Here is a 115,343-nt window from a genome sequence, read left to right on the forward strand (position 1 = left end):
ATCCAGTACGGCGTTGACGTCGTCGAGCACGGCCACCGTGTTGGCGTCGTTGGTGCCCGCCACGCCCACATAGGAGGCGGGGTAGCCGGAGCGGATGTTGACGCCGAAGGGGTCGATCATGCGCTTCTCGACGATCGCCACCTCGCGCAGGTGGATGGGCCGCTGCTCGACCCAGCCGACGATGAGGTCACCCAGGGTGTCCACGTCGTGCTGACCGATGTAGCGCACGGTGTACTGGCGTCGGCCGATGTCGGCAAAGCCACCGGACGCGTCGCTGGCGCCCGTGAGCGCGCCCTGCATGGCGGCCACATCGATGCCGAGCGCCGCCGCTCGGTAGGGATCGAAGGTGATCCGAATCTCCTGCGGACGCTGACCGTTCATGTCGACGCGCGCCACGCCGTCGATGCGGGCCAGGGCGGGTTCCACCACGTTCTCGAGCACGCGCTGGTACTCGGGGGAGTCCATGTTCGTGTTGGCGTTTTCGCGGCGCGGGTAGATCTGGATCGAGGCCGCGTAGTTGCCGCCGCCCTGGCCGCCCATGCCGACGAAGGGCTCGTTGGCGTCGGCCGGCAGCGGCGGGGTCTGGTTGAGGTTGTTGATCACGTTGATCAACGCCTCGTTCATGTCCGCGTCGACGGCGAAGGTCAGGGTGATCGAGCCGAAGCCGCGGGAGATCGTGGACTGCATCTCGAGCACGCCGGGCGTGCGCCGCAGCACGCTCTCCTGGGGCTCGATGATCTGCGACTCCACCTCCGCCGGTGCCGCCTCGCGCCACCCCGTATTGACGGAGATCTGGGGCTGCTCGAGGGTCGGCAGCAGCTGAATCGGCCGCCCCGCGATGGCGAGCACCCCGAACAGGGCGAGGAGGGCCAGGAGCACGGCCAGGGCGGCCGGGTTGCGCAGGCTGAATCGAGTCAGGTCCATGGGGTTGAGCACCGCTTACCGTAGGGGCAGCGCGAACGCGGGCTCGGTAAGCACCGCGCGCCCGCCGCGAGACATCGGACACGGCACTTGGATGTCGTCAGGGCGGGAAAGGTCGCCTCGAATGTCGGCGAACGGTTATCCCGTGAGGTGGGTGCGCCGGCACACGGTGACAGGCGCCGCTGGCCGGCGGGTCAGCGGCGCTCGTAGATGCGGAATTCGAAGCGCTCGTGGTGGTCGCGGCGCGTGATCTCCCATTGCGCTTCGTCGAATGCCGGAAAGTAGGTATCGCCTTCGTAGTCACCGCGGACGATCGAGAGGTAGAGGGCATCTGCCTGCGGCAAGGTCTCGGCGTAGACCCGCGCGCCACCGGCCACGAATACGCGCTCATCGAGCGTCGACGCCTGACGTAAGGCCTCCTCGAGGGAGGTACACACCCGCATGTTCGCGCCCACGGCTGATGCGAGAGTTCGGCTCACCACCAGCATCGGCGAGGCGATGAGATCCGCGCCGAAGATCTCGTAGCTGCGCCGCCCCATCACGATTGGGTGATCGCGGACCTGCGCCAGGAAGTGCGCGTACTCCTCCGGGATCTCCCAGGGCAGACCATCGCCGCGGCCGATCACCCGGGCATCGCTCATGGCACTGATCAGAATCAACTCCATCCTCTTCTCCTGGCTAACCCGACCGTTCACTCAACTGTCGACCACCCATCCATGATCTATTGCCGAACGGAAAAGATAGGCGAATTCGATGCACCGCAGCCTCCCCTCGCGCCCGCAGGCGACGCCTCCGCTCCCCTCCAGGCCGAGGCGAGCCCCAGCGTAGCAGACTCCCGACACCACCTTCCGGCTTGCCGCGCCCTGCAGCGCGCCGTGGCTCATCGGGCCCGGGAACGAGACACCGCGCGCCAAAAGACCCGCTGACGACCGGCCAGACCAGCGCCGTCGAGGCGACGATCGACGCCGCCGACCCAGCCCGTTGCACCCGCCCAACACGCCAACGCGGTATGCTAAGCCTCAAGTTGCGAATGGCCGTTGCCCTGGCCTTCCCGCCCACCCGAGAAAGGAACTCTCACGTGACCTCTCCGCCGATTGCGCCGGTTAGCACGCAGAACTATCTGCTGGCTCGTCTGGCCACGGTGGGTGATGCGCGTCGCTCGGCGCGTCAGCTGGCGAGCGACCTGAGTTCTCGGCTGCCGGCAGTCCATTGGATGAAGGCCATCGGCGAGCTCACCGCGAACGCGTGGATCGCCCCACGCGCCAAGCAGGTCACGCTGACCGACGCCGGGCGGCGGGAAGCCACGCAGCGCTTCGGCGATATCGACCCCGACGGGGGACGCTGGCGCCGCCGGGTGGAACCCGCCCTGTGCCTGGGCTACCGGCCGGACAGTGCCCGCGCGGCGCGCGCCGCCCGCCCCGATACGCTACGGGCGGTGCTGTTGACCCGCCTCTACGCCCTGCCCTTGGACGAAGGCACGGTCACCCTCAGCCAGGCCACCGGCGCGCTGGTACTGCGCGGGGTCGTGGCCCTGGCGCCGCCCGGGGCTGCCGTCGAACTGCGCGAGACGGCACGGCGCATCAGCACCGATCTCGCCCACGTCGAGCGCCTACGCCAGGCGCTCGCCCAGTTGGCCCTGGAGTACGGCCTGGCCAGCGCCACGCCAGCCGATCCGCCATCTACCCGCACGAACCGTGCGCGCCCGGCAAGCCCCAGCCTGCGCCAGTTCGCCCAGCACGTGGTCAACATCGCGCGCACCGCTCACACGGGCCCCTTCGGCCACAAGACGCCCGTTGATCACGTCTACGACGAGTACGGCCGCCGCCACGCCGATGCCGGCACCCTGGCGCAGTTCAAGGCGCGCCTGCTCAAGGCCTCGCACGCGGGCTTGCTCGCGTTACTGCCCCTGGACGACCCTCGCGCCCTGGACGCCGCCACCCGCGAGCGCAGCGAGATCGCCGTGCCGAGCGGCGCCCTGCACTTCGTGGAGCGCGGCCTGTGAGCACCGAGGACGCCCTCTTCCACGCCCTCGCCAGCGAGCACTTCAGCGGCATCTACTCGCGCTTCGCCACGGCCACCTGGGCGCGCGATGCGATCAGCCTCGATGTGCCCAGCATCCACGCCGAAGTGCGCCAGGGCATCTTGAACGTGGTGCGCGCAGCGCATGAAGACGCCAGCCCCGGCGATCGCGTGCTGCTGGTCAAGGGCGAAGCGGGCCTCGGCAAAACCCATTGCCTGACCACGGAGCTGGCCAAGCTCGCCCGGCGTGGCAAGGCCTACCCCGTGCTGATGCAGCTCGCCGTCGATATCGACGCCAACGAGCTATCGCGCTGGTTCGTGAAGAAGATCTTCGACGAGCTCGCCACGGACAAGTTCGTCGATCAAGACGGCCTCTCGCCCCTGGAACGCCTGGCCACGATCCTGTGGTCCCACGCCCCGGATCAGCGCAAGCGCTTCAAGGCCAAGCGCGATGCGGACGTGGACGAGGAGGTGCTCGACAAGCTCGCCGTCAACGCCGCGCGCAAGATCACCAAGCAACTGAAGAACGCGGGGGTGACCGCGGACGATCGTGTCGTCGTGGCAGGACTGCTGGCGCGCGCCGACGACTGCGGCCTGCCCTTCAAGGCCTGGGTCAACGGCTCCTCGTCCCACCAGAGCTTCGGCTCCCTTTTCCTCGAGCCCCTGCGCCACAACGACCAGCGCACGGACGTGCTGCTCAGCCTCGCCCGCATCTGCCACGCCACCGGCGCGCCCTTCATCCTCGCTATCGATCAGATCGAGAGCACCGAACAGATCGGCTCGCTCTCCCTGCTCGAGAGCTTCCTGGCCTCGGCCATCCAGCTGTGCGAAGACGGTATCCAGGGCACCGGGGTGATCATCTGCGCCCTGTCCGACATCCTCGCCCGCCTGCCCACCCTGCCGGCGAGCTTGCGCCAGCGCCTGGAGATGCAGCCCGCCCCCGTCCAGATGCGCCCGCCAAAGCCGATGGAGATCCAGCGCATCCTCCAGCGCCGCGCCCAGGTGCTGCTGGAGCGCGCGGACATCGATGTCAGCGAAGTGCAGGCGGCGGACCGTATCTCCCCCGCCTGGCTGTGGCGCGAGGGGTCCCTGCAACCCCGTCACGTGCTCGAGTCGGTGCGCGCTTACCGCGAGCGATGCATCGCTGCGAGTGGATTCCTTAGCCAGGACGCCTTCAGCGACAAGGCATCGGCGCCCGCCGGCGCCTCGCAATCCGTCGACTTCGACAAGGCCTGGGAGGACCGCCGCGACCAGGCCGTGGGCGGCGCGCGCAGCTTCTCCGACGAGCAGCGCATCGAGTTGCTGAGCTGGCTGATCCGCGAGTCGGCGCTCGAGATCATCGGCCTCACCGGCACGCACCTCAGCCGCAAGCACCTGGGAGGCCCCCACCCCTGCCGCATCCTGCGGGTGGAGTTCCTGGTGGACGGTGAGCAACGGCTGGAGGCGTGGGAGATCGCCTTCGCCGACGCCCCGGTGCGCGGCCGCGCCCTGCGCCGGCAGATCGATCTGTTCCTCCAGCACTGCACCGACGCCTCCCCGGCCATCTTCCGCCTCGGCACGGTGAGCGGCTTCGACGGCACGGAACCGAACCGCAGCCTCAAGGACCTGCGCCGCCTCACCACCGGCCCCGCGCTGGTCAACTTGCTCGACGCGGGGGGACGCGTCGCGCCGACGGAGAAGCAGCACTGGACCGAACTGGCCACGGCACGGGAGTTCATCGGTGAGTTCGCCGACGCGCCCGCCTTCGCGGACTGGCGTCGCGAACGGCGCTTCCTCACCCGCGAAGTGGCGATTGGCCCCCTGGCCTCCCTCGCCCGCCCGCAAGCCAACCCCGCCCGACTCACGCTGGTGAAGTCAGACGCCAACGGCTACGCCGAGGACGACGCGCAGGGGGTGAGTACGGGCGTCAGCGAAGACTCGGCGGACGTGGCCGACGACGACACCCCCTTGGCGCCCACGCAGGCCCTCGCAGAGCTGCCGGCGGAAAGCGACGAGAGCGCGCCACCCGTGCTAGTGAGCCCGATTCATGCGCGCCCCTTCGGTGACCCCCGCGACACGGCACGCATGCTCATCGGCCACGGCGACGGGGAGCGCCCCATCTTCTGGCACCTGGATCAGGGCGCGAGCCGCGCCCTGCCCAACTTCGGCCTCACCGTGTCCGGCGACGCAGGCCAAGGCAAGACTCAGATCATCAAGGCCCTGCTCGCCGATGCGGCGCGCCTCGACTGCCCGACGCTGGTCTTCGACTTCAAGAACGACTACTCGGGGGAGTTCGCGCGTACGCACGGCTTCGAGGTGATCGACCTGCAGGACGGCGTGCCCTTCAACCCCTTCCGACCACCGCCCCAGGGCGAGAGCGGCGCGCAGATCATGCCGCACGTGTTCGAGGTGGCGCGCGTGCTCGCCACCACCTTGCACCTCGGCGAGCAACAGACCGCGCTGCTGCGCGCCAGCATCATTCAGGGCTTCGAAGACAGGCTGCAGCCACTGCGCGAATGGCTGCCCGTGGAGCAGATCAAGTCACCGTCGCTGCACGATGCGATCACCATCGCCCTGCGTGATGAATCGACCACCGCCACCAGCCTCAGCAATCGCTTAGGTCTACTGCACGAGATGCGCCTGCTGCCGGGCGACGCCGGCGCCCGCCTGACCTTCGCCGAACTCATGGCGGGGCGCTACGTACTCTCCTTCAACAACCTGCCGAACGACGATCGCCTGAAGTCTGCCCTGGCAGAGATGATCCTGATCCAATTGCAGGGCTACATGCTGCGCGGGGAGCAACCGCGCGCCCTGCGCCGGGTGTTGGTGTTCGACGAGGCGTGGCGTGCCTCGCAATCGGAACGCCTGATCCAGCTCGCGCGCGAGGGACGCGCCTTCGGCGTGGCCGTGGTGGTGGGTACGCAGTTCCCGGACGATCTCTCCCCGGATCTGGTCGGCAACCTCGCCAGCAAGCTCTACCTCTACAACTCCGACGCCCAGCGCCGCCGACGCATCGTCACGGGCGTGTTCGGGCGCGCCACGGGCGCCGAGGCAGGTCGCCTGGCGGGCGCCCTGGCCGGCCTGCAGCAGTTTGATGCGGTGTTCTCCAATCAACAGCATCAGCCCTACGTGCGCTTGCGCGTGCTGCCGCACTTCGAGCGCGAGTGAACGACAACGCTTTCGCGTAGTCACTCCGGTCAGAACGTCTCCAGGAGGATGCGGTCCTCCGCCACCCCCAGGGCGCGCAATCCAGCTGTCATGGCGGAGAGAAACGCCTGCGGGCCGCAGAGGTAGAAGTCCGCATCGAGCGCCGGGTTCACCTGCGCGAGCAGCGCGACGTCGAGGCGGCCGCGCTCCACAACGCCAGCGCCCCTCAGCTGCGATGGCACGGACCGACTGAAGCGGGTGATCGCGCTGGCGTTGCCATGCTCGCGCACCCAACCCTCGATGGCATCCGCGAAAGGGTAGTGATCGCCGTCGCGCGCGCCGTGGAGAAAGGTCAGGGGCCGCGGGTCTCGCGCGGCGGCGAGCGTCTCCAGCATGCTCAGCATGGGCGTGACGCCAACGCCCGCACTCGCGAGGACGATCGGCCGCTCGCTCTCGCGCAACACGAAGTCGCCCGCGGGCGCGCGCGCCCGCAGCACATCGCCGACGGCGAGGGCATCGTGCAGGAAGCGGGACACGCGCCCATGCGCCTCGCGCTTCACGCTGATCCGGTAGTGGTCATGACCCGGGGCCTGAGAGAGCGTGTAGGTACGCGATTCCCATTGCCCATCGATCTCCACCTCGATGGGCAGGTGTTGCCCGGGTTGGTAGGCCGCGAGGGCCTGCGTATCACCCTCGGGGGGTGCCAGCTTGAAGGAGGTGACATCCGCGCTCTGCGCCTCTTTGGCGATCACCCGCAGCTCGCGCACGCTCGTGGACGGGTCCGCCCAACGCAGGGGAAGCACGTCGTCGAGGCGATTGACCGCCTCCACGTCCACCACGATCAGGCGCTTGGCCCCCGCGTATGTGCTCACCGCGTCGGGGTTCTCCTCGATCGTCGCCCGCCCCGTGAGCTGGAGCAGGCTGCCGCGCTTGAAGTCGACGAAGAGCAGGCCGACGCGGGGGTCCAGCAACAGATTGCCCACGGTGTTGAAGTGGTTGTTGCCGGCGTAGTCCGGAATCACCAGGCGACGATCGCTCTGCACCGTGACGAACCCGGGAACGCCGCCCCGGTGTGACGCGTCCATGCCCAGGGCATCTCCCGCATGGCGGCGCTGGGCGAAGCCGGAGGCGATGAAGAGGGTGTCCGCGGAGGCTATCCAGGCCTGGGCGCTCGCATCCAGCGACCGTGATCGGCTCGCCAGCGTCTTGGCGCTATCCACCGCCACCGCCTGCCATTGCCGTTCGGTGATGTACTGGGGGCAGTTGCCGAAGGTCTGCCCGACCTCCAGGGTCATCCCGCGCCGCCCCACCTGGGTGAGCGTGCCGTTCACCCGATTGCGGCGGCGACTGTGCAGTTCGATGCCCAACATCCCGAGGTCTGCACCCGCACCTAATGATTGCTCTAGCGCGTCGCCGGGCAAGGGCCTGGTGGCCATGGCCAGACTGGAGGGATCCGGCGAGGTGATGAACCCGGGTGCGCCGCTCAGGATGCTGGCCCAGACCCGCTCGGCGTCGTCCCGTGCCGCCACCACCACGAAGGGCAGTTGCGAATAGAAGTCGCGATGCTGCTCCGGCAGGTGGGAACGGACGATCTGCCGCCCCCACTGCTCGGTCTGCTCCCGCACGCCTGCGCGCGATTGCATGGTCTGCTCGCCCGCGTGAAAGGGCGAGGCGTCTTGGGGAATGAGGGGACCTGCGGTCGTCATGCGGGGGCTCCGGGATGTCCTGGCACTTAGGCCGCGATCAATTCGAGGCGCAGGTTGCCGCCCGGGATGCGCACCATCATGTGCTTGAGCGGCGTGGTGCCGAGCGCTTCCGGGCGGAATTCGATCTCGACATCGTCGCGACGGGCCAGGTCGTCCGCGAGGCTCGCCAGCGCTTCATCGCCGCCGGGTACGCGCAGGGCAAAGTGGTGCAGGCCTAGGTTGAGGCGACGATCGAAGGCGCTCGCCGTGGCCGGGTCTTCGGCCCGCCACAGGGTGATCATCACCGTGCCATCGCTGACGAAGACGGCGGGGTAGTCCGCCACCTCGCCCACCTGCTCGAAGCCGAGGGCGTCTAGGAAGAAGTGTTTGGCGGCGTGCAAATCGGCCACGGTCAGGCCGATGTGGTGGGCGCCGGCGGTTCGCGCGTGTGCTGTTGCCATGGCTGCTGCTGGTCTCCCGAGGCTGTGGAATCAGTGGGAGGAGAGTCTGCGGCGACGGCCCAAATGAATAAATGCTCAAAAATGAATAAGATTTCTTCATTTTTTGAAGCAATAACCCCGGGGCCGTGCGATGGACAAGCTGTTTGCGATGCGCGCGTTCGTGGAAATCGCCGATCAGGGCAGCATCACCGCCGCCGCCCAGGCCCTGGACCGTTCGCAACCGTCGATGGTGCGCACGCTGGGGGCACTGGAGGCACACCTCGGCACGCGCCTGCTGCAGCGGACGACGCGGCGCATGTCCCTGACGCCGGAGGGGCGGGACTACCTGGCGCGGTGCAGGCGAATCCTGGCGGACGTGGAGGATGCGGAGGCGGCCATCGGCCCCCAGGAGGGCGATCCTCGGGGCGAGCTGCGCCTGTCCGCCCCGCTCGAGTTCGGCACCCACCACGTCACCCCCGCGGTGCTGCGCTTCCTCGAGCGCTTTCCCGCCATGCGCGTGGAGCTCGCCCTCGCCGACCGCAACGTCGATCTGGTGGAGGAACACATCGATCTGGCGGTGCGCATCGGTGACCTGGCGGACTCCACGATGGTGGCGATCGCGGTCGGCACCATGCGCCAGGTGGTCGTGGCGAGTCCGGACCTGCTCGCCAAGGTGGGCACCCCGCGCCAGCCCCAGGCCCTGGGTGAGCTGCCCTGCGTGCGCCTCTCCAACCTGCCTCATCAGCGCAGCACCTGGCGCTTCGGCGTCGGTCAGGACGAACGACAGGTCAAGGTTGACGGTCCCTTCGCCTGCAATCAGATCAAGGCGGCGGTGACCGCTTGCCGGGCCGGCAGCGGCTTCGGCCGTTTCCTCTACTACCAGGTGCACGATCACGTGGTGAACGCAGACCTAGTGGAAGTACTGACTGAGCATGAGGTGGCGCCCAGCCCCGTCTCCCTGGTGTACCCCAGCGCGCGCCTCGTGCCCGCGCGCCTTCGACGGCTGATCGACTGGCTGCGCGATGACCTCGCGCGGGTGCCGGCGATGGGCTGACGCTAGCCCTCGGAGTGGTCGTCGCCCTGGCTGCCACTACTGCTGCCAGCGTGGCGTTGGCGGGTGATGGCGAGCGCCTGCCCGCAGACGCGCACCTTCTTCAGGGACTGGAAGATTGCCTTGGGCATGCCCTTGGGGAGATCCACAAAGCTGTGATCGTCCTCGATCCGGATGTGGCCGATGTAGCGCCCGTCGAGGCCCGCCTCGTTGGCGATGGCGCCGACGATGTTGCCCGGCTTCACGCCGTGGCTGGCGCCCACTTCGATGCGAAAGCGCTCGCTGTCGGGGTCTGGGCCTCGGTCGCGTCGCGGTGGGCGGGCCGGTCGAGCATCCTCGCGTGGCTCACGCCGAGGCGCGCGCTTAGGCCGAGGGCCGCCCGCATCGTCCTGACGCGAGGATCGCTTGGGGCGCTCCCCTCGATCGGGGCGAGGTGCCGGCTCCTCTCGCTCCTCTAGGAGAAGCGGCTTATCGCCCAGAGATAGCTGGGCCAGGGCGGCCGCGATATCCACCTCCGAGACGTCGTGTTCGTCGCGATACTGCTCGATGAGGCCGCGCATGAAGTCGACCTCACCGGCGGCGAGCGTCTCGGTGATCTTCTGCTTGAAGTTGGCGATGCGCTGGTTGTTGACCGCTTGCGTCGTCGGCAGAGTGAGGCGCTCGATGCGCTGGCGCGTGGCACGCTCGATCGCGTACAGCAGGCGCTTCTCACGCGGGGCCACGAACAGGATCGCATCGCCCCGGCGGCCGGCGCGACCCGTGCGCCCGATGCGGTGGATGTAGGTTTGCGGATCGTTGGGAATGTCGAAGTTGATCACGTGGCTGACGCGGTCCACATCGAGGCCGCGCGCGGCGACATCAGTGGCCACGAGGATGTCCAGGGATCCACCGCGAAAGCGCTCGATCATCTGCTCACGGTGCTTCTGCGCCATATCGCCGCTCATCGCCTCGGCGGCATGGCCGCGCGCCTGTAAGCGTTCGGCGAGCTCGACGGTCGCAGTGCGCGTGCGCACGAAGATCAGCAAGCCGTCGAAGGGTTCCACTTCGAGGATGCGCGTGAGGGCGTCGAGCTTGTGCACGCCGCTCACCTGCCAGTAGCGCTGGCGAATGGTTTCGGCCGTGGCGGTGGTGGCGCGAACGCTGATCTCCTCCGGCGAGCGCAGGTGGCGGCGTGCGATGCGCTCCACCTCCCGGGGCATGGTGGCTGAGAAAAGCGCTAGCTGGCGCTCGGCCGGCGTCTGCTCGAGGATCCACTCCACCTCTTCCACGAAGCCCATGCGCAACATCTCGTCCGCCTCGTCGAGCACCAACGCCGACACGGAATCCAGGCGCAGGGTGTCGCGACGCATGTGGTCCATCACGCGCCCGGGCGTGCCCACCACCACGTGCACGCCGCGGCGGAGCTGGCGCAGCTGCCCGCCGTACTCCTGGCCGCCGTAGATCGGGAGTACGCGAAAGCCGGGAAGGTGCGCCGCGTAACGCTTGAAGGCCTCCGCCACCTGGATCGCCAGCTCGCGCGTAGGGCAGAGCGTGAGCAACTGCACGCCACGAGCCTCGAGATCGAGGCGCGAGAGCAACGGCAGGGCGAAGGCCGCCGTCTTGCCCGTGCCGGTGGGGGCGTGGCCGAGCAGGTCGCGGCCCGCCAGCAACAGCGGAATCGCCTGTGCCTGGATCGGCGTGGGGTGCTCGTAGCCGAGGGCGTCCAGGGCTTGCACCAGATTGGGTGCGAGCCCGAGTTCGCGAAAGGCGGGCGTGGGGGTGGCGTCTTCGGGGGCCATGGGATCTCTGCGGGGGTCGGTTCAGGGGCGTTGCTCGAAGGCAGCGCGGGCCGCGCATCATACTCCTGCCAGCGCCGCGCCGCTCAGCAGGCGAGGCGAAAACCGGGTTAGACTCGGCCGCTGCCACTCATCGGACGGAAGCGCAGCGCCTATGGATTCCCTGGTCAGTACTCTCAACGGCTTCATCTGGAGCCCCGCGCTCATCTACCTGCTCCTGGGTGCTGGCCTGTTCTACTCGGTGCTGACCCGCTTCGTCCAAGTACGCATGTTCGGGGAGATGCTGCGCCTGCTGTTCAGCGGCAAGGGCTCCGAGCGCGGGATCTCCTCCTTCCAGGCCTTATCCGTTTCTCTCTCCGGTCGCGTCGGCACCGGCAACATCGCGGGCGTGGCCGCCGCCATCGGCTTCGGCGGTCCGGGCGCGGTGTTCTGGATGTGGATAGTGGCCTTCCTCGGCGCATCGACCGCCTACGTGGAGTCGACCCTCGGGCAGATCTATAAGGAGGAGGACGAGGGTGAGTACCGCGGCGGACCCGCGTACTACATCGAAAAGGCCATGGGCCAGGCGTGGTACGGCTGGGCCTTCGCCCTGATCACCCTGCTCTCCTGCGGATTCCTGCTGCCCGGGGTGCAGTCGAACGCGATCGGCAACGCGGTGGAGGTGGCCCTAGGCCCAGGTGCCACGATCAACACCTTCTTCGGCGAAGTGGGCAGCACCAAGCTCATCACCGCTACGGTGGTCGTGTCCCTCCTTGGCATCATCATCTTCGGCGGCGTGAAGCGCATCGCCAAGGTGACGCAGGTGGTGGTGCCCTTGATGGCGCTCGCCTACATCGTCACCGCCGTGATCATCGTGGTGATGAACATCGCCAAGGTGCCCGCCATCCTGGGCCTCATCGTGGGCGACGCCTTCACCCCCATGGCGGGCTTCGGCGCCGCCATCGGCTGGGGCGTCAAGCGCGGCGTGTACTCCAACGAGGCAGGTCAAGGCACCGGCCCGCACGCTGCCGCTGCCTCCGAGGTGGAGCATCCAGCGCAGCAAGGCCTCGTGCAGGCCTTCTCCGTGTACGTCGACACCCTGTTCGTGTGCACGGCCACCGCCTTGATGATCCTGATCACCGGCGCCTACAACGTGCACAACCCCGACGGCGGCTTCCTGATCCAGAACCTCTCGCCAGAACTGGTGGCCAGCAGCCCCGCCTTCACCCAGTACGCGGTGGAGAGCATGTTGCCCGGTGTCGGCAAGCCCTTCATCGCCCTGGCCCTCTTCTTCTTCGCCTTCACCACGATGCTCGCCTACTACTACATCGCGGAGACCAACGTGGCCTACATCCGGCGCACGATTCGCATTCCCGGCGAACTGCTGGTGCTGAAGCTGGTACTGATGGGAGCGGTGTTCTACGGCACCATCCGCACCGCCAACCTGGCCTGGGCCATGGGCGACCTCGGCGTGGGCCTGATGGCCTGGCTCAACGTGGTGGGGATCTTGATCCTCTTCTTCATGGGCAAGCCATCGCTGATGGCCCTCAAGGACTACGAGCGGCAGCGCCGCGAGGGCGCCACCACCTACACCTTCGACCCGAAGAGCCTCGGCATTCGCAAGGCCAGCTTCTGGGAGGAGCGCTTGCGCAAGCGTTAGCCACGGGAGTTCATCCGCGCAGCTCCCGGCGCACCGAAGTTCCCCCTATACTGGCCGCACGGGCGTGCTCGAGGCGCCCCGGGAGAGCGAACGGACAGCCGAGCGAGGGATACTCCCATGGCAGTCGGATCCGACGCCGAAAGCCGCGCCCTAGCGGACTGCGCAGACGAACCCATCCACATCCCCGGGTGCATCCAACCCTGGGGTGCCCTGATCGGCTGTGACGCTGCCCTCAGCGAGATTCGCTACGCGAGTGAAAACCTACCTCGTTTCGTCGGATTCACCCTCGCCGAGCTCCTTGGCTCCGCCCCCACCACGCTCCTGAGCGCCGAACAACTCAAGCGATTGCAGGATGCCCTGACCGATCCCCTACGGCGCCCCGACGAGCGCGCGGTGGGTCTCGGGCAGTGCGAAGGCGTGAGGGGCTTGCTCGACGCCTCGGCCTTTCGGGTGGACGAGCACGTCGTCATAGAGTTCACGCCCACGCAGCCCGGCCAACCCGCGGCGGAGCATCTCGCCGAACAGCTGACGCAGCTCCTCGACCAGATCGATGATCATCGGCATCTCCCCGCCCTCCTCGACGACGCGGTGATCTGGCTGCGACGCCTCACCGGGGTCGACCAGGTGATGGCCTTCAAGCTCCTCGATGACGGTTCGGGGGAAGTGGTGGCCGAAAGCGTGGCCGCAGATGGCCAGAGCTTCCTCGGCCTGCGATTCCCCCAATGGGACATCCCCCCGCAGGCGCGGGAGATGATGCTGCGAACCCCGCTGCGGGTGATCGCCGACATCGAACAGCCCCCGGTCGACCTCGCCAGCGCGGACCCGCACGCGCCTCCCCTCGATATCTCCCTGGCCACGGTGCGCGGCGTCTCACCCGTACACATTCAGTACCTCGCCAACATGGGCACGCGAGCCAGCATGACGCTCACCATCATGAGCCGCGGCAAGCTCTGGGGGATGTTCTCCTTCAAGCATCGCGAGGCCTACGTGCCCTCGACGGCTACTCGCACGCTGCTGCTGCCGTTCCTGAAGCACTTTAACCTGAAGCTCTCCGCGCTGGCCTACGAGGCGAGCACCGAAGACCGCGAACGCGAGCGTGCCTTCCTCGATACCCTGCGCACGCAGCAAGATGACGACACTCCCTTAGGAGAGCTGCTGGCCACCGACCACGTGCGCTTCCTGCGCCAGTTCGAGGCCTGCGGCCTCGCCCTACAACTCGCCGAGCGCGCACCGCGCAGCTTCGGCCTCTGCCCGCCGCCGGCCGCGCTGGAAGCACTGATCGACGACGTCACCGATATCGTCAGCGTCGACAGTCTTGCTGCCCACCTGCATTGTGACCGCGCTGTCCTGGGCGTCATCGCTGGCGCACTGATCATCCCGTTAGGTGGTCTTGGATGCATCGTGCTATTCCGCGAGGAGACGGCTAGCACCTTTCGCTGGGCTGGCGAGCCGAAGAAGGACATCAGGGACGACGCGGGGCGCACCAGACTCAGCCCGCGCGGCTCCTTCGGTCTGTATCTCGAGGAGAGGCGAGGCCAGTGCACACCATGGTCCGCCGCCGACCGTTCCCTCGCCCACGGCCTGGGCGAGGTGTTGATTGAAGACCTGCAGCGACGGCTGCTGCTCGACCGAGAGATCCTCACCCACCGCACGCGCCAGCAGAAGGTGATGATCAATGAACTCAACCACCGTGTGCGCAATATCCTGGCCCTGATCCGGGCCATCACCCGCCAGGCCCGCAGCCATCGCACTTCCCTGGACAGCTACGCCGCGGCGCTGGAGAAGCGCATCGAGGCGCTGGCCAAGGCGCACGACCTGAGCAGCGAGAGCGCGAACCGTGGGGTGTCGCTCAGCTCACTGGTCAGCGCCGAGCTCGCGCCGTTCGAGCAGCGGGCAGCGGACGGCAGCGCCAACGTGCGCATCCATGGCGACGATGCGCATTTCCGTCCAGACATGAGTCCTCTGGTGGCGCTCGTCGTGCATGAGATGACCACCAATGCCACCAAGTACGGCGCCCTGTCGATCACCGGCGGCCGTATCGAGGTGGCTATTTCACGCGAAGCCAAGGGCGTGAGAATGCGCTGGGTGGAGTCGGGCGGACCACCGGTGGTGGCCCCCGAAGCCGCCGGCTTCGGGACCACCCTGATTCGCAACGCAGTCCCTTTCGAACTCGACGGCACGGTAGACCTGCACTTCCACCCCCAAGGCGTGGAAGTGGTGCTTTGGTTGCCCGAGTCCGCGCTGCTCACGGGCGTCCCACCGACCCGCCCCGAGGCCGTGCAAGCGCTCGCCGATGATCCGAGCGCGACACCGCCCCGCACGCGTGGTTCGGTGCTCGTTGTCGAGGACAACTCCGTCATGTCCATCGACCTCCAATCGATGATGGAGACCATCGGCTTCGAACGCGTGACACTCGCCTCCAACGAGGCGTCGGCCCTGCAGCAGCTCGACAACAGCGCGTTCGATTTCGTGGTCCTCGATATCAACCTCAATGAGGAGAACAGCTACCCCATTGCCAGGCGCCTCAAGGCCGCTGCCACACCCTTTCTATTCCTGACCGGCTACGGAACTGAGGTGCCAAGGCCGGACGATCTGGCCGACGTCGTCACCTTAACCAAACCGGCGGATCAGGCTGAGCTCACCCTCGCCATCGACGCCCTGCTCCATGACGGCTAAGGCCAGCAGCCCCGGCACCGACATCATCTCCGCGTACCACGCGCTGCTGCGCGAGGTGTTGGAAGGCGGCGAAGGCAGCGAAGGCATCGAACAGATCGGCCGTCGACTGCTGGCCGCCCGCGTACCGCTGACGGCCGTGCGCGATATGCACGAGCAGGTGAGCACCCTGTTGGCGCACTCGGGCGCCGCCTACGACCTCACGGACGAGATTTCTCAGGCCCTCCTGGGGATTTACGACCGGGCCATGGCGGATCTCTTCGAGCTCCGGGAGGAACTTCAGGAGGAGGTGCGCGCGAGGCGGGCAGACGATGCCGACAAGCGAGCCGAGCGACAGGCCCTCGAATCAGCCAACACGCGCTTGAAGCATTGGATCGAGGAGCTGCGCCACTTCAACCACTCCTTGGCTCACGATCTCAAAGCGCCGATCCGCACCGCGAGTGCCTACGTCGATGTGTACCTCGAAGACAATGCGAGCCACCTAGGCGACCGCGCACCGTTGGACATCGCCCGCACACAGCTCGACCAGCTTGGCGATCGCATCGATGCGGTACTCGAGCACGCGACGGTGCTGGGGCGAGAGCAAACCCACGAGCCCGTCGACCTGAACGAATTGCTGAAGCAAGTGCTGGCGGCCCTTCGAACAGACCTGGAGCACACGAAGGCCGACGTCGCCTACGATCCCTTACCGCAGATCAACGGCGATCGCTTCCAACTCCATGTGCTGCTGCTCAACCTCCTCGGCAATGCGATCAAGTACCGAGAGCCGTCACGCCCGCTGACGATCGAAATCCGCAACCTTCCCACCCCCAACGCACAGACCGTCTCCTTCGCGGTCAGCGACAACGGCATCGGCATCGATAAGGGTCATCTCAAGCGAATCTTCGAGAGCTTTGCACGGGTGCGAGGCACGCACTCCCAACCGGGCACCGGGCTCGGCCTCGCCATGTGCGCCACCGTGTGCGAGCGCCACGGAGGCCGCATCGACGCCCAGTCCGGACCGGGACTGGGCAGCACCTTCACCGTGATTCTCGGCCGCGAATAGCACCCGATCTATTCGTTAGGCATTGCCATTCGCTCGGTCGAGCAGACCGACAAGCACCACGCTCACGGGCGCCAGAGCCCGGCGAACGGGACGAACATCCCAACTCCATCATCCCAAGCAGTTTCGATATCGACAGCAACATTGGCTTTCTCGCCGAAGGGTTGGATATAGTCCAGAGAGATGGCAGCTCGGGGCCGATCAAAAATAATAAGTTAAATACAAGGATGGAAGATGTCCGCCACGGAAGCGCAAGCGGCAGCACCAATCGAGCATCAGGCTACCTCCTTAGTCTATTCACCCGAGGAGAATCCCTATCGCACGGTGATGGTGGACATAACGCACCGCTGCAATATGGAGTGCCGTAACTGCTATATCCCCAACCGGCACATCCCCGACATGGATGCCGATTGGCTGATCGACACGATCTCGCGCTTTCCGCAGCGCACGCACATCCGCCTCGTGGGCGCAGAGCCCACGGTCCGCAAGGACTTGCCGGACCTGGTCCGCCGCGTGCGCGAGGCGGGCCATCTGCCGATGATCCTCTCCAACGGCCTGAAGCTCGCCAACCGTGACTACGTGCGCAAGCTCAAGCAGGCGGGCCTGCGCACCGTCTACCTCTCCTTCAACGGCGGCTTCGATGACGACGCCTACGAGGCTATCGATGATCTTCGCTGCGCGAACCGCAAGGCAGCAGCCCTGGATAGCCTGTGTGCGGAGAACATGTACATCTCCCTCGGGGTGATCCTCGCGCGCGATGTGAACGAGCAGGTGATCGGCCCCGTCTTCCGCGCGGCCATGGACCGGCGCGCCGTACGCGAGCTGCACCTGCGCTCCATCGGCCCCATCGGACGTTACATGGAGACCCCCCCGCTGCAGATGGCGGAGATGGTCGATCGCCTGGTGGAGCACACGGGCCTCGAGCGTTCGGCGATCGGCGACTACGAGGGTAAGGGTCATATCGACTTTGCCGTCGGCGGGCTGCGCCTGCAGATCACCCAGTGGCCCGACCTCGAGAGTTCGACGCGCGGCCGCCTGGCGCCGGACGGCACCCTACAACCTGCCTTCGAGCATGTGCTCGCCAATGAAGGCGGCTACTAAATCCGAGCGCCTGGCCGGTGATCAGCGGCGTTAGCGTCGAGCGCGGCGAGGACACGAGCGCCCTGCTCGTCGTGTTCTCCGGCCTCGCCCAGCGCTGGGGCATGGGCGGTCACGAATTCGCGGGCACGGCCAGCCGTCTGCGCTACAGCCGTATCCTCTGCCGTGATGTCCACGATCGCGCTTACCTCGAGGGCTTCGACCGCGCCACCCCCTCGCTCGACGCCGCCCTCGACTGGCTGCAGGAGGAGATCGCCAGGCTGGCGCCGAAGCGCACCCTGTTCATCGGCAATTCCGTGGGCGCCTACGCCGCCCTGCTCTACGGCCACCTGCTCGGCGCCGATACGGTGCAGGCCTTCGCCCCGATCACCTGCCTGGATCGCCCCTACGTGGAGCGCCACCGTGAGCTCGATGACGCCGGTCGTGCCTGGTACGAGCAGCTCTGGGCCCTGCCCCCTCCGGCGCAGGACTCGTTCGATCTCGCCCAGGTGCTCGCCACCCACAACGGGCGCACGCAATACCACGTGCACCATTGCGATGGCTGCGCGAGCGATCAGCACGCCGCCCAACACCTGGCGCAGGCACCGGGCGTGCAGGTGCACAGCCACGCGTGCCACAACCATCTCGTCTCGCGTCATCTGGCCCGACGCGGACTGCTATTCAAACTGCTACGACCGGAGAATCAGGATGCGGTACGGACACTGCTCGGCGACGATGACACGCGAGGGGAGCGCCATGTGGGGTAGGTGCCTGGCACCGGCCGCTTCGTTCGTCCTGATGCTGCTGATCGCCCCCATCGGCGCTCTCAGCGCCCAGGAGTGCGACGCGCCCTTCGAGCAGGTCTCCGAGGACGGCTTCGGTGACAGCAATAACCGCTATGCGTGGAGCATGGCCGTGTTCGGCGATCACCTCTACGTGGGCACCCTCAATCGCCTGGCCGGCGCCCAGATCTGGCGCTACGACGGCAGCGTGTGGGAGCAGGTGGTCAGCGGCGGCCTCGGCAGCATTGAGAACGAAGGCGTGCGCAGCCTCGCCGTATGCCGAGGCGCGATCTACGCGGGCACGGACAACCTCACCGAGGGCGCGCAGCTGTGGCGCAGCGCCGATGGGGTCACGTGGAACGTCACCGCCGATGGCGGCATCGGTGACCCCACCGTGCGCAGCGTGCGCTCGCTCACCTGCGCCACCTTCGACGATGTCGAGTACCTCTACTTCGGCACGCAGGACACGGATGGCGGTGCCAAGCTCTTCCGCACGCGCGAGCAAGGCATCCAGCCCCTGGTGCTGAACGGCTTCGGTGATGCTCGCAACGATTCCATCCACGAGATGGAGCTCTTCCAGGGCGCCCTCTACGCCGGCACCCGCAACGCCGCCGATGGTCTGCAGATCTGGCGGACCTTCGATGGCGTGACCTTCAGCGGCGTGGTCGGCCCTACTGCGCAAACGCCGGGCGGCTTCGACTACGAGAGCACGGGCGCGGCGGTCGATCTGCACACCTTCCAGGATCAGCTCTACGTGGGCACGATCAACGCCTTCAACGGCTTCGGGGTCTGGCGCTCCGCCGACGGCGAGCAATGGGAGAAGATCGGTGCCGACGGCTTCGGCGTGCCCGGCAACGACTACTCTTGGCGCTACATCACCTTCGAAGACCAGCTGTGGCTGGGCACCCTGAACGCGTTTTCCTTCTTCGGCTTTCCCACCGGCGCTGGCGTGTGGCGCAGCGCCGATGGCGCGCAGTGGGAGGAACTCGTCGGCAGCCCGCGCGCCACGTATCTCGGCTGGGGCTTCGACGATAGCGCCAACATCGGCACGCGCTCGCTAGCGGAGTTTCAGGGCCAGCTCTATTTGGGCACGGCGCAGGACTCGCGCCCCTTCGCGCCGCGAACGGGCTTGGAAGTGTGGCGGTGGCGCAGCGGACAGGAGTGCGCGCCGGTCGCAGACTAGCGACGCGAGCGCGCGGTGACGGTCAGAGCGACGCCATCACCGCGTCGACGTCCTCTTCCTCGAGGGCGTACAGGGCGTCGGGAACGCAGGTCATCGTCGCCCCGAGCCCGCCTCGCGACATGGCTCCGCGGTTGACGATACCGATCGCATCGCGTTGCGGATCAAAGCGCGCGGAGCGTGGCCCCAGCACGATGATGCTGTCGCGGCGCAGGCCTACGCAGGTCTTCGCCAGCACCAGCAGGTGCGGGCGGCGGCGCACGTCCATGAGAATCATGCGCTGGTTGAGCGGCTTGAAGTTTCGCACGTGATCCCAGCGCACATGATCCACCGGCTGCGCCTGCGCCGGCACGTAGACGATTTCCCGGCGTGAGCTGGCATCGCTGCCCATCGAGGCACAGGCCGAGAGGGTGGCGGCGACGGCGAGGGTCGCCAGCATCGTGCAACAGCGTCTCAAACGGCTTGGGGTGAAGAGGTTCATGACATAGCCCGAGCAAGGGTAGGGGTCGATGCTAGGACGCCGCTCGGCCCCGGCGCCACTTGGAAGGTCGCAACTGAGAACTGGGCCTCATGACGCATTTTCCTCGTGCACTGCAACCATTCCTAAGCGCCTGATCCTCCGAGAAGACTCACCACTCCTGATGCATCGCAACGAAGCACTTGGCGAACTGATTCGTCAGGTGGCGCGCACAGCAATGGGAACGATTGCGCCTTGCGCTGCCGCATACGCGCAACGGCCTACTGAGCCCGCGCCTCCTGCTCAACCGACCGAGCGCGAAGGCTCGTCTTCGAACAGCTCGACGGCCGGGTGCGCCTCGGCGTGGGTCTCCAGGGGCACGGCGTCGACGCCGCGCTGGCCTCGAGCCTCGCTGACGTGGCCACTGCTCGCCGCGATTTCCTGCACCACCTGCGAGACGCGCTTTATCGACGGCACGATCGCACCCAGCAACTGGCCCGCCTGTTCGGCCGTCGCCACGCTGTCGCGGGCGAGTTCACCGATGCCCTTGGAGGCGTCCTGACTGCGCTCGGCGAGCTTGCGCACTTCGCCGGCGACCACCGCGAAGCCCTTACCGTTGGTACCGGCTCGCGCCGCCTCGATCGCTGCATTCAACGCCAGCAGGTCCGTCTGCGAGGCGATCTCATCGACCACCGAAATCTTGGCAGCGATCTGCTGCATGGCCTGCACGGTGCTGGCCACCGCCTCGCTGCCAACCTGCGCCTCCGCGCTGGCGCCCTCTAGCGCCACGGCCGCCTCGCTGACCTCAGCCAGGAGTTCACCGAGCTTCTTGCAGCTCTCGTTGGCATCGGCGCGCACGTCTGCGTAGGCACCGCCCACCTGCAATTCGATTCGTTTACTGAGATCACCGGTCGACAGCCCGGCGAACACGTTGGCCACCTCACCCAGGAAGGCAGCGTTGTCGTCAAGAAAACGGTTGATGTCCGTGCACAAGGCGGCGATGTGACCGGTTTTGCCGTCCAGGGTGATGCGCTGGCGAAGGTCGCCGTGACGGGCAGCGTCGGTCACCCGCTGCGCCTCCTCCACGGCCGCTTCCAACATGCGCTGCGACATGACCTGCGCGGTCACGTCCGTAGCGAACTTGATAATCTTGTAAGGACGCCCGCTAGCATCCAGCACCGGGTTGTAGCTCGCCTGAATCCAGATCTCGCGTCCGTCCTTGGTGTAGCGCGCATAGCGCCCCGTGCTCAGCTCGCCCGTGGCGAGCTGCGGCCAGAAGTCGCGGTACTCCTGCGAGGCGGCGTAAGCGTCATCGACGAACATGCGATGGTGGCGTCCCTGAATCTCCTCCCGCGTGTAGCCTACGGCCGCCAGGAAGTTGTCATTGGCAGTCAGAATGGTGCCGTCGAGTTCGAACTCGATCACGGCCTGAACGCGATCCAGTGCCGCTAGGCGAGCGCTCTTGTCATCCCCTGCCCCGCCCCACAGGCGCCGGAGGAAGGCCGCCGCCCCACCCTTTTTCGGGGCAATCCCGTTGCTCATGCTGGTCACCGCTACAGTCACAGACCTCGAAAGGTACCGAAGCAAGCTGCTGACCAGGTGATAACGGAAGCACAGTCCGTCAGGCGCGGAGCCGTTGTGTGACGTGAGTCTACCGGGCCTGCGGCGCCACGCTCGACCTACGCGGCGCAATCGATCATGCAATGGCGTCAAGCGGACGCGAAATAGGCGTACCAGGCGATCAGCAACAGTAGGCGGGCAGCGACCGCGCCGCGCGTGAGCACAGCACCGAGCAGCGAAAAGACTGCCACCCCAATCGCGATACCTGCCATGTGTGGTAACAGGCGCGCAGAACCGGTCGCCACGGCCGACAGCAAGGCGGGAAGTTGCAGCACGCCTCCGAGCAGCAAGGCAGCGAGGAGAAAGCTGATCCGACCGCCTTGCGCTGCCACCAGCGTGGTATCCAGGAACGGCGGCAGATCGCCCCCCTCCCAGCGCGCAGCGGCCGCCGAGATGGGAAAGATCGTGAGCAGCAGCAGCGTGGGGCCGACGACTTCGCGGTACGGCAAGACCCACCCGCCGAGCGCCACCGCGATCAACGCCGCTGCGTACCACGTCGGACGCAGCAACAGCCGCCAATGACTGGACAGCAGATGCACGGGGATCAGGGTGGCCGCACAGGCCGGCGCGTAGGCGATCTGCTGCGTTGAGATAGGGCCGGGACTGGCAGGTGCGTCCGTGCCCGCGCGAACACGTTGGGGGGCCGCCAACAGGCCCGCCACCAGCGCGACCGACGCCGCCAACCCCAACCACGCCACCCGGGAGGCGATGAAGGCAACCGACAGGGTGCCCGCCAGCGCATCGAATGCGATCACCTCAGCCGTGGGCGGGCCTCCGCCGATCGTGAGATCGATGACCGGCACATCCACCGCCTTCACCACCGGGTAGATCATGCCGAAGGGGTCGAGCAGGGGGGACGGCGTGGCGATGGCACCGGACGTCGCGACCAGGACGACGGGCAGCGCAAGGCTGAACATCCAGTAGAAGAAGAACGCGACGTCCCCACCCCAACCGCGGGTGAAGGGCAAGGCGGCGAGCAAGGTTCGCACGGCGGCGGTCAGGGCCATGGCGGGGCCCGCGGTGAGCCACAAGCAGGCGGCCATCGAGGCGAAGTCCGGCACCAACGACAGCACCTGGGCGCCCGCGCGCAGGAACATCAGGATCGCGCCGGCCAGGGTCAGGCCGACCAGCAGCAACCACAGGGCAGCGCTGTCCGCCGCCCATTGCCCGAGGGTCATGGCCACGCGCGAGTGCGCGAGCGTATCGGTCACCTGCCAAGGACGCCGGCGCGTAGGCCCGGCCCGCAGGAAGATGTACGCCATAGGTGTGAGCACCGTCGCCGTGATCATGCCGAGCTCGAAGCCGAGCACCGCCGGCGTCAGCACTGGTGCGGCACCATTCACCAGCAGCACCGAATAGGCCGACTCGGTCACGGGCACCATGAAGTGAGCCGCGATCGGTGTGGCTAACGCTACATAAAGCAGGGCGGCGCTGCGCCGATAGCGCAGAAAGTCCATTCGCAGCGCGCTACTCAGTACGCCGATCGCGCTCATGAGATGGGCCGTAGCGTGCGCTCCGCCACGAGGTAGGCCGCCAGGGGGACACCGTCGAAGTGGGCGCGCAGGTGCGTGGTGAGGAGCACGACCGCCTGCTCGGCCCGCTCCGAGACCAGGCTCGCCACCTGCCCTGCCGTCTCAGCGTCCAGCTCCGCCGTCGGTTCATCGAGCACCAGCAGCGCCGGCGAGCCGAGAAAGGCCTGCGCGAGCAGCAGGCGTCTGCGCATGCCGCCGGAGTACGCCACGATGCGCTTATCCGCATCCGCTCCCAACCCGAGCTGCTGGAGCAGCCCGGTACACTGGGCACTCGCCCGCGAGAGCCCCTTCAGAGCTGCCAGGTGGGTGAGGAACTCGAGCGCGGTGAGGTCCAGGGGCAGATCCACGCTCTGCGGCGCGTAGCCGAGGACCCGCCGCAGGGCCTTGCGGCCCCGAGGCAGGGGCGAGCCGTTCCAACGCAGGACGCCCCCTGCCGCCTTCTCCGCCGTCGCACACACGCGCAGCAAGGTGGATTTGCCGACCCCGCTGGGGCCGCTCAGCAGGTGCACGCCCGCATCGAAGGTCTGGTGGATGCCTTCGAATACGATCTGCTTCCCGTAGCGTTGGGAGATTCCGTCGAGTTCAAGCTTGGGCAAGGTACCGGTCTTCCTTATGGTGACCCGCCAAGGGTAGCGCACCACGTGAGTGTCAGAGCGTCCCCGATCCCCTGGCGGTGGCAGCTAGGGGCGCTTGCTGGCATAGTCCGCCGAGCCTCGACCTACGAATTCGAACAACAACCTTCGGAGACTTCTGATGCCCCACCCCTCGCGCCACGGCCCCGCAAGCCTCGCCCTCTGTGCGCTCCTCGCCGCAGCGCCCGTGACCGTCCTGGCCCAGTCCGCGCAAGAGTTGGCCGAGCGCGAAGCACTGGCAGCGGAGGGGCTGTCGGCGGAACAGATCGACGCCTACCTCGCCACTAAGGCACAGATACTCGAATCCCTGGACCGGCGCACGGGCACCATCAACCTGCGTAAGGCCAACGCCACCCTGGTGGTGCCGGACAACTTCTACTACCTGGATGCCGACGACGCCCAAACCGTGCTGGTGGACATCTGGGGCAACCCGCCGGGGGAGAAGGGCCTCGGCATGTTGTTCCCGGCCGAGTACTCGCCCTTCGACGGTGACTCCTGGGGCGTCACCATCGACTGGCAGGAGGACGGCTACGTCTCCGACGAGGACGCCAACGAGATCGACTACGACGAACTCCTGGGCGATCTCCAACAGCAGACGCGCGAAGCCAACCGATACCGCCAGGAAGAGGGGTACCCCACGGTCAACCTCCTGGGCTGGGCGGAGCGCCCCTACTACGACGGCGGCGCCCACAAGCTCTACTGGGCGAAGGAACTGAGCTTCGAGGGCATGGACCAGAACACCCTCAACTACGACATCCGCGTGCTCGGTCGTCGCGGCGTGCTGGTGCTGAGCTTCATCGCCGGCATGGAGCAGAAGGCCGATATCGATGCGAGCCGTGAGACGGTTCTCGCCATGGCCGAGTTCAACGAGGGCGACCGCTACACCGATTACGTGGAGGGTGACAAGCTCGCCGGCTACGGTATCGGCGCACTGGTGGCAGGCGCTGCCGGTTTCGCCCTGGCGAAAAAGGGCATCCTGGCGGCGGTACTGATCTTCCTGAAGAAGTTCGGCGCACTGATCGCGGTAGGGGCGATCGCCGCCGCGCGCGGCTTGTTCGGCGGTAAGAAGAAAGCCGAACAGGACGCTTAAGCTATCGCGGGGGAGTCACGGTGATCCGATGACTCCCCCACGCGCCTCACGAGGAGGGCGGCGGCCGCTCTCCTGCAAAGCGCACGACATCCGCCTCCGAAAGCACGCCGCGAACGCCACCGATCTGCGCCTGCTCGCTCACGAACACGCGGGCGGGTGCTTCGAAGATCAACTCGCCCTTCACCTGGCTACCGGGCCCCACGATGATCGTCGGCTGCTCTTCATCCGTCATCCCGCTGTCGGGCTTAGCGACGCGCAGATCCCCGCCGATAACACTTTGCTCGGCCAACTCCACATCGGCGACCACCGTGCTCACGTCCCCCTCTACCTGCGCTGCGCGCAGGAAGACGCCACCGGCCACGATGTCGACGTCGCCGCCCACCTTGGCGCCAGGCGAGAGTCCGATCTCCCCGTTCACCAACTTGATCGACTTCGCGAGCTGAGCCTCTTCCGCGAGATCGATATCGCCGTTCACGCTCTTGATGCTTCGCGCAGTCGCCTTGGCGCCCAGACTGACAGATCCATTCACGGTGTTCGCACCACGCACGCTGGCGCCGTTATCGATTCTGATGTCGCCGTTGACCGTGGACGCGTCTCCGTTCACCTCCGCGTCTTCGCCAACATCGATCGACCCGTTAACTACCGCGGCACCGCGCGAGGACTCGTTGGCACCGATGGTGACCGACTCGTTGATGCCGACATCACAGCCTGAGACGAGTAGCGTCGCGCTCGCCACCAGCAGCGGCAAGCGCAACCGCGTTAGCCATGCGCTCATATCCAAACCCTCCTTGGGATCGACTCTGGGGCCTTGGCGCCCGATGGGGACGATGATATCAGCCTCCCCCGCCGCTCGCGGGCACCGCGCAATCCCCGCCTCACCATGATTAGGTCAAGCGCTCTGTGCGCTGGTGCACCGTTTCGGGTCTCTCCCATCTCACGAACGCCCCATCCGTTGAAGGCGATCACACCCGCATCGAGCGTCTGAGGCAATACTTCGAGGCGATCCGATGTGAGCGTATCGCCACAGCGCATCGAGAACGGCACACCTGTCGCGAGGCAGGGTCGCAAAGCCACCGGTCCACACGCCAAGCGTGGGGACAGCGGAGCTGCCGAAAGCGCCGAGCCTAATCCAAAGGCCCGAGCTCTCCGGGTTATCCGGTTCTCCCGCACTGTCGCACGCACCCGAGCGAGACGTTCGCATCGCACGGATCCAAGCGAACGACAAAACCTCATAGGGGAGAACTCAAGCATGACGCGACAACGTTTACTCGCACTGCTCACCTGCGCGCTGCTCGCGCTCGGGTTGAGCGCCTGCGGCGGTGGCTCGAGCGGCGGTGGCTCGAGCGGCGGTGGCGGTACCGGCGGTGGTGACACCGGCGGCGACACCGGCGGCGGCGGCGGTGATACAGGCGGCGGCGGTGATACAGGCGGCGGTGGTGACACCGGCGGCGGCGACACGGGCGGTGATAGCGGCGGCGACACCGGCGGCGGTGACGATATGAGCGACGATGGCGTCGCGCAGACCATCACCGTGAGCGGCGTGGTCACCGATGCGCCGATCGCCAACGCCATCGTGACACTCACGGTAGACGGCCAGCAATTCGAGGCACCGGTCCCGACGGACGCCAACGGCGCCTACACGGTGGAAATCTCGAGCACCGATCCGGACGCCCTCGTTTTGTGTGAGGCCGTCGACCCTAACGGTGCTGCGCGCTTCACCGCCCTACTCGATGACTTCGAAGGCTTCCAGGAAGCGGCGAACGAGGAAGGCGTGGTCGAGGCCGTCGACATCACCAACGTGACCACAGCCCAGTACGTGCTCGCGACCCAGCTCACCGACGACGGCACGATCGATGACCTCGACGAGCTCGAAACCGCCGCCGAGATGGTGGACGCGGACGAACTCCTCGAACTCTCCGCCGCCATCAAGGTGGTGGTCGAGGCCATCGAAGGCGTGACCCTTCCCGAGGGCATCACCGACACCCAGGAACTCGCGGAAGCGATCGCCGAGGGCACCACGACCTTCGTGGAAGACCTCGAGGTGACGAACCCCGGCACCCTCGACGAAGCCGTCGACCTGGTGCTGACGGACGGCAACGCGACCATCGAGTGGGATGAGGACACCGTTCCCGGCGTGTACATGCCGAGCGACGGCAACTCCGTCTTCGTGTTCTTCGCCGGCGGCCAGGGCCTGCGCCAGGAGTTCGGCGACTTTCACGACGACGGCGAATTCGATGGCGATGACTTCGATCGCGACCCCAGCGATGCCCCGGACGTCTGCTTCCCGCCCCCCGATGGCGCCACCCCGCCTGAGGGCGACGACGACGCCTTTGCCGATGGTAACGGCGATGCGCTCGACGACGGCACCGGCGACGCCTTCGATGATGGCTCCGACGTCGGCGACGACGGCGTTGCCAGCGACGAAGACGGGGACGGCACCGGCGATGCCTTCGACGACGGCACCGACGTGGGTGATGACGGCGTCGCCAACGATGACGGTGGCGTGGCCCCCGGCGAGGTCCCGACGGACGAAGGCGACGCTTTCACCCCGCCCGGCGGTGAGGAGTTCTGCGACTTCGACCAGGACTTCGGCGATGACTACGACTACTACGACGACTACTACAGCGACGCCGAGGACTTCACCTGGTCCGTCAACGAGGCCGGTCAGCTGCGCATCGAGTTCACGGCTGCCGACGGCACCGTCGAGTTCCAGCTGGTTACGCTGATCGCCGTGTCCGGTGATGTAGTCAAGGTGTCCGTCGAGGACAGCAGCGACCAGCGAGAGGAGACCGACGGCGAGGCCGAGGAACGCGGTCCTCAGACCGACTCCGCCGTCTTCATGCGCTTTGCCGAGATGGGCTTCGACACCGCCACGGTGCCGGGCACCTACACCATCTTCGAGGTGGAGTTCGAAGATGAGGAAGCCGACGAAGAGGACGGCTTCGAAGAAGATCACGAGGAAGCCCTCGTGTTCCTCGGCGACGGCAACGGCTACGAGCTGGACCTCGAGACGGGCTTCCAGGACGGCGGCTTCACGTGGCGCGTGGACGGTAACGGCGTGCTGAGCCTGGCCGAGGCCGACGGTGAGACGGCGTCCGTCTACGTGCTCGATCGCACCAGCACGGGCCTGCTAACGGTCCTCGTGGTCGCCACCGAGATCGAGGATGACGGCACCAGCTACCGCGAGCTCTTCGTGGAGACCCTGCAGTACTCGGAAGAGATCGCCGAAGGTCCGCAGCCCGACGCCGCCAACACGGCAGCGCTCGCGGGCAAGACCTACGCGCAGATCGACGCCGAGGAGATTGGCCTCTTTACCTTCGGTGCCGACGGCACCTTTACCGAGATCTTCGAGCGTCGTGAATTCGACGGCTACGAGTTCGGTGAGGACGAGGGCGAGTGGACCGTCGACGACCAGGGCGTCATCCGCGTCGATTTCGATGACGATGACGACGACGTCGGTGGCGTGCAGGTGGAAGCTGGCCTCGGTGAGGATCAGATGACCCTGCTGGTCGATCCCGACGATCAGTTCTCCATCACCGTCGATCGCGTGACGAGCTTCGACGAGGAGAGCCTCCTCGGCCTGTGGATGGAGCAGACCCTCGCCGGTGAAGAAACCGCGATGGTCATGTTCGAGGGCGGTGGCTTCGGCGTCTACGACCTCCAGGGTGAGAACCCGACGGAGTTCGAGTGGGCCGTCGACGATGAAGGCATTCTGCACGTGTTCCCCGTCGCCGGACCTGAGGATCCGGAGGGCGTGTTCACGGTGACCTTCTACAACCTGGCCACCAGCACCGAGAACATCCTACGCGTGGTGCAGGTGTTCCGCCTGGACGGTGAGCTCGACCCGCAGGTCGGCGGCGGGCCGGACCAGGAGGACGAGGCCTTCACCGATGAGGATGCGCAGGCACCGAACGTGCTGGTGGGCGTAACCCTCTCTCGCATGCCGTAAGCACTGGCAACAGCACTACCGTACTGGGGGCGACCGCGAGAGCGGCGCCCCCTTTCTTTTCGACGCTAGGGAATAGCGGCCTGCACCGCCGCCACGCGGTCGACGACGTAGGTCACGCTGGCATCCATCGCCTCCAGCAAGGGTCCCGGGTAGAGGCCGATACCGAGCACGGCCACCACCAAGGGCGCCAACGTCAGCACCTCGCGAAGATCCAGGTCCGTCAGCTGACGAGCCGCCTCCGTACGCGCCTGCCCAAGTGCCACCCGCTGCAGCATCCAGAGCATGTAGGCGGCGCCCAGCACGATGCCGCCCATGGCCAGCACGACGAAGACGAAGTTCTCGTAGGACACGCCGACCAGGATCAGGAACTCGCCGATGAAGTTCGACGTGGCGGGCAACCCGAAGGACGCCACGGCAAAGAGGCTCAGTATCGCGACGAACCTGGGCATACGCTTGTACAAGCCACCGTAGTCGGCGATCTCACGGCTGTGCGTGCGGTTGTATAGCTGGCCGACGATCAGGAACATCGCGCCGGTGGTCAGGCCGTGGGTCATCATCTGCAGGATTGCACCTTCGATGCCTTCGTTGCTGAAGGAGAAGATGCCCAAGGTCACAAAGCCCATGTGCGAGACCGACGAGTAGGCGACCAGGCGCTTCAGGTCCGTCTGCGCCAGGGCCATGTACCCGCCGTAGAGAATTCCGGCCACCGACAACCACAGCATGTACGGCGCGAACTGCAGCGCCACCTCGGGGAAGATCGGCAGGCAGAAGCGGATCAGGCCATAGCCACCCATCTTGAGCAGCACGCCGGCCAGCAACACACTGCCGGCCGTTGGCGCTTCCGAATGCGCATCCGGCAGCCACGTGTGGAAGGGCAGCATCGGCAGCTTGATGGCGAAGCCCAGGAACAGGGCCAGGAATATCCAGAACTGGGAGTTGGCCGAGTAGTCATGCTCGGCGAGCATCAGGATGTCGAAGGTGCCCGCCTGCAGGGATAGGCTGAGGATGCCCACCAGTAGCAGCAAGCTGCCGAGCAGACTGTAGATCACGTACTTCATGCCGGCCGCGATACGTTCCGGTCCGCCCCACAGCACGATCATGAAGTACATGGGAATCATCGTGACTTCCCACAGCATGAAAAACAGGAAGGCATCCAGCGCCGTGAAGACCACCAACATGGCGCCTTCCACCAGCAGGATGAGCATCATGAACGGCTTCAGCCGGCTGGTGATCGAATCCCAGGAACCGAGCACGCAGAGCGGCGGCAGAATGCTGGTGAGCAGCACCAGCAACAGGCTGATGCCGTCGACGCCGACGGCGTACTGAATGCCGAAGGTGGGCATCCACTCGACCCGTTCGACGAACTGCATGCCCTGGTCCGTGAGATCGAAGCCGATCCACAGCACCACGGCCAGCGCCAGGTTCACCAGGGTGATCGCGAGCGTCGTCGACAGTACCGCGACCCGGCCGCGAACGAATGCCAAGACCGCCATGCCGAGAAACGGCACCGCGATCATTACGCTCAACAGGTGGTTTGAAAACAATTCGTTCACGTCGGTCGCTACCCCGCGATCCAGTAGAAGAAGGTCAACGCAGCAATCAGAGAAAGCACGACGACCAGCAGATTGTGCTGCAGGGTGCGTGGCTCGATGCGCCGTGCCGCCTGGCCCGATGCATCCACCCCCTTACCTAGTCCATCGACCGTTTTCGAGATACCGGCCGTATCGACGTTGCGCCCGAGCCATCGGGCAAGACTGACGCTGCCGGAACCGACGCGGGTTACCTGTCGGTCGACCGCGATGTCGATAGCGCCCAAGCGGCGAGCGAGACCGACGCTGCCGGAACCCACGTTGGTCACCTGTCGGTCGACCGCCATGTCGATAGCGCCCAAGCGGCGGGCGACACCAAGGCTGATGGCGCCCATCGAGAGCACCAGTCGATCGATGATGCCTCGATCGATCTTCGCCCACATCCAGCGAGCGGCACCGAGGGTCGGGCGCACGATGATCACCTCGTAGATCTCATCGAAGTAGCCCTTGTTGAGGAAGAACACGTAGAGGCGCTTCTTCCACTCGGCACCACCGGCCACCCCAGCCTTATCGCGCCGTGTGTAGGCGACGCCCCAGCCGAGCAGCGCAACACCGATCGGCACCAGCACCCATAGGGTCAACCCCGAACTTGGCGATGCTGGCGCACCGCCTACCGCGGGTGATAGGAACTCGGCGAACCAACGCCAGATCACCAGTAGCAAGGCGATCGCCACGCCGGCCACCACCGCGATGCCGCCAAGCAGTCGCGTGGAGAAGGGAGTAGGCGTGACCCGCGAGCCCGCGCGGACGCCTGAGACGCCGTGACCGAATACCGTGGTGAAACCCTTGAACAGGTACATGGCCGTGAAGAACACGGTGCAGCTACCTACCACCCACAGCGCGACAGCGGCCGTGGTAAAGCCCTGGGAGAGCCACAGGTCACGATAGGCACCGGAGAACACCACCAACGGGGGCAGCACGGAGAGCACCAGGGCCCACAGGAACAGCCCCTGAGAAGGCGCGTGGGACTTCTCTTCCTCGAGTTCGAAGCGACGATGGGTCGAGGCCAGGACGTTGCCGGTGGACAGGAACAGGAACGCTTTGAAGAAGCCGTGCGCCAAGAGGTGGAAAATCGCGGCCACGAACGCGCCGACCCCGCACAGGAAGGTCATGAAACCGAGTTGGCTGATGGTGGAGTACGCGAGCGTTCGCTTGACGTCCGTCTGGGTCAACGACACGACCGACGCAAACAACGCGGTCACCGCGCCGACGGTGGCGATCACCGCCATGCCGCTCTGCGAGAGCACGATCACCGGACTCAGGCGCGCCAGCAGGAAGGGCCCGGCGTTCACCATGGTCGCCGCGTGGATCAGCGCCGACACGGGTGTTGGCGCTTCCATCGCCAGCGGCAGCCACGCATGGGTCGGCACCTGGGCGGACTTGCCCATAGCCCCCATGAACAGGCAAAGGGTGATCAGCGTGACAGAGAGTGTCGGAATCTCCGTACCCGATCGCGCGAGACTCAGAATCTCCTGGATGTTCAGGGTGCCGAAGGTCACGAAGGTGAGAATGATGCCGATGAACAGCCCCACGTCCGCCACGGCATTGACCAGGAACACCTTGGTCGCCGCCTTCGCCGCAGCCTCACGCTCGCCGTAGTGCGAGACGAGCAGGTAGGAACAAAGGCCCATGACCTCCCAGAACATGAACGTGAGCAGGAGGTTGCTGCTCATCACCAGCACTGTCATGGCACCGGTGAACAACGCCGTTAGGGCGAAGAAACGACTGTGGCGGGCATCGCTGATCATGTATCGCGACGCGTAGATCTGGACGATGGAACTGACGCCGGTGACCAGCAGCAACAACAACACGGTGAGCTGATCGACGAAAAAGCCCACGTCGACCTTCAGGCTCCCCACATCGAGCAGCTGGTAAAGCGTGATCTCCATCGCCCCGTTCGCGCGAACGTCGAGGAATAGAGAGACGGACAGCGCGAACGATACGGCGATGGCAGGAATCACCAACCGGTGACCCACCCCTTCGAGCTGACGCCCGAACAGGGCGAGCACCAGCGCCGCGAGCAGGGGCAAGAACGGTATCAAGACGTAGATCGACATGGCCGTCAGACGCCTCCACCGGTGACGAAGTCAACCAGTATCTTGAAGATGGGATCGCTGAACACCCCGAGCGCGATCATGGCGACCGACGCCACGCCAAGGCTGGGCCATAGGAGCCCCGAGGCGGCTTGCGGTTGGACACCGGCGGGCGTCGAGCGGTGGAACCACGCAGCGAAGACCCTCACGAAGTAGCCCAGGGTCAGCAGCGTCGATGCCACCACGGCGAAGGCCGCCAGGTAGTGGTCCGCCTCGAGGGCGCCCAACACGATGTTCCACTTGCCGAAGAAACCACCCATGGGGGGCAGGCCGACCATTCCTACCGCGACGATGATCAGAGACGCCGTCAACCAGGGCGACGGTCTGCCCGATTCGCGCAGGTCGTCCAGCGTGCGCACGCCGTGGCTACGCGCCAGCACCCCGGCGATCATGAAAAGGGCTCCCTGCATGACCGCGTCGTTGACCAGGTAGAAGATCCCACCCGCGAAGCCCGTCGCGTTGCCGAGACTAACACCCAAGAGGATCAACCCCACGTGGCCGATGCCGCCGTAGGCGAACATGCGCTTGAGATCGGTCTGAATGAGCGCGAGCGCGCCGCCGACGATCGCGGCGATGATGCCGATCTCCTCCAGCAGCACCAGCACCGGGACCGCGCTCACCTCCACGCCGGGCAGGATCAGGGAGTACTCGATTCGCACCCACGCCACCAGCGCTACCTTGGTCACCGTGGAGGCCAACAGCGGACTCACGGTTTCCGGTGCGTTCTGGTAGGCATCGGGCAGCCAGCCGTGCAGCGGAATCAGGGCCATCTTGATCGACAGCCCGAGGAAGATGTAGATCAGGCCACCGGCCACAGCCGTCGAGTTGATCAGCTCGGGAAGCTGGGTGGCAAGGTCCGCCATGTTCAGGGTGCCCGTCGCCACGTAGAGGTGGCCGACGCCCAGCAGGTAAAGGGTCGCCCCGAGTGAGCCCAGGAGCAGGTAGCGAAATGCGTAGACAGCGCCCTTGCCGCCGCCCGCGCCGACCAGCGCGTAGGCCGCGATGGCCGAGACCTCCAGGAACACGAACAGGTTGAACAGGTCCGCCGCGAATACGATCCCGACCAGCCCCGTGATCAGCAACAGCACGAGCGTGTAGTGGGTCATGCTCCGGTCGAAGCGGGAGGAGAAGGCCATGCGCCCGTAGAGGAGCGTCAGGAAGGCCACCGCGCTGACGGTCAGCACCACCAAGGCGGCGAGCGAATCGTTCAACCAGGCGATGCCGATCGGTGCCCCCCAGCCGCCGAGCGCGTACTCGATCGGCCCCTCGCTCAACACCACCCGTAGGTTGATCACGGCCAGCACCACCATGAGCGCGGCCGCACCGATCGCGATTGGCTGACACCAGCCGCGCCGATTCGTGGTCACGAGCGGCATCGCCACGCCCGCGAAGAACGGCACGAGGAACAGCAGTATGGGCAGATGCTCGCTCACTCGGCCTCCTGCAGCAGCTCGTTCTCATCGAGCGTGCGGTACTTGCGGTAGGCGAGGGAGACCAACGCCAGGGACACACCGAGGGTGGCCACCTGCACCACGATGGCCGTCACCGTGAGCACGTGGGGCAGCGGGTTGGCGTACTCGATGGCATTCACCACCGAATCGGGCCTTACGATCGGCACCGTGGCGCCCTGCTTTGCACTGAAGGCCACCAGGAAGAAAATCACGCTGGTCTGCAGGATGTACAGCCCGATCAGCTTCTTCACCAGGTTCGGGTGCACGACCATGATGTAGAGGCCCCAGAGGAACAGAATCACGAAGACAATGAAGTTCGGCCGCTGCAACCAGGCCTGAAGGAGCTCAAACATGGGAAACCTCATCCGCGCCGTCGCCCTCATCTTCATCATCTGAGGCCAAGCTGATGGAAATCGACACGCCGGTCACGGCGACATCCACGGCCACACCAATCTGCGTCAACAAGATCCCGAGGTACCTGCGGGAAGGTTCGTCCAGACCCGGCACCTCGAGGTTTGCGTAGTTCAGGAACTGACCGCCGCCGATCAGGCACAAGCCGCCCACGCCTGCAAAGATGAGTAGGCCGATGCCGTCGCCATGCAGCACAGCCCGCGCCAGGCGACTGTCATCGGCGTCCACGCCGAAGATCAGAATGGCGAGAATCATGCTTGCCGCCAGCACCACCCCGCCGACGAAGCCACCGCCGGGCCCGTACTGCCCGAACACCAGCACATAGAAGCCGAACAATTGCGCCACGGGGATCACGATCCGGCCCAGGGTGCGCACGATGACGCTGTCGTGGGGATGGATCACTGACCGCGTCTCCGCAGCAGCAGCGCACAGGCGATACCCGCCGTGAAGATCACGATGGTCTCCACCAGCGTATCCAGAGCGCGGTAGTCCATCAGGATCGAGGTGACCACGTTGGGGGTCCGCGTCTGCGCCACGCTGTTCTCGAGGTACTGCGGCGAGACGTGCGTGCTGGCGGGCGACGTGGGATCTTCGAACACCGGCAGGTCGCCCGCGCCGTAGAGCATCAACAAGGCCAGCAGCGGCAGACCGACGAGCGCTACCTTGGGCACCGGCAGGCGGCGAATCTGCGTGTCCTTCTCGTCGGTGCGGAACAAGGTCAGCAGGAAGAACACGGTGGCGAGTCCCGCGCCGACCACCGCCTCGACGAACGCGACGTCGACGGCGCCGACCAGCGCCCAGACCAACGCCAGGGCAAAACTGTAAGAGCCCAGAATGAAGACGGCCGAGATGAGGTCCTTGACGAGGATCGCCCCGGCGGCCGTCATCACCAGCAGCAACAGCAGCGGCAACTCGAAAATCACTTGTCGTCGCTCCTCTCGCCTGGGCGAAGTCCCGCCCGGTAGGCTGCGCGAATGGCCGCGTGGGTGAACACGGGATTGAGCAGGTAGATGAGACCGAGCACTACGAGGATCTTCAGCAGGTTAGTACTGAACCCCTCGTAGACCGCCAGCCCGCCCAACACGAACAGGGCCCCTAAGGCATCGGTCAGGGACAGCGCATGGGCGCGGCTGAACACATCGGGCAGGCGCAGCATGCCGATGGAGCCGACCACCAGAAAAAACAGCCCGATCACGATCAGGACAATGGCCAGCGCCGTCATTCTTCCTCCTCCCCACGTTCTTCGAGGAACTTGGCAATCGCCAGCGCGCCGACGAGATTCAGGATCGCGTAGCCAGTGGAGATGTCCACGAACATATCGACCCGCCCGAAGGCCGCACCGATCACCACGATCAGGATGATCGCCTTGGTGGAGATACCGTTGAGTCCGAGCACCCGATCGAAGGCGGTGGGGCCACGCACCACTCGGTACAGGTAAACGAGCATCATCGCCGTCAGCGCCACGAGCACGAAGAACAGAAAACCGCTCACTGCTTCTGCTCCGACCCGGAAAACACTCGCTGCACCTTGTTCTCGAGGGTGCCGTCCAGGAGATCCTGGGCCGACTCGGCATCGATCGCGTGCACCAGCACTTCGCCCGGGGCGATCTCCACCGTGATGGTCCCGGGAGTCAGGGTGATGGAATTGCCGAACACGGCCAGTTCGCCATCGCTCTTCAAGCCGATCTCGCGACGAATCAGGCGCGGAGCGATCGGCAGCTTGGGATCGAGAATCAAGCGGGTCACGTGCAGTCCGCTCTTGAAAATCCTGCCGAAGAGCCACGGTTGGTAGGCGAATATGGCCGACCAGGACAGCCGCCGCATGGACGGTAGCGCAGGGTTAAGCCAGGCCACCAACACCGATACGATCGCGCCCACCACCATGTGCGCGGGTGACAAGCTCACCGAGAAGCTGAGCCATAGGGCAAACAGGATGACGGCGGTGACAATCCTCATAGCTCGACCTGCTCCCAGATGGCGTCCTTGTTATAGCGCTGGAACGAGAACGTCTCGCGATCGAGCACTACCAGGTTCAGCCACTCGTTGTGGAAGAACTGCTGCAGGATCCCGTGCCGGGAGATGATGCCGGCGACGATCGAGGGATCGGCCTCGATGATGATCAACAGCCGCATCGGCTCATGGAAATGCGCCTCACCGTCGTTGACCGTCTGCAGGGGCAGCCCTGTCGCCAGGTCGCTCTGGGAGCCGTACATCACGCCGATGCCGCCGACCACGTTGTGGATCACCTTGCTGCCGCTGCCGTACTTCCACGGATCCGTGGCCGAGGTGTAGTACTGCATGTTGATCCACTCGCCCACCACCAACGGCGCTGTCATGATCTTCTCGAGGATCGCGCCCTCGGGATCCGAGGCAGCGTCGTAGGAATGCAGGAAGCAGCGGCCACCGATGTCGATGCCCTTGGTCACCGCCCGACGCGCGATGATGAACGCCGCGTTACCCGACAGCCCCCATTCCGGTCGCGTGGTGGCCCAGTCGAAGGTGCGCGACTCCACGTGCGCGTGCGCCTTCTCCGGGCTCATGCCCTTGGGTGTCCCCGGGATGCGGGCGCAGCGTTCGACGGCCAGGTTCTGGCCCGCTGAGATGAACGCCTGACGCAGCTTCTCGAAATCCTCCCGGTGACTCTCCGGCAGGTCGACGAGATCGTAGAAGTACACCTTGTCGGCCGTCGTATCGTGCTTGGCCGGCAGGAACCACATGTCGTCCGGGATCTCCAGCCCACGATTCTTGAGCTCTGCACGCACCTCGGGGTTGTTGCCCATGGCCGCGAAGGTCCGGGCGTTGGGGTCGCCATGGCGCCCGCCGCACGCACCGCAATCGAGCGCAGCGGAGTACGGGTTGTTGTCCGTCGTGCTGCCGTGACCGCACAGGACGAAGAAGCGGCCGAAGTTGCTCGTCAGGCCAATCGTACGCAGGCCGCCTTCGACGAAGTTCGCCTGCTGCTCGATGGAGAAGCCCCGGGTCAGCTCGATCGGCAGGCCGCTGACCTGCGCCGCTTCGCTGGTCGGCTCCACGGCGATCTCGGTGACCACGGGCCGCACAAACCAGCGCTTGGCGGCTTGCACCAGGGCGTTGTAGGGACGCCGCACCAGGGTCTTGCCGAACAGCGCCGCGCTGAAGAACAAGCCGACCACATCGACCAGGAGGAACGAGGCGATGGGGTTGTGCTTCAGGTCGTGGAACAGGTGCCCCATGAGCGTCTTCCAGCGCGACCCGCTGGCGTAACTCGACAGTGCCTCCTCCTGCCCGTCGCGCGGCGTTTCGAGCAACGCATTGGCCGGGGACAGGAGCACCGGGCACAGGGGGAAGGATTCCTCCGTGTCGAAGTTGCGGTGATCCATCGGAATGCCGAAGAACCCGGCGTAGCCGAAGGTCTCGACGGGGGCTACGGCTTCGAAGTTGCGTCGAAACGGCTCAGACCGCACGTCGATGCAGAACGCCGCTTGCGCCAGAGGGCGCCCATCCACCGGAGGCGCCGAGGCGCGATGGCCAGCGATATCCCCAAGGAGTTGATGGCGGAAAGAGTCCTCGTAGGCTTCGAGCCAAACCGGATTCTGGTCCTCAGCAGGAAACTCGTCCAACCAGGCGAGCATGCGCTTAGCATCCTCGATAGGCATCGCGCGCAGCTCGTCGGCGGGCAGCTCCAGCAGCTGAGCCAGGTGGAACAGTCGCCAGGCATCCCGGCACACGGCTTGCTTGCCGGCGCTGACGTACGCCACCGTGCCGCTGCCTTGGGCGGCGAGCCGCTCAGCGATCGCTGCCAGCGAACCGGCTACCGACCACCGGCGACGTGCCTCGCTGGCCACAAACTGTGCTTCGTAGAACATACGAACGGCGAGGTACTGCTCGACGTCGATGGGGTTGATCTTCTGGATCGGGTCCTCAGGGTTCAGGCCACGCCAGCGGATCAACCCGGTCCACCCGGGCAGCTGCGCGAGCACGCGCTCGAGGTAGTCCGGCCAACGCGCCTGAGGGACTTCGAGCAGCTCGAGGCAGCTTCTAATCGCCGCTTCCGGCTCATCCGGCAGGGCCGCCACCTTGTCGACGAAACGATCGATGCCGATCAGGCGCGCGCTCGCATCATGCTGCGCAAGTTCACGCCAAGCGGCGTAGAAGCCAGCCCGCCTGGACGGCATGGCCCAAGCCGCCATGCCCTCGTCGACAAACGCAGAGACCCACTTGATGACCTGCGCATCGATATTGGCCACGACGGTCGAGCCGGTGCCCTCGTCCAGCCAATCGCTGAGCGCGCGTCGAAACGGCAACTCGATTCGAGCGCCGTCCGCCGCCGCCTGCGCCGCGTGCTCATCGGATTGGGCCTCGCGTGGATCCTCGAGGTCGAGGACGGCCAGCGCTGCCTGCCAGATCGCCGCCAGGTCGACCGCCTCGCTGGCGCCCTCGCGGGGGGTGGAAAGCGCACCACGGCTGTTGATCTGCCAGTCGAACAGCGCCGGTTCCAGCGGATCGATACCGTGCAGCAGGTGCAGCCGATGGACGTGCGCCGCCGAGATCGTGCGCGAGGCCAGCAAGACCGAGCCGCGGTTGGCAGGCCCGTTCCTCACCAGGGCTCGATCGATACTGAGGGCGCTGATCCGCCCGCTCCGATGTAGGCCCCGGTACTCCTCGACGGGCAGATACCCTTGGGCCCCGAACAGCTGATTCGCCTGGCGGAAGGCCTCGTCGAAGGGGAGATGCTCCAGACCCTGAAGCGGGTTGTGGGAGACAAAGCCCTTCATGGGCCAGAACTGGGAGACCGGTTGTACCGCCTCCTCTATCTGTTCGCGCAGCGCACTCGTTGCCATAAAATCAGGCGTTCCTTCTCTCGCGCCGCGACGCGGTGGCCCGGCAGGGGCCGACACCGTTTCGCGCGGCCAAGCACCAACTCGCGAGTCCTCTTCGCGAATTCCGTCGTGGTGGGTGAGCCCGGACATTACCGTGTGATCCACCAGACTTCAAAGCCGTTGAATGACCACTCACGGATGTCGCACGGGCGGAGCGTCTGCGAAGGGTTGCTCGCGAACGCAAGTGGGTCGAGCGGGCCAGGCTCGGGCGGCCATTCCGGAGGTCATCGCGCAACCACCTGCAACGTTGTCCCAGCCAACAATAGGTTGTTCATGGAGCGTGCCCGGCCCGCCGCTAGTCCCCCGGACCCGCCCCGGAACTGAGCCACGCGCGCCAGGCCGATACGGGAGTTCGGGTATTAATGCTTGGCCGGCGGATCTACTGGTTAACCCATACGATACTGCGCTTTACTGTTCGCGACTCGTGCGCGGTAAGTGGTTTGGCTTGTGCTGCGCAACGTGCCTGACACCGCCCACCAGGAGCCGATGTACGAGTAGGCTCCCGAGCCAGAGAACCTATCTGATTATTTAGGTTTGGATTTGGGCGTGGCGCAGATCGCCAAAGCGTTCGTTCGCGAGGTCCAGCGGTCGCTTTCGCGCCAGCACGAGACGGACGGCCCAAGGAGGCAGCGACTGCACGCGGGATCGGCGGAAAAACTGCAGTCCAGTTGTGGACCGTGGATCCGTCTTAGGGCAGGGAGAGATGGTGGCTATGGGTGGACTTGAACCACCGACCTCAGCATTATGAGTGCCGCGCTCTAACCAGCTGAGCTACATAGCCACGCGCCCGCCGAAGCGAGCCCGCGATTCTGGCGCCACACCCCCATCCTGTCAACGCCTGCTTCGCGGATTTCCAGCCGGTGCGAGCGCTTTCATGTCGGCGCTTCGGCACCCCGCTGCGCCAAGAAAACACCCTTTCGTGAACCCCTCGCCTTGCTGCACCACAGCTAATCCGCCATACTTTCAGGGTTTTGGCGCGAATGCGCGCCGCCATAGGGATCCTTCATTGGACTCGCAACCTTCGCAGCCTTGCCGCACCGAGCGGGAAGGCGCAGGACAACACAGCGATACCCAAGCCATCACGCTGTGCAGTGGTGGCTGACCCGGCCCCACGACCCTCCTAGAAACGGACCTCGAGGGGCTGCCAGCGGCGCCCTTCCGGAAAAGCCCCGGTCGGTTCACCGCGCGGGGCTTTTTTGTGCCCCTAGCCATCGCAGGACCGCGTCGCGGTTGAGCGCTTCGAGACCGATCGGTCTTCGCAGCTTCGGTCTCAGCGCGCGTCGTCACAAGGGAGGTACCAACATGCTCACACAGACCTTCATCGTCGCCGACCACGAGCGCGGCGTGCTCTACGAGAACGGTCAGATCAAGGAAGTCCTTGGTCCGGGCACCTACCGCTACTTCGATCCGCTCAAGCGCAAGCACGTGGAGACCTTCGATCATCGCCGCTCGGCCTTCGCGAAGGCCCTGACCCGTCGCCTGGCGCGCGCCCAGGGCAAATCCTCGACCCACTGAGCTCACATTGCCGGGGTCGCTCGCCACGGCGGGCGACGCTGGCTCCCCCACTGCGCGCCAGCGTCAAGCTACCGTCACCTCGGCCCCCGGGATCGACATCCTCACCCTGCCGATTATGTCACTGCGCTGCAGCACAAGCGCTGTTCACATCCTGTGGATTACTTTCCCCGGCGACAGTTTGGGACGCAATTCCCGGTGTCGCCTAAACCCGCCAGCTTCGGAAGTGGCTGGGGATAAGCTTCTAAAAAAGTGCCAACTAAGTCACAAAACCGGGTGAGTACCTGAGAAATCCGACGGTTATCCACTGCCGAGGCGGTTAGTTAGCGCGGCAACCGATCGCTTGAGTAATCAACGCTGGTGACTGTGGACAACTTGTTTCTCCCCAGGTCTCCACGCAAAGCTCCTCAAAAGATGCCGGTGTCGGCCGATGCCCGGAATCGGGCGACGCTATTCTGACGCGCGACTCACAGGTCGCGTTATGTTCTACGGATATCCGTAGGCGCCTACAGACATCCCTATGCCCTACACGTTGAAGCGGAAGTGAATCACATCGCCTTCCGCCATCACGTACTCCTTACCCTCCAGGCGCCACCGCCCAGCTTCCTTGGCGCCGCTCTCGCCGTTGTGCTCAACGAAGTCATCGTAGGCGACCACTTCGGCGCGGATGAAGCCGCGCTCGAAGTCGGTGTGGATCTCGCCAGCCGCCTGCGGCGCAGTGGCGCCAGCCCGCACCGTCCACGCTCGCACCTCCTTCTCGCCGGCGGTGAAGAAGGTCTGTAGCCCAAGCAAGCGGTAAGCGCTGCGAATGACGCGATCGAGACCGGGCTCCTCGAGCCCCATCTCGCTGAGAAACTCCACCTTGTCCTCGTCATCGAGGAGGGCGATCTCCGCTTCAATGGCGGCGCACACCACCACCACCTGAGCGCCCTCTTCGTCGGCCAGTCCGCACAGGGCATCGAGGTGCGGGTTGCCCTCGAACCCGTCGTCGTTGACGTTTGCTACGTACAACACGGGCTTCACCGTCAGCAGGTGCAGCTCACGCAGCGTTGCCAGCTCCTCCGCTTCGAGCCCCAGGGACCGTACGGGCTTACCCTCATCGAGATGAGCCTGCACACGCGCCAAGAGATCGCGCTGGACGACAGCCGACTTATCACCTGTGTTAGCTTGACGGCGCACCTTATCGTGGGCCTTGTCCACCGTCGCAAGGTCCGCCAAGGCGAGTTCCGTATTGATCACCTCGACATCGCCAACCGGGTCGACCCGGCCCGCCACGTGCATCACGTCGTCGTTCTCGAAGCAACGCACCACATGGGCGATAGCATGGGTCTCGCGGATATTGGCGAGGAACTTGTTGCCGAGCCCTTCACCGCGCGAGGCCCCTTCCACCAGGCCCGCGATATCGACGAACTCGACGGTGGTGGGAATCGTCTTCTGCGGGCTCACGATATCCGTTAGCTTGGCGAGGCGCGGATCAGGCACGGACACCACGCCCACGTTGGGATCAATGGTGCAGAAGGCGTAATTCTCGGCCGGAATCTCTGCGGAGGTAAGAGCGTTGAACAGGGTCGACTTCCCCACGTTGGGCAGTCCCACGATGCCGCATCGAATAGCCATCAGCGTGTTTCCTTCTTCTCTGTAGACACCGAGCCCTGCTGCTGCTCTCGAGCTGGCGAACCGGCTTCCGGGGATTTCTCTTCAGGGACATTGGCGCGCGTGTGCAGCTGATTCATCGCCTTCTGCTCACCCTCGCGCAGGAGCAACTCCACCGCGCTCAGGGACTCGCGCAGCGCGTCGTCGATGCGCTCGGCCTCCTTCTTGCTGGGCGCCTTCAACACGAAGCCGACCACCTGCTCGCGGCTGCCGGGGTGGCCTATCCCCACCCGCAGGCGCATGAACTGCTTGCCGATGTGCGCGATGAGATCGCGCAGGCCATTGTGACCGCCGTGGCCGCCGCCGCGCTTCAGACGCGCCGTGCCCGGCGGCAGATCGAGCTCGTCGTGCACCACCAACACCTCTTCGGGCTCGATCTTGTAGAAGTCGATCACCGCACGTACGGACTGGCCGCTACGGTTCATGAACGTGGTCGGCTTGAGCAGGCGCACGTTGCGGGTGGCGATCGACGCCTGACAGATATCGCCCAGGAACTTCCGCTCACTGGCGAAGCTGCCGGCGCCGTTGGCACGGGCCAGGTCGTCGACGAACCAGAACCCCGCATTGTGGCGATCCGCCTCGTGCTTAGGCCCCGGATTGCCGAGGCCGACGATCAGTTTGATATTGCTCATGGTGTTCTACGCGCTTCGAACGGCCAACGCAGCAGCTGGGCCTGCGTGGCGGGCACTCCTTGGCGAAAAAGAGAGCGGCCGGGCCACCTTTCGGTCACCCGGCCGCCGGGGTAGTCCCTCGAGAGCGCGAGCGGCCTTAGCCTTCGCTGCTCTCCTCACCGCCATCCTCGGCCGCGGCGTCATCGTCCGAGTCGGCCTTCGCTGCGCGAGGCTTGGACACGCTGACCACCGTGAGGTCGTTGTTGTGGTTGGCGAGTTCGATGCTCTCCACACCCTCGGGGAAGGTGACATCCGAGAGGTGCAGGTTGCCGTCGATCTCGAGCGCCGAACAGTCCACCACGATGAACTCGGGCAGGTTGCCGGGCAGACAGGAGACTTCGATCTCGTTCAGCGTGTGCTGGAACACGCCGCCCTCGCGCTTGCCGGGCGACTTGTCTTCGCCCTCGAAGTGCAGGGGCACCAACATACGGATGGCCTCGTCCTCCATCACGCGCTGGAAGTCCACGTGCATGATCAGCATCTTGTGCGGATGGCGCTGCACGTCCTTCAGGATGCAAGGCTGGGACTTGTCACCGACGGTGATCGTCAACACCTGCGAGTAGAAGGCCTCGTTGTCCAGCTGGTGCAAGAGGCGATCGTGATCGAGGCTCAGGGAACGAGGGTCACGGTGACCACCGTACAGTACGGCGGGCACCTTGCCGGTACGACGCAGGCGGCGGCTCGCACCTTTCCCCAGGTCCTCCCGGAAGTCTGCTTTTACTTCAAAATCCACGCTCATGGTTATCTCCAAGGTTGAAGCGTGATACACACCGTGCAGTGACCCGCGACCTGGTCACCGCACGCACTAAAGTCTTTCGTTAAGCTCAGTCGACGTAGAGGGAGCTGACGGATTCCTCATCGGAGATCCGCCGCATGGACTCACCCAGGAGTCCCGCCACGCTGAGCTGACGGATGCGCGGACAGGCCCGCGCGTGCTCGTCGAGGGGGATGGTGTCGGTCACCACCAGCTCGTCGAGCTCGGAATTCGCAATGCGCTCCACGGCCGGCCCGGACAGCACCGGGTGCGTCACGTAGGCCACCACGGCAGCGGCGCCGCTGTCCTTCAACTTGGCCGCGCCCTGGCACAGCGTGCCGGCCGTATCGATGAGGTCGTCGACGAGCACGCAGGACTTGCCTTCCACCTCACCGATGATGTTCATCACCTGCGCCTCGTTGGCGCGCGGGCGGCGCTTGTCGATGATCGCAAGGTCTGCATCGTCGAGGCGCTTGGCGAGGGCGCGCGCGCGAACCACACCGCCCACGTCCGGCGACACCACCACGATGTCCTGCATCTTCTGCTTCCACATGTCGCCGAGGAGCACCGGCGAGGCGTAGACGTTGTCCACGGGGATGTCGAAGAAGCCCTGAATTTGGTCCGCGTGCAAATCGATGGTCAGCACCCGGTCGATGCCCGCGGTGGTGATCATGTTGGCCACCAGCTTGGCCGTGATCGCCACGCGCTGGGCGCGGGGGCGACGGTCCTGGCGGGCGTACCCGAAGTAGGGCACCACCGCCGTGATGCGCTCCGCCGAGGCGCGCCGGCAGGCGTCGGCCATCGTGAGGAGTTCCATCAGGTTGTCGTTGGTCGGCGGGCAGGTGGACTGAACGATGAAGGCGTCGCGACCGCGCACGTTCTCCATGACCTCCACGGCCACCTCACCATCGCTGAACTTGCCGACCGAGCACTTGCTCAACGGCAGGCCGAGGTAGCGAGCAATGCTAGCGGCGAGCTCCGGGGTGGCATTGCCGGCAAACACCGACATGGCCCGTTCGGATTGGGGTTCCTTGAGCGGCAGCACGGTGTTGATCTCGACGGCCCTTGCGCGACGGTGCGGTAGATGGCTGGGGCGGTAGGATTCGAACCTACGCATGGCGGGACCAAAACCCGCTGCCTTACCACTTGGCTACGCCCCAAATACATACACCCGGAGCCGCCGATAAGCGTGCGGATCGTGGACCGCATCGCCCATGGGCTAGGCCCGGGAAACCCGCGATTTTCCGAGGGTTGGCGAGGGGTGTCAACGCGGGGGCGGCGCAACCGTGCAACAGGTCGTGACCCAGCCCCGCCCAGATACGCGTGAGAAGCCGGGCTGCTACAGCGCCGTGGCCGCCACGACGGGTTCCAGGTTCCAGCGATCGACGGCTAGGCGGATACGCACACCGCGCCCCGTGATACGCAACTTGGTCGGCAGGTAGCTGTCGTCAATGCGCTGAAAACGTTCATATTCCACGGTCCAGCCGCCCTGGCTGAGGCGGCTCGGCTGCCCCCGCGCGTCGAGCAGTTCGCGGTAGTCGGGGGTTGCCGGGTCCGGCAGGCCGAGCATCCAGTAGCGCAGGCTGTGCACCGGCAGGGACCAGCCGAAGGCACGCTCGAACTCGGGCGCGGGATCTTCAGCGATGAAGGAATCCCCGGATGACATCTCCACCTCGACGATCTCATCGTCACCGCTGACGCGAAAGCCGCCGAGCCCCAAGGGCGCGCGGAAGCGTAGATCTAGATCGTCATCCACCTGCTCCCAGAAGATGGAGCCGTTGAAGCTGTCCGCTTCCGTGGAGAGGGCAACCCTGCCCTGCAGCGACCACGCGTCGAGGTCGCGCAACCGTTCCAGTTGCTCGTATCTGGCCACTTCCGGTGTAACCCCCTGCGGTAATGAAGGGGTCGTCGCGCACCCATGCAATCCCCCGGCGGTGGCGACGACCCACCCCCCGAGTGATAGCAGCATTCGGCGGCGAGGGGAATGCGGCGTTCGGGAACGACGGCAAGGGTTGCGAACGGGCGCTACCGAGCAACGAACGGGCGCGAAATCGCAAAGCTCGACGCCTTGTGACGCGCCCATCAGTCGGCGAAGCGCGCCATGACGGCGCTCAAATCTTGATCGCCGGGGAAGCTGTCCAGGGCTGCGCGCCACACGCGCTGCGCATCCTCGCGGCGCCCAGAGATCCACAGCACCTCACCAAGATGTGCCGCAATCTCAGGGTCCGGCAGCAGCGCATAGGCGCGTTCCAGGTGCCCGATCGCGCGCCCCAGGCGGCCGCGTCGGTACTCGACCCAGCCGAGGCTGTCGATGATGGCCGGATTCTCGGGATCCAGGCTGAGGGCCTTTTGGATGAAGCGCAGCGCCTCGCGGTGGCGGTCCGTGCGATCGGCGAGCGTGTAGCCGAGGGCGTTCAGGGCGTTGGCGTCTTCGGGGTAGTCCTCGACCAGCGCTTCCAGCGCGGTAACCGCCTCACTGACGCGGTCGAGTTCCAGCAGCAGGAACGCCCGCTCGTAGCGAAACCCCTGCTCCTGCGGCCAACGCGCGATGGCCTGCTCGTAGGTGGCCAGCGCCTGCGCCTGGCGCCCGGCGCGGCGCATGACGGCGGCGCTCGCCTCCACGGCGTCGATGGCGTGCTGCGGCTCGGTCTGCGCCAGCAGGTCGAGGCCGTCGATGGCCTCGTCCACGCGGCCCTGCTCGCCGAGGAGCGCGGCCACCCGGACCTGCGCCGGGAGCAGGTACTCCCCACCGGTGACCTGTTGATAGAAATGCAGGGCGCCCGTGCGATTGCCGGCCAAATCCTCGGTGCGCCCCAGGAAGTACAAGGCAGCGACCTGTTGCCCGGTGCCGAGCAGGCGTCGGAAGTAGGCCCGGGCATCGTCGTAGCGTCCCTGGCGCTGCGCCAGCAGACCGGCCTGCCGGGAGGCTGCGGCCATGTTCGGGTACTCCTCCACCAGCTCGGCGAGCATGGCCTCGGCTTTGCTGTCGCGGCCGGCGGAGATCAGCAGCATCGCGTGGCGCAGGCGGTAGTCAGGCCCCGCGTCGGCGAGCGTGGCCGCCGTGGAGGCCACATCCAGCGCCTCATCGATCTCCCGCAGCTCCAGCAGTACGGTGGCGAGCAGCGTATGGGCCCGCAACCACTCCGGGTCGAGGCGCACGGCCTCGCGGGCGGGCGCCAGGGCCCGCTCCGGCAGCTCAGCGCGCAGGTAGAGCGTGGCCAGGCTGGCATGCGACTCGGGCATCTGCGGGTAGCGGCTCTCGATCTCCTCCATCAGGGGCAGCGCCGTGTCCCAGGCACCCTCGGCATTCAGGAGCGCGGCGGCCATGGAGATGCCATCGCCGAGCCAGCCCTCGCGCTCAGCATCGCCGAGCAGGCGATCGAGCAGGGCCCGCGCCTGCGTGCGGTTGCCACGGCGCACCTCGAGAGCGGTGAGCATGCTGCGCGAGCCCGCCGCCGTCGGAGCGAGGGCGTACCAGCGCCGGGCGCTGGCGTGGGCGTCTTCCCACAGGCCATGGTCGAAGGCGACGCGGGCCGCGCGCTCCGCCGTCTGCGGGTCGTTGCTGAGCTCTGCGGCTTTTCGATATTCCGACGCACTTACGCCCCATTCGCCCCGAGACAGGGCAATCTCCCCCATCAGCACGTGGTAACTGGCCTCACCACTGGCGCTGACGAAGGGGAGCTGACCGTCGTAGGGCACCTCCGCCTCGGTCCGATCCGCGGATTGCTGCATCGCGCAACCCATAGGGATCAGGAAGGCGGCGAGTACCCAAAGCGGGTGCCGCGACAACAGGGACGGGAGCTTAGGAGTGTCGTTACGCATGGACGGGCGACATGACAAAGGCACCTGACAGTGGCCGAGACATCTTGTGTTGACAGCCAGAACCTCGGAAAATCCCAAAGTAGGTCACCGTCGGCATTTTGGGCCGGATAGCAATCGCATGTCGCTTTACGTTCTTGGGTTGAATCACCACACCGCGCCCCTCGCCGTGCGCGAGCGCGTGAGCTTCGACCCCGCTGGAATTCCGGACGCGCTGCGCTCGCTGGTCAGCTTGCCCGACGTGCAGGAGGGGATGATCGTCTCCACCTGTAATCGTACCGAACTCTACGTGGTTGGCGCCGACGACGGCAGTACCCAGGCCAACGATTGGCTGCGCGAGACGCGCTCGCTCGGCGGCGACGCCGATCAGTCTCTGTTCACCAAGGCGCAGGGCGATGCGATCCGCCACGCCTTTCGCGTGGCCTGCGGCCTCGACTCCATGGTGCTCGGCGAACCGCAGATCCTCGGCCAGGTGAAGGACGCCTACCGCCTCGCGGGCGAGCACGGGGCCGTCGGGCCGGTGCTGAACCGCTTGTTCCAGCAAGCCTTCTCCGTGGCCAAGCAGGTGCGCAGCGATACCGGCATCGGCGCGTCGGCCGTGTCCGTGGCGTCCGCCTCGGTGAGCCTCGCGAGCAGCATCTTCTCCGATTTCTCGCGCCAGACGGCGCTGTTCGTGGGCGCGGGCCAGACCATCGAATTGGCCGCGCGACACCTGCGCAGCCGTGGCCTGCGCCGCATGATCTTCGCCAATCGCAGCGCCGAACGCGCCCGTCGCCTGGCGGATTCACTCTCCGCCTTCGCCATCCCCCTGTCGGACATCGGCGAGCACCTGGCAGAAGCCGACATGGTGATCTGCTCGACGGCGAGCCCGCAGCCGATCCTGGACGCGCCGCTGGTGCAGAAGGCCGTGAAGGCGCGCAAGCGTAAGCCCATCTTCATCGTCGACCTCGCGGTGCCGCGCGACGTCGCACCCGAGGTGGGTGAGTTGTCTGACATCTACCTCTACACGGTGGACGACCTGGAAGAGGTGGTCCGCGACAACATGCGCCTGCGCGAGCAGGCGGCACGGGCGGCCGTCAAGATCGTGGACAACGAAGTCACCCGCTTCGAGCGCAACCTGAAGCTGCTCGATGCGGTGCCGGTGATCCGCGAAGTGCGACACCAGGCGGGGGTCGTGAGCACCGAGGTGCAGGAGCACGCGCGGCGTATGCTCGCCGCCGGCCGTGATGCGGACGAGGTGCTGGCGTGGGTCACCACCACCCTCACCAACAAGCTGCTCCACGCCCCCACCACTCGAATGCGGGTGGCCGGCGAAGACGGTGACGAGACCCTCCTCGCCACCTCACGCGAGCTGTTCGGCGTCTCCAAGCCGCAGTAGCTCAGCCGCCTTTTGCGCGGCTTCCCCTATCGTTACTTTTAAGCTAAGAGCCTTATGCAGCAGGGCATTCTCAATCAGTTAGAAGCATTATGTGAACGCTTCGAAGAGGTGGGCGCCCTCCTCGGCGAAGCGGAGGTGATCGCCGACCAACCGCGCTTTCAGAAGCTGATGCGCGAGCACGGCAAGCTAGAACCCGTCACCCGCGACTTCTCCGCCTGGCGCGAGGCGCAAGAGGCGCTGAGCTCGGGCCAGGAGCTGGCCAAGGATTCGGACCCGGAGATGCGGGAGCTCGCCAACGAGGAAATCGCGAACGCCAAGGGCGACATCGAGCGGCTGGAACTCGCCCTGCGCACGCACCTGCTGCCGAGCGATCCGAACGATGACAAGAACATCTTCCTGGAGATTCGCGCGGGCACCGGCGGCGATGAAGCGGCGATCTTCGCTGGCGACCTTTTCCGCATGTACCAGCGCTACGCGGAGAAACACCGCTTCAACGTGGAGATCCTGAGCGAAGCCCACGGCGAGCACGGCGGCTACAAGGAGATCATCACCCGCGTGGAAGGCCAGGGCGCCTTCTCGAAGCTGAAGTTCGAGTCCGGCACCCACCGGGTGCAGCGCGTGCCTGCCACAGAAACCCAGGGGCGTATCCACACCTCCGCCTGCACCGTGGCGATCCTGCCCGAGGCGGACGATCTCGGTGAGATCACCATCAGCACCGATGAGCTGCGCATCGACACCTACCGCGCCTCGGGCGCTGGCGGTCAGCACGTGAACAAGACCGACTCGGCGGTGCGCATCACCCACCTGCCCACGGGCACGGTGGTCGAGTGTCAGGACGAGCGGTCGCAGCACAAGAACAAGGCGCGAGCCATGAGCCTGCTACAAGCTCGCCTGCAGGACGCGGCGCAGGAGAAGCAGGCCAGCGCCACAGCCGAGGAGCGACGGCTACAGGTGGGCTCCGGCGATCGCTCCGAGCGCATCCGCACCTACAACTACCCCCAGGGCCGGGTCACGGACCATCGCATCAACCTCACCCTGTATCGCTTGGAAGAGGTGGTCGGCGGCGGGCTCGATTTGGTGGTAGAGCCCCTCGTCAGTCAACATCAGGCGGACCTCATGGCCAGCTTAGCCAAGGAAGCGAACTGACATGACACGGGCACCCTACCGCGACGTCTGCGACGCCATCGGCAACACGCCGCTGATCCGCCTCCAGCGCGCCAGCGAGCTCACCGGCTGCCACATCTACGGCAAGGCCGAGTGGATGAACCCTGGCGCCTCCGTGAAGGATCGCGCGGCGCTCGGCATCGTGCGCGACGCGGAGGCGCGCGGCCTGCTCGAGCCCGGCGGCACCATCGTCGAGGGCACGGCGGGCAACACGGGCATCGGCCTCGCCGTGGTGGCGAATGCCCTCGGCTATCGCGTGCGCATCGTCATGCCGAACACGCAGAGCGTCGAGAAGGTGCAGACCCTGCAGGCCTACGGCGCGGAGGTGATGTTGATTCCGGCGGTGCCGTTCAAGAACCCGAACCACTTCGTGCATGTCTCCAAGCGCGAAGCCGAATCGCTGGCGCAGAGCGATCCGCGCGGTGCGTTCTGGGCCAATCAGTTCGACAACACCGCCAACCGGGAGATGCACGCAGCGACCACGGGACCTGAGATCTTCGAGCAGACCGACGGCAAGGTGGACGGCTTTATCTGTGCCGCAGGCACCGGCGGCACCCTCGGCGGCGTCGCCGCGGCCCTGCGCGCGCGCAAGCCCGAGGTAAAGATCGGCCTCGCCGATCCCACGGGCTCCGCCCTGTTCAACCACTACCGCCACGGCGAGCTCAAGGTGGAGGGCAGCTCCATCAGCGAGGGCATCGGTAACAGCCGCATCACCGCCAACCTGGAGGATGTGGAGATCGACGTGGCCTACCGCATCGGTGACGAGGAGTCGGTGCCGCTCGTGTTCGATCTGATGCGCGAAGAAGGGCTGCTGCTCGGGTCATCGAGTGGCGTGAACGTGGCCGGCGCCATCCGCCTCGGTCAGGCCCTGGGCCCCGGCAAGACCATCGTCACCATCCTCTGCGATACGGGCCTTCGCTACATGAAGCGCTTGTACAATCCCGACTGGCTGCGCGAGCGTGGCTTCGCCGTCCCCGACTGGCTGCTCCGCCAGGCCGAGTCCGTCACCCCATCCTCGTGAGCCGGGCCGGCCGGCCGTACTGCAAGGGCCCAGGCTTGCCGACTCCGCTCCCACTGCCCCCATCATCGACGAAGCGATGAGACCGATGACGCTCGCGCTGAGATGCGCTCCACTCGCCATCCTCGGGTGCCTGGCCCTAACCGCGGCTGGCCAACCCCACCTCAGCAATACCGACCCCGCGCCCACGCCGCAGGAGACCGCTGCCCCCATGTCCGAAGACGCCAAGCCAACGCCCACCCCGCCGATCGCCACCGAACAACCCTACGAGCTGCTCGCCCACGGCGAGACGCGCGTCGACCCCTACTACTGGCTGCGGGACGACGAGCGCAGCAATCCCCAGGTGCTCGACTACCTGCGCGCAGAAAACGCCTACACGCAGGCGAGTCTTGCGCCGCACGGGGCGTTACGCGATGCGCTGTACGAGGATCTGGTGTCGCGTCTGAAACCTGACGATACCTCCGTACCGGTCTTCGACGCCGGATACTGGTACTACGCACGCTACGAGGCAGGCAAGGAATACGCAGTGCACGCACGACGCAAGGGCACGATGGAGTCGCCGGAAGAGATTCTGCTGGATGAGAACGTCGAGGCCGCCAACCATGAGTTCTATGAGGTAGGCGCGATCGCCGTCAGCGACGACGGTCGCCTACTCGCCTACACCCAGGACACGCGTGCCCGCGGCGAGTACGACCTGCACGTACGCGAGATCGCCTCAGGCAAGTCCGTGCTGGTGCCGCGGATCGAGCAACTGGAAGCGGACCTCGCCTGGGCGGCGGACAATCAAACCCTCTTCTTCGTGCGGCGCGAAGAGGAGACCCTGCGCCCCCATCGGGTGTTTCGTATTCGCCTCGATCAACCCTTCACCCCGCCCGCTCTCGTGTATGAGGAGCCGGACAGCACCTTTTATCTGACCATCGGGCGCACCCGCGATGAGCGTTACCTGCAGATCGACCTGACGAGCACGCTGACCACCGAGGTGCGCCTGCTCGACGCCCAGATTCCCGACGGCACCCCGATCCCCCTGATCCCGCGGGAGGCGGGCCACGAGTACGGGGTGGAGACCGCTGGCGACGCCGTGTACCTGCTCTCGAACTGGGACGCGCCGAACTTCCGCCTCTACCGTACGGACGTGGCGAGCGCCGATAAACGCGAGAACTGGGAGCTGCTGGTGCCCGAGCGCGAGCACGTCTTACTCGCGGACTTCGCCGTCTTCGATCAGGCGCTCGTACTGGAGGAAACCGAATCGGGTATCGGCCGGATACGCGTACTTCCGCGCGGGGAAGACGATACGCCGAGCCTCGACACGGGCTACCTGATCGACGCCAGCGAACCCGCCTACGTGGCGAGCATCGACGACAACCCCGACCCGTCCAGCCCCTCCCTGCGCTACAGCTACTCCTCCCTGGCCACCCCCGACACGGTCTTCGAACTGGACTTTGCGAGCGGCGAGAAGCGTGCGCTGAAGCAGGACTTCGCAGGCCCCACCTTCGACCGCGAACGCTACGCCGTGGAACGCTTCGCGGTAGCCGCCCGCGACGGTGCGGACGTGCCCGTCACGCTCCTGCGTCGTCGCGATCAGAAGGCGGACGGCAGCCACCCGCTCTACCTCACGGGCTACGGCGCCTACGGCATCGATTCAGAACCGGACTTCGCCCTGCGCATGCTGCCCCTGGTCGATCGCGGGTTCATCTTCGCCATCGCCCACATCCGAGGTGGCCAGGAGCTGGGGCGCGCCTGGTACGAGCACGGCCGCAAGCAGCACAAGAAGAACACCTTCACGGACTTCATCGACGTGGCGCAGGCGCTGGTGGAGACCGGTTGGTCGGCACCCGACGGGCTGGTCGGCAGCGGCCGAAGCGCCGGGGGTTTGTTGATCGGTGCGGTGGCCAACATGGCCCCGGAGCGCTTCCGCGCCCTGATCGCAGGCGTACCGTTCGTGGACGTGCTCACCACTATGCTGGATGAGTCGATCCCCCTCACCACCTTCGAATACGACGAGTGGGGCAACCCGAACGAGGCGGAAGACTACGCGTACATGCGCCAGTACTCCCCTTACGACCGGGTGAGCGCGCAGGACTATCCCGCGATGCTGGTGACCTCAGGTTTGCAGGACCCGGCCGTGCAGTACTGGGAGCCGGCCAAGTGGGTGGCCCGCCTGCGCACGGTGAAGACCGACGCGCAGCCCCTGCTCCTGTACACGGACATGGAGGCAGGACATAGCGGCTCGGCGGCGCGCTATCAGCGCCTGCGCGATTACGCGCTCGAGTACGCGTTTCTGGTCGGTGTGGTGGGCCTGGGATCGCCAGACCCGCAGTAGTACCCCGCGCCCGGCTCAGGCGGCCTGCAGGTGGGCCTGCAGCAGGGAGACCAGATCGAGACCGTCCAGCTCCTCGAGCTTCAGGCGAGACTCCTGGGTCAGGCGGTTGAAGGAATGCAACGCGTCGCTGTCGTGTCCTTCGTAGGCCATAGTCCACTCGCCGAAGTCACGGCGCGGCACGGGGCGAAAGCGCAGTACCGTCGTTTGCTCGTGGCGCTCGTCGCACTGTATCCGTTCGTAGGCATCCTGCACCACGTCCTGGCCGCCCTCCAGCACCTGCGCGAAGTAACGTCGGTTGCACAGCAGAGCGCCGGTGATCTCATCGCGCTGGTTGTTCTCTCGCGAGACCTTGAGGATCTCATCGATCTGCTCACGGTAGCTCTGCTCGTCGCCTTCGATGACGCTACGACTCACGTAGACGAGCTGATAAAGGTCGGTAGCCATGGTGACTCCTATGTGGTGGTCGTGGTGGACGGGAGTTGGTGGCGCAGGTAAGCGTCGAGGTCCTCTCGGGTCAGGGGGGCCCCGAACAGCCAGCCCTGGCCTTCGCGACAGCCGATGGCGAGGAGCGCGTCACATTGGGCTTGGGTCTCGATCCCCGCCGCCAGAGTGCTGATGCCCAAGCTCTCGCCCAGGGCCAGGACGCACTTCACGAGGCTTCGGGCGCGTGGGTCGTCCTGCTGCCCCCGCACGAAGGAGCGCGCAATCTTGATGCGACCGAAGGGGAAGCGATTGAGGTAATTGAGGGAGGAGTAGCCCGTGCCGAACTCATCGAGGGTAACGGACACCCCCAACGCCTTGGCCTCGGTGAGTCGCTCCAGGATCAACGGGAGGTTCGACATCAGGACCGACTCGGTCACCTCCAGCTCCAAGCGTTCTGGCGCCAACCCGGCACCTTCCAACGCTCGCTTTATGGTGTCGATGAAACGCGGGTCCACGATTTGCCCAGCAGAGACGTTAACCGCCACAGGCAGATCGTCGGGCCATTGCGCCGCGTGCGCGCAGGCATTGCACAACACCCACTCACCGATGGAGCGGATCTCGCCGATCTCCTCTGCCATCGGCACGAAGTGCTCCGGCGTGAGCTCGCCGCGCTCGGGATGGTCCCAGCGCAGCAAGGCCTCGATACCGTTCACGCGATGATCCGCCGTCGCCACCTGAGGTTGGTAGTAGAGCCGTAGCTGCCCCAGGATCAGGGCCTGGCGCAGCTGCGCCTCCATCGCTCGGCGGTCGTTGGCCTGCTCCTCCAGCGTCTCCTCGAAGCACCAATAGCGGTTGCGACCGTTGGCCTTGGCCGCGTACAGGGCGAGGTCTGCATGGCGGTACAGCTCCTCACGGGACGTGTGACCGGTGCGCAGAGAGGCGATCCCCACGCTCACCCCCACATGCACCGTTTGCGATTCCACCAGGAACGGGCCACCGATCAGCTTGATAATGCGCGAGGCGATCTTCTCGGCAGTCCCCAGCCCGCTCTCTCCCGCCGAATGGAAGATGGCGAACTCATCGCCGCCGAGACGAACGATCGGATCGTCGTTGCGAATCGCCTTCAGGAGTCGCTTGGCGGCCAGCTTCAGGAGCTGGTCCCCGGCGTTGTGACCGAGCGTGTCGTTGACGGCCTTGAAGCGATCGAGATCCAGCAGCAGCAGGGTGTCGTAGCGATCGTTGTGGAGCAGGCGCTCGAAACGGGCGCGACTGCCAAGTCCCGTGAGTGGGTCCCGGTCGGCACCGGCCTCGGCATCGTGTTCCCACCAAGCGAAGAGCAGGCGGTGGCCGTCGCGTACGGCCTCGAGGTAGAGCTCTACCGGCGCCTGGCCCTCCACCGGGACGGACGTCCGCATCGCCTGGGTGGCGTCCACCTCGCCCAGCCAGTCGCGCAGAAAGGCAACCTGATCGAGAAGTTCATCCAGGGCCCGGTTGCTGTGCACCACCGTACCGGCCTCATCCACCACGCCGAGCGGCGTGCTCGCCGAGGACACGAGCTCCCACAGGTGGAGGGCCTGCGGCGGTACACCCGGTGCCTCGCCAGCGCGAGGGGGCGAGGATCGTTCAGCGGTGAGCGTAGGTGAGGTCAACGGTATCCCGAGGCGGTGCGCGACGATGGCGTTTCTACCTCAGGAGTGTCGAGCACCCCTTACATCGACCACAGCGGCCGTTTCACAGTTTCCCGCCACCTCCTCCAGGCCAGGTCGCGCCGGAGGACCGGGTTCACACTTTTTCTGATCCCGTGCCCGCACGGTCGAGGACTGCCCCCCTGAAGGCCAGGCCCATGGTCAACGCACGCGCTAGCATGAAGAGGGAGAAAGCTGCCCACAGGCCATGGTTTCCCCACCCCGCAAACAGCCACAGAGCGGGCAGGTAAATCGCGAAGGTGGAGAACACCATCGCGTTTCGCATCTCGCGGGCGGCCGTCGCCCCGATGAAGGCACCGTCGTAGATAAAGCTCCACAGGCTGATCAGGGGCGAGAGCACGAGCCAGGGGAGGTAGCGCCGCACCCCCTCGCGCACGGCGCTCTGATCGGTGAGCAGGTCGGCGGCCGCTCCGCCGCCGATGGCGAGCATAATCGCGGCCACCACGGCAACGGCGATGGCACACTCGAAGCCGTAGCGTACCGCGCGTTCGACCGCCTGCCGTCGGCGAGCACCGAGCCCACGACCGACCAAGGCCTCCACCGCTTGAGCGAACCCATCCAAGCCGTAGGAGATAACATGCTGAAAGGTGAGCAGCACGGCGTTCACAGCGAGGATGGCCTCCCCCAGGCGCGCCCCCCGACCCGTTAGCACCAGAAAAGCGAGCTGCAGCGCCAGCGTGCGCACGAGGAGGTTGCTGTTCAAAGCGAAGAGCTGACGTAGCCCACGCCAGGCGACCGCTTCGTCCAAGGTAGCTTTCGACCACAGACCGAGACGCGGTGCCGGGTGGCTCGCCAGCCCACCGCGTGCCGCGAGGGTTGCAGCAAGCAAACCTAGCAATTCCGCTAGCACCGTCGCCGCGGCGACGCCCCTGATGCCCCAACCGAAGCCGTACACAAACAACAGATCGAGCAGGATGTTGGCCAGGTTGATCGTGAGCGTCACCGCCAGCACAGCCCGCGTACGCGCCAAGCCCACCAGCCATCCCACCAGCACGAAGTTCACCAGCACCAACGGGGCGCTCCAGATGCGCACGTCGAAATAGGCGCGCGCCGCCTGCCCCACTGCGGCATTCACACCGAGCAGGGACATCGCCAGTTCGCGCACGGGGTGCTGCAACACCAGGAGGAGCGCCGCGCAGGCGAGCCCCACCAGCACGCCCTGGAGCAACAGCACCCTCAGGGCGTCGCCATCCCCCGCACCCGTCGCCTGCGACGCCAACCCGGTGCTCGCCATGCGCAGGAAATTGAGGCCCAGGAACAGCAGGCTGAACACGCTGGCGCCTACGGCGACGGCCCCCAGGTAGTGCACTTCGCCCATGTGGCCGACCACTGCCGTGTCCACCATGCCGAGGAGCGGCACGGAGAGGTTGGAGAGGATCAGCGGCGTGGCGATTCGCAACACTTCGCCGCGGGTGGGCGTGGCAGCAGCGTCGGATGCAGGCATCATGGCGGGGACTTGGGCACTTGGGCGGGCGAACCCACCGAAGCGGGGGCGGCGAGGCGCAGATCCTCAAGGATAGGGCCAGGCCTACCGGCTCGCCAGCACCACCGCTCGTGCTCAGCAGCGGAGACACCGTCATGCGCGCCATCGATATTGAGGACATGGGACCGAACAGCCGACTCGTGTTCGTCGACCGACCGGATCCAGCCCCCGCCCACGATGAGTTGCTCGTGCGCGTGGTGGCCACCGCCGCCAACCGCGCCGATCTCATGCAACGGGCCGGTCACTACCCGGCGCCACCGGGCGAGAGCGAGATTCTGGGCCTTGAGATGGCAGGTGAAGTGGTGGTGGCCGGCGAGGCCTGCGAGCGCTTCGCGGCGGGGGATGCGGTGTGCAGCCTGCTCGCCGGCGGCGGTTTTGCCGAATACGTGATCATCCCCGAAGCACTGGCGATGGCGGTGCCGGCGGGCCTGGATCTGGCGCAGGCGGCAGCCCTGCCAGAGGTGTTCATGACGGCCTGGCAGACCCTGGTCTGGCAAGCCCAGGTGCAGGCCGGGGAGACCGTACTCGTCCATGCTGGCGCGAGCGGCGTGGGCACGGCGGCCACCCAAATCGCCAGCGCCCTCCTCGACGCGCGCGTGCTGGTCACGGCCAGCGCCCCAAAGCACGAACTGTGCGCCTCCCTCGGCGCCAGCGCGACGATCGACTACCGAACAGCATCATTCGCCGAACGGGTGAGCGACCTGACCGGCGCACGCGGCGCCAACGTGATCGTAGACTTCATGGGTGCCTCCTACCTGGACGCCAATATCCGTGCTGCTGCCCTGGACGGGCGCATCATCACCCTGGCGCTCATGGGCGGCGCCACGGCCGAGCAGGCCAACCTGGGGTTGTTCTTCCGCAAGCGACTCACCCTTCGCGCCTCGACCCTGCGCAATCGCTCGCTGCAGCACAAGGCGCGGCTGGCGAGGGCCTTCGAAGAGCACCTGGCGCCCGCCTTCACCGACGGCCGTCTGCGACCGGTGATCGATCGCACCCTGCCGTGGTCGGAGGTGGAACAGGCGCACGCCCTGCTCGCCCGCAACGAGACCCGGGGTAAGGTGGTGCTGGTCGTGGACCCGAGCGCTGTCTAGGAAAGACCCGCTAGGAGGCCAGGGCCTGCTCCAGGTCGCCCATTAGATCCTCCACCCCCTCGACCCCCACGGAGAGGCGCACCAGGTCATCGCTGATGCCGAGCACGGCGCGGCGCTCGGGCGGCACGGAGGCATGGGTCATGATCGCCGGGTGATTGGCGAGGCTCTCCACACCGCCCAGGCTCTCTGCCAAGGTAAACACCGACAAGCGTTCGAGCATGCGCTTGGCGCCGTCGAAGCCACCCTCCACGCGCAGGCTGATCATGCCGCCGAAGCCGTCCATCTGGCGCTGGGCCAGGGCGAACTGGGGGTGATCTTCCAAGCCGGGATAGAACACCTGCGGCACCTGGGGATGGCGGTGCAGCCAGTCGGCAAGCTTGGCCGCGTTCTCGTTGTGGGCCCGCATGCGAACTGCCAGCGTCTTGACCCCGCGCAAGGCGAGGAAGCTATCGAAGGGACTAGCCACTGCCCCCACCGCGAACTGTAGGAACCCGAGCTCGTCGCCGAGGGCCTGCTCGCGGGTCACGGCGACGCCGCCGATGATGTCCGAGTGACCGTTGAGGTACTTGGTGGTGGAGTGCATCACGATGTCGAAGCCCAGCTCCAGAGGGCGCTGGATCAGGGGCGTGGCAAAGGTGTTGTCGGCCACGGCGATCAGGTCGTGGTCCCTGGCCAGGGCGCCGAGGGCGGCGAGGTCGGTGAGCCGCATCATGGGGTTGCTCGGGGTTTCCACCCAGAGCATGCGCGTGTCCGGCGTAATCGCCGCGCGCACCGCGTCCACGTCTCCCGTATCGACGAAGGTGACGCGCAGCCCCGCCGTCTTGGCGCGCACCCGGTCGAAGAGGCGGTAGGTGCCGCCGTAGAGATCGTCGCTGGCCACCAGGTGGCTGCCGGCCGGCAGCAACTCGAGGATGGTGGCGATCGCCGCCAGCCCCGAAGCGAAGGCGCAACCGCGGACACCGCTCTCGAGGTCTGCGATGCAGCGCTCCCAAGCCATGCGCGTGGGGTTCTCCGACCGCGAGTACTCGTAACCCTTGTGCACACCCGGGCTTTCCTGCGCGTAGGTGGAGCTCAGGGAGATCGGCGGCATGACGGCGCCGGTCACCGGGTCCGGGTGCTGGCCGGCGTGAATGACTCGTGTCGCCAGGCGCTGGGGGGCACCGCGGGAAGACTGATCGCTCATGAAGTTCCTCGATTATCGAATCTGTTCAGCCGCCGGTGGCGGGTGGCGTCACGAGTTCCGTGCCCTCCGGCATGTTCATCTGCTTGCGCATGTAGTTGAGCATATCGGCGCGGGTGATCAGGCCCAGGAACTGGTCGTGGTCCGTGACCGCCACGTAGGGCACTCCCGTGAGCAGGGAGACCGTGTTGTTCATGGAGAAGTCCTTCTCCACCTTAGCGAACGCCGTGCGCATGGCGTTGCGCACCGGATGGCGCAGACTGCCGGGGTCGCCGAACACGTAGCGCATGATGTCCTCCTCCGTGAGCACGCCCACGAGGGTGCCGCCCTCGATCACGGGCAGCTGGGAGAAGCCGGCGTTGCGCAGGCGATTGTGGGCCGTGGTGAGCACGTCGTCCGGGCCCACGGTCACGGTGGCGCGCTGCCCGTGGGGACGGCCGATCAGGTCGCGCAGGTCACCGTAGGTCTGGCGTTCGATGAACCCCTGATCCTCCATCCAAAAATCGTTGTAGAGCTTGGAGAGGTACTTGTTGCCCGTGTCGCAGGCAAAGGCCACCACGCGCTTCGGCTCGGTCTGCTCGCGGCAGTACTTCAGGGCCGCAGCCAACAGAGTGCCCGAGGACGAGCCGGCGAGCAGACCCTCTTCGCGCAGCAACTCGCGGGCGGCGGCGAAGGACTCGTCATCGCTGATGCTGTAGGCGTTGCCGATACCGCTCAGATCCGCGATGTCGGGAATGAAGTCCTCGCCGATACCCTCGACCAGCCAGGATCCCTTCTCGCCGATCTGCCCGGTCTTGATGTACTCGGCGAGGATCGACCCGCGCGGATCGGCCAGCACCATCTTCACGTGGGGTGCCACCCGCTTGAAGAAGCGCGTCATGCCGCTGATCGTGCCCGAGGTGCCCACGCCGACCACCACCGCGTCGAGGTCCTGGCCCATCTGCTCCCAGATCTCCGGCGCCGTGTGCTTCTCGTGCGCCGTCGGGTTGTCGGGGTTAGCGAATTGATTTATGTAGTAGGCGCCGTGCTCCTGGGCGTAGGACTGGGCGAGATCCTGGTAGTACTCGGGATGACCGCGACCCACGTCGGAGCGCGTGAGCAGGATCTCCGCGCCCATGGCGCGCAGGTTGAAGATCTTCTCCTGGCTCATCTTATCGGGGATCACCAGCACCAGGCGGTAGCCACGCTGCGAGGCGGCCAGGGCCAGGCCGATACCCGTGTTGCCCGCAGTGGCCTCGACGATCGTGTCGCCGGGCTTGATGTCGCCGCGCGCCTCGGCCGCATCGATCATCGCCACGCCGATGCGATCCTTGATCGAACCGCCAGGATTGAGCAGTTCGAGCTTCAGAAACAGCCGGCACGGCCCCGTGTCCAGGCGCTGAACTTCGAGCAGGGGCGTGTTGCCAACCATCTCGAGCACGTTGGAATAGATCATCTGCTTATCTGGCCTCCTGCGATCCCGGCCGAATTCTAATCCCAATCGCACCGCATCAAGGGAGCCGGAGCCCGCGTTTTTTTCCGCGGAACGCACGCGCCGCGATTCGGCTACCATCGCGACCATGACGGAGCAGGAGATCTCGATCTTGCAGGTGCTCGCCCACGCCCGTGAACGCGGCCTCGAGCGCCTCGACGCGGAGGTGCTGGTGGCGCGCGCCCTCGGCCGCCCGCGCAGCTGGCTGCGGGCCTGGCCCGAGCATACGTGCACGGCCTCGGAATTCGATGCGTGCGACGCCCTGATCGGCCGCCGCGCTCACGGCGAACCGATCGCCTACATCCTCGGCGAGCGGGAGTTCTGGTCCCTTCCCCTGCGCGTGGACGAGCACGCCCTGATCCCACGCCCGGATACGGAGACCCTCGTGCAACGGGCGCTGCGCTTGCGCGACGCCATCGACCGCTGGGCCAGTCCCGTCGCCCGCGTCTTAGACCTCGGCACGGGCAGTGGCGCGATCGCCCTCGCCCTCGCCAGTGAAGCGCCCCACTGGCACCTCACCGCGACGGACGTCAACCGAGAGACCCTGCGCCTCGCCGGCATCAACGCCGAACGCCTCGGCCTGACCTTGCACTTACGACACGGCCATTGGTGGCAGGCACTGGACGATGAGCCCCCCTTCCACCTCATCGTCTCCAATCCGCCCTATCTCCCACAGGATGACCCTCACCTGCGCGAGGGCGATCTGCGCTTCGAGCCACGCACCGCCCTCGTCAGCGGCGAGGACGGCCTCGACGCCTTGCGCGAGATCGTCGGTGGCGCGCGCTCACACCTGCGAGACGGCGGCTGGCTACTCGTCGAACACGGTTACCAACAGGGCCCGGCCGTGCGCGACCTGTTCGCCAGCGCCGGCTACGAAGACATCGAAACGGACCTGGATCTGAACGGCCACGAGCGCGTCACCCTCGGACGCTGCCCACAGTATCCTCACCTCCACACACTGTCTCGATAGCACGATGACCGAACACCGCTTGAGCGGCGCCGCTCGCCTTCGCTACGCCCGACACCTCGCCCTGCCCCAGGTAGGAGAGGCCGGACAACACACCATCGGTCGCGGGCGTGTGCTCGTCATCGGCCTCGGCGGACTCGGTTCACCGGCCAGCCTCTACCTTGCCTCGGCAGGCATCGGTGAGCTGTGGCTGAACGACTTCGATCGCGTGGACGGCTCGAACCTTCAACGCCAGGTGCTCTATCGAGCGAGCGATGTGGGCGAGCGTAAAGCGACGGCTGCCGCCAAGGCCCTGCGAGAGGTGAACGGCGACGTGAAGCTGCACCCGCTCGACGAGCGCCTGGACCAGGCGGGGCTGCGCGATGCGGTCGGTGCCGTCGACGTCGTCCTTGATGGCAGCGACAACTTCGCCACGCGCTTCGCCGTGAACGCGGCGTGCGCCCAGGTCGGCACGCCTGTGGTGTCAGGCGCGGCGATCCGCTTCGAAGGACAGCTCGCCGTGTTCCGGCACGATCGTCGTCGACAGCACGGCGAGGACACGCCGTGCTATCGCTGCCTGTTCGCCGAGAGCGATGAGGCCAACGAGGACTGCCAGGGCAACGGCGTCTTCGCTCCCCTCGTGGGCACGGTGGGCACCATGATGGCAGCGGAAGCCCTAAAGCTTTTGCTAGGGGTGGGCGAGGACAGCGCTGGGCGCTTGCTCACCTACGATGCACTGAACATGCACTGGCGGTCCTTGCGCTTCGCACGGGACCCGGCCTGCCCGGTATGCGCCTGAAAGGCTGCTAGTGTAGGTCGGCCAGGCCCGGGTTGGCATACATGGCCGGCGCGCGCCCGCTGCGAAGGAGGCCGCGATCCGGCGCCCCCAGGCGTTTCAGGGGCAGCCCCGCCGCCGCCATCGCCTCGCGCAGACGACTCAGGTAACCGGGAACCTCCTCGGCCGTGCTCTCCACCACGCTGACGGCCTCCCGGTCACCGGTGAGAGCGGCAGCGAAGGTCACCTCGTCGCGGGTCAACTCGCCCGACGACGGCTTGGCCACGACGAGCTGACGCGGCGTTTCCTGGGCCACGGCCACTACCAGGTCCTTCAGGCTGTCCAGGGCGCTGGCAGCGCCCGCGATCTCGAAGCTGCGCGGCACGCACCACGGCGTCCCCTTATCGCGAATCGCGGCGCCCACCAGATGGCGCGCGGCCCACATGATGAGCTGTGCGCCCGTGCTCAATTCACTCATTCGCGTTACGGGGATAGCAGTCATTGGCACTCCGTCGTCCAGCAGATCCATCACGTGTTGGATACGGTAGTCTACCCGATCCTTAAATGCAAATGATTCTCATTGATGGTAACGAAACGCCCGCGCTCCCCTTTAGGCGGCCGACTCCCGCGCCTGCTCGGCAGCCTCCTGCTGGGGATCGTAGCCCAGGCTCGGGGCCAGCCAGCGCTCCGCCTCCTGCACGCTCATGCCCTTGCGCGCCGCGTAGTCCTCCACCTGATCGCGAGCGATGGTGCCGAGCACGAAGTACTGCGATTGCGGGTGTGAGTAGTACATACCGCTCACGGAGGAGGCCGGGTACATGGCCAGGGACTCGGTGAGACGGATGCCCGTGCAGGCCTCCACATCCAACCACTTCCACAGGGTCTCCTTCTCCGTGTGGTCCGGGCAGGAGGGGTAGCCCGGCGCCGGCCGGATGCCCTGGTAGCGCTCGTCGATGAGTTCGTCGTTGCTCAGGGACTCCTCCGGCTGGTAGCCCCAGAATTCCTTGCGCACACGCTCGTGCATGAGCTCCGCGAAGGCTTCGGCGAAGCGATCCGCGAGGGCTTTGAGCATAATCGCGCTGTAGTCGTCGTGGGCTGCCTCGAAGCGCTCCACGTGCTCCTCGATGCCGATGCCGGCGGTCACGGCGAACCCACCCACCCAGTCGATCACCCCGCTCTCGCGCGGCGCCACGAAGTCCGAGAGACACAGGTGCGAGTGGCCGTCGGGCTTGGTCTTCTGCTGGCGCAGGTTGCGCAGGGTCTGCAGCACCTCGCTGCGCGACTCGTCCGCGTAGATCTCCACATCGTCGTGATTGACCGCGTTGGCGGGGAAGAAACCCACCACGGCCTTCGCCCCCAGCCAGCGCTCCTCGACGATCTGCTTCAGCATCGCCTGGGCGTCCGCGTAGAGTTTGGAGGCCTCCTCGCCGATCACCGGGTCCTTGAGCAACTGAGGGAACTTCCCGTTCAGCTGCCAAGCGTTGAAGAAGGGCTTCCAGTCGAAGTACTGCATGAGCTCTTCGAGCGAATAATCCTCGAAGGTGTGAACGCCGGTCTTCAGCGGCCGCGGCGGCGTGTAGGTGGACCAGTCCGGCGCGAAGCGGTTGGCGCGCGCCTCCTCCAGCGTGAGGCTGGGCGTCTTGCGATGGCGCCCGGCGTGCTGCTGGCGACGCTTCTCATAGTCCGACGCCACCTTCTGCATGAAGGTGACGCGTGAGTCCTCACCCACCAGCGCCTGGGCCACACCCACGGCGCGCGAGGCGTCTTTCACGTACACCACGGGCCCTTCGTACTGCGGGTCGATCTTCACCGCCGTGTGCGCGGGCGAGGTAGTGGCGCCGCCGATGAGCAGGGGAATCTCCATCCCCAGGCGCTGCATCTCCGCGCCCACGTGCACCATCTCGTCGAGGGACGGCGTGATCAGGCCGGACAGGCCGATGATATCGACATTCTCCTCGCGCGCCTTCTCCAGAATCTTGTCCGCGGGGACCATCACGCCCATGTCGATGACCTCGAAGTTGTTGCACTGGAGCACGACGCCCACGATGTTCTTGCCGATGTCGTGCACATCGCCCTTCACGGTGGCCATGAGGATCTTCCCATTGGACTGACGGGCACCCCCACCGTTCTCCTCCTGCTCCTTCTCGATGAAAGGCACGAGGTGGGCCACCGCCTTCTTCATGACCCGCGCCGACTTCACCACCTGGGGCAGGAACATCTTGCCCTCGCCGAAGAGGTCGCCGACCACGTTCATGCCGTCCATGAGCGGGCCCTCGATCACGTGCAGGGGACGCTCGGCGCCCTGGCGGGCCTGCTCCGTGTCCTCGATCACGAACTCGTCGATACCCTTGACCAGCGCGTGTTCCAGGCGCTTCTGCACGGGCAGTTCGCGCCAGGCCTTGTTATCGACCTTCTTCGCACTGGAGCCGTCGCCCTTGTAGTTAGCGGCGATGTCGAGCAGGCGCTCCGTGGCGTCGTCGCGACGGTTCAGGATCACGTCCTCCACGTGCTCGCGCAACTCGTCGGGGATGTCGTCGTAGATCGCCAGCTGACCTGCGTTGACGATGGCCATGTCCATGCCCGCGCGGATCGCGTGGTAGAGGAACACACTGTGCATCGCCTCGCGCACGGGGTTGTTGCCGCGGAAGGAGAAGGACACGTTGGAAAGGCCACCGCTCACGGCTGCGTGGGGCAGGTTCTCCTTGATCAGGCGAGTGGCTTCGATGAAGTCGACGCCGTAGTTGTTGTGCTCCTCGATACCCGTCGCCACGGCGAAGATGTTGGGATCGAAGATGATGTCCTCGGGCGGGAAGTCGATCTCCCGTGTCAGGATCTCGTAGGAGCGCTTACAGATCTCGTACTTGCGCTCGATCGTGTCCGCCTGGCCCTTCTCATCAAAGGCCATGACCACCACCGCGGCGCCGTAGTCGCGCACCATGCGCGCCTGCTCGAGGAAAGGCTCGATGCCCTCCTTCATGCTGATCGAGTTGACGATGGCCTTGCCCTGGATGCACTTCAGGCCCGCTTCGATCACGCTCCACTTGGAGGAGTCGATCATCACCGGCACGCGGGCGATATCGGGCTCGCCGGCGATCAGGTTCATGAACTTCTCCATGGCCGCCTCGGAGTCGAGCATGCCCTCGTCCATGTTGATGTCGATCACCTGAGCGCCGTTCTCCACCTGCTGGCGGGCGACGTCGAGGGCGGCGTTGTAGTCGTCGGCCTCGATGAGCTTGCGGAACTTGGCCGAGCCGGTGACGTTGGTGCGCTCGCCGACGTTCAAGAACAAGCTGTCGGCGCCGATGTTCAGGGGCTCGAGGCCGCTCAGGCGCATCTTGCGGGGCACGTCCGGGATCTGCCGGCGCGGCATATCGCGCACGGTCTCGGCGATGGCGCGGATGTGATCGGGCGTGGTGCCGCAACAGCCGCCAACCACATTCAGGAAGCCGGCCTCGGCGAACTCCTTGATGATCGCCGCCATCTGCTCGGGGGTCTGGTCGTACTCACCGAATTCGTTAGGCAGACCAGCATTGGGGTGCGCACTCACGTGCGTGTCGGCGATATTGGAGAGCTCCTCCAGGTAGGGACGAAGCTCCTCCGCGCCAAGGGCGCAGTTCAGGCCGATGAGCAGCGGGTTGGAGTGGCGCACGGAGTTCCAGAAGGCCTCGCCGGTCTGGCCGGACAGGGTGCGACCGGACGCATCCGTGATCGTGCCGGAGATGAAGATCGGCAGCTCGATACCGAGCTCGTTGTACACACGACGGATACCGAACAGGGCGGCCTTCGCGTTCAGCGTGTCGAAGATCGTCTCCACCAGCATGAGGTCCGCACCGCCCTCGATGAGGGCGCGGGCGCCATCAGCGTAGGTGTCGGCGAGCTGATCGAAGGTGATGTTGCGCTTACCGGGGTCGTTGACATCCGGTGAGAGCGACGCCGTGCGGTTGGTCGGGCCGAGCACGCCCGCTACGAAGCGCTGCTGCCCCGTCTCCGCGGTGACCTCATCCGCCACCTCGCGCGCCAAACGTGCCCCTGCCAGGTTCACCTCACGCACGTAGTCCTGCATGTCGTAGTCGGCGAGGGCCGGGTAGTTGGCCGAGAAGGTGTTGGTCTCGACGATGTCCGCGCCCGCCTCCAGGTAGGCCCGATGAATCTCCTTCACGATCTGCGGCTGGGTCAGCACCAACAGGTCGTTGTTGCCCTTGACGTCGAGGTGCCAGTCCTTGAACGGCTCACCGCGATAGGCCGCCTCGTCCAGCTTGTAGCGCTGGATCATGGTGCCCATGGCGCCGTCGAGGACGAGAATGCGTTCCTCGAGGAGGGCATGGAGCGCGGCGATACGGGTGTCGGATGCTGAAGCCATGGGGAGATTCCTAGGGGATAGCGAGAATGCGGTCGAGACGACTACGCGCCGGGCGCCCGAGGGGGCGACCGACGCGCAGCGTACGGTGATTGGTTCTATTCAGTGCCTGAACGTCATGCGGCCTTGTGGCTGTCGCTCGGGGCCTTGCCGCGCACGCCGAGCCAGTGACAGATGGCGTAGACCAGCTCGTAGCGGTTCAGCGTGTAGAAGTGGAAGTTCTCCACGCCGCGCTCGCGCAGGTAGTCCACCTGTTCGATGGCCGTGTTGGCCGCGATCAGACGGCGAGTCACCGGATCGTCGTCCAGGCCTTCGAAGCGCTGCGCCAGCCAATCGGGCACGGAGGTGCCGCAGCGATCGGCGAACACCAGCATGCGCGCGTAGTTGGTCACCGGTAGCAGGCCCGGCACGATCTCCGCCTCGATACCCACCGACGCGCAGCGATCGCGGAAGCGCAGGAAATGGTCGCAGTCGAAGAAGAACTGGCTGATCGCGCGGGTGGCACCGGCATCCACCTTGCGCTTGAGGTTCACCAGGTCGAACTGCGCGCTCGGCGCCGACGGGTGCACCTCGGGGTAGGCGGCCACGGAGACTTCGAAGTCACCGATGCGCTTGAGCCCCTCCACCAGGTCGGCAGCGTAAGCGTAGCCCCCCGGGTGCGGCGCGTACGTGCTCTGGCCGGCCGAGGGGTCGCCGCGCAGGGCCACGATGTGACGAATGCCGGCATCCCAGTACTGGCGGGCGATCTCGTCGATCTCCTCGCGCGTCGCATCCACGCAGGTGAGATGCGCGGCCGGCTCCATCGTGGTCTCCTGCTTGATGCGGGTGACCACCTCGTGCGTGCGATCGCGGGTGGAACCGTCGGCACCGTAGGTCACGGAGACGAAGCTCGGGCTCAAGCGCTCCAGGTGCTCCACGGAGCGCCACAGCGTTTCCGCCATCGCCTCGTCTTTCGGCGGAAAGAACTCGAAGGAGACCTTGGGCGCGGGGCGGCTAGAGGTTTTCATCGGTGACTCCAAGTCATCTGCAGGCCCGCTGGGGCGGGCTCGTTCGATTGTTGTGCATTCATGCGGCGACGACCTGTGGGGTCGGTGCACGCTGGGCAACGGTGAGCATCACCGTCAGCGATTCACTGGCCAGGCGCGTCGTGCGCTGATGGGTCAGGCCCGCGCGGCGCAGCCATTCCTCGACGTCCGACTCGCGCACGCCGAATTGGCGACCGAGCCCCTCGCCGTCCAAGGCTTTGGCGGCGTCAGCACTGCAGGCGAAGTCGACCACCAGTAAGCAGCCATCCGCGCGTAGCACCCGTGAAGCCTCGGCCACGACCTCCGCGGGACGCTGCGCTTCGAACAGGATCTGATCCATCGTCACCGTGTCGAAGCTCGCCGCCGCGAAGGGCAGGTTGTACATATCGGCCTGGCGCACCATGGCACGCCGGTCCAGGCCGGACTCGTGCAAAGCAGCCCGCGCCACCTTGAGCATCTCCGGGTCGAGGTCGACGCCCACGGCGCTCTCGGCGTGGCGGCCGAGCAGCTTCAAGATCCGGCCCGTGCCCGTGCCGATGTCGAGCAACTCCCCGAGCTGCCCGTCGCGCGTGCCCTCAAGGGCTTGCAGTACGGCCCGCGCGAACTCGGCGGTGCCAATGCTCGCATCGAGCAGTCGGTGCCAATCCTCTGCGTGGAAGCGCAGGTAGCTAGCGGCGGCACTGGCACGCTCCGCACGGATTTCGGCGAGGCGCTCGCGATCCCGGCAGAACTGCGGGTCATCTTCGGCCACCATCGCCAGCGCCTGGCGCACCAGCTCGGCACCGCTGCCACGGGCGACCGCTCGGTAGAGCACGGAGTGGCGCTCGCGAAAACGCAGTAGCAATCCGGCGTTCTGTAAGACCTTCAGGTGTCTCGACACCCGCGGCTGACTCTGCCCCAGAATGCGGGTCAATTCGGTGACGCTAAGCTCACCCTGGGAACAAACGGCGAGAAGTCGGAGCCGGCTTTCCTCGGCCACCGCCTTCAGGCTCTCGATCGTGTGCGTCAGCGACTCGCCCATGAATGCGAGTATGCAGATATCTTTATACTTTGCAAACGACGCGGTTCAAAAGACCGCACAAGCGTCGAGGATCGGCCACTCAGCTCGCCGCCCTGACGCTGGACGCAGGCCGGCAGCACCGTCTGAATAGACTTTTATTTCAGAGTGTTAGGAAGGTAGCCGCCGCACGCGCCAGTGGACTCTGCCGCGATCCTAGGACGCGTTCGCGCGCACCAAATGCCGGCTGAGCCAGGCCTGGTAGGCCTGCTGGAGCCGCTCCACCAGGGGACCGCGCCGAGGCGTCAAGGCGCGGCCGTCCACCTCCGTCACCGGCACCAACCCGGCGAAGGTGCCCGTGACGAACGCTTCGGCCGCCGAGTACACGTCGGTCAGGGTGAAGTTGCGCTCGCGAACGGTCATGCCCTGCTCGCGAGCCAGGGCGATGACGTTGGCCCGCGTGATCCCGCCCAGGCAGTAGTCGCCCGTCGATGTCCAGAGTTCGCCATCGGGCTGCACGATGAAGAAGTGCGTGCTGTTGCAGGTGGCGACGAAACCGTGCGGGTCCAGCATCAACGCCTCGTCGGCGCCCGCCTTGGCCGCCTGAATACAGGCGGTGATGCAGTTGAGCTTGCTGTGGGAGTTCAGGCCAGGGTCCTGCACGTCGGGATACCCTCGCCGCACGTGAACCGTGAACAGGCGGATGCCCTCCTCCACGGTGCTCGGCAGAGGATTCTTGTGCTCGGCGATGATCACCACGGTCGGTTTGCCGATGGTCACCCGCGGATCCTGGTACGGCGTCGCCTTGATCCCGCGCGTGACCATGAGCCGGATGTGCACGCCGTCGTGCATCTGGTTGGCCGCAAGGGTATCGAACAGGCGCGTCGTCAACTCCTCTGGCGTGAGACCGATGTCCATGTCGATCGCCTTGGCGCCCTGAAACAGGCGACCGAGGTGCTGATCGAGGAAGGCGATGCCCCCGTCGTGCACGCGCAGCCCCTCCCACACGCCATCGCCCAGGATGAATCCGGAATCGAACACCGATACCGTGGCCTGCGCCCGAGGCACCAGCTCACCGTTGACGTTGATCAGGATCGTCGCGTTGCGCGGATCATCCACGTACTCGTGGGTGCCGGTGGTGGTGTTCATCGTGCTTTCCTGTGGCCGGATCAGTGCAAGGTGACGTCGCTGCCATCAGGGCGCTCGTCACCGCGGGCGAACACCTCGACCACATCGTCGCCATCGAAGGCGTAGCTGCGACCGCAGAACTCGCAGGACACGCTGAGGGAGCCGCTCTCGGCGATCTCCGCGTCCACCTCCTCGCGCCCCATCATGCGCAGCACGCGCTCGATGCGCTCGCGCGAACACGGACAGTGGAACTGCACAGGCGATGGATCGAACAGCCGCACATCGTCGCGCGGAAAGAGCTGGCGCAGGAGCGCTTCGTCGCCGTGACGGGGCAACACGTCGGGCGGCGTCACGTCGACCAGGCCCTGCAGGCGATTCCAGTGATTGCCCGCCTCGATCTCGCTCGCCTCAGACGCGTTTTCCTCCAGGGGCATCTGCTGCAACAGCAGGCCCACCACGCGCTGGCGATGGGCGGACAGCCATAAGCGCGTGGGAAGCTGCTCGGAGTTGGCGAAGTAATCCTCTAGGCACGCCACAAAGGTCGGTCGGTCGAGGGCGATGATGCCCTGATAGCGCTGACCGTCGTCGGCTTCGATGCTGAGCACGAGGCGGCCCTCGCCCACCAGATCGCGGAAGCTGCTCACCTCGCGCGCCCGATCCTCCGCGTGCGCCATCGCACGCATGGTCAGATCGCTGCGACACTGAACCACCAACATCCGCAGGGGACCTTCGCCCGTCACCTGAAGGGTCATGCGGCCATCGAACTTGAGCGACGAGGCCAGCAGGGCCACCGCCCCCATGGCTTGACCGAGCACCTCACGCACGGGAATGGCGTAGGGCCGCGAGGCCAGCGCCGCCTTCCAGCTCTCCGTGAGGTCGACGAGCTGCCCGCGCACCGGCGTGTCCTCGAAGACGAAGCGCCGTACCTTATCGGGATGGCGCTCTACGCGACGCGTGTTCTCGTCTTCCTCATCGTCGCGCGGCGGCGCGGGGGGCTCACCCGTCAGTGGCATTGAGCTTCGCCTTCAACAGTTCGTTCACCTGAGCCGGGTTCGCCTTACCCTTGCTCGCCTTCATCACCTGCCCGACAAAGTACCCCAGGAGGGCCTCCTTGCCGGCACGGTATTGCTCCAGTTGTTTAGGATTATTGGCGATTGCCTCGTCTACCATCGCTTCGATGGCGCCGCTGTCGGTGATCTGCTTCAGGCCCTTCGCCTCGATCACCGCATCGGCATCGCCCTCGCCAGCCCACATGGCTTCGAAGATCTGCTTGGCGAGCTTGCCGGAGATCGTGTTGTCGAGCACCCGACTCAGGAGCCCGGCGAGCTGCTCGGCCGACACCCGACTCTCGCCTATCTCCAGACCGTCCTTGTTGAGGGCCCCGGAGAGCTCCCCCATCACCCAGTTGGCGGCGAGCTTGGCGTTGCCCTGCCCCACCTGCACCACCACCGCCTCGAAGTAGTCGGCGATGGCTCGGCTCACGGTGAGAAGGTCCGCATCATCGGCGGACAGGCCGTACTCCGCCTCGAAGCGCGCCAGTTTCGCCTCGGGAAGCTCGGGCAGGCTCGACCGCACCTCGTTGATGTAGGCGTCATCAATCTCGACGGGCAGCAAGTCCGGGTCGGGGAAGTAGCGGTAGTCGTTCGCCTCCTCCTTGCTACGCATGGAGCGCGTCTCGTCCTTGCCTTCGTCGTAGAGGCGAGTCTCCTGCACCACCTGACCGCCGCCCTCGATCACATCGATCTGCCGCTCCACCTCATAGTTGATGGCGCGCTCGAGGAAGCGAATGGAGTTCAGGTTCTTGAGCTCCGCCCGCGTGCCCAGCTTCTCATCCCCGAGACGACGAATGGACACGTTCGCATCGCAGCGCAGGGAGCCCTCCTGCATGTTGCCGTCACAGATACCGAGATACTGCACCAACGTTCGCAACTTGCGCAGGTAGGCCGCCGCCTCCTTGGCACTACGAAGATCGGGCTCGGAGACGATCTCCAGCAGGGGCGTACCGGCACGGTTGAGGTCGATGCCGGACTGTCCGTCGAAGTCCTCGTGCAACGACTTACCCGCATCTTCCTCGAGGTGCGCACGGGTGATGGCGATGCGCTTCGTGCTGCCGTCGTCGAGGGCGATATCCAGATGGCCCTTACCCACGATCGGCAGCTCGTACTGAGAGATCTGATAACCCTTGGGCAGATCGGGGTAGAAATAGTTCTTACGCGCAAAGACCGACCGATGGGCGACCTGGGCATCTATCGCCAACCCCAGACGCACCGCCATCTCCACCGCTCGCGCATTCAGCACGGGCAACACGCCGGGATATCCAAGATCGATAAGGCTAGCTTGCGTATTAGGCTCGGCGCCATACGCCGTCGATGAGCCGGAGAAGATCTTGGCGCTGGTGAGCAGCTGGGCGTGGACTTCGAGCCCGATGACCACCTCCCAGCTCATGACATCGCCCCCTCGGGGGCGAGCGAATGGTGATCCGTCGCCCGCTGGTAGGCATGGCCGACGCGCAGCATCCGCGCCTCCTCGAAGTGCGGACAGATGACCTGCAGCCCCACCGGCAAGCCCTCGACCATCCCGCACGGCACGGACATGCCTGGCAGGCCCGCGAGGCTGACGCCGATGGTGTAGATGTCGTTCAGGTACATGGTGATCGGATCGTCGGTCTTTTCCCCGAGGGGGAATGCGGGCGTCGGCGAGGTCGGCGCGAGCAGCACGTCCACCTGTTGGAAGGCAGCCGCGAAATCGGCGGCGATCAGCTGGCGTACCTGCTGCGCCTTCAGGTAGTAGGCGTCGTAGTAGCCGGCAGAGAGGGCGTAGGTGCCGGTCATGATGCGACGCTTCACCTCATCGCCAAAGCCTTCCCCGCGGCTGCGCGTGTAGAGATCGAGCAGGTCCTTCGGGTCTTCGCAACGGTAGCCGTAGCGCACCCCGTCGAAGCGCGAGAGGTTGGACGAGCATTCGGCGGGAGCGACGACGTAGTAGGCCGGCACGGACAGGCCGATGTTCGCAAGGCTCACGCCCTCCACCACCGTGGCGCCGAGCTCGCGCAGGGTCGCGATCGCCGCCTCGAGGGGCGCACGCATGGCGCCATCGAGTTGATCGCCGAAGAATTCCGCCGGCAGCCCGACCTTGAGGCCGTCGAGGCGCTCCGCGTCGGCGATCGCCGACGCGTAGCCGCCCATCGGTCGGTCGACGCTCGTGCTGTCGCGCGGATCGAAGCCACACATGGCGTCGAGCATAAGCGCCGCATCCGCCACACTCTGGGTGAGCGTGCCCCCCTGATCGAGGCTGGAAGCGAAGGCCACCATGCCGTAGCGCGGGACCGCGCCGTAGGTGGGCTTGACCCCGGTGATGCCCGTGAGCGCCGCGGGTTGGCGAATCGAACCGCCCGTGTCCGTGCCCGTGGCGCCGGGGACCAGTCGGGCGGCGACGGCGGCCGCCGATCCGCCGGAACTCCCGCCCGGCACGCGCGCCTCGTCCCAGGGGTTTCGCACCGGACCGAAGTAGCTGTTCTCGTTGGAGGAGCCCATCGCGAACTCATCCATGTTGGTCTTGCCGAGCATCACGCAACCGGCCGCGCCGAGGCGTTCCACCACGCTCGCGTCGTAGGGGGCGATGAAGTTCTCCAACATGCGCGACGCACAGGTGGTGCGCACGTCCTGCGTGCAGAAGAGGTCCTTGTGGGCAATCGGCACGCCCGTGAGCGGTCCACCTTCACCCGCCGCGATCCGCGCGTCGGCGGCCTCGGCCTGGGCCATCGCCTGGGCTTCGGTGACGGTGATGAACGCGTTCAGGCGGGGGTTGCGGGCCGCGATCCGATCCAGGAAATGGCGCGCCAGCTCGACGGCGCTCACCTCCCGGGCGCGCAGGGCGGTGGCCAGCTCGGACAGGGATCGGTCATGCATGGCAGCGTCTCGGCGGAATGCGGGTCGGGGGGGCGATGAACGGCACTCGCGCCATCACTCGATGACGCGTGGGACCAGGTACAGCCCGTCCTGCACGCTACTGGCGTTGCGCTGGTAGCGCTCGCGCTGGTCGCTCTCACTCACCTCATCGACGCGCAGGCGCTGGGTGCTCGGCACCGGATGGGCCATCGGCTGCACACCCTGCGTATCGGCAGCGTCGAGCTGCTGGACGAAGTCGATGATGCGCGAGAGGCTGCCGACGAACTCGGGCACCTGCTCCTCGCCTATGGACAGGCGTGCCAGGTAAGCAATTTTTTTGACCTCGTCGGGGGTGAGGGACATGGCGCCTTATCCTCAAAATAAAGGGATCCGGAGACGCGCCGGATGATACACGCGCCTTGCTCATGGTGACACCCGTTGCTATCGTGGAGGGCTTCACCATTGCCACGCGTGAACCATGCTCAAGACTCTGCGCGGTTACTTCTCCAACGACCTTTCCATCGACCTCGGCACCGCCAACACGCTTATCTACGCGCCCGGTGTCGGCATCGTCCTCGACGAACCCTCCGTGGTGGCCATCAAAGAGAACGCTGGCCGCGGCGAGAGCGTGTGTGCGGTCGGCACGGAAGCCAAGCTGATGCTGGGCCGCACCCCGGGCAACATCCGGGCGATCCGGCCCATGAAGGACGGCGTGATCGCCGACTTCGTGGTCACCCAGAAGATGCTCCAGTACTTCATCCGGCGGGCCCACGCGAGCCGCCTCATGCGCCCCTCACCGCGGGTGCTGGTGTGCGTACCTTACGGATCGACCCCCGTCGAGCGACGGGCGATCGAGGATTCAGCCGTCCACGCGGGTGCCCGCAAGGTGCACCTGATCCACGAGCCGATGGCGGCGGCGATCGGCGCCGGCATGCCCGTGCACGAGGCCCGCGGCTCGATGGTGCTCGACGTCGGCGGCGGCACCTCAGAGGTGGCTGTGATCTCCCTCAACGGCATCGTCTACGCTGAATCGGTCCGCATTGGCGGCGACCGCTTCGACGAAGCCATCATGAGCTACGTGCGCCGCAACTACGGCATCCTCATCGGCGACGCCACGGCCGAGCGCATCAAGCACGAGATCGGCTCCGCTTACCCGGGGCGTGAAGTGCTGGAGATCTCCGTCAAGGGCCGCAACCTCGCCGAAGGCGTGCCCCGCTCCTTCACCCTGAACAGCAACGAGATTCTCGAAGCCCTGCAAGAGCCCCTCCAGGGCATCGTCGGCGCCGTGAAGACGGCGCTCGAGAAGACGCCGCCGGAACTCGGCGCGGACGTGGCCGAGCGGGGCATCGTGCTCACGGGCGGTGGCGCCCTCCTACGCGACCTGGACAAGCTCCTGCAGGAAGAAACCGGCTTGCCCGTGCTGGTCGCCGAGGACCCCCTGACCTGCGTGGCGAAAGGTGGCGGCCGCGCCCTGGAACTGCTGGACGAACAGGGGCCTGGCATCTTCAGCCTCGACTAGGCGCTGGATCGAAAGCACAGCGCCAAACGCAGCATCGTTTTGAACTGGCGCACGAAACGAGCATCGGGTGCCCGCGAATTGAACACATAACGTCGTTATCAGGCGCAATTTATTGATCTAACACTTGTAAGTGTTTGCATTGCCCTGTAAAACGGCGGGAATTGTGAAGTAATTCTTGCAACACACAGGCTGCCGAGCACCACCGAGCTGTGACGTACGACGATCATCAGCCCAACCCTCGCTTCCATCGCGGCAACCTCGGCCTGAGGCTGGTGCTCCTCGGCGTGATGTCCGTCTGCCTCATGTGGGCAGACGCGCGCTTCCACCACCTCGATCAGATCCGCCGCGTGCTGTCAGCGGTCGTTTACCCCGTGCAACTGGTGGTCGACGCGCCGACCTCGATGATCGCTTGGCTTGGCGACAACTTTCGAGATCAACGCAGCCTGCGTCGAGAGAACGCGGCCCTGCGCCAGCGCCAACAGGAGCTCGGCGTAGGCCTGCTCCGCCTGTCGGCCCTCGAAGCGGAGAACGCACGCCTGCGAGCGTTGATGGACTCAACAGCCCGCATCAGCGACCGCGTTCTGCACGGCGAGATCATGGCTGTCGACATCGACGATCGCTTCCGCCACCGCGTCGTCATCGACCGTGGTCTCCACGCGGGCGCCTTCCCGGGTCAGGCCCTGGTCAATGCCGAGGGCATCGTGGGCCAGGTCCTGCGCGCCGACGACATGACCTCCGAAGCGATCCTGATCAGCGACCCCAGCCACGCCATCCCGGTGGCGATCAATCGCACGGGCCTGCTGACGATCGCCTACGGCACGGGTGACACGGGCCGCCTGAGCCTGCCCTTCGTGCCCAAGTCCGCCGATATTCGAGAGGGCGACCTACTCGTCACCTCCGGCCTCGGGGGAAGCTTCCCGGCCAACTACCCGGTCGCGCGAGTGACATCCATCGACCACCACGGTGACGAGTCCTTCGCCACCGTCGAGGCGGAGCCCGCCGCACGTCTGAACCAAACCCGCGAGCTCCTGCTCGTGTCGTCGCAACCGGGCACCGACACCCCCGCCACGCTCACGGCGGACGCCAGCAACGCCCCGTCGACCAAGGAAGACGCCGACGCGAAGAGCGCAAGCAGCGCCCTGACCGCCAGCACCCTGGAGCGATGACTGGCGGCGCCAGCAAGACGGCCACCGGGATCATCGTCATCTCGGTGATCCTCGCCCTCGCCCTGAGCGTGATGCCCCTGCCACCCGAGATCGAACTTGCACGGCCGCCATGGCTGCCGATGCTCATCGTCTACTGGGTGCTCCGTCGACCGGAGAGCTTCGGCCTGATCGCCGCCTGGGTCTGCGGCATCTTGCTCGACGCCCTGCAGGGCACGTTCCTCGGCCAACACGCCCTGGCCCTGACCATCGTCGCAGCCCTGGCTCAGCGCTTCCGCCTGCGCATGCGCGTGTCGCCGATCAGCCACCAGACGGCCAGCGTGGCCCTGCTCGCTGCCCTCTACGAATTCCTGCTCATGTGGGTCGACGGCCTCGCCGGCCAACCCACCGGCGGCATCGCCCGCTTCACCAGCGCGGCCACCGTGCTCGCGCTCTGGCCGCTGCTCGCCCTCGTGAGCAGCACCCGCGTCGCCACCACCGCCAGCGACAGCTGAGCGCCCGACGGCGCTACCCACCCGACGATGAGTGCCCAAGACGGACGCAACATAAAGGACACGGACCGGGAGGTCCGTCTCTACACCACGCGCATGGCGGTGGCGGCGCTGCTCGCCCTGGTCGCGGTGCTGGCCCTGGTCGGGCGCCTCACGTTCCTCCAGGTGCTCAACCACGAGCACTACCAAGCCCTCTCCACAGGCAACCGCGTGAAGATCGAACCGATCCCGCCCACGCGCGGCCTGATCAGCGATCGCAACGGTATCCGCATCGCCGACAACCTGCCCTCCTTCCAGTTGGAGATCACGCCGGAAGACGTTGATGACCTCGACGAAACGCTGGCGCGCCTGAGTCACGTGATCTCCCTTTCCGAGGGTGACCTGGAACGCTTCCGACGCGACTACAAGCGTCATCGACGCTTCGAACCGGTGCCGCTGAAGTACCAGCTAACGGAACAGGAAGTTGCTCAGTTCGCCGTGCAGCGGCAGTTCTTCGCCGGCGTCGACGTGCGCGCACGCCTGGCCAGGCGCTATCCCCTCGGCAGCATCGCCGCACACACCGTGGGCTACGTCGCCAGCCTCAACCAACGCGACCTGGAGCGCCTCGAGTCGGCGCGCTACGCAGGCACCACCCACACCGGTCGCACGGGCATCGAGCGCGCCCTCGAAGACACGCTCCAGGGCCGGCCGGGCTATCGCCAGATCCTGGTCAACGCCCAGGGCCGCTCCCTCAAGACCTTGAAGAACGATCCGCCCCAGGCGGGCCGGGACATCATGCTGACCCTGGACGTGCGCGTGCAGCGGGCCGCCGCCTCGGCGCTGCAAGGCCGGCGTGGCGCGATCGCGGCCGTCTCGCCCAAGGACGGCTCGGTCATCGCCCTCTACTCCAGCCCGGCCTTCGACCCCAACCTGTTCGGCACCGGCCTGTCCCAGGCGCAGTACGATCTGCTCGTGCGCAGCGATGACAAGCCCCTGTTCAACCGCGCGTTGCAGGGCGCATACCCCCCGGGCTCGACGATCAAGCCGATCCTGGGGCTCGCGGGCCTCACCCTACAGGTCGCCGACAGCACCGAAGCCCAATGGTGTCCCGGCTACTTCCAACTGCCGGGTGATTCGCATCGCTACCGCGACTGGAAGCCGCAGGGCCACGGCCATGTGAATCTGCGCTCGGCGATCGAGCAATCCTGCGACGTGTACTTCTACGAGTTGGCGACACGCCTTGGCGTCGACGTAATGCACGAGTTCCTGACCGGCTTCGGCCTCGGCTCGCGCAGCGGCCTCAACATCGGTAGCGAACACGCGGGTTTGGTGCCTTCCACCGAATGGAAGCGCACCGCCTTCCGTCGCCGCGCCGATCAGGTGTGGTTCCCGGGTGAGACCGTCATCGCGGGCATCGGCCAGGGCTACATGCTGAGCACGCCGCTGCAACTGGCCCGCGCCACCGCGATCCTCGGCGCCCGGGGGGAGCGCTACGCCCCGCGCATCGTCGAGGCCGTGCGCGATGAGGAGGACGGGCGCATGCACGCCCAACCCCCGCAGAAGCTGGCCCCGCTAGAGGCCACCCCCGAGGCCTGGCAGCAGGTGCTGCTGGCGATGCAGGGGGTGGTGCACGGGCAACGCGGTTCGGCCCGCGCCATGGGGCGTTCGAGCCCGTACCTGATGGCGGGTAAGTCCGGCACCGCGCAGGTCTTCACCGTCGCCCAGGACGACGAGTACGACGAGGAGGAGATCGCCGAGGCCCTGCGCGACCACGCGTGGTTCGTCGCCTTCGCCCCCTTCGAGGACCCGCAGATCGCCGTCGCCGTGATCGTCGAGAACGGCGGTAGCGGCAGCCGGGTCGCCGCGCCCATCGCGCGCACGGTCATGGATGCCTTCCTGCTGCCGGCAACGCCCGCGGCGGGCACGGTAGCGGGGCAGTAGGCGCGTGAGCAGTGCCAACCCTCTCTCCACCGGCTACGCCGACGGCACTGCCAATCCGAGCCGCGCGGGGGCACTCTTTCGCATCTTCCATCTGGATCTCCCCCTGCTCCTCGCCCTGCTGGCGCTGTGCGCCCTCGGCCTGGTCGTGCTCTACAGCGCCAGCGGCCAGAGCGACTACCTGCTGATCCGCCAGGCCGTACGCCTCGGACTCGCCTTCTTCGCCATGTTGGTGATCGCCCAGATCCCGCCCAATTACCTGCGCATCTGGTCGCCTTGGGCGTTCCTCGGCGGGACGGGGCTGCTCGTCGCCGTCCTGTTCCTGGGCGATGAAGGTGGCGGTGCCCAGCGCTGGCTCGACCTTGGCTTCATGCGCTTCCAGCCCTCGGAGATCATGAAGTTAGCGGTGCCGATGGCGGTCGCATGGCTACTCCATTCGAGACCGTTGCCGCCCTCGCTCATGATCATGTTTCTAGCCCTAGCCATGGTCATGGTGCCCGCCGCCCTGATCGCCCTGCAGCCAGACCTCGGCACGGCCCTGCTCATCGCGGTCAGCGGCCTGATCGTGCTCTTTCTGGGCGGCCTCAGCTGGCGCCTGATCATGGCCGGCGGGCTGACCGCCGCCGCGGCCGCGCCCGCGCTGTGGTTCGTCTACCTGCACGACTACCAGAAGGAACGCGTGCTCACCTTTCTGAACCCCGAGAGCGACCCCCTCGGCAGCGGCTACCACATCATTCAATCGAAGATCGCGATCGGCTCCGGGGGACTGTTCGGCAAGGGCTGGACCAACGGCAGCCAGGCGAGCCTGGACTTCCTGCCCGAGCCCTACACCGACTTCATCTTCGCCGTCCTCAGCGAGGAATTCGGCCTCATGGGCGTGCTCACCGTGCTCACCGCCTACGCCCTGGTGATCGGCCGCGGCTTGATGATCGCGGTGCAAGCGCAAGACACCTACTCGCGCCTGCTGAGCGGCAGCTTGAGCTTCACCTTCTTCGTGTACCTGATCGTCAATACGGGCATGGTGAGCGGCTTGCTGCCCGTGGTCGGCGTGCCCATGCCGTTGGTGAGCTACGGCGGCACCTCCATGGTGACCATCATGGCCGGTTTCGGTATCCTCATGTCCGTGCAGACACACCGGAGGCTGCTCTCGAGGTGAGGAAAGGACTCTCCTGTGCCGCTTGGTTGACGCTGGCGCTCGGCGCCGCCGCCAACGTGGCCCACGCCCTGGATGTGGCCGACGCCGACGTCGCCGCATTCATCGACACCACTGCCCGCGAACGCTCCATCGACAGCGCATGGCTAACGGAATTACTGGCCGAAGCGCAGATCAAATCGTCGATCGTGAAGGCCATCAGCCGCCCCGCAGAGCGCACCAAGCCCTGGCATGATTACCGCGATCTGTTCGTGCGCGAACCGCGCATCAGCGCCGGCGCCCGCTTCTGGGCCAGCCAGCGCGAGGCCCTGGACGCCACGGCGGAACGCTACGGCATTCCGCCGCGGGTGTTCGTAGCCATCCTCGGCATCGAGACCAACTACGGCACCACCCAGGGCGGCTACCGCGTGATCGACGCGCTCAGCACCCTGGCCTTCGCCTACCCACCGCGCGCCAAGTTCTTCCGCAGCGAGCTGACCCGATTCCTCGAGCTGGCCCACGCGGGCGATCTCGATCCGCGCACGGCCATGGGCTCCTACGCGGGCGCGATGGGCGCCCCCCAGTTCATGCCGAGCTCCTACATGGCCTACGCCGTGGACGCCAACGACGATGGCAGCCGAGACCTGTGGCAGAACTGGCCGGACATCATCGGCAGCATCGGCAACTACCTGGACGAACACGGCTGGCGGCCCGGTGAGCCGATCGTGGTTCCCGCCACCCTCGCCGAGGGCACCGACCCCGCGTCGTTGCCCAAGACCAAGCTCGCCCTCTCGCACACGGTGGGGAGCCTGCGCGCCACCGGCCTGCGCATCGATGAGTCGCTGGCGGACGACGCCAAGGCGGTCTTCATGCAACTCGACGGCGACGACGGCCCCGAGTACTGGGTGGGCCTGCGCAACTTCTACGTCATCACGCGCTACAACCACAGCGTGCTCTACGCGATGGCGGTGGTGACCCTCGGCAACTCGGTCGCCGACCAGTTGGCGCAAGCGGCCCGGTGAGCAGCACCGGCGCACATCGCCGGCAACCCTGGCTGCTCGGCATCCCTTCGGTACTCGCGCTCGCGCTGCTTATCGCGGGCTGCGCCAGCACCGGCGGCGGTAGCAGTAGCAGCGCTGGCGCCAGCCGCGCCCAGGCGAGCACGCGCGTCAGCCGCGCCGGCAACGCCCCGTTCTACGAAGTGATGGGGCAGCGCTACTACGTGATGACGCAAGCCAGCGACTACCGCGAGCGTGGCGTCGCCTCCTGGTACGGGTCGAAGTTTCACGGTCGGCCGACGGCGAGCGGCGAGATCTACGACATGTACGCGCTGAGCGCCGCCCACAAGACCCTGCCGATCCCCACCTACGTGCGCGTGCGCAACCTGGCCAACGGGCGCGCCATCGTCGTGCGCGTCAACGATCGCGGCCCCTTCGTCAAGAACCGCTTGATCGACCTGAGCTACGAAGCCGCCCGGCGCCTGGAGCTGATCGGCCCGGGAACGGGCCTGGTCGAGGTGCAAGTGGTTCCGCCGCCAGCGGAGCCCCCAGCACCAGCGCCCACGGTCGCCGCGACCACGGCGGCGTACACGCCGACCGAACCCGTCGTCCAGCAAACGGTGCAAACCGCGCCACCGAGCGAAGGCTTCGCGGAGTTCTTCGTGCAGGTGGGCGCCTTCTCCGATGCCACCAACGCGCAGCGCATGCGCTCACGCCTGCAGGCGCTGGGGTTCGAGAACGTAGTGGTCCACCGTGCCTCGCCGCCGGAACCGGCGTTTCGCGTACGGGTCGGACCCTTCTCAGATGTCCGCGCCTACGACGAAATCGTCGAACGGATGCGGCTCGCGAGCATTACCGATACATTCCTGACCGGCTACTAGTAGCGGCGGCTGCGCGGGTGGATCGCTCCCCTAGCAGCGCCACCGGTCAGCTCCAACTGCCGAGAGGCTCAAGGTTCCCGCATGCGTTCGATGTGCTCCCGATTATTGCTCATCCCACTGTTCCTGATCGCCGCTGGCAGCGCGATGGCGCAGCTCCCGTCCCTGCCTGTGCCCGCGCCACCACAAGTCGATGCACGCAGCTACATCCTCATCGACTTTCAGACCGGCAAGGTGCTGGCCGAACACGATGCAGATCGCGTGGTGCCCCCCGCCAGCCTAACGAAGCTGATGACTGCCTACTTGGTGTTCACGGAGCTGCGCGACGGCCGCCTGCGCCTGGATGAGGAGGTGCTCGTGAGCGAGCGCGCCTGGCGCATGAGGGGCTCTAAGATGTTCATCGAGGTGGGCGATCGGGTGCGGGTCGAGGATCTCATCCGCGGTGTCATCGTGCAGTCGGGCAACGATGCGAGCGTCGCCCTCGCAGAACACATCGCGGGCACGGAAGACGCCTTCGCCCTGCGCATGGAGCAGCAGGCCCGCGCCATGGGCCTCAACAACAGCCAGTTTCGTAACGCCACCGGCATGCCCGCCGAGCGCCATCGCGTCACCGCGCGCGACGTGGCGAAGCTGTCGCGGCGGCTGATCGCCGACTTCCCCGAGTACTACGCCATCTACTCAGAACGGGAGTTCAAGTTCGGTCCCATCAAGAAGCCCCAGCGCAACCGCAACCCCCTGCTCGGCAACTTCGACGGCGCCGATGGCCTGAAGACGGGCTACACCGCCGCAGCGGGCTACTGCCTGGCCGCCTCCGCCGAACGCGAGGGGCAGCGACTGATCTCGGTGGTGATGGGCACCAAGTCGGCGAACGCCCGCGCCAGCGCCAGCCGCGCCCTGCTGAACTACGGCTTCCGCTACTACGCCACCCACCGCCTTTACGGCATGGGCGAGACGATCGCCAGCGTCAAGGTGTGGAAGGGCGAGGTCGACGAGGTGCCCCTGGGTGTGCAGCAAGACCTGTGGATCACGATCCCCCGCGGCAGCTACGACCGCCTGCAAGCGAGCACCACCGTGAGCGAGCGCGCCATCGCGCCGGTCGATGGCGGCGAGACGCTCGGCCAGCTGCAGGTGATGCTGGACGGCGAGACGGTGGTCGATACGGAGCTCTACACCCTGACTCCGGTGCCGCCGGGCAGCTTCGCCAAGCGCACCTGGGATCAGGTGATGATGTGGTTCGACTAGGTGACCGATGTGGTCGGTAGGGTTTACCTCGACGGCGAGTTCCTACCCATCGCCGAGGCGCGGGTTCCCGTGCTCGACCGAGGCTTTCTGTTCGGTGATGCCGTCTACGAAGTCATCGCCGCCTACGACGGCGCGCTGTTCCTCGCCGATCGCCACCTAGAACGCCTGGCGCGGAGCCTGCAGGCGATCGCGTGCCCCAATCCGCTCGCGTCGACGGACTGGGCCATCCTGCTGCAGGACCTGCTCGCCGCCAACGCGGGGCAGGTGCCGGCCAGGGCTGCCGTGTACATTCAGGTCACCCGAGGTGACAGCCCCAAGCGCGCTCACACCTTCCCCGCCAGCATCAAGCCGCGCGTCCTGGTGATGCTCATGGAGAGCCCGGCGCCGCCACGAACGGCACGAGAGACCGGGCTGCACGCCGTCACCCTCGATGACCTGCGTTGGCGCGCCTGCCACATCAAGACCAATTCCCTGATCGGTAACGTCCTGGCGCGGGAAGGGGCTCGCGCGGCCGGCGCGGCCGAAGCGCTCCTGCATCGAGACGGGCTCGTGCACGAGGGCTCGAGCAGCAACGTGCTGGCTTGGATCGACGACACCCTTGTGTCCCCGCCCGACGGCCCCGATATCCTGCCGGGCGTCACTCGCGACTGGGTGCTGGAGCAGGCCGCCCAGGCTGGCGTACGCTGCGAGAGGCGGCCGATTCCCCTGCCGGCCTTGCGCGAGGCCGAGGAGGTCTGGATCACCAGCACGACGCGCGAAGTGCTGCCGGTGACGCGGCTCGATGAGCACGCCATCGGCGACGGCCGGCCCGGTCACCACTGGCACGATGCATGGTCCCGCTACCAAGCGTCGATCGCCGCAGGAGGGCCAGGCGCACACCGGGCCTGAGCCGGGACGCCATCACTAGTAGGAACTCGAAGAAGGAGGAGCGTTATGACCAACCAGAACGGCAACGACACGCCGCCGCGCGTGCTGTCCCAAGCCAATCGCCTGAAGGCGCTGGAGGAGACGCCCCTCGAATACCCCGTCGACTTCCCCATCAAGGTGATCGGCCAGGACAGCGACGGCGCCGGGAGTTTTCGCGCGATCGTGCTCGGCATCCTGGACCGCCACTTCGCGTCCGTGGAACGCAGCGGCGTCGCCGAGCGCCCGAGCCGCGGCGGCAAGTACACGTCGATCACGGCCACCGTGCGCGCCGACAGCAAGGACCAGTTGGACGCTGCCTACGCCGCCTTGACGGCAAGCGATGAGGTGTTGTGGGCCCTGTGACGCCAACACCGGGTGCCGTGCATCTGTGCCGCGTGGGCGAAGTCGCCTACGCGCACGCCCGCGAGGCGATGGCCCGCTACACCAGCGAGCGCGACAGCGACGGCCCCGATGAGGTGTGGCTGGTCGAGCACCCTCCTGTATTTACCCTCGGACTGAACGCCTCGCGCGAGCACGTGTTGGTGATCGGCGATGACATCCCCGTCGTCGATACCGACCGCGGCGGCCAGGTGACCTACCACGGCCCCGGTCAACTGGTGCTCTACCCGCTGCTGGCCCTGCGCCGCTACGGCCTCGGCGCCCGCTCGCTGGTGAGCCTCCTGGAGCAGAGCGTGGTGAGCGTGCTCGCCCCCTTCGGCATCGAGGCCGCGGCCGATCCGGCCGCACCGGGGGTGTACGTGCAGGGCCGCAAGATCGCCAGCATCGGCCTGCGCATCCGCCGCGGCTGCAGCTACCACGGCATCGCCCTGAACGTGAACGCCGACCTCAGCCCCTTCGCTCGCATCAACCCCTGCGGATACCAGGGCCTCGAGGTGACGCGGATGATCGACGAGGGGGCCCCAAGGGACCTCACGGTGGCGCGAATGGGCGACCTCCTGAGCGCCGAACTGCTGCGCCGTCTGGCGTACAATACGGGCCAACCGCTGCGCTACGTCGAGCAGACGCCGACCTGCGCGCCCCGTGCCCACGAGGAACACCCCGCATGAGCGACACCCGCACGCCGCCCGCGCCGCCACCGGCCCGGGGGCAACGTCTCGAGCCCGGCCGCAAGATGAGCGCCGAGGAGAAGATGGCGCGCATTCCGGTCAAGGTGGAGCCGACCACCGAGCGCGTGCGCAAGCCGAGTTGGATCCGGGTGAAATCGCCGGCCACCTCGGCCGTCAGTGACCTCAAGAAGATCCTGCGCGAGAACGCCCTGCACACCGTGTGCGAGGAGGCCTCCTGCCCCAACATCGCCGAGTGCTTCGGTAAGGGCACGGCCACCTTCATGATCATGGGCGACATCTGCACCCGTCGCTGCCCCTTCTGCGACGTGTCCCACGGGCGACCGAAGGCCCTCGACGCGGACGAACCGGTGAACCTCGCCAACACGATCCGTGCCATGGCCCTGCGCTACGTGGTGATCACCTCCGTAGACCGCGACGACCTGCGCGACGGTGGCGCCGGCCACTTCGTCGACTGCATTCAGGCCATTCGCGAACGCAGCCCCACCACCAAGGTGGAGGTGCTGGTGCCCGACTTCCGCGGCCGCATGGATCGGGCGCTGGACATCATGCATCGCGCGCCGCCAGACGTCTTCAACCACAATCTGGAGACGGTGCCCCGCTTGTACCGCCAGGCGCGCCCAGGCTCGGACTACCAGCACTCGCTGGATCTCATTCGCGAGTTCCACGCGGCACACCGCACGGTGCCGACCAAGTCTGGCCTAATGGTAGGTTTGGGTGAGAGTCGGGAGGAGATCCTCGAGGTCATGCGCGATCTGCGCGCCCACGACTGCGAGATGCTCACGATCGGCCAGTACCTACAACCGACCCGCCACCACCTGCCCGTGGAGCGTTTCGTGCATCCGGATGAATTCGCGGAGTACGAACGGGAGGGCTACGCCATGGGGTTCACCCACGTGGCCAGTGGCCCGCTGGTACGATCTTCCTACCATGCGGATGTGCAGGCGGATCAGGTGCTCACCGAGCGCGGGGGCCACACCGCTTGAGCGACACTCGGGCGGGCACCCAGCGCCGCCCGACCCGCCCGCAGGCTCAGCGGAAGGACTGGTGCAAGCTGAGCTGTAGCTGCGGCTTGTCGATGCTCCCGCTCGATTGCAGCATCACGCCCCCCTGCACCTTGAGCTTGCTGCCGACGACGTAGCCGAGGGCGCCGTAGAGACGGTTGCGATCGATGCGATCCACGCGGCGGCCATCGCCGATGTTGCGCTCCAGGTTGATGAACACCTCATCGTAGAGGGCCAGGTAGAAGGCCCCAGGGTTCATGTCGCGCTGGGTGAGGGGAATGTCGACGAACAGGGCGTAGCGGAAGCGCGTGCGGAAGTCCTGGTCTTCCACCCAGCGCTGCTCCGTTCGCAGGCGATGGCGCAGGCGCACGCGTGCCCCGGCGCGCTGGCGGATGAGCGCTTCCTGGTAGAGTCGATTCTCGTGCTGGCTCGCATCGCTCGGCCCGAAGGAGCCGGTGGTGATGCTCGCGTAGCCGAAGGTGAAGGTGGTGTTGCTACCCTGCGGCGTGAAGGTGGCGCCACTGCGCAGCAGCAGCTGCTCCAGATCGCCCGCGATGTCCCAGTTTCGCCATTGGCCGTCGCCCTGGAAGCCAAAGCGAGAGTCCTCGAAGCGGACATCGTAGAAGTACATGTACCACGCGCCGAGCTGATCCTCGTCCACCGCTTGGGCGGCGCCGAGCGTAGGCATCAGGGAGAGCGCGGAGCTCATCATCACGGCCGCTAGCAAGGACGGCTTCATGGCAGTTCCTCTTCGGTTTTCCGGGCGGCGCCCGTGGCGTAACCAGCTCTGCGACTCGCCGGCCGCGGGCCGGCGACACCACTCAGAACAAGATGTCACTCAGATCGTCATCGTCATCACCGGCGTCGACCGCTGCGTCCGTGCTTGGCGGCTCAACGGCCGCCTCATCGCCCAGCATCAGAGCGAAGCCTTGGGTGATCCGCTCGCTCTCCATCGTGTAGTGCTTGTTGAAGTAGTCGGCCAGGGCCCGCACCAGGTTGGGCTGTAGCTGCGGGTCCAGCGTGTGCGCGTCTGCGCGAGCGGCCCAGGCTGCACTGGTGGCGGTCAGGCTGCGCACGGCGTGATGCAGGCTCGCGAACTCGCTGCGCGTGGCCGCGAATCCCGTGTAGATGTTCCGACAAAAGCCAAGCACCTCATCGCTGCGCTCACCGCGTTGCTCGAGCGCCACCATGAGTTCTGCAGAGCGCGCGCGCAAGTCGGTGTCGGAACTCACGACGGCATTCACCGCATCCTCTGCGGCATCTGGCGCTGAGGCGTCGTCGGCCAGCTCACTCTCTGGGTGAGGGGCTTGGGTTCCATGCGCCTGCTCGGCGGTGGCCACCGATGAGGCGGGCTGATCTTCCTGGGTGGTCTGCACGCACAGGGCCCGCAGCTCATCGGTCAACTTGCGCACCAGGCGAATGGCGGTTCCCGCCTCCGTGCTGTTGCTGCGCACCTGTTGCGCGATCTGCTCGATCGCGCGACCTTCCGCACCGAGCCGCGCTGCCAGTACCACCGCGTTGACCGCCAGCAGGAAGATCGCCTCCCCCACCTGCTCGAGATCGAGCAGATCCGCATCCATCTCGGTCAGCGCGGAGCGAAGGGAGCGGGTGATCGCCGAGCGGCCGCGGAACACCCGTCCCAGGGTGCCTACCTGGACAGCGTAGTTTCTGAGCGTGGAGTCCAGCGTGTGCTCGGCCGCTTGTCGGTCCGAGCCGCCGAGGGCCCGGCCCAAGTCCGTCCCCAGGGCATCGACCTGCTCCACCAGGCGATTCAAGGCGCTTTCGAGCTGCTGGTGCTCGGCCGCCAGGTCTCGCGCCAGGGCATGGGTCTGATCGTTGACGATGCTGACCAGCACCGTCTGGGCGACGGAGAGCTCAGGGCCCTCGAGCACACGGTCTGCATCGAAGCCGGGGAGCACGTGCTTCTCACGCAAGGACGCAAGCTGCTCCAAGGCGTGCTGGACGTGCTCCACCCGCTGCCGGAACGCATCCTGGAACTGCATAGACGACACCAGCTCAGTGGTGGCGGAGCTGATGGAGCGTTGGCGTTCCTGCAGCGTGCGAAACGCCCGCTCTTGCGTGCGCTCGTATGCCCCGATCCGCTCGGCGGACCGCTGCATGACCGACTCGGACTCGATCAGGGCATCGCGCAGGTGCTGCTCTCCCTCGAAGGCCTGGCGAATCGAGCCGCGCAGCTTCGAGGCCTGTCGCTTCACCGTCACCAACAGGTTGCCGACCACCTGGCCGCCGCGATCCGCCTCGCTGCCGATGGCATCGGCGAACCAGTCGAGGTCGCGACTCTCCTCATCGAGCGAGCTGCCGTGGATCTGCGTAAGCACGCGCAACACCGGGAACATCTGGTAGCAGCGGTCAAGCGATTCGAGCTCGGCGCACATCGCCTCCGCCTTGCGCGCGATGTTCTGCATGGCCGCCCACTCCGTCGACGACTCCTCGGCGCTCGGCTGCAGTGCCAGCGCATCCCCCGCGAGAGAGCTGATCTGCTCCTCCATCGAGTACTCGATGGGCGTGAGTAAGCTCTCGACGAGCTGGCTCACGTGACGCAGGTCACGGGAGGTCTGCATCGTGCGCTTGCTGGCGCCAAGAAACGTCCTCTCGACGGCGGCGGAGACGTCCCCTAACGATTTGTTGACGCCGGCGAGGTCCTCGAGCGTCAAGGAAGGAGGCAGGGTCGATCCGACGGCCTCTACCGCGGAGTCGGTGACCGTCAATACGCTGGCGCTGCTGTGCATGGGAGTTGGTTTCGCCCGATGTGGTGATCGTGAGCACCGAATCCTAAGGGGCGCCACGGGGGCCCAATCTCGGCGAATTCACGGTTTTCGATCGTACTTGCCGCACCGCCAGGAAAAGCGTGAACCACCCTGAGTTTTTGATTTTTGTTAGCTGGCAATCTCCGCTGCAAGGTACGACACCGCACAGGGAATCCCGAGCATGAAGCAACTGACAATCTCAGCCATGAGCACCGAATCGCCGCAGGCGCTAATGGCAAAAATCATGTCTGAGGGTTTGGACCTGGACCGCGTGGAGCAGATCGACTTCGCCGGCCTGCAGCTACTCATCGCCACCTACCTGGAAAGCCGCGATGACTTCGACCAACGCGTGCGAGGACGCCTTCCGACTAATGTCATCGGGAGCCTCCTGGAAGAAGGCGGCGCTCAAGTTAACAGCAGCGCTAGCACGCAACCCGACCTCGCCCCACTGTGGAGTCAAATCTGTGAGTAAACGCATCTTGGCGGTGGACGACAGCGAATCCATCCGCGACATGGTCAAGCTAACGTTGGAGGATGCTGGCTACCAGGTAGTCACCGCTGTCGACGGCGCGGACGGCCTGGACAAGGCTGACGAAACCGTCGACATGGTGATCACCGACCTCAACATGCCCAACCTCGACGGCATCGGCCTGATCAAAGGCCTTCGCGCAAAGGCGGGCTTCGCGGGCCGCCCCATCGTAATGCTGACCACCGAAAGCCAAGACAGCCGTAAGGCGGAGGGCAAGGCGGCCGGCGCCACCGGCTGGATCGTCAAGCCCTTCAAGAACGAACAGCTGGTCGCGGTCGTCAGGAAGCTGGTCGGGTCATGAGCGACGCCAACAGACGCGACCCGAGCGATACCTATCGCGAGGAAGCCGCTGAGCTCTTGACGCGTCTGGAGACCGCCCTGCTTGCCATGCAGGACGGCAACGAAGATGCCGAGCTGATCAATGAGGCCTTTCGTGCCCTGCACACGATCAAGGGTTCCGGCGGCATGTTCGGCTTCGATGACATCGTGGCCTTCGCCCATCGCTTCGAGACGGCCTTCGACACGGTGCGCACGGGGCAAGTCGCCCTGACGCCAGAGTTGATCGAAATCTCCCTCGAAGCCGGAGACCACATCGCGCACCTGCTGGACGGCAGCGCGCAACCGGCGGACGGCGATCCGATCGCGGCGCGCCTGGAAGCGGCTATGGGGCCTTCGGCAAGCGGCAGCGCCAGCAACGGCGAACAGGCCAGCGAGGCCGCCTCAGACGGTGGCAACGACGGCAGCGGCGAGATGCACAGCTACCGCATCGTCTTCTACCCGGAAGAGAACGCCTTCCGCTACGGCACCAACCCGCTACTGCTGCTCGAGGAGATGCGCGAACTCGGGACCATCAGCGCCTCAATGCTGTGCGACCGCGTACCGCCCCTGAGCTCCCTGGATCCCTCGGCCTGCCACCTGGGCTGGGAGATCAATCTTGAGAGCGATGCCGGGCGCGAGCGCATCGAGGACGTCTTCGTCTTCGTCGCTGACAACGCCACCCTCGAGATCACACAGCTCGACGCCGAGACCCCGCAAGCGCCTGCCTCGCCTGAGCCGCAAGCCGCCAAACCACCTGAACAAGCAAAGCCCGCCCCCGGCGAAGGCCCGAACAGCGCCGCCAAGGCACCCGCTTCGGCAAGCGCTAGCAAGGGGTCGGAGAGCCTTCGCGTCTCCGCCGAGAAGCTCGACAGCCTGATGGATCAGGTGGGCGAGTTGGTGATCGCCCAGTCGCGCCTCGCGGACATCTCGGACCGTTACTCGGATCCCGCTCTGCGCTCGGTGTCAGAGGATATCGATCGCCTCGTCACGAACCTTCGCGACGACACCCTCGACATCCGCATGGTGCCCATCGGCCTGCTGTTCTCGAAGTTCCGGCGGATCACGCGCACCTTGAGCAAGGAGCTCGGCAAGAGCATCGCCTTCGAGGTGCTGGGTGAGGACACGGAGATCGACAAGTACTTCATCGAGCTGCTGAACGACCCCCTGGTGCACCTCATCCGCAACTCCATGGACCACGGTCTGGAGTCCCCGGAGGCGCGCGTCGCCGCGGGCAAGCCTGAGAAGGGGCGCCTGCAGCTGGCCGCCCGTCACGAGGGAGGCGAGGTGCACATCACGATCACCGACGATGGCGCCGGCATCAACCTCGAGAAGGTGCGAGAACGGGCCATCGAGCGCGGCCTGCTCACGGAGGATCAGGAGGTGCCGGATACCACGCTGCAGATGATGATCTTCGAGCCGGGATTCTCCACCGCGACGGTGGTCTCCAACGTGTCCGGCCGTGGCGTCGGCATGGACGTGGTCCGGCGCACGATCCAGGACCAGCGCGGCAGCATCTTCGTGGAGACCGAACAGGGCCGCGGCACCCGGATCACCCTGCGCCTGCCGCTCACCCTGGCCATCGTCGAGGGCTTCCACGTGAACGTGAACGGCGGTGCCTTCGTACTGCCGCTGGACGCCATCGAGGAGTGTGTGGACATCAGCGCCAAGGAGGACCTGGCCAGCGAGAGCCGGCGCATGATCACCATCCGCGATGAATACGTGCCCTTCGCACGCATGCACGAGCTGTTCGACTTCCCCTACACCCCGGGCCAGGACCGCCGTGTGGTGGTGGTACGCGTCGGCCGTGAGCGCCTCGGGCTGGTCGTCGACGAGATCATCGGCCAGCGCCAAACGGTGATTAAGCCGATGACACGCCTGCATCGCCACTGCCGAGGCATCGCCGGCGGCACGATCCTCGGCGACGGACGCGTTGCATTGATCGTCGATGTGGGCGCCCTGATCCCCATCGCCAAGACCGGCTCCACCGACCGCCGTAGCAAACCGCGAGGTGCTGCATGAGCACTGCTGCCCCCCAAACCTCCCCGCCAGCCGAAGGGACCGACGAGGAGGAGAGCCTCAGCACGCTGCTCACCTTCGAGCTGGGCGGTGAGTGCTTCGCGATGAACGTGATGCGCGTGCAGGAGATCCTCGACATCGTCTCCATGACACCCGTGCCGCACGCCGACAAGTTCGCGCCCGGCGTGATCAATGTGCGGGGCAACGTGGTGCCCGTGATCGACCTGCGCTACCGCTTTGGCATGCCCCCGCGAGATCAAGGCAAGAGCACCCGCACGGTGGTGTTCGAAGTGCTCGTTGAGGGCGAGACGACCCGCGTCGCGATGGCCGTCGACGCCGTGTACAACGTCGAGCCCGTGCAAGACCTGAAGATAGAGAAGCTGCCGGAAGCCGGCAGCAAATGGAACGGCAAGCTGATCACGGGTATCGCTCGGATCCGCGAGCGACTGACGATTATCTTGAACCTCGAAAACGTCTTCGACACCAGTATCGAATCCACCAAGCCGCTGAGCGCCTAGGAGATCAGCATGCGACTTACCATCAAACTCAAGCTCATAGGTGCGTTCACGCTGCTCCTCGCCTTCGCCGGCGGCCTGGGCTACATCGGCATCGACAAGCTCGGCGGCATGAACGCACGACTGAAGTCCCTCGCCACCGAGTCCGTGATGCGGGTGACTGCCGCCCAGGACATCCAGCGCCTCGCGTTGGAGATCGCTCGCTCCGAGAAGAACATCGTGCTCGCGGAAGATCCGGTGGTCGTGGAGCGCTACCAGGGCGTCATCGATAGCAACCGACAGCAGATCGATCAGAAGCTCACCACCCTGAAGGAGCTCATCGGTGATGGCGATAGCGCCGACATCGCCGAGTTCGAGGCCGCCTGGGCCGGCTACGTCGAGAACAACGCGCAGGTTATCCAACTCGCAATGCTCAACTCCAACGCGCGCGCCCGTGAGCTGTCGTCGAACGAAGCGCGGGAGGCGATTGCTCAGGCCGAAAAGGCCGTCGCCATGCTGGTGGACCGCGCTGCGCAGATGCCGGCGATCGCCGACCAGGCCCTGCTCACCATCGCACGCCTGAAGGAGGACATGGTGCAGTCCGTGCGGGCCGAGAAGAACCACATCATCGCCAGTGATGATGAGGAGATGAGCAAGCACTTTGCCAGCGGTCAGGCGCGTCACGCCTCCGCCGATGAGAAGATCGAGGAGTTGCGCACCCTGTTCGCCGGTGCAGGCGGGCAGGCGATAACGCAGCTCGCCGACGGCTGGGCGGGCTACAAGCGCTACTCCACCGCCGCCATGAAGATGTCCGCCGAGAACGGCAACCGCCGCGCCTTCGAGCGCTCCGCGGGCGCCGGCGACGAGTCCCTGTCCCGCACCCGAGAGGCCCTGCGCAACCTGGTCACCAGCAACCTGGCAGCCATGGAGCGGGACACGCAGATCAGCGACCAGAGCTACAAGTCAGCTCGCAACATGCTACTGCAGATGCTGGTAGCCGTGCTCGTGGTGGGCTTCGCAGCGGCGCTCTGGATCTCCAGCACGATCACGACGGCACTGAACAAAGCCGTTCGCATGGCGCAGGCCGTGGCCAAGGGCGACCTCACCGTGTCAGAGACGGCGAACAACAACGATGAGTTCAAGGACCTTCTCGACGCCAATGTGGCGATGTTGACGCGCCTGCGAGACGTGGTGAGCAACGCCGCGCACACGGCTAACCAGGTCGCCCACGGCAGCAGCCAACTCGCCTCATCTGCGGAACAGCTTTCCCGAGGTGCCACTGAGCAATCCTCGGCCACCCAGGAAGCCTCATCGGCGGTCGAGGAGATGGCGGCCAACATCCGCCACGCGGCGGACAACGCCTCCACCACCGAGACCATCGCCGACAACGCCTCGGGCGACACGCGCTCGAGCGGTGAAGTGGTCAACAAGGCCTTGGCTTCCATCGAGACCATCGCCGAGAAGATCAACATCGTGCAGGAGATCGCCCGCCAGACGGACCTCCTCGCCCTCAACGCCGCCGTGGAGGCGGCCCGCGCCGGTCAGCACGGCAAGGGCTTCGCGGTGGTGGCCGCCGAGGTCCGGAAACTCGCCGAGCGCAGCCAGCAGGCCGCCGCGGAGATCAATGAACTCAGCAGCGAGACCCTCGGTTTGTCCAAGGAAGCGGGTGCGAAGCTCGAGGCGCTCGTGCCCAACATCGAACGCACGGCCGAACTCGTACGCGAGATCTCGGCCGCGAGTCGCGAGCAGAACATCGGCGCCGAGCAGATCAACGAAGCGATGCGCCAGATGGACGGCGTCGTGCAGCAGAACGCGAGCGCCTCGGAGGAGGTCTCGAGCGTGTCCGACGCCCTGGCCGGACAGGCCTCTGAGCTGCAGTCGCTCCTCGCCTTCTTCAAGCTCGATGAGCGCGGCAGGCAGCTCGCCTCGGCAGGCAGCGTCGCCTCCGCGCCCGCTCCGGTTCGCGCCCCGGTCGCGCCTGCCAGCCGGCGTGCTGCACCAGCCGCACCCACCGGCCAGGATGACGGCTTTGCCATCGACCTACTGAGCGGCGAAGAGGTGGACGACGCCCACTTCGAGCCCTATCGCGACGCCGGCTGAAGACAGACGTTCGCCCGATGCGCCAGCCCGCCAGGGGCTGGCGCATCGCCCCTGTTAGGACAATCCAACTTGTGGTCGGCCAACGCCAGTGCAACAAGCGAACACCGCAAGCGCCTTCGCCGCCGGCCCCGTGGCGATGCTCGCACGCTACATCTTCGATCATTGGGGCCTGGTCATCGACGAGCGTCACCGCTCGATGCTGCAAACCCGCCTGCAGCGTCGCATGCGCGAACTCGGCAAGGGCTCGCTGGAAGCCTACTGCGAGTACCTCTTCAAGCAAGGAGGCATCAGCAGGGAACATGACCTGATCTGCGAAGCGGTGACCACGCAGACCACCAGCTTCATGCGGGAAGCGCACCACTTCGAGTACCTCACGCAGGTCTACCTTCCCCAGACCCTCGGCACCCAGCGGCGCGGGGGACGACTCCTGCGCGTGTGGAGCGCGGCCGCCTCCATCGGCCAGGAGGCTTACACGCTGGCGGTGGTCCTTGCCGAGTACCAGCGCCTGCAGCAGGGACCTGCCTTCGAGATCCTGGCCACGGACATCAATGCCCAGGCCCTGGGCCAGGTGCAAAACGCCATCTACCCGGCGAAGGACGTGGAAACCCTCGATCCGGCATTGAGGGAGCGGTACTTCCTGCGCGGGCGCGGCAAGCTCACCGACTACGTGCGGGTCGCACCGGAACTGCGCCGCCGCGTGACCCCTCGCCAGCTCAATCTGGTGGAGACACCCTATTCAGTGGCGACGGGCTTCGACGTTATCCTGATTCGAAACTGTCTCATCTACTTCGATAGCCCAACCAGGCTCAAGGTGGTTCGTGCCTTGCGCGATCGCCTCGCCCCGGGCGGACTGCTCATCACCGGACATTCGGAGCACTTCCCAGCGAAGGACCTCGACATGGAAGCGGTCGGTCCTTCGCTCTATCAGCGTCGTATCGGAGGTGCTCGATGAGCATCGAGGTCCTGATCGTCGATGACTCCGCCACCGTGCGCGAGGCCCTTCGCGAGATGATCGACAGCCAGCCCGACATGCACGTGATGGGCACGGCTCACGACCCGTTCAAGGCGGTCGACGTGATCAAGCAACGGGTGCCGGACGTGATCGTGCTCGACATCGAGATGCCACGCATGGACGGCCTCTCGTTTCTGCGCCGGATCATGTCCCAACGCCCCATCCCGGTGATCATCTGCTCTACCCTGATCAACGGCAACAACGCCACCTGCGTCGAGGCCCTGCGGGCGGGCGCAGTGGACGTGATGAGCAAGCCCAAACTCAGTTCGCCGGCAGCGATCGAAGAGGGCAGGATTCTCATCACCGACAAGGTGCGCGCAGCCGCCAGCGTGCGACTGTCCCCCGTGAGCAAAGCCCCCGTGCGCCAAACGCCGCTGGCCGAACGCCAGGAAAGGCATACGGCAGATGTCGTACTGCCCGCCAAGCGCCTAGCACCTTCGCTCGGTAAGCGGAGAAAGCCCCTGGTTGCCATCGGCGCCTCCACCGGCGGCACGCAGGCTCTCGAGACGGTCTTCAAGGAACTCGACGACACGGTCCATGGGATCGTGGTCGTGCAACACATGCCCGAGCACTTTACGGCTGCCTTCGCACGGCGCTTGAACGGGGTATCCAAGCTCGAGGTGCGCGAAGCGTGCAACGGCGATGAGGTGGAAGCTGGCGTGGCGCTCATCGCCCCGGGTGGCCATCACCTGATCGTGCGTCCGCGGGGGGATGGCTACACGTGTCAGGTGGTAGACGGCCCCCTGGTGGCGCGCCATCGCCCCTCGGTGGACGTCCTGTTTCGCTCCGTCGCCCAGACCGCCGGCGACGCGGCCCTCGGCATCATCATGACGGGCATGGGCGACGACGGGGCCCGCGGCCTCGCCGAGCTGCGCAGCGCCGGCGCCCTGACGGTGGGCCAGAGTGAGCGATCATGCGTGGTCTACGGCATGCCAGCGGAAGCCGCGAAGCTCGGCGCCGTCGCTAAGGAGACAGACCTCAGGGGTATCGCCAGTATCGTCCAGTCCTTTGGTCGCACGGCGGCGGTTCGCCATTGAGCGGCCGCGGCGAGCGCGAGCACGCCGCTCAACGCTAGGCGCTCGATAGCTGGGCATCGACCTCGGCCAGGCGCTCGGGGGTGCCCACATCACTCCACGCCTTGCGGTGCATCGCGCCGCTCAGGCGATCGTCCCGCGCCGCTTCGAACAATAGGGGCGCCAAGGGGAACCGCGCCTGGTGAGCGAACCCGCAGGCGTCCATGCGCTCGAATAGCTCGGCGCGCAGACAGGCGACGCCCGCGTAGGTGACCGTCGCCCCCCCTCGGCGCACGCGTGATCCGTCCACCAAGGTGAAATCGTGACGCGCCTTCCAACCTGGGGTCGGCACCAACATCAAGCCACCCTCGTCACCCTCGCGCGTAGAGAGCGCTTGCCACCAGGACGCCAACCCGTCCACCCAGACATCGCCATTGACCACGAGAAAGGGCCCCTGCCCCAGCCAACAGAGTGCTCGGTAGATACCCCCGCCCGTCTCCAGGGCGCCTTCGGGCTCCGGCGAGTACACGAGGCGCATGCCGAATCGCTTACCATCACCCAGCGCTTCACGGATCTGCTCGCCTAACCAGGACACGTTGATCAGCACATCACGCACGCCGATGGCGTGCAGGCTGCGAAGATGATGAACGATGAGGGGCTCGCCACCGACCGACAGCAAGGGCTTGGGGGTACGATCGGTGAGGGGCCGCATCCGCATTCCGCGCCCGGCCGCTAACACCATCGCCCTCATGAGCTCGTCGCCTCCTCTCGCACGCGGGCGACAGCCGCCTCATCGCCAGGCCCCCAGTGCGCGATCAACTCGCCGAGCGCCTGAAGTGGCTCGTGGCGAGCGCACGCCTCGATCAGGTAGGCCCTCACGCGTGGCAGGTACTGCAAGTACTCCGCTCGCCCGTCTCGGTACCACAAGCGGGTGAAGATCCCGAGTACCTTCAGGTGGCGCTGAATCGCCGCCCAATCGACTTGTTCACTCAGGGTATCCAGGGAAGGGACCGGCCCGTTCGCCCCGCCGCGGTCGGCGAGCCCGCGCTGGTAGCGCGTCAGGCAACGTCGCTGGAACGCCGCCGGCAGTTCCAGATAGCAGTCCCGCAGGAGGCTGGCGAGATCGTAAGCGGGCGCGCCACGGACCATGTCCTGGAAGTCGAGCACGCCGGGCAGCGGGTCGCTGCACATGAGGTTGCGGCAATGGTAGTCGCGGTGGACCGCGACGGGCGCCTGGGCCAGGGCGTACGCGACGAGCGCATCGCCCGCGGGCGCGAGCACCTGCGCGTGGCTGCCTGGCGCCAGGCCCAGGTGATGCTGCAGGTACCAATCCTCCAGCATCGACAGCTCGCGCCGAAGCAGGGCCTCATCGTAGGCCGGCAGCGCCGCGGTGAACTCGGGCGGTGCGCACTGCAGGTCCACCAGCGCGTCGATCGCCGCGTCGTACAACGCTTCGGCGCGGGTCGGATCGTGCTCCAGCGACGCGAGGTACGTGGTGTGGCCCAAATCCCCCACCAGGGCGAACCCCGCCTCGAAGTCGCTCGCGTGTATCGCCGGTACGTGAAGGCCGAGGGCGTGCAGGCGCTGGGCGAGGCCGACGAAGCGGCGCAGGTCTTCCTGCGGCGGCGGCGCATCCATCAGAATGACGCTCGCCGGTACGTCCTGCGCGGGCCATGGTGCCGTGCCATGCCCGATCGCGGATGGCAAGGCTCCATCGCCGCGCAGAGTCAGGCGATAATAGCGCCGGAAGCTCGCGTCCGTTGAGGCGGGCACCAGGCAGTCCTCGGGTATCTCGCCGAGATGGGGGACCAGCCAGTCACGCAGCTGATGCTGTCTCGAGGAGTCTTGCACTGCCACCACCAGGAACCAACGCTCGCACGCGCCACGGCGCCATTGTACGCACGGTGAGGCGCTCGGCGGGTGAGCGGACCGGGTGTCTCGCGGTGGCGGGCGCGATGTTCGTCTTGCTCGGCGCCACCCTGCCGCCCGTAGCGCGGGCCGAACCCTTGCAGTGTTTCGAGCCACCGGGTGCCGAAGACCTCCCGCCACCGGCGTCCGAGGAGAGCTTCACACGCGTGCTGGTCGAGGCCGACACTGCCCAGGTCAGCAGTCGCGGCGAATCGGTGCTGACCGGCGACGTCACCGTTACCTACCAAGGCCGTCAACTGCGGGCCGACGAGGTGCGCTACGACCCCGAGACCCGGCGCATGCGGGCCAGCGGCAACGTGCGCTTGCTCGACCCGCAACTGCGCATCGACGGCACCACCGCTGACTACGCGCCCGAGAGCACCGCGGGCTCGTCCTTCGCCGAGGCGAGCTTCAAACTGCTCGATCAACCCGGCCGTGGTGGGGCCGAGCTCATTCGCCGCATCAACGACGATGTGGCCGTGCTCGAGAACGTGACCTACACGGGCTGCCCCGAGCAAACCTCCGGTTGGCGCCTGCGTGCCCCCCACATCCGCCTGGACCGCGAAAAGGACGTGGGCACGGCGCGCAACGTGCGCATCACCTTTCAGGGTGTGCCCATTCTCTACGCACCCTGGCTGACCTTCCCCTTGAGCGACAAGCGCAAGAGCGGGTTGCTGACGCCCAACTTCGGCACCTCACGACGCGCCGGCACGGACATCTCCGCCCCCTGGTACTGGAACATCCGGCCGAATATCGACGCCACCTTCACCCCGCGCCTGCTCACCGATCGCGGCACCCAGCTGCGCACGGACTTGCGCTACCTGCTGCCGAAGAGCGAGGGCGAGGCGCGCTTCGAGTTCTTGAGCGACGACGAACAGACCGGTCGCAACCGCAGCTTCGGCACCCTCTACCATGAGACCCGCATCAGCGACGTGCTCACGCTCACGGCCGACCTGGCGCGCGCCTCGGACGGCAACTACCTGGAGGATTTCGGCGGCTCGCTGAGCGGCGCCAGCATCACCCACCTCGAGCGCCGGGTGGACCTCACCCTGCGTGAGGAGAAGTGGAACCTGCTCGCGCGCGTACAGGACTTCCAAACTCTCGACGCCAGCATCCCGCGCTCGGCGCGCCCCTACGAGCGGGTGCCTCAGCTGGTGGGCGGCGGGCGCTGGCCGAACCTGTGGAACGGGATCGACTTCGCCCTCGACGGCGAGCTCGTCAACTTCGACCGCGCGGACGGCGTCACGGGGGTTCGCCTCGACACGGCAAGCACGTTCTCCCTGCCGCTGGTGCGCCGCGGGGTCACCATCCTGCCGGCGGTCACGGTGTCGCATACGCGCTACGCTCTGGCCGATATCGAAGATTTGGGCATTGACAGCAGCCCCTCGCGCACGCTGCCCATCGTCAGCCTCGATGCGCGAGCCACCTTCGAGCGCCAGCCGCGCAAGGACGGCCCGATTCAACTGCTCGAACCGCGCATCCGCTACACCTACATCCCCTTCCGCGACCAGGACGATCTGCCGGTCTTCGACACCGGTGCGCCCGATCTGAACCTCGTGCAGCTGTTTCGGTCCAATCGCTTCGCAGGGACCGATCGCATCGGCGACGCCAATCAGGTGAGCGTCGGCGTGACCGGGCGCCTCATCGACCAGGAGAATGGCAACGAGTTTCTCACGGCCACCGTGGGCAGCATCATCTCCTTCGCCGATGAGGACGTGACCATCCCCGCGGGCCGACCGGAGGTGGACGACCTCTCGGACCTGCTCGCAGAGGTGGGCTTGCGCCTTGCAGATCGCTGGAACGCCGACGTCGGGCTGCAGTTCGACGCTGGCAGTCGCAGCTGGGACAAGGCCGCCGTGCGCGTGCAGTTCCGGCCCGGCAAACGGAGCGTGGTCAACGTAGGCTACCGATTTCGCGATGACGACCTCGAGCAGACCGACTTCTCCTTCGCCTTCCCCTTGGGGAACCGGTGGGAATTCGTCGGCCGCTGGAACTACTCCCTCGATGAGCGGGAGACCCTCGAGCGCTTCGTCGGGATCGGCTACGAGAGCTGCTGCTGGGCCCTACGCCTGGTGCAGCGAAACTTCGTGTCCACGCGCCTCGGCGATCGAGACAACCAGTTTTACGTTCAATTCACGCTGAAGGGCCTGACCAGCGTCGGCTCCGCCACGAGCCGCCTGCTGGACCGTGGTATCCTAGGATATTCAGACCTTTAGCCTGCCCAACGTCACGGAGCCAGCATGCTTCACACCCGCACCGGTATCCGCCGCCGCGGCGCCATCGCCCTATTCGCCTTGTTCGCCAGCAGCCTGCTGCACGCTCAGGAGCTGCCGAGCGAAGGCCTGCTGCTCGATCGTATCGTTGCGATCGTCAACGAGGGTGTCGTCCTGCAGAGCGAGTTGGATGAGGAGATCGACACGATCGGTCAACGCCTGCGCGACCAGGGCACCATGCTGCCCCCGCGAGACATCTTCGAGACCCAGGTGCTCGAGCGCCTGGTGGTGCGCCAGATTCAGCTGCAGCGCGCCGAGCGCTACGGCATGCTGATCGATGACAACCAGCTGAACCGCGCTCTTACGGCCGTTGCCGAGCGCAACGGCATCAGCTTCGCTGACCTCCCGCGCGCGCTGGCTGCCCAGAACATCGACTACGGCGTCTACCGCCGCCAGCTGCGCCAGGAGATGATCATCGAGCAGCTGCGTGCACGCGATGTGATGTCGCGCATCAACATCACCCAGAGCGAGATCGATCGTCGCCTGGCCGAGCAGGCCGGCCGCGATACGAGCATCGAGTACAAGATCAGCCACATCCTGGTGTCGACGCCCGATGCGGCCTCCAACGAGGAGATCGCCGAGGCCCGCGAGCGCACCGGCGAGCTGCGCGATCGTATCGCCGAAGGTGAAGACTTCGGTCAGCTTGCCGTGAGCTACTCCTCTGGGCAGACCGCACTGGAAGGGGGCGACCTCGGGTGGATGAACGTCTCCCAGATGCCGACGCTGTTCGTGAACGTGGTCACTCGCCTGACGCCAGGGGAGTTATCGCAGCCGATTCCGAGCGGTAGCGGATTCCACCTGATCCGCCTCGAGGAAACGCGCGGCGCGTCGAAGATGATGGTGCAACAGGCCCACGCGCAGCACATCCTCATCAAGCCCAACGAAGTGGTCACCAACAACCAGGCCTACCGTCGAATCCAGGAGCTGCGCGATCGCGTCATCGGTGGCGAGGACTTCGAGTTGATGGCCAAGCAGTACTCGGAGGATCCCGGCAGCGGCAACGCGGGCGGTGACCTCGGCTGGACCTCGCCGGGCTCCTTCGTGCCCGACTTCGAGAAGGTGGTGTACGACCTGCAGCCCGGAGAGGTGAGCGAACCGGTGCGCACACAATTCGGCTGGCACATCATCCGCGTGCTCGGCTTCCGTGAGTACGATCGCAGCGAGGAGGTGGCACGCCAGGAGGCCATCCGCGCCCTGCGCCGAGACAAGCAGGTGGTGGAGACCGAGCGCTGGATTCGCCAGCTGCGCGACGAGGCTTACGTCGAAACGCGCCTAGAGTCCTAGGAGCCCACGAGCCTTGGCACTGCTGCTGAGTACCGGCGAACCGGCCGGCATCGGGCCGGATATCGCCCTCGCCCTGGCGGCGGACCCGAGCGTACGCCTGCCCGCACTGATCGCCCTTGGCGATGTTGAGGTGCTGGAGGCGAGAGCCCGCCAGCTCGGACTCGCCCTGACCCTCGAGCGGGTGCACGCCCCGCAGCAGGTCGAGGGCGCCCATCGTCCTGGCCACCTGCCGGTCTGGCACTTCCCCGTGCGCGAAGCCGTCGAGCCCGGCGTGCTCAACCCCGCCAACGCCGCGAGCGTGCTGACGATGCTGGCTGCCGCCGCTGACCTGTGCCGGGAGGCACCCAAGCGCCACGCCCTCGTGACGGCACCGGTGCACAAGGGAGTGATCAATGACGGCGGTGTGCCCTTTACCGGCCACACGGAGTTCCTCGCCGAGCGTGCGGGTGTCGCGCGCACGGTAATGCTGCTGGCGGCGGGTCGCCTGCGCGTGGCGCTCGCCACCACCCACCTTCCGCTCAGCAAGGTGAGCGAGGCACTCACGCCGCAAAGCCTGACCAGCACGGTGAACGTGCTCCGCGACGGCTTGATGCAACGCTTCGGTCTGCACCGTCCACGCATCCTGGTGTGCGGCCTGAACCCCCACGCGGGCGAGGACGGGCACCTCGGACACGAGGAGATCGAGGTGATCGCACCCGCCTTGGCCCGCTTGCGCGAGGACGGCATGGAAGGCCTGGTCGGCCCGCTCCCGGCCGACACCGCGTTTACCCCGCGCGCCCTCGCCCACGCAGATGCGGTGTTGGCGATGTACCACGACCAGGGCCTGGGCCCGCTGAAGGCGGTGGGCTTCGGTGAGGCAGTCAACGTGACCCTGGGCTTGCCCTTCGTCCGCACTTCCGTGGACCACGGCACCGCCCTCGACATCGCCGGCACCGGGGCCGCCGAACATGCCAGCCTGCTCACAGCGCTACTGCTCGCGGCCGAACTGGTCGTGCGGTGAGCGAGCACGTCCCGCGCAAACGCTTCGGCCAGCACTTCCTACACGACCCCAACGTACTGCGGCGGATCGTCGATGCCATCTCCCCCGCGCCCGATGATCGCCTGGTCGAGATCGGCCCCGGGCAAGGCGCCCTCACCGCGCCCCTGCTGTCGCGCGATGTCTCGCTGACGGCGATCGAGCTGGATCGCGACCTGGCCCCAGCCTTAGGCGAGCTGCCGGGTGCCGCGGGGCGCTTGTCGGTGATCGAGGCCGACGCACTCACCCTCGACTACGCCCACCTAGCCGATTCGCTCGGTGGTCCGATTCGCCTGTGCGGCAACCTGCCGTACAATATCTCCACCCCCTTGCTGTTCCATCTGCTGGCCCACCGTGAGCACGTGATCGATATGCACTTCATGCTGCAGAAGGAAGTGGTCATGCGCATGGCAGCGCCCCCTGGCAGCAAGACCTACGGGCGCCTCACGGTGATGCTCGGTGCCGTCTGCGAGGTGGAGGCGCTGTTCCATGTGGGGCCCGGCGCGTTCAAGCCGCCACCGAAGGTCGATTCGAGTGTGGTGCGCCTTCGTATTCCGAACCAGGCGCCGGTGGCGATCGAGCACCCGGAGCTGTTCGCCCAGCTTGTGCGCCAGGCCTTCTCCATGCGCCGCAAGACCCTGCGTAACTCCCTGAAGCGCCTGATGGGTGCCGACGCGATCGAGGCGGCAGGAATCGACCCAGGGGCGCGGCCAGAAACCCTGACGCCGGCCGACTACGGCGCCCTCACGCGAGTCGCCGCCAACCCCTGACGAAGGGGTCCGAGCCGTGCCCTATACTGAGCCCACTTCCCGGCGCCCCAGGGCGAAGCAGGAATTCGCAGATGAGTGACCCATACCGCACGATCCTGGCCGCCGTCGACCTCTCCGACGACAGCCATCAGGTGGTGGCACGAGCCATGACCCTCGCCCGCGCCCAGGGCGCAGCGCTCACGCTCCTGCACGTGATCGAGGTAGCAACGGGCAGCAGCGGTGGGACCAAGGCAGCGGGCGCACCGGCGCCACCGCTCACGGACGAATTGGAAGCGAGCGCACGCAAGCGCTTCGACGCCCTCAGCGAGCGCGTCCACCTGGGCGACGTGCATCAAGTAATCAGAATCGGTGCCCTGCGCGAGGAGATCGTCGCGCTCGCCAGCGAGCAATCCGCCGATCTGATCGTGCTCGGCAGCCGCGAGCGCCACGGCCTCGCCATGATCCTGAACCTGACCGAAGACACGGTGTTGCACGCGGCGCCGTGCGACGTCTTGGCCGTTCGGATCACCTCAGGCTAATGTGCAGCGATGGGAGAGGCTGACGCTTCATCGCACTGACCGGACAGGACACCCATGATCGAAGACACGCCAAGTGCGGCGGACGACGCTCACCCCATCGCGGTGGAGGTGCAGACCCAGTTCCTCGACGAACAGTCGGACCCGGGCAGCGGGCGCTACGTATTCGCCTACACCATCACCATGCGCAATGACGGCGAGCAGGCGGCGCGGTTGCTCACCCGCCACTGGCTGATCACCGACGCCAACGGCAAGGTGCAGGAGGTGATCGGCGAGGGCGTCGTGGGCAAGCAACCCTACCTGCGCCCCGGCGAGGACTTCAGCTACTCGAGCGGCGCGATCCTGGAGACGCCGGTCGGCGCCATGCAGGGTCACTACGAGTGGATCGGTGACGACGGCGAGCGCTTTCGCGCCCCCGTCAGCCCCTTCACCCTCGCCATCCCCCGCGCCCTCAACTAGTGGCGATCTACGCGATCGGTGATGTGCAGGGCTGCGCGGACGCCCTCGCGCGCCTCCTCGACCAGCTGCGCTTCGATCCCGCTGACGATCAGCTTTGGTTCTGCGGCGATCTGGTCAACCGCGGCCCCGAGTCACTGAAGACCCTGCGCCTCGTGCGATCCCTCGGCGCTGCTGCCATCACCGTGCTCGGCAACCATGACCTGCACCTGCTCGCCGTCGCCGCCGGCGTACGCCCCTCTCGTCCCCACAAGGGCGACACGCTGGACCCCATCCTCGAAGCGGCAGACGGCGCCGAACTGCTCACCTGGCTGGCGCAGCAGCCGCTCGCCCACTACGACCCCGAGGTCGGTTGGCTGATGGTGCACGCGGGCCTGCCGCCCCAGTGGACCCGCGATGATGCGCTCACCAACGCAGCGCTGGTGCAGCGCGTTTTGGCCAGCGCCGATGCCGACGCCTGGTTTTCACGCATGTACGGCAACGACCCCGATCGCTGGCAACCGGATCTCACCGGCGACGAGCGCCTGCGCTTCACAGTGAACTGCCTCACCCGCATGCGCTACTGCACGGCCGAGGGTGAATTGCAGTTCAAGGCAAAAGGCGCGCCGGGCAGCCAACCTGCCGGCCAGTTGCCCTGGTTTGCCGTGCCGGGCCGGCGTTCGGCGGATACGCCGATCGTCTTCGGCCACTGGTCGACGCTCGGTCGCTACCAGGACCACAACGTACTGGGCCTGGACACGGGTTGCGTGTGGGGCGGCTGCCTGACGGCAGCGCGACTGGCCCCGCATCCGGTAGACTTCACCGAGGTCGCCTGCCCTGGCGGCCTACCCGTCGACGAGCACGCATAGGGGGGACGATGGCTAACCCGTCTGAGGGCCGCGCACGCTTGCCCGCGCCGATCAACTTCCTCCAATGGATCGAGGAACACCGCGACGCGCTCAAACCCCCGGTATGCAACAAGCGCATCTTTCCGATGGGCGAGTTCATCGTGATGGTCGTCGGCGGCCCGAACAGCCGCAAGGACTACCACGACGATCCCGGCGAGGAGCTCTTCTATCAAGTGGAGGGCGACATGCTGCTAAAGACCATCCAGCACGGCGAAGTCGTCGACATTGCGATCCGCGAAGGGGAGATGTTCCTGCTGCCCGCACACGTGCCGCACAGCCCCCAGCGCTTCGCCGATACGGTGGGGTTGGTGGTCGAGCGGCCGCGCCTTGCCGACGAGCAGGATGGGTTTCTCTGGTACTGCGAGAACTGTGGCGCGCAGTTGCACAGCGAGTACTTCGCCCTCGAGAACATCGAGACGCAGCTCGCACCGCTGTTCGCCAAGTTCGCCGCCGATGAGAGCCTGCGCACCTGCCAACGCTGCGGCACAGTGCAAGACCCTTCATGAGCCCTTCGACGCAGTCGACACCGCCCCCGACCCCATGCTGAAGATCGACTGCCACACGCATATCCTGCCGAGCAAGTGGCCGGACCTCGCCAAGCGCTACGGCTACGGCGGCTTCGTACGCCTGGAACACCACGGGCCTGGCTGCGCGCGCATGATGGTCGACGACAAGCTGTTCCGGGAGATCGAGTCCAACTGCTGGGATCCGCATACTCGGCTCCACGACTGCAATCGCGACGGCGTACACGTCCAGGTGCTCTCCACCGTACCCGTGATGTTCAGCTACTGGGCGCGCGCCGAGGACACGCTGGATCTCTCGCGCTTCCTCAACGATCACATCGCGAGCGTCGTCGCCCAGCGACCCGACCGCTTCATCGGCCTCGGCACGGTGCCCATGCAGGCCGAGGCCCTCGCCGTGCGCGAGCTCGAGCGTTGCGTCAAGGAGCTCGGCCTCGCCGGCATCGAGATCGGCTCCCACGTGATGGGGTGGAACCTCGACGACGAGCGCTTGTTCCCCATCTTCGAAGCTGCCCAGGAGCTCGACGCCGCCATCTTCGTGCATCCCTGGGAGATGCTCGGCCGCGAACGGATGGGGCGCTACTGGCTGCCGTGGCTGGTGGGCATGCCGGCGGAGACGTCCCTGTCGATTTGCTCGATGATCTTCGGCGGCGTCTTCGAACGCCTGCCTAAGCTAAAGGTCTTGTTCGCTCATGGTGGCGGCGCCTTCCCGGCGACGATCGGCCGCATCGAACACGGCTTCAACGTGCGGCCGGACCTGGTGGCCGTGAACAACCAGATCAACCCACGCGAGTACCTTGGGCGCTTCTTCGTCGACTCCCTGGTGATCGACCCGAACATGCTGGACTACATGATCCGCTTGATGGGGGCGCAGTGCATCGCTGTTGGCAGCGACTATCCTTTCCCCCTGGGCGAACACCCGCCCGGGGCGATCGTCGAGCGCATGTCCCTCGACGCCGACACGCGCGCCCAGCTATACCACCGCACGGCCCTCGAGTGGCTGGGACTGGATGCAGCGCGCTTCGGCGGCGTGGAGGCACCCGCCCCGGCAGCGTCCCAGGGCGAGGCGTAGGCGCGATGCACGGCGTGGTGATCTGCGAGATCTGTCTGGAGGGCAACCGCTACCTGGCACGCCTCGACCAACCTGCCCGCCTGCACATCCCCCTGCAGTTCGACCACGCCGGCGATGAACCGGCGCCAGCGCTGCAACCTAATCACTTCGCCGCACCGCGCGCCCGGGCTCGAGCCCTGACCGGCGACGGCTTCACCGGCGACACCCGGGAGGGTGGCAGCTGCAACGCTCTCACGCTGGAACTCACCCCTCATTGCAACGGCACCCACACGGAGGGCGTCGGCCATCTGACCAAGGCGCGCAAGAGCGTCGACGAACTGCTCGTCGAGACGCTGATCCCGGCAGCCGTGATCAGCGTCGCCCCGCGCCCTCCCGCGGAGTCGGACGAGAGGGCTCGCCATGCCCTGCGCAGCGACGATCGACTGGTCACCGCCGACGCCCTCGCCAAGGCCCTCGCCGGCGTCCCTCACCTGCCAGGGTTGATCGTGCGCACCTGGCCCAACGATCCGGATAAGCGTCACCGCACCTACGAGGGGGCCTCACCTGCTCCCTTCTTCACCCTGGATGCGGCAGCCTTCGCACGCGACCGCGGTGTGCGCCATCTCCTGGTGGACACCCCGTCCCTCGATCGGGCCCACGACGAGGGCCACCTCGGTGCCCACCGCGCGTTCTGGGGCATGCAGGAGGGCGGCGACACACCGGACCCTGGCCGCGAACACTGCACGATCACCGAGATGATCTACGCCGACGACAGCGTCGCTGACGGCCTTTACCTATTGAATCTGCAAGTCGCTCCCTTCGATTGCGACGCGAGCCCCGCACGGGTGTTCGTCTACCCCCTGGAGGTGGCCAGATGAGCGAGACCTCACGCCATGACGGGGCGGGTGAGTTCACTGACGTCGCGTTGGACCAGGCCTTCGCCCAACGCCTCGATCAGGAGGACGAACTCGCCAGCTTCCGCGATCGATTCCACTTTCCACGCAACGGGGAGGAACCCGTCCTCTACCTGTGCGGCAACTCCCTGGGGCTACAACCGCGCACCACCCGCAGCTACGTGGAAGAGTTGCTGACGAGCTGGGCGGAACGCGGCGTGGAAGGCCACTTCGAGGGTGAACGCCCCTTCGCGCCGTATCACGAGTTCGCGCGGGACGGCCTGGCACGCCTGGTCGGGGCCGAGCCCATCGAAGTGGTGGCGATGAACTCGCTCACCGTCAACCTGCATCTCATGCTCGCGAGCTTCTATCAACCGCAGGGACGCCGGCGGCGCATGGTCATCGAACGGGGCGCCTTCCCGTCCGATCGTTACGCCTTGCTTTCCCACCTGCAGGTGCGCGGCATGGACCCCGAGCAGGATCTCGTGGAGCTCGCGCCGCGCGAGGGCGAGCAGTGCCTGCGCACGGAAGACATCTGTGCCGAACTCGAGTCCCTCGGCGATAGCCTGGCCACCGTGATGCTGCCCGGCGTGCAGTACTACACGGGCGAGGTGTACGACATGGCGAGCATCGCCGAGACGGCCCATCGCTGCGGCGCCACCGTCGGCTTCGATCTCGCCCACGCCATCGGCAACATCCCGTTGGCGCTGCACGACTGGCAGGCTGACTACGCCGTTTGGTGCAGCTACAAGTACCTGAACTCAGGGCCAGGTGCCGTCGCCGGCGCGTTCGTCCATGAACGACACGCCCACACCGCCCTGCCCCGCTTCGCGGGCTGGTGGGGCCATGACGCCAGCAACCGCTTCAAGATGGGGCCCGAGTTCAGCGCCACGCCCGGCGCTGACGGCTGGCAGCTGAGTAACCCACCGGTCCTGGCCCTGGCCCCCGTGCTCGCGTCCCTCGAGGTCTTTGACGCGGCTGGCATGACGCGACTTCGCGAGAAGGCCCTGCGTCAGTGGTCGCTGATGTACGCCCTCCTGCGCAACCGTCTGGGCGAGCTGGTCGAAATCATCACGCCCGAGCAAGCGCAGCGCCATGGCTGCCAGCTGAGCCTGCGCCTGCGCGGGGACACGGCGCACCGACGCGATGTGTTCGCCCGCCTCGCCGCCGCCCACGTGGTGTGCGACTGGCGCGAGCCCGACGTCATCCGCGTGGCGGCCGCGCCCCTCTACAACCGCTATGAAGACGTGTGGCGCTTCGTCGAGGTGCTCCACGAGTTATTGCAGGATTGAGCGAGACACCAGAACCATGACGCCTTCGACGACCAACACACCCGCGGTGAGCATCCTTGGGGCTGGCCTCGGGGGCGCCCTGATGGCCGTGCTCCTCGCCCGCCGCGGCTTCGAAGTAGACGTCTACGAACGGCGTCCAGACCTGCGCCGAACGGAGCTCTCGGCGGGCCGCTCGATCAACCTCGCCCTCGCCAACCGCGGCCTTGCGGCCCTGGAGCGCGCCGGGCTCTCCACCGCCGTGCGCCGTCTGCTCACCACCATGCGCGGGCGCATGCTCCATGCCCTCGACGGGGGCCAAGCGCTGCAGCCCTACGGCCAGCGTGAGGATGAGGTGATCTACTCGGTTTCCCGCCCTGGCCTCAACCACCTGCTCCTCGATGCGGCCGAGCTGTACCCGGGGGTGCGCCTGCACTTCGAACACTCAGGGACAGCCATCGACTTCGAGCAGCAAACGCTGCACATCCAGAACCTGCGCAGCGGCAACACCAAATGCATGCAAGGCGGTCCGATCATCTGTGCCGACGGCGCCAGCTCGCGCCTGCGGCGTGCGTTCGTGGAGCAGACGGGCGCTGAGGCCACCGAGGACTTCCTCCCCCACGACTACAAGGAACTTACGATTCCTGCGGCGCCTGGTGGTGGCTACCGCTTCGATCCCGCGGCCCTGCATATCTGGCCCCGCGGCGGCTTTATGCTGATCGCCTTACCGAACAAGGACGGTAGCTTCACCGCCACCCTGTTCGCCCCGCGCGAAGGCGAGGCCGGCTTCGACACCTTGCACGACGGCGTAGCCGTGCAGGCCTACTTCGAGGAGCACTTCGCCAACGTCGTGCCTCACCTCCCGGACCTCGCGGAGCAATTCGAGGACAACCCCCAGGGGCGCATGGTCACCGTGCACTGCGCCCCCTGGCGTCACCACGATTTCACCGTGCTCCTCGGCGACGCCTCCCATGCCATCGTGCCCTTCCACGGCCAGGGGATGAACGCTGCCTTCGAGGACTGCGACACCCTGGACACGATCCTCGCCCAGGAGATCGACGGATGTGGGGGAGCGTGTGCCGATGTGGATTGGAGCAAGGTCTTCGCCCGCTTCGAGAGCGAACGCAAGCCCAACGCCGATGCGATCGCCCAGATGGCCGTGGAGAATTACGTGGAGATGCGCGATTCCGTGCGCGACCCACTCTTCCATCGGCGTAAGGAGGTGGCCTTCGAGCTGGAGCGACGCTTCCCCGATGTGTTCATCCCGCGCTACTCGATGGTGATGTTCCACCGCCTGCCCTACGCGCACGCCCTCGAACGGGGCCGCCTGCAGCAGGAGATTCTGGAGCGCCTCATGCCGACGGTGCAGAGCACGGTGGACTGGAGCCTGGCCGAGCAGCTTGTGGTCGATCACCTGCGCCCATTGGTACGTTCGCTCGCCGGCGAGCGCGCCTGAGGGTCAGCGCTCCCCGGCAGCCCCGGCGAGCGCCGTGCGAAGCCAACCGGCGTACCATGCGTCAAAGGCGTGCACGCACTCCTCGCTCGCGTGGTAGGGGCCCGGCGCGTAGCCGCGAGCACGCACACCGTCCTGGTTGCGCTCGCAGAGTTGCCAGTCTTGCCGGTTGGTCAGATCCCAAAACTGCACGGCGTCTTCGATCGCCTCACGATCGCGTAAGGCTTCCGGCAACACCAACCAGTCGCAGCTCACGCGGGTCCGGTCCGGTGCTGTCGGGGTGAGCACGTGGAGCAGCACGTAGTCGGGGTGCAGACTCAGCAGGAGATTGGGGTAGATGACGTAGTAGTGCACGAGGTGCTGATCGGATGGGGGCACCGACGCGATCCTCGGCAGGCGAGCACGCCCCGTCATCGACATGGTGCCGACACTGTCGCGCAAGGCCATGGGGCCGCCGTTGAAGGATGCACCGAAGTGGGTCGCCCCTGGCGCCGTCTTGTCACCGCCTCCTACGTAATCGCTGATCCGGGCAAGCTGCGGGTGCGACCCCGGACAGTGGTAGCACTCGCTGTAGTTCTCGCACAGGAGCTTCCAATTGGCCCGCACCTCGTACACCTCACGGTGCGCCAAGCGCAGGCTCGGCAGCGCGTAGGCCGAGAGATCGGGGAGGTCCTGCCATTGGGTCTGGAGGGCGGGGGCATCGGCGTCCAGATTGACCAGCACGTAGCCCTGCCACTCGGTCACCCCCACCGGCGCCAAGCGACGCAACGGCACCTCAGCCTGGCGAGGCACGTGGGTGAGCTCACCATCGAGCGAGTAGCACCAGGCGTGGTAGGGGCAGCGAATTTGCTCGAGCTCGCCCTCAGGTGCATCGACCAGCCGTGAGCCGCGATGGAGGCATACGTTGTAGTGCGCGTGAAGCCGACCGTCGCTCGCCCGTGTCAGCAGCAACGGCTGGCCGAGGAGTTCAACGCGACGAAAGCGCCCAGGTGCGGCAAGGTCCTCGACGCGTGCGACGGGGTGCCAGGCGAGCTCGAACAGCGCGGTGCGCTCGAGGCCGAGGATCTGCGGATGGTGGAAGCAGGCGCCGGGAAGGGTGTGGGCCCGCTCGAAGCCCTCGCAGGTGTCCCCGAGGGCTTGATAGAAGCGGCTGCCGGGGGTGAGACCGGCAGCCGCAGGCGAGGTCATTTGCGGCGCGAGAACCCGAAGGCCAGACCGCCGAAGGCGAGCAGTGCCAGGACGCTGGGCTCAGCCACGTCCATCATGTCGCCCACCACGCCCGTGAAGGCGAAGTTCATCTGGCGACCGTCCTGCTCGAGGGTGGTCCCGCTCAGGAAGGCGCTGAAGACGCCGTTCTCGAGGGTGGTGGTGTTGAACGGCGTGCCGTCGATGTTTTCGTTGTTGAAGAGGATGGTGAAATCCTCGCCATCGAAGCTGCCGGTGAGCGTGCCGCCCAGGAAGCCGTCGCCATCGTTGATGTTGAGGCTCATGCCCGAGAGCAGCAACAGGCCGGAGTCCCCGTCCGCGTTCTCCAGGAGGAACAGCTGCTCGTTGGTGAGGCTCACGATGCCGGAGGCGGCGTCGAAGTCGAACTCGAAGGGCGTGTCGTCCTCGAAGAAGAACGGCATGTCCATGCGGTCCGGCTGGTAGAAGCTGAACAGGTCCTGGTCGTCGTTGACGATGTTGCCGTCGATCAGGTCTGCGTTAGCTGCACTCGCGGCGAAGGCGAGCAGCGCGGTGGCGAAAACCGCCCGGCGGGTGTTCGTATGCATCGGTCTAGCTACCTTATCGTGTCCGTACGAATGGCTCGTCGTGGGGCCCGGCATTTTGCGCTGGGCGACGAGCGGTATCCCCATCAGCGGTAGCAAGTGGCGTGCCATTCCCCGACCCACCTCAAAACTACTGCTGAATCAGCCAGCTACGCCCGGCTCAAAACCGAGTTCTCGCGCTGACCAGCCGCTACCCCCAGCGACTGTAAAGTTTGCCGATAGTTTGTGTTGTGACTTAAGGGTGCCACATTACCCCAGCTTATCGGTAGCGTCTGCCGTCGCTGAGCGGCAACGGGTGAGCGCGCAAGCTGTCACCCAATTGTCTTGGAGCGCCAAAAACTTGACGTAGTAAGTTCGAATTCTCGGTCATATACTGAATGCTCAGGCCGGAACCCCAATGCGGGCGTGGACTTAATCCCTCCCTTATTCCCCCGGCGCCACGACAGCACAGCATAACCGCAGCGCGTAAATCTCGAGCCACTTCGCCATCAAGGCACCGCACGCAATAGGGATCGGGGCGTCGTGTTGTGTCGTGGAGGGGCTCTCTCGGAGTTCTGGAATGACCAAGCTTTATGTAGGAAATCTGCCCTGGCGCGCATCAGATGAAGATCTGCGCGACCTGTTCGCCAATATCGGCGAGGTGCACTCGGCGGTGGTGATCACCGATCGGGAGACCGGCAGATCACGAGGGTTCGGTTTCGTGGAAATGGAGTCTGGCGACGCCGCCAACGCCATCTCGGAACTGAACGGCAAGGACTACGGCGGTCGCCCGCTGCGCGTGAACGAAGCGCAGGAGCGTGAGCGTCGGCCTCGCCCTGGCGGCGGCGGCCCGCCCCGCCACTGAGGCCCGAAGCACCGGTCACTGGCCGGTGCTGAAGCGCTGAACAGGCCGACCTCATCGGGGTCGGCAACGAACGCTCGCGGCCCGCTTACCCTGCCAGGGGGCGGATTTGCTTCGGCGCCTGATCCATCTGGGGATCCTCCGCCTCGAGCACGATGATGTCGTCGCCGGTTTGCACACCGGTGCCTGCCGACGCCATCGCCTCTCGGGCTGCTTCGTTACCCGGCTGCCTCGCGCTCGGCGGCATCAACCCCGTCGTGAAGTCTTCTGCGGCCATCGGTTTGCCGTACAAGAAGCCCTGAACCTCCTCGCAGCGTAGCGCCCGAAGCAGCGTCAACTGCTCCTCAGATTCCACGCCCTCAGCGCAGACGCGCAGGCCCAGTGCCTGGGCCAGCTGCACCGTGAACCTCACGATCACCTCGTCGGTCTGGTTCACGCCCAGCCCCTTGATGAAGCTGCGGTCGATCTTCAGCGTATCGACGGGCAGCTCGCGCAGGTAGCTCAGGGAGCTGTAACCGGTGCCGTAGTCATCGATCGCCACCCGCACCCCGATCTGCCGGCGTGCCTCGAGCAACCGTGAGGCCAACTCGAGGTCGCTGAGCAGGGTGTTCTCGGTGATCTCCAGCTCCAGGCAGGCGGGCGCGACATGCTCGTTGCGCAGCACCAGCTCGATGTGCTCGAACAGATGCGGATCCTGGAATTGGCGGGGCGAGATGTTGACGGACATGACGAAGCGACGGTCCACCAACCCCAGACTCTGCCATTGACGCAGCTGACGAATCGCTTCGGCCACCACAAAGCGACCGAGCTCCACGATCAGGCCGAGCTCCTCGGCTAACGGGATGAACTCAGAAGGCGGCACCAGCGAGCCGTCCTCCGCACGCATGCGCAGGAGTGCCTCGGCGCCGCCGACACGCCCCTCCTCGAGATCGATGCGAGGCTGGTAGTAGACCAGGAAGCGACCGTCGTCGAGGGCCGAACGAAGGGCAGCCTCCCGCCCCCAGCGCTCACGAATCTGCTCCTCGATGGTGACGTCGAAGGCGACGGCGCGACCGCCGCCCGCTCGGACCGCGGCACCGAGCGCAGCCTCGCTGGCCCGCACCAGGGTTTCCGGGTCCTCGGCGTGGAGGGGGTACAACGCCACGCCTGCACTCACGCTCAGATAGATGCGTTGACCACCCACCTCGAAGGGCAGCTCGAGCTCGGATCGCAGGCGATCGGCCACCTCGAGCGCCACCGGCACTCCATCGATCTTGCCCAGCAGCACGGCGAACTCCGCGCGCCCCACGCGAGCCGCGATGTCCTGCCGGCGACCGCGACGTGCGCCTGGGCCAGGCTTACGTTCACGATAGCGGATCGCTGAGTTGAGCCTGGCGCCGATCAAACGCAGTAGCTCATCGTGTTGCTCGCGCGACAGAGACTCGGCGACGCGGCGAAACTCATCCAGGCCGAGGCGCACCAGCGCCGACTTCGCCCCACGCCCCGTGTGGCGGGCGAGCCAGCTGTCCAACTGGCTCTCGTTCGGCAAGCGGGTGACGGGATCGTAGTTCGCCAGATAGCGCAACTGCGCCTGCTGCGAGCGTTGGTCGGTGATGTCGAGCACGGATCCGACCAGCGTAGGCTCGTCCGCCAGCTCTTCGCTCTCCTGCTGTCCGCCGAGCTGGACGGTGCGCAGCTTGCCGTCACCACTCAGCACGCGGCACTCGAAGCTGAAGGAGGTGCCTTGATCCATCGCCGTGACGAAGGCATCGGCGACCATGGAGGAGTCCTCCGGATGCAGCCAACCGAGCAGATCGGCGAGCGTGCTCAAGCTCGATCCATCGGTAGCCTTGAGGATGCGTACGAGCTCGTCGGAACAGCTGAGCCGCCCCGACTTGCAGCCCAAGCGCCAATCACCCAGGTGAGCGACCCGCTGCGCCGCCTCCAGGCGCTGCTGACTGCGCTGGAGCGAGCGTGTCACCTCGCGGGCCTGTAGCAGCTGCTCCAAGCGGCGCTGAAGAATGA

General features: G+C 66.3%; 98 protein-coding genes, 2 tRNA genes and 1 riboswitch (1 of these 101 running past the window's edge). Of the genes, 51 read left to right on the top strand and 49 right to left on the bottom strand.

The window, feature by feature from the left end:
* Together AAF184_00005 and AAF184_00010 are read right to left on the bottom strand one after the other, a co-directional pair.
* Nucleotides 1–924 (bottom strand): efflux RND transporter permease subunit (locus AAF184_00005; GenBank protein ID MEO0420688.1); only part of this gene is annotated, 924 nt, incomplete at its 3' end.
* 191 nt (nt 925–1,115) lie between these two features.
* Complete coding sequence (locus AAF184_00010; GenBank protein ID MEO0420689.1) at nt 1,116–1,586, bottom strand: dihydrofolate reductase; 471 nt, start codon at nt 1,584–1,586, stop codon at nt 1,116–1,118.
* A gap of 413 nt (nt 1,587–1,999) precedes the next feature.
* Between AAF184_00010 and AAF184_00015 the strand changes: the two genes are divergently transcribed.
* Nucleotides 2,000–2,923: a hypothetical protein gene (locus tag AAF184_00015; GenBank protein ID MEO0420690.1), complete on the top strand. Its 924-nt coding sequence runs from the start codon at nt 2,000–2,002 to the stop codon at nt 2,921–2,923.
* Nucleotides 2,920–6,087 (top strand): hypothetical protein, encoded by a 3,168-nt coding sequence (locus tag AAF184_00020; GenBank protein MEO0420691.1) that lies wholly within the window; start codon nt 2,920–2,922, stop codon nt 6,085–6,087. Before AAF184_00015 ends, AAF184_00020 begins: the two co-directional genes overlap by 4 nt.
* A 29-nt stretch (nt 6,088–6,116) precedes the next feature.
* On the opposite strand, the gene AAF184_00025 is transcribed toward AAF184_00020, so the two are convergent.
* Together AAF184_00025 and AAF184_00030 are read right to left on the bottom strand one after the other, a co-directional pair.
* The gene (locus AAF184_00025) at nt 6,117–7,772 is read right to left on the bottom strand and encodes a pyridoxamine 5'-phosphate oxidase family protein (protein MEO0420692.1); all 1,656 of its coding nucleotides are present in this window, start codon (nt 7,770–7,772) and stop codon (nt 6,117–6,119) included.
* A 26-nt stretch (nt 7,773–7,798) separates the two neighbouring features.
* Nucleotides 7,799–8,212: a VOC family protein gene (locus AAF184_00030; protein MEO0420693.1), complete on the bottom strand. Its 414-nt coding sequence runs from the start codon at nt 8,210–8,212 to the stop codon at nt 7,799–7,801.
* Between the two features lie 130 nt (nt 8,213–8,342).
* Between AAF184_00030 and AAF184_00035 the strand changes: the two genes are divergently transcribed.
* The gene (locus tag AAF184_00035; protein MEO0420694.1) at nt 8,343–9,245 is read left to right on the top strand and encodes a LysR family transcriptional regulator; all 903 of its coding nucleotides are present in this window, start codon (nt 8,343–8,345) and stop codon (nt 9,243–9,245) included.
* A gap of 2 nt (nt 9,246–9,247) precedes the next feature.
* On the opposite strand, the gene AAF184_00040 is transcribed toward AAF184_00035, so the two are convergent.
* On the bottom strand, nt 9,248–11,020 hold the full coding sequence (locus tag AAF184_00040) for a DEAD/DEAH box helicase (GenBank protein ID MEO0420695.1): 1,773 nt from the start codon (nt 11,018–11,020) through the stop codon (nt 9,248–9,250).
* A gap of 151 nt (nt 11,021–11,171) precedes the next feature.
* Here AAF184_00040 and AAF184_00045 point away from each other — a divergent pair, with 151 nt between their 5' ends.
* The 6 genes from AAF184_00045 (at nt 11,172) to AAF184_00070 (ending at nt 19,413) form a co-directional block, all read left to right on the top strand.
* Nucleotides 11,172–12,656 carry an alanine/glycine:cation symporter family protein gene (locus tag AAF184_00045; GenBank protein MEO0420696.1) on the top strand — a complete coding sequence of 495 codons (1,485 nt, stop codon included), beginning with the start codon at nt 11,172–11,174 and terminating at the stop codon, nt 12,654–12,656.
* Nucleotides 12,657–12,773: 117 nt separating this feature from the next.
* Nucleotides 12,774–15,332 (top strand): HWE histidine kinase domain-containing protein, encoded by a 2,559-nt coding sequence (locus AAF184_00050; GenBank protein MEO0420697.1) that lies wholly within the window; start codon nt 12,774–12,776, stop codon nt 15,330–15,332.
* Nucleotides 15,322–16,374, top strand: coding sequence for an ATP-binding protein (locus tag AAF184_00055; protein ID MEO0420698.1), 1,053 nt, complete (start codon nt 15,322–15,324; stop codon nt 16,372–16,374). Before AAF184_00050 ends, AAF184_00055 begins: the two co-directional genes overlap by 11 nt.
* 231 nt (nt 16,375–16,605) lie before the next feature.
* The gene (locus AAF184_00060; protein MEO0420699.1) at nt 16,606–17,472 is read left to right on the top strand and encodes a radical SAM protein; all 867 of its coding nucleotides are present in this window, start codon (nt 16,606–16,608) and stop codon (nt 17,470–17,472) included.
* 17 nt (nt 17,473–17,489) lie between these two features.
* Nucleotides 17,490–18,215 carry a hypothetical protein gene (locus tag AAF184_00065; protein ID MEO0420700.1) on the top strand — a complete coding sequence of 242 codons (726 nt, stop codon included), beginning with the start codon at nt 17,490–17,492 and terminating at the stop codon, nt 18,213–18,215.
* On the top strand, nt 18,205–19,413 hold the full coding sequence (locus AAF184_00070; GenBank protein MEO0420701.1) for a hypothetical protein: 1,209 nt from the start codon (nt 18,205–18,207) through the stop codon (nt 19,411–19,413). Before AAF184_00065 ends, AAF184_00070 begins: the two co-directional genes overlap by 11 nt.
* 22 nt (nt 19,414–19,435) lie before the next feature.
* Here the strand turns inward: AAF184_00070 and AAF184_00075 are convergent, their stop codons facing one another.
* The 4 genes from AAF184_00075 to AAF184_00090 form a co-directional block, all read right to left on the bottom strand.
* The gene (locus tag AAF184_00075; GenBank protein MEO0420702.1) at nt 19,436–19,849 is read right to left on the bottom strand and encodes a DUF6491 family protein; all 414 of its coding nucleotides are present in this window, start codon (nt 19,847–19,849) and stop codon (nt 19,436–19,438) included.
* A 321-nt stretch (nt 19,850–20,170) separates the two neighbouring features.
* A complete protein-coding gene (locus AAF184_00080; protein ID MEO0420703.1) occupies nt 20,171–21,409 on the bottom strand; it encodes a methyl-accepting chemotaxis protein in 1,239 nt (412 codons plus the stop codon).
* 167 nt (nt 21,410–21,576) lie between these two features.
* Nucleotides 21,577–22,980 carry a hypothetical protein gene (locus tag AAF184_00085; protein MEO0420704.1) on the bottom strand — a complete coding sequence of 468 codons (1,404 nt, stop codon included), beginning with the start codon at nt 22,978–22,980 and terminating at the stop codon, nt 21,577–21,579.
* Nucleotides 22,977–23,615, bottom strand: coding sequence for an ATP-binding cassette domain-containing protein (locus AAF184_00090; GenBank protein ID MEO0420705.1), 639 nt, complete (start codon nt 23,613–23,615; stop codon nt 22,977–22,979). The genes AAF184_00085 and AAF184_00090 overlap by 4 nt, the downstream gene beginning before the upstream one ends.
* Before the next feature lie 157 nt (nt 23,616–23,772).
* On the opposite strand from AAF184_00090, the gene AAF184_00095 reads away from it, so the two are divergent.
* A complete protein-coding gene (locus AAF184_00095) occupies nt 23,773–24,741 on the top strand; it encodes a DUF2167 domain-containing protein (GenBank protein MEO0420706.1) in 969 nt (322 codons plus the stop codon).
* Nucleotides 24,742–24,787: 46 nt separating this feature from the next.
* Here the strand turns inward: AAF184_00095 and AAF184_00100 are convergent, their stop codons facing one another.
* Nucleotides 24,788–25,516 carry a hypothetical protein gene (locus AAF184_00100; protein ID MEO0420707.1) on the bottom strand — a complete coding sequence of 243 codons (729 nt, stop codon included), beginning with the start codon at nt 25,514–25,516 and terminating at the stop codon, nt 24,788–24,790.
* Nucleotides 25,517–25,770: 254 nt separating this feature from the next.
* Nucleotides 25,771–25,855: riboswitch (cyclic di-GMP riboswitch) on the top strand.
* Nucleotides 25,856–25,990: 135 nt separating this feature from the next.
* On the opposite strand from AAF184_00100, the gene AAF184_00105 reads away from it, so the two are divergent.
* A complete protein-coding gene (locus AAF184_00105; protein ID MEO0420708.1) occupies nt 25,991–28,690 on the top strand; it encodes a carboxypeptidase-like regulatory domain-containing protein in 2,700 nt (899 codons plus the stop codon).
* Between the two features lie 65 nt (nt 28,691–28,755).
* Here the strand turns inward: AAF184_00105 and AAF184_00110 are convergent, their stop codons facing one another.
* From AAF184_00110 to AAF184_00160, 11 genes are all read right to left on the bottom strand, one after another.
* Nucleotides 28,756–30,207, bottom strand: a complete 1,452-nt coding sequence (locus AAF184_00110) for an NADH-quinone oxidoreductase subunit M (protein ID MEO0420709.1) — start codon at nt 30,205–30,207, stop codon at nt 28,756–28,758.
* A 44-nt stretch (nt 30,208–30,251) separates the two neighbouring features.
* On the bottom strand, nt 30,252–32,336 hold the full coding sequence (locus tag AAF184_00115; protein ID MEO0420710.1) for an NADH-quinone oxidoreductase subunit L: 2,085 nt from the start codon (nt 32,334–32,336) through the stop codon (nt 30,252–30,254).
* Nucleotides 32,337–32,341: 5 nt separating this feature from the next.
* A complete protein-coding gene (locus AAF184_00120) occupies nt 32,342–33,805 on the bottom strand; it encodes a proton-conducting transporter membrane subunit (GenBank protein ID MEO0420711.1) in 1,464 nt (487 codons plus the stop codon).
* On the bottom strand, nt 33,802–34,176 hold the full coding sequence (locus AAF184_00125; GenBank protein ID MEO0420712.1) for a cation:proton antiporter subunit C: 375 nt from the start codon (nt 34,174–34,176) through the stop codon (nt 33,802–33,804). Before AAF184_00125 ends, AAF184_00120 begins: the two co-directional genes overlap by 4 nt.
* The gene (locus tag AAF184_00130; GenBank protein MEO0420713.1) at nt 34,169–34,609 is read right to left on the bottom strand and encodes an MnhB domain-containing protein; all 441 of its coding nucleotides are present in this window, start codon (nt 34,607–34,609) and stop codon (nt 34,169–34,171) included. Before AAF184_00130 ends, AAF184_00125 begins: the two co-directional genes overlap by 8 nt.
* 23 nt (nt 34,610–34,632) lie before the next feature.
* Entirely contained in the window at nt 34,633–35,157 is a 525-nt protein-coding gene (locus AAF184_00135) for a DUF4040 domain-containing protein (GenBank protein MEO0420714.1), read from the bottom strand.
* On the bottom strand, nt 35,154–35,456 hold the full coding sequence (mnhG, locus tag AAF184_00140; protein MEO0420715.1) for a monovalent cation/H(+) antiporter subunit G: 303 nt from the start codon (nt 35,454–35,456) through the stop codon (nt 35,154–35,156). Before mnhG ends, AAF184_00135 begins: the two co-directional genes overlap by 4 nt.
* Nucleotides 35,453–35,725, bottom strand: a complete 273-nt coding sequence (locus AAF184_00145) for a monovalent cation/H+ antiporter complex subunit F (protein MEO0420716.1) — start codon at nt 35,723–35,725, stop codon at nt 35,453–35,455. The genes mnhG and AAF184_00145 overlap by 4 nt, the downstream gene beginning before the upstream one ends.
* The gene (locus AAF184_00150; GenBank protein MEO0420717.1) at nt 35,722–36,189 is read right to left on the bottom strand and encodes a Na+/H+ antiporter subunit E; all 468 of its coding nucleotides are present in this window, start codon (nt 36,187–36,189) and stop codon (nt 35,722–35,724) included. Before AAF184_00150 ends, AAF184_00145 begins: the two co-directional genes overlap by 4 nt.
* Nucleotides 36,186–39,053: a DUF2309 domain-containing protein gene (locus AAF184_00155; GenBank protein ID MEO0420718.1), complete on the bottom strand. Its 2,868-nt coding sequence runs from the start codon at nt 39,051–39,053 to the stop codon at nt 36,186–36,188. The genes AAF184_00150 and AAF184_00155 overlap by 4 nt, the downstream gene beginning before the upstream one ends.
* A gap of 743 nt (nt 39,054–39,796) precedes the next feature.
* Nucleotides 39,797–39,873: transfer RNA gene (locus AAF184_00160), tRNA-Met, on the bottom strand.
* 521 nt (nt 39,874–40,394) lie between these two features.
* On the opposite strand from AAF184_00160, the gene AAF184_00165 reads away from it, so the two are divergent.
* On the top strand, nt 40,395–40,607 hold the full coding sequence (locus AAF184_00165; GenBank protein ID MEO0420719.1) for a hypothetical protein: 213 nt from the start codon (nt 40,395–40,397) through the stop codon (nt 40,605–40,607).
* A gap of 522 nt (nt 40,608–41,129) precedes the next feature.
* Here AAF184_00165 and ychF read toward each other — a convergent pair.
* The 7 genes from ychF to AAF184_00200 all read right to left on the bottom strand — a co-directional run bounded on the left by ychF (nt 41,130) and on the right by AAF184_00200 (nt 47,414).
* Nucleotides 41,130–42,221 carry a redox-regulated ATPase YchF gene (ychF, locus tag AAF184_00170; GenBank protein ID MEO0420720.1) on the bottom strand — a complete coding sequence of 364 codons (1,092 nt, stop codon included), beginning with the start codon at nt 42,219–42,221 and terminating at the stop codon, nt 41,130–41,132.
* Complete coding sequence (pth, locus tag AAF184_00175; GenBank protein MEO0420721.1) at nt 42,221–42,889, bottom strand: aminoacyl-tRNA hydrolase; 669 nt, start codon at nt 42,887–42,889, stop codon at nt 42,221–42,223. Before pth ends, ychF begins: the two co-directional genes overlap by 1 nt.
* Nucleotides 42,890–43,025: 136 nt before the next feature.
* A complete protein-coding gene (locus AAF184_00180) occupies nt 43,026–43,667 on the bottom strand; it encodes a 50S ribosomal protein L25/general stress protein Ctc (GenBank protein ID MEO0420722.1) in 642 nt (213 codons plus the stop codon).
* 85 nt (nt 43,668–43,752) lie between these two features.
* Nucleotides 43,753–44,799, bottom strand: coding sequence for a ribose-phosphate diphosphokinase (locus AAF184_00185; GenBank protein ID MEO0420723.1), 1,047 nt, complete (start codon nt 44,797–44,799; stop codon nt 43,753–43,755).
* Nucleotides 44,768–44,842, bottom strand: a tRNA-Gln gene (locus AAF184_00190). The genes AAF184_00185 and AAF184_00190 overlap by 32 nt, the downstream gene beginning before the upstream one ends.
* A gap of 179 nt (nt 44,843–45,021) precedes the next feature.
* A complete protein-coding gene (gene lolB / locus AAF184_00195; GenBank protein ID MEO0420724.1) occupies nt 45,022–45,765 on the bottom strand; it encodes a lipoprotein insertase outer membrane protein LolB in 744 nt (247 codons plus the stop codon).
* Nucleotides 45,765–47,414 carry a tetratricopeptide repeat protein gene (locus AAF184_00200; protein ID MEO0420725.1) on the bottom strand — a complete coding sequence of 550 codons (1,650 nt, stop codon included), beginning with the start codon at nt 47,412–47,414 and terminating at the stop codon, nt 45,765–45,767. Before AAF184_00200 ends, lolB begins: the two co-directional genes overlap by 1 nt.
* A 208-nt stretch (nt 47,415–47,622) precedes the next feature.
* On the opposite strand from AAF184_00200, the gene hemA reads away from it, so the two are divergent.
* The 4 genes from hemA to AAF184_00220 all read left to right on the top strand — a co-directional run bounded on the left by hemA (nt 47,623) and on the right by AAF184_00220 (nt 53,381).
* A complete protein-coding gene (gene hemA / locus AAF184_00205; GenBank protein ID MEO0420726.1) occupies nt 47,623–48,879 on the top strand; it encodes a glutamyl-tRNA reductase in 1,257 nt (418 codons plus the stop codon).
* Between the two features lie 54 nt (nt 48,880–48,933).
* A complete protein-coding gene (gene prfA / locus AAF184_00210) occupies nt 48,934–50,025 on the top strand; it encodes a peptide chain release factor 1 (GenBank protein MEO0420727.1) in 1,092 nt (363 codons plus the stop codon).
* 1 nt (nt 50,026) lies between these two features.
* Complete coding sequence (locus AAF184_00215) at nt 50,027–51,064, top strand: cysteine synthase A (GenBank protein MEO0420728.1); 1,038 nt, start codon at nt 50,027–50,029, stop codon at nt 51,062–51,064.
* A 208-nt stretch (nt 51,065–51,272) separates the two neighbouring features.
* On the top strand, nt 51,273–53,381 hold the full coding sequence (locus AAF184_00220) for a S9 family peptidase (protein MEO0420729.1): 2,109 nt from the start codon (nt 51,273–51,275) through the stop codon (nt 53,379–53,381).
* A gap of 15 nt (nt 53,382–53,396) precedes the next feature.
* On the opposite strand, the gene AAF184_00225 is transcribed toward AAF184_00220, so the two are convergent.
* The 3 genes from AAF184_00225 to AAF184_00235 all read right to left on the bottom strand — a co-directional run bounded on the left by AAF184_00225 (nt 53,397) and on the right by AAF184_00235 (nt 56,957).
* Nucleotides 53,397–53,825 carry a BLUF domain-containing protein gene (locus AAF184_00225; protein MEO0420730.1) on the bottom strand — a complete coding sequence of 143 codons (429 nt, stop codon included), beginning with the start codon at nt 53,823–53,825 and terminating at the stop codon, nt 53,397–53,399.
* An 8-nt stretch (nt 53,826–53,833) separates the two neighbouring features.
* Nucleotides 53,834–55,453, bottom strand: a complete 1,620-nt coding sequence (locus AAF184_00230) for a bifunctional diguanylate cyclase/phosphodiesterase (protein ID MEO0420731.1) — start codon at nt 55,451–55,453, stop codon at nt 53,834–53,836.
* A 133-nt stretch (nt 55,454–55,586) separates the two neighbouring features.
* On the bottom strand, nt 55,587–56,957 hold the full coding sequence (locus tag AAF184_00235; protein ID MEO0420732.1) for an MATE family efflux transporter: 1,371 nt from the start codon (nt 56,955–56,957) through the stop codon (nt 55,587–55,589).
* 131 nt (nt 56,958–57,088) lie between these two features.
* On the opposite strand from AAF184_00235, the gene AAF184_00240 reads away from it, so the two are divergent.
* Nucleotides 57,089–58,084 carry an NAD(P)H-quinone oxidoreductase gene (locus AAF184_00240; protein ID MEO0420733.1) on the top strand — a complete coding sequence of 332 codons (996 nt, stop codon included), beginning with the start codon at nt 57,089–57,091 and terminating at the stop codon, nt 58,082–58,084.
* 10 nt (nt 58,085–58,094) lie between these two features.
* Here AAF184_00240 and AAF184_00245 read toward each other — a convergent pair whose 3' ends face one another.
* Both AAF184_00245 and AAF184_00250 read right to left on the bottom strand, forming a co-directional pair.
* Nucleotides 58,095–59,267 carry a PLP-dependent aspartate aminotransferase family protein gene (locus AAF184_00245; GenBank protein ID MEO0420734.1) on the bottom strand — a complete coding sequence of 391 codons (1,173 nt, stop codon included), beginning with the start codon at nt 59,265–59,267 and terminating at the stop codon, nt 58,095–58,097.
* A 25-nt stretch (nt 59,268–59,292) separates the two neighbouring features.
* Nucleotides 59,293–60,699 carry a pyridoxal-phosphate dependent enzyme gene (locus AAF184_00250; protein MEO0420735.1) on the bottom strand — a complete coding sequence of 469 codons (1,407 nt, stop codon included), beginning with the start codon at nt 60,697–60,699 and terminating at the stop codon, nt 59,293–59,295.
* A gap of 124 nt (nt 60,700–60,823) precedes the next feature.
* Between AAF184_00250 and prmC the strand changes: the two genes are divergently transcribed.
* Nucleotides 60,824–61,705 carry a peptide chain release factor N(5)-glutamine methyltransferase gene (prmC, locus tag AAF184_00255; GenBank protein ID MEO0420736.1) on the top strand — a complete coding sequence of 294 codons (882 nt, stop codon included), beginning with the start codon at nt 60,824–60,826 and terminating at the stop codon, nt 61,703–61,705.
* 4 nt (nt 61,706–61,709) lie between these two features.
* Nucleotides 61,710–62,480, top strand: coding sequence for a molybdopterin-synthase adenylyltransferase MoeB (gene moeB, locus AAF184_00260; protein MEO0420737.1), 771 nt, complete (start codon nt 61,710–61,712; stop codon nt 62,478–62,480).
* Nucleotides 62,481–62,487: 7 nt separating this feature from the next.
* Here moeB and AAF184_00265 read toward each other — a convergent pair whose 3' ends face one another.
* The 9 genes from AAF184_00265 to gatC form a co-directional block, all read right to left on the bottom strand.
* Complete coding sequence (locus AAF184_00265) at nt 62,488–62,934, bottom strand: hypothetical protein (GenBank protein ID MEO0420738.1); 447 nt, start codon at nt 62,932–62,934, stop codon at nt 62,488–62,490.
* A 132-nt stretch (nt 62,935–63,066) separates the two neighbouring features.
* The gene (gene metH / locus AAF184_00270; GenBank protein ID MEO0420739.1) at nt 63,067–66,816 is read right to left on the bottom strand and encodes a methionine synthase; all 3,750 of its coding nucleotides are present in this window, start codon (nt 66,814–66,816) and stop codon (nt 63,067–63,069) included.
* Nucleotides 66,817–66,929: 113 nt separating this feature from the next.
* Complete coding sequence (metF, locus tag AAF184_00275; GenBank protein ID MEO0420740.1) at nt 66,930–67,820, bottom strand: methylenetetrahydrofolate reductase; 891 nt, start codon at nt 67,818–67,820, stop codon at nt 66,930–66,932.
* A gap of 58 nt (nt 67,821–67,878) precedes the next feature.
* A complete protein-coding gene (locus AAF184_00280; protein MEO0420741.1) occupies nt 67,879–68,859 on the bottom strand; it encodes a metalloregulator ArsR/SmtB family transcription factor in 981 nt (326 codons plus the stop codon).
* Nucleotides 68,860–69,051: 192 nt separating this feature from the next.
* Nucleotides 69,052–69,984, bottom strand: a complete 933-nt coding sequence (locus AAF184_00285; GenBank protein ID MEO0420742.1) for an aminotransferase class IV — start codon at nt 69,982–69,984, stop codon at nt 69,052–69,054.
* Nucleotides 69,985–70,004: 20 nt separating this feature from the next.
* Complete coding sequence (locus tag AAF184_00290) at nt 70,005–70,976, bottom strand: Hsp33 family molecular chaperone HslO (GenBank protein ID MEO0420743.1); 972 nt, start codon at nt 70,974–70,976, stop codon at nt 70,005–70,007.
* A complete protein-coding gene (gene gatB / locus AAF184_00295; protein ID MEO0420744.1) occupies nt 70,960–72,408 on the bottom strand; it encodes an Asp-tRNA(Asn)/Glu-tRNA(Gln) amidotransferase subunit GatB in 1,449 nt (482 codons plus the stop codon). Before gatB ends, AAF184_00290 begins: the two co-directional genes overlap by 17 nt.
* Nucleotides 72,405–73,871, bottom strand: coding sequence for an Asp-tRNA(Asn)/Glu-tRNA(Gln) amidotransferase subunit GatA (gatA, locus tag AAF184_00300; GenBank protein ID MEO0420745.1), 1,467 nt, complete (start codon nt 73,869–73,871; stop codon nt 72,405–72,407). The genes gatB and gatA overlap by 4 nt, the downstream gene beginning before the upstream one ends.
* A gap of 54 nt (nt 73,872–73,925) precedes the next feature.
* Complete coding sequence (gene gatC / locus AAF184_00305) at nt 73,926–74,213, bottom strand: Asp-tRNA(Asn)/Glu-tRNA(Gln) amidotransferase subunit GatC (protein MEO0420746.1); 288 nt, start codon at nt 74,211–74,213, stop codon at nt 73,926–73,928.
* Between the two features lie 115 nt (nt 74,214–74,328).
* Between gatC and AAF184_00310 the strand changes: the two genes are divergently transcribed.
* From AAF184_00310 to lipA, 12 genes are all read left to right on the top strand, one after another.
* Nucleotides 74,329–75,369 carry a rod shape-determining protein gene (locus tag AAF184_00310; GenBank protein ID MEO0420747.1) on the top strand — a complete coding sequence of 347 codons (1,041 nt, stop codon included), beginning with the start codon at nt 74,329–74,331 and terminating at the stop codon, nt 75,367–75,369.
* A 209-nt stretch (nt 75,370–75,578) separates the two neighbouring features.
* The gene (gene mreC, locus AAF184_00315) at nt 75,579–76,535 is read left to right on the top strand and encodes a rod shape-determining protein MreC (protein MEO0420748.1); all 957 of its coding nucleotides are present in this window, start codon (nt 75,579–75,581) and stop codon (nt 76,533–76,535) included.
* The gene (gene mreD, locus AAF184_00320; GenBank protein ID MEO0420749.1) at nt 76,532–77,026 is read left to right on the top strand and encodes a rod shape-determining protein MreD; all 495 of its coding nucleotides are present in this window, start codon (nt 76,532–76,534) and stop codon (nt 77,024–77,026) included. The genes mreC and mreD overlap by 4 nt, the downstream gene beginning before the upstream one ends.
* Before the next feature lie 27 nt (nt 77,027–77,053).
* Nucleotides 77,054–78,943 (top strand): penicillin-binding protein 2, encoded by a 1,890-nt coding sequence (mrdA, locus tag AAF184_00325; GenBank protein ID MEO0420750.1) that lies wholly within the window; start codon nt 77,054–77,056, stop codon nt 78,941–78,943.
* 82 nt (nt 78,944–79,025) lie between these two features.
* Nucleotides 79,026–80,096 carry a rod shape-determining protein RodA gene (gene rodA / locus AAF184_00330; GenBank protein ID MEO0420751.1) on the top strand — a complete coding sequence of 357 codons (1,071 nt, stop codon included), beginning with the start codon at nt 79,026–79,028 and terminating at the stop codon, nt 80,094–80,096.
* Nucleotides 80,093–81,094 (top strand): lytic murein transglycosylase B, encoded by a 1,002-nt coding sequence (gene mltB / locus AAF184_00335; GenBank protein ID MEO0420752.1) that lies wholly within the window; start codon nt 80,093–80,095, stop codon nt 81,092–81,094. Before rodA ends, mltB begins: the two co-directional genes overlap by 4 nt.
* Entirely contained in the window at nt 81,091–81,951 is an 861-nt protein-coding gene (locus AAF184_00340) for a septal ring lytic transglycosylase RlpA family protein (protein MEO0420753.1), read from the top strand. The genes mltB and AAF184_00340 overlap by 4 nt, the downstream gene beginning before the upstream one ends.
* 105 nt (nt 81,952–82,056) lie before the next feature.
* On the top strand, nt 82,057–83,190 hold the full coding sequence (locus tag AAF184_00345) for a D-alanyl-D-alanine carboxypeptidase family protein (protein ID MEO0420754.1): 1,134 nt from the start codon (nt 82,057–82,059) through the stop codon (nt 83,188–83,190).
* Nucleotides 83,191–84,078, top strand: coding sequence for an aminotransferase class IV (locus tag AAF184_00350; protein MEO0420755.1), 888 nt, complete (start codon nt 83,191–83,193; stop codon nt 84,076–84,078).
* Nucleotides 84,079–84,123: 45 nt separating this feature from the next.
* Entirely contained in the window at nt 84,124–84,459 is a 336-nt protein-coding gene (locus AAF184_00355; GenBank protein ID MEO0420756.1) for a DUF493 domain-containing protein, read from the top strand.
* Nucleotides 84,460–84,476: 17 nt separating this feature from the next.
* Nucleotides 84,477–85,163, top strand: coding sequence for a lipoyl(octanoyl) transferase LipB (gene lipB / locus AAF184_00360; GenBank protein ID MEO0420757.1), 687 nt, complete (start codon nt 84,477–84,479; stop codon nt 85,161–85,163).
* A gap of 65 nt (nt 85,164–85,228) precedes the next feature.
* A complete protein-coding gene (lipA, locus tag AAF184_00365; GenBank protein MEO0420758.1) occupies nt 85,229–86,167 on the top strand; it encodes a lipoyl synthase in 939 nt (312 codons plus the stop codon).
* Nucleotides 86,168–86,213: 46 nt separating this feature from the next.
* On the opposite strand, the gene AAF184_00370 is transcribed toward lipA, so the two are convergent.
* A complete protein-coding gene (locus tag AAF184_00370) occupies nt 86,214–86,924 on the bottom strand; it encodes a DUF2490 domain-containing protein (GenBank protein MEO0420759.1) in 711 nt (236 codons plus the stop codon).
* Nucleotides 86,925–87,006: 82 nt separating this feature from the next.
* The gene (locus tag AAF184_00375; protein MEO0420760.1) at nt 87,007–88,935 is read right to left on the bottom strand and encodes a hypothetical protein; all 1,929 of its coding nucleotides are present in this window, start codon (nt 88,933–88,935) and stop codon (nt 87,007–87,009) included.
* A gap of 199 nt (nt 88,936–89,134) precedes the next feature.
* On the opposite strand from AAF184_00375, the gene AAF184_00380 reads away from it, so the two are divergent.
* The 7 genes from AAF184_00380 to AAF184_00410 all read left to right on the top strand — a co-directional run bounded on the left by AAF184_00380 (nt 89,135) and on the right by AAF184_00410 (nt 96,459).
* Entirely contained in the window at nt 89,135–89,425 is a 291-nt protein-coding gene (locus AAF184_00380) for a hypothetical protein (protein MEO0420761.1), read from the top strand.
* The gene (locus AAF184_00385; protein MEO0420762.1) at nt 89,418–89,783 is read left to right on the top strand and encodes a response regulator; all 366 of its coding nucleotides are present in this window, start codon (nt 89,418–89,420) and stop codon (nt 89,781–89,783) included. The genes AAF184_00380 and AAF184_00385 overlap by 8 nt, the downstream gene beginning before the upstream one ends.
* Complete coding sequence (locus AAF184_00390) at nt 89,780–91,819, top strand: chemotaxis protein CheA (protein MEO0420763.1); 2,040 nt, start codon at nt 89,780–89,782, stop codon at nt 91,817–91,819. The genes AAF184_00385 and AAF184_00390 overlap by 4 nt, the downstream gene beginning before the upstream one ends.
* Entirely contained in the window at nt 91,816–92,334 is a 519-nt protein-coding gene (locus AAF184_00395) for a chemotaxis protein CheW (GenBank protein MEO0420764.1), read from the top strand. Before AAF184_00390 ends, AAF184_00395 begins: the two co-directional genes overlap by 4 nt.
* Before the next feature lie 9 nt (nt 92,335–92,343).
* A complete protein-coding gene (locus AAF184_00400) occupies nt 92,344–94,410 on the top strand; it encodes a methyl-accepting chemotaxis protein (protein ID MEO0420765.1) in 2,067 nt (688 codons plus the stop codon).
* Nucleotides 94,411–94,498: 88 nt separating this feature from the next.
* The gene (locus AAF184_00405; protein ID MEO0420766.1) at nt 94,499–95,362 is read left to right on the top strand and encodes a protein-glutamate O-methyltransferase CheR; all 864 of its coding nucleotides are present in this window, start codon (nt 94,499–94,501) and stop codon (nt 95,360–95,362) included.
* On the top strand, nt 95,359–96,459 hold the full coding sequence (locus AAF184_00410) for a chemotaxis response regulator protein-glutamate methylesterase (GenBank protein MEO0420767.1): 1,101 nt from the start codon (nt 95,359–95,361) through the stop codon (nt 96,457–96,459). The genes AAF184_00405 and AAF184_00410 overlap by 4 nt, the downstream gene beginning before the upstream one ends.
* Before the next feature lie 34 nt (nt 96,460–96,493).
* Here the strand turns inward: AAF184_00410 and murU are convergent, their stop codons facing one another.
* Entirely contained in the window at nt 96,494–97,186 is a 693-nt protein-coding gene (gene murU / locus AAF184_00415; protein MEO0420768.1) for an N-acetylmuramate alpha-1-phosphate uridylyltransferase MurU, read from the bottom strand.
* Nucleotides 97,183–98,292 carry a phosphotransferase gene (locus tag AAF184_00420; GenBank protein ID MEO0420769.1) on the bottom strand — a complete coding sequence of 370 codons (1,110 nt, stop codon included), beginning with the start codon at nt 98,290–98,292 and terminating at the stop codon, nt 97,183–97,185. The genes murU and AAF184_00420 overlap by 4 nt, the downstream gene beginning before the upstream one ends.
* Nucleotides 98,293–98,390: 98 nt before the next feature.
* Here AAF184_00420 and AAF184_00425 point away from each other — a divergent pair, with 98 nt between their 5' ends.
* The 12 genes from AAF184_00425 (at nt 98,391) to AAF184_00480 (ending at nt 110,732) form a co-directional block, all read left to right on the top strand.
* Complete coding sequence (locus AAF184_00425) at nt 98,391–100,559, top strand: LPS-assembly protein LptD (GenBank protein ID MEO0420770.1); 2,169 nt, start codon at nt 98,391–98,393, stop codon at nt 100,557–100,559.
* A gap of 24 nt (nt 100,560–100,583) precedes the next feature.
* Nucleotides 100,584–101,900, top strand: a complete 1,317-nt coding sequence (locus tag AAF184_00430; protein ID MEO0420771.1) for a peptidylprolyl isomerase — start codon at nt 100,584–100,586, stop codon at nt 101,898–101,900.
* A gap of 19 nt (nt 101,901–101,919) precedes the next feature.
* A complete protein-coding gene (gene pdxA / locus AAF184_00435) occupies nt 101,920–102,900 on the top strand; it encodes a 4-hydroxythreonine-4-phosphate dehydrogenase PdxA (protein ID MEO0420772.1) in 981 nt (326 codons plus the stop codon).
* Nucleotides 102,897–103,685, top strand: coding sequence for a 16S rRNA (adenine(1518)-N(6)/adenine(1519)-N(6))-dimethyltransferase RsmA (gene rsmA / locus AAF184_00440; protein ID MEO0420773.1), 789 nt, complete (start codon nt 102,897–102,899; stop codon nt 103,683–103,685). The genes pdxA and rsmA overlap by 4 nt, the downstream gene beginning before the upstream one ends.
* Before the next feature lie 71 nt (nt 103,686–103,756).
* Nucleotides 103,757–104,203: a universal stress protein gene (locus AAF184_00445; protein ID MEO0420774.1), complete on the top strand. Its 447-nt coding sequence runs from the start codon at nt 103,757–103,759 to the stop codon at nt 104,201–104,203.
* Between the two features lie 54 nt (nt 104,204–104,257).
* Complete coding sequence (apaG, locus tag AAF184_00450; protein ID MEO0420775.1) at nt 104,258–104,659, top strand: Co2+/Mg2+ efflux protein ApaG; 402 nt, start codon at nt 104,258–104,260, stop codon at nt 104,657–104,659.
* Nucleotides 104,659–105,504, top strand: coding sequence for a symmetrical bis(5'-nucleosyl)-tetraphosphatase (locus AAF184_00455; protein ID MEO0420776.1), 846 nt, complete (start codon nt 104,659–104,661; stop codon nt 105,502–105,504). The genes apaG and AAF184_00455 overlap by 1 nt, the downstream gene beginning before the upstream one ends.
* Before the next feature lie 8 nt (nt 105,505–105,512).
* A complete protein-coding gene (locus AAF184_00460; GenBank protein MEO0420777.1) occupies nt 105,513–106,049 on the top strand; it encodes a 3-hydroxyanthranilate 3,4-dioxygenase in 537 nt (178 codons plus the stop codon).
* Nucleotides 106,050–106,086: 37 nt separating this feature from the next.
* Nucleotides 106,087–107,136, top strand: a complete 1,050-nt coding sequence (locus AAF184_00465; GenBank protein ID MEO0420778.1) for an amidohydrolase family protein — start codon at nt 106,087–106,089, stop codon at nt 107,134–107,136.
* A 5-nt stretch (nt 107,137–107,141) separates the two neighbouring features.
* On the top strand, nt 107,142–107,993 hold the full coding sequence (locus AAF184_00470) for a cyclase family protein (GenBank protein MEO0420779.1): 852 nt from the start codon (nt 107,142–107,144) through the stop codon (nt 107,991–107,993).
* Nucleotides 107,990–109,300 carry a kynureninase gene (gene kynU / locus AAF184_00475; protein ID MEO0420780.1) on the top strand — a complete coding sequence of 437 codons (1,311 nt, stop codon included), beginning with the start codon at nt 107,990–107,992 and terminating at the stop codon, nt 109,298–109,300. The genes AAF184_00470 and kynU overlap by 4 nt, the downstream gene beginning before the upstream one ends.
* A 16-nt stretch (nt 109,301–109,316) precedes the next feature.
* The gene (locus tag AAF184_00480; GenBank protein ID MEO0420781.1) at nt 109,317–110,732 is read left to right on the top strand and encodes an NAD(P)/FAD-dependent oxidoreductase; all 1,416 of its coding nucleotides are present in this window, start codon (nt 109,317–109,319) and stop codon (nt 110,730–110,732) included.
* Nucleotides 110,733–110,735: 3 nt separating this feature from the next.
* On the opposite strand, the gene AAF184_00485 is transcribed toward AAF184_00480, so the two are convergent.
* A complete protein-coding gene (locus AAF184_00485) occupies nt 110,736–111,917 on the bottom strand; it encodes an aromatic ring-hydroxylating dioxygenase subunit alpha (protein MEO0420782.1) in 1,182 nt (393 codons plus the stop codon).
* Complete coding sequence (locus AAF184_00490; protein ID MEO0420783.1) at nt 111,914–112,501, bottom strand: PEP-CTERM sorting domain-containing protein; 588 nt, start codon at nt 112,499–112,501, stop codon at nt 111,914–111,916. Before AAF184_00490 ends, AAF184_00485 begins: the two co-directional genes overlap by 4 nt.
* 556 nt (nt 112,502–113,057) lie before the next feature.
* Between AAF184_00490 and AAF184_00495 the strand changes: the two genes are divergently transcribed.
* Nucleotides 113,058–113,342, top strand: a complete 285-nt coding sequence (locus tag AAF184_00495) for an RNA-binding protein (GenBank protein MEO0420784.1) — start codon at nt 113,058–113,060, stop codon at nt 113,340–113,342.
* Between the two features lie 85 nt (nt 113,343–113,427).
* Here AAF184_00495 and AAF184_00500 read toward each other — a convergent pair whose 3' ends face one another.
* Nucleotides 113,428–115,343, bottom strand: the 3' portion of a protein-coding gene (locus tag AAF184_00500; protein MEO0420785.1) for an EAL domain-containing protein. It continues 349 nt past the right edge of the window; only the last 1,916 of its 2,265 coding nucleotides appear in the window; the start codon falls outside the window, past its right edge; its stop codon occupies nt 113,428–113,430.

The organism is Pseudomonadota bacterium, assembly GCA_039815145.1.
In the GTDB taxonomy this organism is placed as follows: Bacteria; Pseudomonadota; Gammaproteobacteria; order Steroidobacterales; family JBCBZW01; genus JBCBZW01.

Coding starts and splice junctions, on each gene's coding strand:
- AAF184_00010 (MEO0420689.1), bottom strand. CDS start 1,586: ATGGAGTTGATTCTGATCAGTGCCATGAGCGATGCCCGGGTGATCGGC.
- AAF184_00025 (MEO0420692.1), bottom strand. CDS start 7,772: ATGACGACCGCAGGTCCCCTCATTCCCCAAGACGCCTCGCCCTTTCAC.
- AAF184_00030 (MEO0420693.1), bottom strand. CDS start 8,212: ATGGCAACAGCACACGCGCGAACCGCCGGCGCCCACCACATCGGCCTG.
- AAF184_00035 (MEO0420694.1), top strand. CDS start 8,343: ATGGACAAGCTGTTTGCGATGCGCGCGTTCGTGGAAATCGCCGATCAG.
- AAF184_00040 (MEO0420695.1), bottom strand. CDS start 11,020: ATGGCCCCCGAAGACGCCACCCCCACGCCCGCCTTTCGCGAACTCGGG.
- AAF184_00045 (MEO0420696.1), top strand. CDS start 11,172: ATGGATTCCCTGGTCAGTACTCTCAACGGCTTCATCTGGAGCCCCGCG.
- AAF184_00050 (MEO0420697.1), top strand. CDS start 12,774: ATGGCAGTCGGATCCGACGCCGAAAGCCGCGCCCTAGCGGACTGCGCA.
- AAF184_00055 (MEO0420698.1), top strand. CDS start 15,322: ATGACGGCTAAGGCCAGCAGCCCCGGCACCGACATCATCTCCGCGTAC.
- AAF184_00060 (MEO0420699.1), top strand. CDS start 16,606: ATGTCCGCCACGGAAGCGCAAGCGGCAGCACCAATCGAGCATCAGGCT.
- AAF184_00070 (MEO0420701.1), top strand. CDS start 18,205: ATGTGGGGTAGGTGCCTGGCACCGGCCGCTTCGTTCGTCCTGATGCTG.
- AAF184_00075 (MEO0420702.1), bottom strand. CDS start 19,849: ATGCTGGCGACCCTCGCCGTCGCCGCCACCCTCTCGGCCTGTGCCTCG.
- AAF184_00080 (MEO0420703.1), bottom strand. CDS start 21,409: ATGAGCAACGGGATTGCCCCGAAAAAGGGTGGGGCGGCGGCCTTCCTC.
- AAF184_00085 (MEO0420704.1), bottom strand. CDS start 22,980: ATGAGCGCGATCGGCGTACTGAGTAGCGCGCTGCGAATGGACTTTCTG.
- AAF184_00095 (MEO0420706.1), top strand. CDS start 23,773: ATGCCCCACCCCTCGCGCCACGGCCCCGCAAGCCTCGCCCTCTGTGCG.
- AAF184_00100 (MEO0420707.1), bottom strand. CDS start 25,516: ATGAGCGCATGGCTAACGCGGTTGCGCTTGCCGCTGCTGGTGGCGAGC.
- AAF184_00105 (MEO0420708.1), top strand. CDS start 25,991: ATGACGCGACAACGTTTACTCGCACTGCTCACCTGCGCGCTGCTCGCG.
- AAF184_00110 (MEO0420709.1), bottom strand. CDS start 30,207: ATGATCGCGGTGCCGTTTCTCGGCATGGCGGTCTTGGCATTCGTTCGC.
- AAF184_00115 (MEO0420710.1), bottom strand. CDS start 32,336: ATGTCGATCTACGTCTTGATACCGTTCTTGCCCCTGCTCGCGGCGCTG.
- AAF184_00125 (MEO0420712.1), bottom strand. CDS start 34,176: ATGTTTGAGCTCCTTCAGGCCTGGTTGCAGCGGCCGAACTTCATTGTC.
- mnhG (MEO0420715.1), bottom strand. CDS start 35,456: ATGACGGCGCTGGCCATTGTCCTGATCGTGATCGGGCTGTTTTTTCTG.
- AAF184_00150 (MEO0420717.1), bottom strand. CDS start 36,189: ATGAGGATTGTCACCGCCGTCATCCTGTTTGCCCTATGGCTCAGCTTC.
- AAF184_00155 (MEO0420718.1), bottom strand. CDS start 39,053: ATGGCAACGAGTGCGCTGCGCGAACAGATAGAGGAGGCGGTACAACCG.
- AAF184_00165 (MEO0420719.1), top strand. CDS start 40,395: ATGCTCACACAGACCTTCATCGTCGCCGACCACGAGCGCGGCGTGCTC.
- ychF (MEO0420720.1), bottom strand. CDS start 42,221: ATGGCTATTCGATGCGGCATCGTGGGACTGCCCAACGTGGGGAAGTCG.
- pth (MEO0420721.1), bottom strand. CDS start 42,889: ATGAGCAATATCAAACTGATCGTCGGCCTCGGCAATCCGGGGCCTAAG.
- AAF184_00180 (MEO0420722.1), bottom strand. CDS start 43,667: ATGAGCGTGGATTTTGAAGTAAAAGCAGACTTCCGGGAGGACCTGGGG.
- AAF184_00185 (MEO0420723.1), bottom strand. CDS start 44,799: ATGCGTAGGTTCGAATCCTACCGCCCCAGCCATCTACCGCACCGTCGC.
- lolB (MEO0420724.1), bottom strand. CDS start 45,765: ATGGGCGCGTCACAAGGCGTCGAGCTTTGCGATTTCGCGCCCGTTCGT.
- AAF184_00200 (MEO0420725.1), bottom strand. CDS start 47,414: ATGCAGCAATCCGCGGATCGGACCGAGGCGGAGGTGCCCTACGACGGT.
- hemA (MEO0420726.1), top strand. CDS start 47,623: ATGTCGCTTTACGTTCTTGGGTTGAATCACCACACCGCGCCCCTCGCC.
- prfA (MEO0420727.1), top strand. CDS start 48,934: ATGCAGCAGGGCATTCTCAATCAGTTAGAAGCATTATGTGAACGCTTC.
- AAF184_00215 (MEO0420728.1), top strand. CDS start 50,027: ATGACACGGGCACCCTACCGCGACGTCTGCGACGCCATCGGCAACACG.
- AAF184_00220 (MEO0420729.1), top strand. CDS start 51,273: ATGTCCGAAGACGCCAAGCCAACGCCCACCCCGCCGATCGCCACCGAA.
- AAF184_00225 (MEO0420730.1), bottom strand. CDS start 53,825: ATGGCTACCGACCTTTATCAGCTCGTCTACGTGAGTCGTAGCGTCATC.
- AAF184_00235 (MEO0420732.1), bottom strand. CDS start 56,957: ATGATGCCTGCATCCGACGCTGCTGCCACGCCCACCCGCGGCGAAGTG.
- AAF184_00240 (MEO0420733.1), top strand. CDS start 57,089: ATGCGCGCCATCGATATTGAGGACATGGGACCGAACAGCCGACTCGTG.
- AAF184_00245 (MEO0420734.1), bottom strand. CDS start 59,267: ATGAGCGATCAGTCTTCCCGCGGTGCCCCCCAGCGCCTGGCGACACGA.
- AAF184_00250 (MEO0420735.1), bottom strand. CDS start 60,699: ATGATCTATTCCAACGTGCTCGAGATGGTTGGCAACACGCCCCTGCTC.
- prmC (MEO0420736.1), top strand. CDS start 60,824: ATGACGGAGCAGGAGATCTCGATCTTGCAGGTGCTCGCCCACGCCCGT.
- moeB (MEO0420737.1), top strand. CDS start 61,710: ATGACCGAACACCGCTTGAGCGGCGCCGCTCGCCTTCGCTACGCCCGA.
- AAF184_00265 (MEO0420738.1), bottom strand. CDS start 62,934: ATGAGTGAATTGAGCACGGGCGCACAGCTCATCATGTGGGCCGCGCGC.
- metH (MEO0420739.1), bottom strand. CDS start 66,816: ATGGCTTCAGCATCCGACACCCGTATCGCCGCGCTCCATGCCCTCCTC.
- metF (MEO0420740.1), bottom strand. CDS start 67,820: ATGAAAACCTCTAGCCGCCCCGCGCCCAAGGTCTCCTTCGAGTTCTTT.
- AAF184_00280 (MEO0420741.1), bottom strand. CDS start 68,859: ATGGGCGAGTCGCTGACGCACACGATCGAGAGCCTGAAGGCGGTGGCC.
- AAF184_00285 (MEO0420742.1), bottom strand. CDS start 69,984: ATGAACACCACCACCGGCACCCACGAGTACGTGGATGATCCGCGCAAC.
- AAF184_00290 (MEO0420743.1), bottom strand. CDS start 70,976: ATGCCACTGACGGGTGAGCCCCCCGCGCCGCCGCGCGACGATGAGGAA.
- gatB (MEO0420744.1), bottom strand. CDS start 72,408: ATGAGCTGGGAGGTGGTCATCGGGCTCGAAGTCCACGCCCAGCTGCTC.
- gatA (MEO0420745.1), bottom strand. CDS start 73,871: ATGCATGACCGATCCCTGTCCGAGCTGGCCACCGCCCTGCGCGCCCGG.
- gatC (MEO0420746.1), bottom strand. CDS start 74,213: ATGTCCCTCACCCCCGACGAGGTCAAAAAAATTGCTTACCTGGCACGC.
- AAF184_00310 (MEO0420747.1), top strand. CDS start 74,329: ATGCTCAAGACTCTGCGCGGTTACTTCTCCAACGACCTTTCCATCGAC.
- mreD (MEO0420749.1), top strand. CDS start 76,532: ATGACTGGCGGCGCCAGCAAGACGGCCACCGGGATCATCGTCATCTCG.
- mrdA (MEO0420750.1), top strand. CDS start 77,054: ATGAGTGCCCAAGACGGACGCAACATAAAGGACACGGACCGGGAGGTC.
- AAF184_00355 (MEO0420756.1), top strand. CDS start 84,124: ATGACCAACCAGAACGGCAACGACACGCCGCCGCGCGTGCTGTCCCAA.
- lipA (MEO0420758.1), top strand. CDS start 85,229: ATGAGCGCCGAGGAGAAGATGGCGCGCATTCCGGTCAAGGTGGAGCCG.
- AAF184_00370 (MEO0420759.1), bottom strand. CDS start 86,924: ATGAAGCCGTCCTTGCTAGCGGCCGTGATGATGAGCTCCGCGCTCTCC.
- AAF184_00375 (MEO0420760.1), bottom strand. CDS start 88,935: ATGCACAGCAGCGCCAGCGTATTGACGGTCACCGACTCCGCGGTAGAG.
- AAF184_00380 (MEO0420761.1), top strand. CDS start 89,135: ATGAAGCAACTGACAATCTCAGCCATGAGCACCGAATCGCCGCAGGCG.
- AAF184_00390 (MEO0420763.1), top strand. CDS start 89,780: ATGAGCGACGCCAACAGACGCGACCCGAGCGATACCTATCGCGAGGAA.
- AAF184_00395 (MEO0420764.1), top strand. CDS start 91,816: ATGAGCACTGCTGCCCCCCAAACCTCCCCGCCAGCCGAAGGGACCGAC.
- AAF184_00400 (MEO0420765.1), top strand. CDS start 92,344: ATGCGACTTACCATCAAACTCAAGCTCATAGGTGCGTTCACGCTGCTC.
- AAF184_00410 (MEO0420767.1), top strand. CDS start 95,359: ATGAGCATCGAGGTCCTGATCGTCGATGACTCCGCCACCGTGCGCGAG.
- murU (MEO0420768.1), bottom strand. CDS start 97,186: ATGAGGGCGATGGTGTTAGCGGCCGGGCGCGGAATGCGGATGCGGCCC.
- AAF184_00425 (MEO0420770.1), top strand. CDS start 98,391: ATGTTCGTCTTGCTCGGCGCCACCCTGCCGCCCGTAGCGCGGGCCGAA.
- AAF184_00430 (MEO0420771.1), top strand. CDS start 100,584: ATGCTTCACACCCGCACCGGTATCCGCCGCCGCGGCGCCATCGCCCTA.
- AAF184_00445 (MEO0420774.1), top strand. CDS start 103,757: ATGAGTGACCCATACCGCACGATCCTGGCCGCCGTCGACCTCTCCGAC.
- apaG (MEO0420775.1), top strand. CDS start 104,258: ATGATCGAAGACACGCCAAGTGCGGCGGACGACGCTCACCCCATCGCG.
- AAF184_00460 (MEO0420777.1), top strand. CDS start 105,513: ATGGCTAACCCGTCTGAGGGCCGCGCACGCTTGCCCGCGCCGATCAAC.
- AAF184_00470 (MEO0420779.1), top strand. CDS start 107,142: ATGCACGGCGTGGTGATCTGCGAGATCTGTCTGGAGGGCAACCGCTAC.
- kynU (MEO0420780.1), top strand. CDS start 107,990: ATGAGCGAGACCTCACGCCATGACGGGGCGGGTGAGTTCACTGACGTC.
- AAF184_00480 (MEO0420781.1), top strand. CDS start 109,317: ATGACGCCTTCGACGACCAACACACCCGCGGTGAGCATCCTTGGGGCT.
- AAF184_00485 (MEO0420782.1), bottom strand. CDS start 111,917: ATGACCTCGCCTGCGGCTGCCGGTCTCACCCCCGGCAGCCGCTTCTAT.
- AAF184_00490 (MEO0420783.1), bottom strand. CDS start 112,501: ATGCATACGAACACCCGCCGGGCGGTTTTCGCCACCGCGCTGCTCGCC.
- AAF184_00495 (MEO0420784.1), top strand. CDS start 113,058: ATGACCAAGCTTTATGTAGGAAATCTGCCCTGGCGCGCATCAGATGAA.